General features: G+C 55.7%; 110 protein-coding genes, 1 rRNA gene and 1 other RNA gene. 30 read left to right on the top strand and 82 right to left on the bottom strand.

What is annotated here, in order from left to right:
• Positions 1-86 precede the first annotated feature (86 nt).
• The 5 genes from FWJ25_RS11965 to FWJ25_RS11945 are packed head-to-tail and all read left to right on the top strand — an operon-like array spanning position 87 to position 4,198.
• The gene (locus FWJ25_RS11965; RefSeq protein WP_023011863.1) at positions 87-995 is read left to right on the top strand and encodes a cation diffusion facilitator family transporter; all 909 of its coding nucleotides are present in this window, start codon (positions 87-89) and stop codon (positions 993-995) included.
• A gap of 33 nt (positions 996-1,028) precedes the next feature.
• Positions 1,029-2,030 carry an arsenic resistance protein gene (locus FWJ25_RS11960; protein ID WP_206769037.1) on the top strand — a complete coding sequence of 334 codons (1,002 nt, stop codon included), beginning with the start codon at positions 1,029-1,031 and terminating at the stop codon, positions 2,028-2,030.
• A 44-nt stretch (positions 2,031-2,074) separates the two neighbouring features.
• Positions 2,075-2,713, top strand: coding sequence for a DsbA family protein (locus tag FWJ25_RS11955; protein WP_113880234.1), 639 nt, complete (start codon positions 2,075-2,077; stop codon positions 2,711-2,713).
• A 22-nt stretch (positions 2,714-2,735) separates the two neighbouring features.
• Entirely contained in the window at positions 2,736-3,578 is an 843-nt protein-coding gene (locus tag FWJ25_RS11950) for a cytochrome c oxidase assembly protein (RefSeq protein ID WP_023010648.1), read from the top strand.
• A complete protein-coding gene (locus tag FWJ25_RS11945; RefSeq protein WP_023010649.1) occupies positions 3,575-4,198 on the top strand; it encodes an SCO family protein in 624 nt (207 codons plus the stop codon). The genes FWJ25_RS11950 and FWJ25_RS11945 overlap by 4 nt, the downstream gene beginning before the upstream one ends.
• Positions 4,199-5,521: 1,323 nt before the next feature.
• Here FWJ25_RS11945 and FWJ25_RS11935 read toward each other — a convergent pair.
• From FWJ25_RS11935 to FWJ25_RS11905, 7 genes are all read right to left on the bottom strand, one after another.
• Complete coding sequence (locus tag FWJ25_RS11935) at positions 5,522-6,085, bottom strand: DUF6841 family protein (protein ID WP_149600512.1); 564 nt, start codon at positions 6,083-6,085, stop codon at positions 5,522-5,524.
• 95 nt (positions 6,086-6,180) lie between these two features.
• Positions 6,181-6,681, bottom strand: coding sequence for a pyridoxamine 5'-phosphate oxidase family protein (locus tag FWJ25_RS11930; RefSeq protein WP_149600511.1), 501 nt, complete (start codon positions 6,679-6,681; stop codon positions 6,181-6,183).
• A gap of 81 nt (positions 6,682-6,762) precedes the next feature.
• The gene (locus FWJ25_RS11925; RefSeq protein ID WP_149600510.1) at positions 6,763-7,161 is read right to left on the bottom strand and encodes a GFA family protein; all 399 of its coding nucleotides are present in this window, start codon (positions 7,159-7,161) and stop codon (positions 6,763-6,765) included.
• Between the two features lie 90 nt (positions 7,162-7,251).
• Entirely contained in the window at positions 7,252-7,722 is a 471-nt protein-coding gene (locus FWJ25_RS11920) for a GNAT family N-acetyltransferase (RefSeq protein WP_149600509.1), read from the bottom strand.
• A 332-nt stretch (positions 7,723-8,054) separates the two neighbouring features.
• Positions 8,055-11,177 (bottom strand): efflux RND transporter permease subunit, encoded by a 3,123-nt coding sequence (locus FWJ25_RS11915; protein WP_149600508.1) that lies wholly within the window; start codon positions 11,175-11,177, stop codon positions 8,055-8,057.
• Positions 11,174-12,469 carry an efflux RND transporter periplasmic adaptor subunit gene (locus FWJ25_RS11910; protein ID WP_113880704.1) on the bottom strand — a complete coding sequence of 432 codons (1,296 nt, stop codon included), beginning with the start codon at positions 12,467-12,469 and terminating at the stop codon, positions 11,174-11,176. Before FWJ25_RS11910 ends, FWJ25_RS11915 begins: the two co-directional genes overlap by 4 nt.
• 5 nt (positions 12,470-12,474) lie before the next feature.
• Positions 12,475-13,734, bottom strand: a complete 1,260-nt coding sequence (locus FWJ25_RS11905) for a TolC family protein (protein ID WP_246166793.1) — start codon at positions 13,732-13,734, stop codon at positions 12,475-12,477.
• Between the two features lie 275 nt (positions 13,735-14,009).
• Here FWJ25_RS11905 and FWJ25_RS11900 point away from each other — a divergent pair, with 275 nt between their 5' ends.
• Both FWJ25_RS11900 and FWJ25_RS19615 read left to right on the top strand, forming a co-directional pair.
• Positions 14,010-14,294, top strand: coding sequence for a hypothetical protein (locus FWJ25_RS11900; protein ID WP_149600506.1), 285 nt, complete (start codon positions 14,010-14,012; stop codon positions 14,292-14,294).
• A gap of 149 nt (positions 14,295-14,443) precedes the next feature.
• The gene (locus FWJ25_RS19615; protein ID WP_188093618.1) at positions 14,444-14,683 is read left to right on the top strand and encodes a hypothetical protein; all 240 of its coding nucleotides are present in this window, start codon (positions 14,444-14,446) and stop codon (positions 14,681-14,683) included.
• Positions 14,684-15,039: 356 nt separating this feature from the next.
• Here FWJ25_RS19615 and FWJ25_RS11890 read toward each other — a convergent pair whose 3' ends face one another.
• The 4 genes from FWJ25_RS11890 to FWJ25_RS11875 all read right to left on the bottom strand — a co-directional run bounded on the left by FWJ25_RS11890 (position 15,040) and on the right by FWJ25_RS11875 (position 17,477).
• Entirely contained in the window at positions 15,040-15,462 is a 423-nt protein-coding gene (locus FWJ25_RS11890) for a c-type cytochrome (RefSeq protein ID WP_227716185.1), read from the bottom strand.
• A complete protein-coding gene (locus FWJ25_RS11885) occupies positions 15,459-16,124 on the bottom strand; it encodes an isoprenylcysteine carboxylmethyltransferase family protein (RefSeq protein WP_149600504.1) in 666 nt (221 codons plus the stop codon). Before FWJ25_RS11885 ends, FWJ25_RS11890 begins: the two co-directional genes overlap by 4 nt.
• Positions 16,117-16,335 (bottom strand): DUF2933 domain-containing protein, encoded by a 219-nt coding sequence (locus FWJ25_RS11880; RefSeq protein ID WP_246166816.1) that lies wholly within the window; start codon positions 16,333-16,335, stop codon positions 16,117-16,119. Before FWJ25_RS11880 ends, FWJ25_RS11885 begins: the two co-directional genes overlap by 8 nt.
• A 71-nt stretch (positions 16,336-16,406) precedes the next feature.
• Complete coding sequence (locus FWJ25_RS11875; RefSeq protein WP_149600503.1) at positions 16,407-17,477, bottom strand: YncE family protein; 1,071 nt, start codon at positions 17,475-17,477, stop codon at positions 16,407-16,409.
• Positions 17,478-17,665: 188 nt separating this feature from the next.
• On the opposite strand from FWJ25_RS11875, the gene FWJ25_RS11870 reads away from it, so the two are divergent.
• Positions 17,666-18,958 (top strand): ATP-grasp domain-containing protein, encoded by a 1,293-nt coding sequence (locus FWJ25_RS11870; RefSeq protein WP_149600502.1) that lies wholly within the window; start codon positions 17,666-17,668, stop codon positions 18,956-18,958.
• 60 nt (positions 18,959-19,018) lie between these two features.
• On the opposite strand, the gene FWJ25_RS11865 is transcribed toward FWJ25_RS11870, so the two are convergent.
• The 9 genes from FWJ25_RS11865 to FWJ25_RS11825 all read right to left on the bottom strand — a co-directional run bounded on the left by FWJ25_RS11865 (position 19,019) and on the right by FWJ25_RS11825 (position 27,672).
• Complete coding sequence (locus FWJ25_RS11865; protein WP_022990672.1) at positions 19,019-19,477, bottom strand: hypothetical protein; 459 nt, start codon at positions 19,475-19,477, stop codon at positions 19,019-19,021.
• A 176-nt stretch (positions 19,478-19,653) separates the two neighbouring features.
• Entirely contained in the window at positions 19,654-20,040 is a 387-nt protein-coding gene (locus tag FWJ25_RS11860) for a DUF302 domain-containing protein (protein WP_022990673.1), read from the bottom strand.
• A gap of 24 nt (positions 20,041-20,064) precedes the next feature.
• Positions 20,065-22,425, bottom strand: a complete 2,361-nt coding sequence (locus FWJ25_RS11855; RefSeq protein WP_022990674.1) for a heavy metal translocating P-type ATPase — start codon at positions 22,423-22,425, stop codon at positions 20,065-20,067.
• On the bottom strand, positions 22,418-22,645 hold the full coding sequence (locus FWJ25_RS11850; RefSeq protein ID WP_096006448.1) for a DUF805 domain-containing protein: 228 nt from the start codon (positions 22,643-22,645) through the stop codon (positions 22,418-22,420). The genes FWJ25_RS11855 and FWJ25_RS11850 overlap by 8 nt, the downstream gene beginning before the upstream one ends.
• 27 nt (positions 22,646-22,672) lie before the next feature.
• Entirely contained in the window at positions 22,673-24,028 is a 1,356-nt protein-coding gene (locus tag FWJ25_RS11845; RefSeq protein WP_149600501.1) for an APC family permease, read from the bottom strand.
• Positions 24,029-24,039: 11 nt separating this feature from the next.
• Complete coding sequence (locus FWJ25_RS11840) at positions 24,040-24,393, bottom strand: hypothetical protein (RefSeq protein WP_064226808.1); 354 nt, start codon at positions 24,391-24,393, stop codon at positions 24,040-24,042.
• 157 nt (positions 24,394-24,550) lie between these two features.
• Complete coding sequence (locus FWJ25_RS11835) at positions 24,551-25,300, bottom strand: copper resistance protein B (RefSeq protein WP_106761012.1); 750 nt, start codon at positions 25,298-25,300, stop codon at positions 24,551-24,553.
• Entirely contained in the window at positions 25,297-27,054 is a 1,758-nt protein-coding gene (locus FWJ25_RS11830) for a copper resistance system multicopper oxidase (protein ID WP_149600500.1), read from the bottom strand. Before FWJ25_RS11830 ends, FWJ25_RS11835 begins: the two co-directional genes overlap by 4 nt.
• Before the next feature lie 84 nt (positions 27,055-27,138).
• Positions 27,139-27,672, bottom strand: coding sequence for a cupredoxin domain-containing protein (locus tag FWJ25_RS11825; protein WP_091855228.1), 534 nt, complete (start codon positions 27,670-27,672; stop codon positions 27,139-27,141).
• Between the two features lie 199 nt (positions 27,673-27,871).
• Between FWJ25_RS11825 and FWJ25_RS11820 the strand changes: the two genes are divergently transcribed.
• The 3 genes from FWJ25_RS11820 (at position 27,872) to FWJ25_RS11810 (ending at position 30,969) form a co-directional block, all read left to right on the top strand.
• Positions 27,872-28,537, top strand: coding sequence for a response regulator transcription factor (locus FWJ25_RS11820; protein ID WP_022990681.1), 666 nt, complete (start codon positions 27,872-27,874; stop codon positions 28,535-28,537).
• A complete protein-coding gene (locus FWJ25_RS11815) occupies positions 28,524-29,858 on the top strand; it encodes an ATP-binding protein (protein ID WP_149600499.1) in 1,335 nt (444 codons plus the stop codon). The genes FWJ25_RS11820 and FWJ25_RS11815 overlap by 14 nt, the downstream gene beginning before the upstream one ends.
• A gap of 127 nt (positions 29,859-29,985) precedes the next feature.
• Positions 29,986-30,969: a hypothetical protein gene (locus FWJ25_RS11810; protein WP_149600498.1), complete on the top strand. Its 984-nt coding sequence runs from the start codon at positions 29,986-29,988 to the stop codon at positions 30,967-30,969.
• 37 nt (positions 30,970-31,006) lie between these two features.
• On the opposite strand, the gene FWJ25_RS11805 is transcribed toward FWJ25_RS11810, so the two are convergent.
• From FWJ25_RS11805 to mpl, 4 genes are all read right to left on the bottom strand, one after another.
• Entirely contained in the window at positions 31,007-32,911 is a 1,905-nt protein-coding gene (locus FWJ25_RS11805; protein WP_149600497.1) for a hypothetical protein, read from the bottom strand.
• A gap of 161 nt (positions 32,912-33,072) precedes the next feature.
• A complete protein-coding gene (locus FWJ25_RS11800; protein ID WP_149600496.1) occupies positions 33,073-34,212 on the bottom strand; it encodes an acyl-CoA dehydrogenase family protein in 1,140 nt (379 codons plus the stop codon).
• A 116-nt stretch (positions 34,213-34,328) separates the two neighbouring features.
• Positions 34,329-34,976 carry a flavin prenyltransferase UbiX gene (locus tag FWJ25_RS11795; RefSeq protein ID WP_149600495.1) on the bottom strand — a complete coding sequence of 216 codons (648 nt, stop codon included), beginning with the start codon at positions 34,974-34,976 and terminating at the stop codon, positions 34,329-34,331.
• 37 nt (positions 34,977-35,013) lie between these two features.
• Positions 35,014-36,408 carry a UDP-N-acetylmuramate:L-alanyl-gamma-D-glutamyl-meso-diaminopimelate ligase gene (gene mpl / locus FWJ25_RS11790; protein WP_149600494.1) on the bottom strand — a complete coding sequence of 465 codons (1,395 nt, stop codon included), beginning with the start codon at positions 36,406-36,408 and terminating at the stop codon, positions 35,014-35,016.
• Between the two features lie 154 nt (positions 36,409-36,562).
• Between mpl and FWJ25_RS11785 the strand changes: the two genes are divergently transcribed.
• The gene (locus tag FWJ25_RS11785; RefSeq protein WP_149600493.1) at positions 36,563-37,825 is read left to right on the top strand and encodes a 6-phosphofructokinase; all 1,263 of its coding nucleotides are present in this window, start codon (positions 36,563-36,565) and stop codon (positions 37,823-37,825) included.
• A gap of 80 nt (positions 37,826-37,905) precedes the next feature.
• On the opposite strand, the gene FWJ25_RS11780 is transcribed toward FWJ25_RS11785, so the two are convergent.
• Positions 37,906-38,160: a GrxA family glutaredoxin gene (locus FWJ25_RS11780; protein WP_149600492.1), complete on the bottom strand. Its 255-nt coding sequence runs from the start codon at positions 38,158-38,160 to the stop codon at positions 37,906-37,908.
• Positions 38,161-38,291: 131 nt separating this feature from the next.
• On the bottom strand, positions 38,292-40,409 hold the full coding sequence (locus FWJ25_RS11775; protein ID WP_246166792.1) for a methyl-accepting chemotaxis protein: 2,118 nt from the start codon (positions 40,407-40,409) through the stop codon (positions 38,292-38,294).
• Between the two features lie 67 nt (positions 40,410-40,476).
• Between FWJ25_RS11775 and FWJ25_RS11770 the strand changes: the two genes are divergently transcribed.
• Positions 40,477-40,914 carry a YqaA family protein gene (locus FWJ25_RS11770; RefSeq protein ID WP_149600490.1) on the top strand — a complete coding sequence of 146 codons (438 nt, stop codon included), beginning with the start codon at positions 40,477-40,479 and terminating at the stop codon, positions 40,912-40,914.
• Here the strand turns inward: FWJ25_RS11770 and FWJ25_RS11765 are convergent.
• Entirely contained in the window at positions 40,860-42,299 is a 1,440-nt protein-coding gene (locus FWJ25_RS11765; protein WP_149600489.1) for an ABC1 kinase family protein, read from the bottom strand. The genes FWJ25_RS11770 and FWJ25_RS11765 overlap by 55 nt on opposite strands.
• 249 nt (positions 42,300-42,548) lie before the next feature.
• Between FWJ25_RS11765 and FWJ25_RS11760 the strand changes: the two genes are divergently transcribed.
• A complete protein-coding gene (locus FWJ25_RS11760; protein WP_149600488.1) occupies positions 42,549-43,646 on the top strand; it encodes a GGDEF domain-containing protein in 1,098 nt (365 codons plus the stop codon).
• A 3-nt stretch (positions 43,647-43,649) separates the two neighbouring features.
• Here the strand turns inward: FWJ25_RS11760 and lipB are convergent, their stop codons facing one another.
• The 10 genes from lipB to FWJ25_RS11710 form a co-directional block, all read right to left on the bottom strand.
• Positions 43,650-44,294, bottom strand: coding sequence for a lipoyl(octanoyl) transferase LipB (lipB, locus tag FWJ25_RS11755; RefSeq protein ID WP_149600487.1), 645 nt, complete (start codon positions 44,292-44,294; stop codon positions 43,650-43,652).
• 5 nt (positions 44,295-44,299) lie between these two features.
• A complete protein-coding gene (locus FWJ25_RS11750) occupies positions 44,300-44,569 on the bottom strand; it encodes an HP0495 family protein (RefSeq protein ID WP_149600486.1) in 270 nt (89 codons plus the stop codon).
• A gap of 31 nt (positions 44,570-44,600) precedes the next feature.
• A complete protein-coding gene (locus FWJ25_RS11745; RefSeq protein WP_149600485.1) occupies positions 44,601-45,767 on the bottom strand; it encodes a D-alanyl-D-alanine carboxypeptidase family protein in 1,167 nt (388 codons plus the stop codon).
• Between the two features lie 50 nt (positions 45,768-45,817).
• Entirely contained in the window at positions 45,818-46,699 is an 882-nt protein-coding gene (locus FWJ25_RS11740; protein WP_149600651.1) for a septal ring lytic transglycosylase RlpA family protein, read from the bottom strand.
• A 140-nt stretch (positions 46,700-46,839) separates the two neighbouring features.
• Positions 46,840-47,982: a rod shape-determining protein RodA gene (gene rodA / locus FWJ25_RS11735; protein WP_149600484.1), complete on the bottom strand. Its 1,143-nt coding sequence runs from the start codon at positions 47,980-47,982 to the stop codon at positions 46,840-46,842.
• Positions 47,982-49,880: a penicillin-binding protein 2 gene (gene mrdA, locus FWJ25_RS11730; RefSeq protein ID WP_149600483.1), complete on the bottom strand. Its 1,899-nt coding sequence runs from the start codon at positions 49,878-49,880 to the stop codon at positions 47,982-47,984. Before mrdA ends, rodA begins: the two co-directional genes overlap by 1 nt.
• A gap of 9 nt (positions 49,881-49,889) precedes the next feature.
• Complete coding sequence (rlmH, locus tag FWJ25_RS11725) at positions 49,890-50,360, bottom strand: 23S rRNA (pseudouridine(1915)-N(3))-methyltransferase RlmH (protein ID WP_149600482.1); 471 nt, start codon at positions 50,358-50,360, stop codon at positions 49,890-49,892.
• Between the two features lie 2 nt (positions 50,361-50,362).
• On the bottom strand, positions 50,363-50,713 hold the full coding sequence (gene rsfS / locus FWJ25_RS11720) for a ribosome silencing factor (protein ID WP_149600481.1): 351 nt from the start codon (positions 50,711-50,713) through the stop codon (positions 50,363-50,365).
• Positions 50,714-50,783: 70 nt separating this feature from the next.
• Entirely contained in the window at positions 50,784-51,434 is a 651-nt protein-coding gene (gene nadD / locus FWJ25_RS11715) for a nicotinate-nucleotide adenylyltransferase (protein WP_149600480.1), read from the bottom strand.
• A gap of 7 nt (positions 51,435-51,441) precedes the next feature.
• Complete coding sequence (locus tag FWJ25_RS11710; RefSeq protein ID WP_149600479.1) at positions 51,442-52,695, bottom strand: glutamate-5-semialdehyde dehydrogenase; 1,254 nt, start codon at positions 52,693-52,695, stop codon at positions 51,442-51,444.
• A 138-nt stretch (positions 52,696-52,833) separates the two neighbouring features.
• On the opposite strand from FWJ25_RS11710, the gene FWJ25_RS11705 reads away from it, so the two are divergent.
• The 3 genes from FWJ25_RS11705 to FWJ25_RS11695 are packed head-to-tail and all read left to right on the top strand — an operon-like array spanning position 52,834 to position 56,290.
• The gene (locus FWJ25_RS11705; protein ID WP_149600478.1) at positions 52,834-53,850 is read left to right on the top strand and encodes a GGDEF domain-containing protein; all 1,017 of its coding nucleotides are present in this window, start codon (positions 52,834-52,836) and stop codon (positions 53,848-53,850) included.
• The gene (locus FWJ25_RS11700; protein WP_149600477.1) at positions 53,847-54,845 is read left to right on the top strand and encodes a GGDEF domain-containing protein; all 999 of its coding nucleotides are present in this window, start codon (positions 53,847-53,849) and stop codon (positions 54,843-54,845) included. Before FWJ25_RS11705 ends, FWJ25_RS11700 begins: the two co-directional genes overlap by 4 nt.
• Positions 54,842-56,290, top strand: a complete 1,449-nt coding sequence (locus tag FWJ25_RS11695; RefSeq protein WP_149600476.1) for a bifunctional DedA family/phosphatase PAP2 family protein — start codon at positions 54,842-54,844, stop codon at positions 56,288-56,290. The genes FWJ25_RS11700 and FWJ25_RS11695 overlap by 4 nt, the downstream gene beginning before the upstream one ends.
• Positions 56,291-56,303: 13 nt before the next feature.
• Here the strand turns inward: FWJ25_RS11695 and FWJ25_RS11690 are convergent, their stop codons facing one another.
• Positions 56,304-56,885, bottom strand: a complete 582-nt coding sequence (locus tag FWJ25_RS11690) for an LON peptidase substrate-binding domain-containing protein (RefSeq protein WP_149600475.1) — start codon at positions 56,883-56,885, stop codon at positions 56,304-56,306.
• A gap of 52 nt (positions 56,886-56,937) precedes the next feature.
• Positions 56,938-58,194, bottom strand: a complete 1,257-nt coding sequence (locus FWJ25_RS11685) for an HDOD domain-containing protein (protein ID WP_149600474.1) — start codon at positions 58,192-58,194, stop codon at positions 56,938-56,940.
• Between the two features lie 169 nt (positions 58,195-58,363).
• Here FWJ25_RS11685 and ilvD point away from each other — a divergent pair, with 169 nt between their 5' ends.
• Entirely contained in the window at positions 58,364-60,199 is a 1,836-nt protein-coding gene (gene ilvD / locus FWJ25_RS11680) for a dihydroxy-acid dehydratase (RefSeq protein ID WP_149600473.1), read from the top strand.
• 124 nt (positions 60,200-60,323) lie between these two features.
• On the opposite strand, the gene FWJ25_RS11675 is transcribed toward ilvD, so the two are convergent.
• Together FWJ25_RS11675 and FWJ25_RS11670 are read right to left on the bottom strand one after the other, a co-directional pair.
• Entirely contained in the window at positions 60,324-60,731 is a 408-nt protein-coding gene (locus tag FWJ25_RS11675; protein ID WP_149600650.1) for a peptidoglycan-binding domain-containing protein, read from the bottom strand.
• Positions 60,732-60,857: 126 nt separating this feature from the next.
• Positions 60,858-61,958: an AI-2E family transporter gene (locus FWJ25_RS11670; protein ID WP_149600472.1), complete on the bottom strand. Its 1,101-nt coding sequence runs from the start codon at positions 61,956-61,958 to the stop codon at positions 60,858-60,860.
• 161 nt (positions 61,959-62,119) lie between these two features.
• Between FWJ25_RS11670 and FWJ25_RS11665 the strand changes: the two genes are divergently transcribed.
• The 4 genes from FWJ25_RS11665 (at position 62,120) to FWJ25_RS11650 (ending at position 65,464) form a co-directional block, all read left to right on the top strand.
• Positions 62,120-62,458: a hypothetical protein gene (locus tag FWJ25_RS11665; protein WP_149600471.1), complete on the top strand. Its 339-nt coding sequence runs from the start codon at positions 62,120-62,122 to the stop codon at positions 62,456-62,458.
• A gap of 63 nt (positions 62,459-62,521) precedes the next feature.
• Entirely contained in the window at positions 62,522-62,770 is a 249-nt protein-coding gene (locus FWJ25_RS11660) for a hypothetical protein (RefSeq protein WP_149600470.1), read from the top strand.
• 137 nt (positions 62,771-62,907) lie between these two features.
• Positions 62,908-63,807, top strand: a complete 900-nt coding sequence (locus FWJ25_RS11655; RefSeq protein ID WP_149600469.1) for a haloalkane dehalogenase — start codon at positions 62,908-62,910, stop codon at positions 63,805-63,807.
• A gap of 142 nt (positions 63,808-63,949) precedes the next feature.
• On the top strand, positions 63,950-65,464 hold the full coding sequence (locus FWJ25_RS11650; RefSeq protein WP_149600468.1) for a DEAD/DEAH box helicase: 1,515 nt from the start codon (positions 63,950-63,952) through the stop codon (positions 65,462-65,464).
• Here FWJ25_RS11650 and folA read toward each other — a convergent pair.
• From folA to FWJ25_RS11630, 4 genes are all read right to left on the bottom strand, one after another.
• On the bottom strand, positions 65,461-65,976 hold the full coding sequence (gene folA / locus FWJ25_RS11645; RefSeq protein ID WP_149600467.1) for a type 3 dihydrofolate reductase: 516 nt from the start codon (positions 65,974-65,976) through the stop codon (positions 65,461-65,463). The genes FWJ25_RS11650 and folA overlap by 4 nt on opposite strands.
• Positions 65,977-66,324: 348 nt before the next feature.
• On the bottom strand, positions 66,325-67,164 hold the full coding sequence (locus tag FWJ25_RS11640) for a thymidylate synthase (RefSeq protein WP_149600466.1): 840 nt from the start codon (positions 67,162-67,164) through the stop codon (positions 66,325-66,327).
• Positions 67,161-67,949, bottom strand: a complete 789-nt coding sequence (gene lgt, locus FWJ25_RS11635) for a prolipoprotein diacylglyceryl transferase (RefSeq protein WP_149600465.1) — start codon at positions 67,947-67,949, stop codon at positions 67,161-67,163. The genes FWJ25_RS11640 and lgt overlap by 4 nt, the downstream gene beginning before the upstream one ends.
• Positions 67,950-67,959: 10 nt before the next feature.
• Positions 67,960-68,757, bottom strand: a complete 798-nt coding sequence (locus FWJ25_RS11630) for a sulfite exporter TauE/SafE family protein (protein ID WP_149600464.1) — start codon at positions 68,755-68,757, stop codon at positions 67,960-67,962.
• 86 nt (positions 68,758-68,843) lie between these two features.
• On the opposite strand from FWJ25_RS11630, the gene FWJ25_RS11625 reads away from it, so the two are divergent.
• The 4 genes from FWJ25_RS11625 (at position 68,844) to dxs (ending at position 72,887) form a co-directional block, all read left to right on the top strand.
• Positions 68,844-69,617, top strand: a complete 774-nt coding sequence (locus FWJ25_RS11625) for an NRDE family protein (protein ID WP_149600463.1) — start codon at positions 68,844-68,846, stop codon at positions 69,615-69,617.
• Positions 69,618-69,672: 55 nt separating this feature from the next.
• Positions 69,673-69,927: an exodeoxyribonuclease VII small subunit gene (locus FWJ25_RS11620; RefSeq protein WP_149600462.1), complete on the top strand. Its 255-nt coding sequence runs from the start codon at positions 69,673-69,675 to the stop codon at positions 69,925-69,927.
• On the top strand, positions 69,927-70,823 hold the full coding sequence (locus FWJ25_RS11615; protein ID WP_149600461.1) for a polyprenyl synthetase family protein: 897 nt from the start codon (positions 69,927-69,929) through the stop codon (positions 70,821-70,823). The genes FWJ25_RS11620 and FWJ25_RS11615 overlap by 1 nt, the downstream gene beginning before the upstream one ends.
• 132 nt (positions 70,824-70,955) lie before the next feature.
• Positions 70,956-72,887: a 1-deoxy-D-xylulose-5-phosphate synthase gene (gene dxs, locus FWJ25_RS11610; protein ID WP_149600460.1), complete on the top strand. Its 1,932-nt coding sequence runs from the start codon at positions 70,956-70,958 to the stop codon at positions 72,885-72,887.
• A gap of 75 nt (positions 72,888-72,962) precedes the next feature.
• On the opposite strand, the gene ribA is transcribed toward dxs, so the two are convergent.
• From ribA to FWJ25_RS11580, 6 genes are all read right to left on the bottom strand, one after another.
• Positions 72,963-73,577, bottom strand: a complete 615-nt coding sequence (gene ribA / locus FWJ25_RS11605; RefSeq protein WP_149600459.1) for a GTP cyclohydrolase II — start codon at positions 73,575-73,577, stop codon at positions 72,963-72,965.
• 51 nt (positions 73,578-73,628) lie between these two features.
• The gene (gene moaC / locus FWJ25_RS11600) at positions 73,629-74,117 is read right to left on the bottom strand and encodes a cyclic pyranopterin monophosphate synthase MoaC (RefSeq protein ID WP_149600458.1); all 489 of its coding nucleotides are present in this window, start codon (positions 74,115-74,117) and stop codon (positions 73,629-73,631) included.
• An 87-nt stretch (positions 74,118-74,204) separates the two neighbouring features.
• Positions 74,205-75,173, bottom strand: coding sequence for a Nudix family hydrolase (locus FWJ25_RS11595; RefSeq protein ID WP_246166787.1), 969 nt, complete (start codon positions 75,171-75,173; stop codon positions 74,205-74,207).
• 1 nt (position 75,174) lies between these two features.
• Complete coding sequence (gene argJ, locus FWJ25_RS11590) at positions 75,175-76,392, bottom strand: bifunctional glutamate N-acetyltransferase/amino-acid acetyltransferase ArgJ (RefSeq protein ID WP_149600456.1); 1,218 nt, start codon at positions 76,390-76,392, stop codon at positions 75,175-75,177.
• 110 nt (positions 76,393-76,502) lie between these two features.
• On the bottom strand, positions 76,503-79,241 hold the full coding sequence (secA, locus tag FWJ25_RS11585) for a preprotein translocase subunit SecA (RefSeq protein ID WP_149600455.1): 2,739 nt from the start codon (positions 79,239-79,241) through the stop codon (positions 76,503-76,505).
• 179 nt (positions 79,242-79,420) lie between these two features.
• Positions 79,421-80,374 (bottom strand): M23 family metallopeptidase, encoded by a 954-nt coding sequence (locus FWJ25_RS11580; protein WP_149600454.1) that lies wholly within the window; start codon positions 80,372-80,374, stop codon positions 79,421-79,423.
• A gap of 218 nt (positions 80,375-80,592) precedes the next feature.
• Between FWJ25_RS11580 and FWJ25_RS11575 the strand changes: the two genes are divergently transcribed.
• Positions 80,593-81,039: a DciA family protein gene (locus tag FWJ25_RS11575; RefSeq protein ID WP_149600649.1), complete on the top strand. Its 447-nt coding sequence runs from the start codon at positions 80,593-80,595 to the stop codon at positions 81,037-81,039.
• 11 nt (positions 81,040-81,050) lie between these two features.
• Here the strand turns inward: FWJ25_RS11575 and lpxC are convergent, their stop codons facing one another.
• From lpxC to rsmI, 18 genes are all read right to left on the bottom strand, one after another.
• Positions 81,051-81,968, bottom strand: a complete 918-nt coding sequence (lpxC, locus tag FWJ25_RS11570; RefSeq protein ID WP_149600453.1) for a UDP-3-O-acyl-N-acetylglucosamine deacetylase — start codon at positions 81,966-81,968, stop codon at positions 81,051-81,053.
• Positions 81,969-82,184: 216 nt separating this feature from the next.
• On the bottom strand, positions 82,185-83,342 hold the full coding sequence (ftsZ, locus tag FWJ25_RS11565) for a cell division protein FtsZ (protein WP_149600452.1): 1,158 nt from the start codon (positions 83,340-83,342) through the stop codon (positions 82,185-82,187).
• 98 nt (positions 83,343-83,440) lie between these two features.
• A complete protein-coding gene (gene ftsA, locus FWJ25_RS11560) occupies positions 83,441-84,676 on the bottom strand; it encodes a cell division protein FtsA (RefSeq protein WP_149600451.1) in 1,236 nt (411 codons plus the stop codon).
• Positions 84,677-84,712: 36 nt separating this feature from the next.
• Positions 84,713-85,552, bottom strand: coding sequence for a cell division protein FtsQ/DivIB (locus tag FWJ25_RS11555; protein WP_149600450.1), 840 nt, complete (start codon positions 85,550-85,552; stop codon positions 84,713-84,715).
• Complete coding sequence (locus tag FWJ25_RS11550) at positions 85,545-86,525, bottom strand: D-alanine--D-alanine ligase (protein WP_149600449.1); 981 nt, start codon at positions 86,523-86,525, stop codon at positions 85,545-85,547. Before FWJ25_RS11550 ends, FWJ25_RS11555 begins: the two co-directional genes overlap by 8 nt.
• Positions 86,518-87,963 (bottom strand): UDP-N-acetylmuramate--L-alanine ligase, encoded by a 1,446-nt coding sequence (murC, locus tag FWJ25_RS11545; RefSeq protein ID WP_149600448.1) that lies wholly within the window; start codon positions 87,961-87,963, stop codon positions 86,518-86,520. The genes FWJ25_RS11550 and murC overlap by 8 nt, the downstream gene beginning before the upstream one ends.
• Positions 87,956-89,041 (bottom strand): undecaprenyldiphospho-muramoylpentapeptide beta-N-acetylglucosaminyltransferase, encoded by a 1,086-nt coding sequence (murG, locus tag FWJ25_RS11540; protein ID WP_149600447.1) that lies wholly within the window; start codon positions 89,039-89,041, stop codon positions 87,956-87,958. The genes murC and murG overlap by 8 nt, the downstream gene beginning before the upstream one ends.
• Positions 89,034-90,236 (bottom strand): putative lipid II flippase FtsW, encoded by a 1,203-nt coding sequence (ftsW, locus tag FWJ25_RS11535; RefSeq protein ID WP_149600446.1) that lies wholly within the window; start codon positions 90,234-90,236, stop codon positions 89,034-89,036. The genes murG and ftsW overlap by 8 nt, the downstream gene beginning before the upstream one ends.
• Entirely contained in the window at positions 90,233-91,576 is a 1,344-nt protein-coding gene (murD, locus tag FWJ25_RS11530) for a UDP-N-acetylmuramoyl-L-alanine--D-glutamate ligase (RefSeq protein ID WP_149600445.1), read from the bottom strand. Before murD ends, ftsW begins: the two co-directional genes overlap by 4 nt.
• A gap of 15 nt (positions 91,577-91,591) precedes the next feature.
• Positions 91,592-92,677, bottom strand: a complete 1,086-nt coding sequence (gene mraY, locus FWJ25_RS11525) for a phospho-N-acetylmuramoyl-pentapeptide-transferase (protein WP_149600444.1) — start codon at positions 92,675-92,677, stop codon at positions 91,592-91,594.
• A complete protein-coding gene (locus FWJ25_RS11520) occupies positions 92,662-94,053 on the bottom strand; it encodes a UDP-N-acetylmuramoyl-tripeptide--D-alanyl-D-alanine ligase (protein ID WP_149600443.1) in 1,392 nt (463 codons plus the stop codon). The genes mraY and FWJ25_RS11520 overlap by 16 nt, the downstream gene beginning before the upstream one ends.
• Positions 94,050-95,534, bottom strand: a complete 1,485-nt coding sequence (locus FWJ25_RS11515; protein WP_149600442.1) for a UDP-N-acetylmuramoyl-L-alanyl-D-glutamate--2,6-diaminopimelate ligase — start codon at positions 95,532-95,534, stop codon at positions 94,050-94,052. Before FWJ25_RS11515 ends, FWJ25_RS11520 begins: the two co-directional genes overlap by 4 nt.
• Positions 95,535-95,539: 5 nt before the next feature.
• Positions 95,540-97,243 (bottom strand): peptidoglycan D,D-transpeptidase FtsI family protein, encoded by a 1,704-nt coding sequence (locus FWJ25_RS11510; RefSeq protein ID WP_149600441.1) that lies wholly within the window; start codon positions 97,241-97,243, stop codon positions 95,540-95,542.
• Positions 97,244-97,325: 82 nt separating this feature from the next.
• Positions 97,326-97,727, bottom strand: coding sequence for a cell division protein FtsL (gene ftsL, locus FWJ25_RS11505; protein ID WP_149600440.1), 402 nt, complete (start codon positions 97,725-97,727; stop codon positions 97,326-97,328).
• A 2-nt stretch (positions 97,728-97,729) separates the two neighbouring features.
• The gene (rsmH, locus tag FWJ25_RS11500) at positions 97,730-98,713 is read right to left on the bottom strand and encodes a 16S rRNA (cytosine(1402)-N(4))-methyltransferase RsmH (RefSeq protein ID WP_149600439.1); all 984 of its coding nucleotides are present in this window, start codon (positions 98,711-98,713) and stop codon (positions 97,730-97,732) included.
• Positions 98,710-99,162, bottom strand: a complete 453-nt coding sequence (gene mraZ / locus FWJ25_RS11495) for a division/cell wall cluster transcriptional repressor MraZ (RefSeq protein WP_149600438.1) — start codon at positions 99,160-99,162, stop codon at positions 98,710-98,712. Before mraZ ends, rsmH begins: the two co-directional genes overlap by 4 nt.
• A 298-nt stretch (positions 99,163-99,460) precedes the next feature.
• An RNA gene (gene rnpB / locus FWJ25_RS11490) (RNase P RNA component class A) lies at positions 99,461-99,810 on the bottom strand.
• 57 nt (positions 99,811-99,867) lie between these two features.
• Positions 99,868-100,734, bottom strand: a complete 867-nt coding sequence (gene rsmI, locus FWJ25_RS11485; protein WP_149600648.1) for a 16S rRNA (cytidine(1402)-2'-O)-methyltransferase — start codon at positions 100,732-100,734, stop codon at positions 99,868-99,870.
• 164 nt (positions 100,735-100,898) lie between these two features.
• Between rsmI and FWJ25_RS11480 the strand changes: the two genes are divergently transcribed.
• From FWJ25_RS11480 to FWJ25_RS11470, 3 genes are read left to right on the top strand one after another with little or no spacing between them, the layout of a single operon-like run.
• Positions 100,899-102,752 (top strand): penicillin-binding protein activator, encoded by a 1,854-nt coding sequence (locus tag FWJ25_RS11480; protein WP_149600437.1) that lies wholly within the window; start codon positions 100,899-100,901, stop codon positions 102,750-102,752.
• A 28-nt stretch (positions 102,753-102,780) separates the two neighbouring features.
• The gene (locus FWJ25_RS11475) at positions 102,781-103,146 is read left to right on the top strand and encodes a YraN family protein (protein WP_149600436.1); all 366 of its coding nucleotides are present in this window, start codon (positions 102,781-102,783) and stop codon (positions 103,144-103,146) included.
• A gap of 9 nt (positions 103,147-103,155) precedes the next feature.
• A complete protein-coding gene (locus FWJ25_RS11470; protein ID WP_149600435.1) occupies positions 103,156-103,746 on the top strand; it encodes a D-sedoheptulose-7-phosphate isomerase in 591 nt (196 codons plus the stop codon).
• Positions 103,747-103,793: 47 nt separating this feature from the next.
• Here the strand turns inward: FWJ25_RS11470 and FWJ25_RS11465 are convergent, their stop codons facing one another.
• The 13 genes from FWJ25_RS11465 to rrf form a co-directional block, all read right to left on the bottom strand.
• A complete protein-coding gene (locus FWJ25_RS11465; RefSeq protein WP_149600434.1) occupies positions 103,794-104,222 on the bottom strand; it encodes a ClpXP protease specificity-enhancing factor in 429 nt (142 codons plus the stop codon).
• Positions 104,223-104,260: 38 nt separating this feature from the next.
• Positions 104,261-104,893: a glutathione S-transferase N-terminal domain-containing protein gene (locus FWJ25_RS11460; protein ID WP_149600433.1), complete on the bottom strand. Its 633-nt coding sequence runs from the start codon at positions 104,891-104,893 to the stop codon at positions 104,261-104,263.
• Positions 104,894-105,001: 108 nt separating this feature from the next.
• Positions 105,002-105,760: a cytochrome c1 gene (locus FWJ25_RS11455; protein WP_149600432.1), complete on the bottom strand. Its 759-nt coding sequence runs from the start codon at positions 105,758-105,760 to the stop codon at positions 105,002-105,004.
• Positions 105,760-106,992, bottom strand: a complete 1,233-nt coding sequence (locus tag FWJ25_RS11450) for a cytochrome b (RefSeq protein WP_149600431.1) — start codon at positions 106,990-106,992, stop codon at positions 105,760-105,762. Before FWJ25_RS11450 ends, FWJ25_RS11455 begins: the two co-directional genes overlap by 1 nt.
• Positions 106,992-107,585, bottom strand: a complete 594-nt coding sequence (gene petA, locus FWJ25_RS11445; protein ID WP_149600430.1) for a ubiquinol-cytochrome c reductase iron-sulfur subunit — start codon at positions 107,583-107,585, stop codon at positions 106,992-106,994. Before petA ends, FWJ25_RS11450 begins: the two co-directional genes overlap by 1 nt.
• Positions 107,586-107,830: 245 nt before the next feature.
• Positions 107,831-108,223 (bottom strand): 30S ribosomal protein S9, encoded by a 393-nt coding sequence (rpsI, locus tag FWJ25_RS11440; protein WP_149600429.1) that lies wholly within the window; start codon positions 108,221-108,223, stop codon positions 107,831-107,833.
• A gap of 12 nt (positions 108,224-108,235) precedes the next feature.
• The gene (rplM, locus tag FWJ25_RS11435; protein ID WP_149600428.1) at positions 108,236-108,664 is read right to left on the bottom strand and encodes a 50S ribosomal protein L13; all 429 of its coding nucleotides are present in this window, start codon (positions 108,662-108,664) and stop codon (positions 108,236-108,238) included.
• Between the two features lie 198 nt (positions 108,665-108,862).
• On the bottom strand, positions 108,863-109,660 hold the full coding sequence (locus FWJ25_RS11430) for a TatD family hydrolase (RefSeq protein WP_149600427.1): 798 nt from the start codon (positions 109,658-109,660) through the stop codon (positions 108,863-108,865).
• 58 nt (positions 109,661-109,718) lie between these two features.
• Positions 109,719-111,299 (bottom strand): peptide chain release factor 3, encoded by a 1,581-nt coding sequence (gene prfC, locus FWJ25_RS11425; protein WP_149600426.1) that lies wholly within the window; start codon positions 111,297-111,299, stop codon positions 109,719-109,721.
• Positions 111,300-111,392: 93 nt separating this feature from the next.
• Positions 111,393-111,878 (bottom strand): ribosomal protein S18-alanine N-acetyltransferase, encoded by a 486-nt coding sequence (rimI, locus tag FWJ25_RS11420; RefSeq protein WP_149600425.1) that lies wholly within the window; start codon positions 111,876-111,878, stop codon positions 111,393-111,395.
• A complete protein-coding gene (locus FWJ25_RS11415; RefSeq protein ID WP_149600424.1) occupies positions 111,878-112,666 on the bottom strand; it encodes a 2-isopropylmalate synthase in 789 nt (262 codons plus the stop codon). The genes rimI and FWJ25_RS11415 overlap by 1 nt, the downstream gene beginning before the upstream one ends.
• A 31-nt stretch (positions 112,667-112,697) precedes the next feature.
• Entirely contained in the window at positions 112,698-114,248 is a 1,551-nt protein-coding gene (locus tag FWJ25_RS11410; RefSeq protein WP_149600423.1) for a 2-isopropylmalate synthase, read from the bottom strand.
• A 146-nt stretch (positions 114,249-114,394) separates the two neighbouring features.
• Positions 114,395-114,492, bottom strand: a 5S ribosomal RNA gene (gene rrf, locus FWJ25_RS11405); the annotation flags it as partial.

The following is a 114,492-nucleotide window of genomic DNA, read 5'->3' as shown; positions in this document are numbered from 1 at the left end:
TCGCAACACTCGCTAAGCCCTCTGAGCCAGGCTTAGCGAGTGTTGCGACTACGTTTAATTGAACAGCAACGACCAAGGAGAAAACAATGGGCCACGAGCATGCTCACATGTCACCGGATACTAAGGATAAGAGAGTTGCAGTAGCTATCTGGGCGAACGGTATCCTAACCTTGGCTCAGATCGCTGGAGGGATCTTCGCTGGCAGCTTGGCGCTGATAGCCGACGCTATACACAACTTTTCGGATATGGCGTCACTATTTATCGCATTTGCGGCGCGGAAGATTGCACGCCGCCCGGCCGACTCGAAGATGACCTTTGGCTACGGGAGAATTGAGGTTGTTGCGGCACTCATAAATTACACCACTTTGATAATGATCGGGGCATATTTGATCTACGAAGGTGGCATGCGATTCATAGATCCCCCGGAAATCAAGGGGTGGTGGGTAGTTTGGCTTGGCATTATCGCATTGGTAGTGGATGGTTTGACCGCGCTGCTTACTTACTCCATGCAAAAGGACAGCGTCAACATCCGTGCGCTGTTTCTACACAACTTGTCTGATGCGTTTGCGTCAATTGCAGTCGTTGTAGGCGGCGCCCTGATTCTCCTGTACGACATGCGTTGGGTTGATCCCGCGATCACAATTGGTATCGCAAGCTATATTCTCTACCTGGGTCTAACGGAAATCGGCGGAACCATCCGGACACTCATGCTGGGTAGTCCATTGGATATCGACACAGATTCTGTCATCGAGGCTTTATCAAACGTAGAAGGCGTTTTAGACCTTCACCACGTACATTTCTGGCAGATGGGTGAGCATGATGCCTCCCTCGACGCCCATGTGGTGGTCGAAATAAGTGCCTGGAATGAACTTGAAAAAGTCAAGGGTGGGATAAAACGAGCTTTGGAAAACGAGTTCGGCATCACTCATTCAACATTGGAGTTTGAACATCCTGATCACAGTCACAAAGATGCCCATACTTATGGCCATGGCTAGCAGGGCTGCTGAAAAGGGTACCGTGTGGCAGATATGCTGCGAATGGCCGACATTCCACTCGGTTACGAGCACGCCATGCGAGACGTAATTGAACGCCACCAGGTCTGGGCCTACCTCATCGCTGTTGTTTTCGGACTGTCTGTGGATTGGACATCGTCCCTCGGTGACAGTGTGCCGGATTACTTAATCTGGGGGTTGCTCGGAGTTCTGCTCTACGCCACATTTACTCAAACACCGTTGACCCACCTGTCTGATATGTTCCGGGACCGTCGGTTCATGGGTGCCTTGCTCACCGGAAATTTTCTGGTCATGCCGGCGATCACTGCCTTGCTGATATTGGCGCTGCCGGACAATGACGCGCTGAAGTTGGGAGTGCTTCTGGTATTGCTGATGCCCTGTACCGACTGGTTTGTCACCTTCACTCACCTAGGCAAGGGGGACAGCACCCGAGCCATTGCGGCAACACCGGTTCTGCTGATTGCTCAACTGGGTCTTCTTCCACTTTACCTCTGGCTTTTCATGGGTAATCAGTTCGACGTGAATCTTGAGCTTGGGCGGCACCTCCTGCCGGCCTTTGGCGGGCTGATTATTGTCCCGCTTATCCTGGCATTTCTGACTGAAAAATGGGCCGAAAACTCCAGAAAAGCCATCGGGTTCATTCGCTTCATGGGTCTGATGCCGGTCCCTCTGCTGACAGTCGTACTGTTCATCATCTCAATGACACAGGTCAGCCAGATCGACAGTACCGGCTCACTTATCTGGCCCTTGATGATTCTGTTTCCGGCCTATCTTCTAGCTGCGGCTCTGGTTGGAAAGGCTCTGCGCCGGGTCTTTCGATTACCGGTAGAAACCGGTCGCACCGTCATCTTCAGCCTAGGAACACGCAACTCCTTCGTGGTTTTACCTTTGGCACTGTCAATGCCAGAGGCCTGGGCTGTGGCCGTCGTGGTGATTGTCGTCCAGTCTTTGTTGGAACTGTTTGGAATGATGCTTTATCTGCGGTGGGTGCCTAGTCGGCTGCTACCGGACACCTGAATAATCTGAAACCCGTAAACTCATTTAAAATAGGAAGATCTCCCGTGCAAACCCGAACCCTGGTCATCAGTCTCCTTCTTTTTTGTCTGGTTGTCTTTGCTGGTGCTTTTGTTATTTACGATCGCTCCCAGGGCACTAATGAACCCGCCGTTGTTGAAAAAACGCCACTGGTGAGGGATTACTCTCCCGTTATTGGCCCTGAGGACGCGCCGGTAACCATTGTCGAGTTCTTCGACCCATCCTGCGAAGGTTGTCGCGCCATGCATCCCTATGTGAAACAGATTCAGGCTGCCTACCCGGACAACGTGCGTCTGGTACTGCGCTACGTATTGTTTCACAAAGGCTCGGAAGAGGCCGTCAGAATCCTGGAAACCGCCCGTGAACAGGGGGTCTATGAGCCGGTACTGGACGCTGTTATGGAAGCACAACCGAAATGGCACGATGATCCAAAGGTCGCCGCAGCATGGGATGCGGCGGCGTCAGCCGGACTTGATGTCGAAGCCGCTCGGGCCGGTATGAACTCACCCGAGATTGACGGCATTATTCAACAGGATGCTGCGGACGTTAAGGCGGTTGGAATTTCCGGAACCCCAACATTCTACGTTAACGGAGACACCTTGAGCCGCCTGGGGCCTCAGGAACTGTACGACCTGGTGACATCCAAGGTAGGGTCACTGAAATAACAACAAAACAACCGGCAACGCTATGTCACTGCTTGACTACCTTTTACCCTACGATTTCTCGCCGCTGACCATACTCAGCTACATGCTCGTGATGGGATTCTATGGCGTCGGGCTAATTCGGATGCCGGAACAGGACCGGCCAGGCTCACTGCGGATCTTTGCGTTCACCCTGGGGGTACTGATCTGTTATGCGGTGATGCAGACCCGCTTCGATTACTACGCACAATACATGTTCTTCGTCCATCGGGGTCAGCACCTGATTCTTCATCATATCGGTCCGATCCTGATCGCCCTGTCCAACCCTTTACCGGTCATGCGGTTCTGGTTCGCAAAAATCAGCCCGGGCTGGAGGCATACATTGAGGCCTCTGGGCTGGGTCTATAACGTTCTGCAACAGCCTTTTATCGCCCTTTTCCTGTTTGTCGGGCTTATCTATTTCTGGCTGTGGCCATCAATCCATTTTGACGCCATGCTCAGCCGGGATCTGTATTGGGTCATGAACTGGAGCATGTTGCTGGATGGCCTGCTGTTCTGGTGGTTGATCTTTGATCCAAGACCGCCGGCGATCACCTCATCGCTGGGGTATGGCAGACGCATGTTGGTTCTGGCCGCCGCAGGTGTGCTTCAGATGTTTCTTGGGGCGTGGATCGTGTTTTCACGTGACATGGTCTATGACGTTTACGAAGTCTGTGGCAGGGCCTGGCCGCTGGATCCAGAAGTCGACCAGCTTCTGGGCGGCATGCTGACCTATATTCCTCCGGCCATGATGAGCATTCTTGGCATTCTTCTGATGCTCCGGCGAGCCATGCATCAGGACGGAAAATATACCAACCAATCCAAACAACTTGAGGAAACAGCGTCATGAGAACTCGCTTCTGGCGACAGCGCACCAACATCATATCGGCGACCTTAACGCTGATAGCATCCCTATTGCTGACTGGTTGCTTTGGCAATGACGAGGAAGACTGGAACGGTAAAAACATCAGTGGCTTGATGCCTGAGCTGGAATTCGACCTGATCAATAGCCAGGGCAAGTCTGTATCTGGCGATGATTACAGTGGCCGCGTGAGAATGCTGTTTTTCGGGTTCACCTCGTGCCCCGATGTTTGCCCGACCGCCCTGCAAAAACTCAATCAGGTAACCAGTGGCCTGGACCCCGAGCTTCAGGATGAAGTACTCACTTTGTTCGTGAGTGTCGATCCGAAACGTGACACGCCCGAGCGCCTCGCAAAATACGTGGATTTCTTCGGTGACAATATTGTAGGGCTCACTGGAAAAGAACCCCAGCTTCGTGAACTGGCAAAACGATATAGGACAACCTTCGGTTATGACGAACCTGACGCTGATGGAAATTATGCGGTGTCACACAGCAGCGCGATTTATGTATTTGATCGCGAAGGTAACCCTCGCCTTTTAATGCGGCCCGATTTGAGCGGGGAAGAAATTCGGCATGACCTCGCTGCTCTTATTCAGGAGGATGCCTGAGTTAACGAAGCTTGCCATTGGAAAGTAATGCTTAGCTGCTGCGGAATACGGCAGCAGCCCGTGACTCAAGATTTGATTGTCGGATGCTTATGTTCATCTTTTGCCGGGCTTCACATATCCAGTTTTTTTGGCCTTTGGAAAGCTGGGGGCAGGTCAATCGGGGTAAACATCGGCTTAGCCCATTATCGCTAACTCTATACCGGAATTAGTTGGCACCTGAAAGTTGCTCCATCAACCATGATGAATCAAAGGCCAATGACGAGCTTGGAACCTTCGGGGGGGGGAGAAGGAAGGCCTGACTCGAATGTTCGCTTTTGTTTAAGCTCGGCGCGGTCGCAAAGCGGGCATTCGGATCTTAGAACCACGCCCAAGCGGGCCTGCCCCAGAACCAGTAAAAACGGAGGTATATGACTCTTTTAAGGTGTCCGTTAGAAACATAATCGGGATTCACCGAGCTATAAGCCACTAGCGCTTGCCGGACCACTGACCGTCCACGTTAATAATCCTGCACGGGTGATCCGCTTCATGCCTCCCATTATTCTTCCGACAATCGATCAAGGCATTTTGTATGGCGTGCGTTGCTGACGTGCGGTTTGATTTCCAGGACCAGGCACCAACAGCAGACTGGGCAAACGCCTTGTGCCTGGTGGCACTTACGTAGCCCTCCCGGTACGACTTTAGGGCTTGATTAGTCATGATCCAGTCCTCACCGACGGCAGCCTGTTCAAAAACAGGCTCTACGGCGCTCAGTTCGCTGGATGAAGTAGCTGCAGGCATTTGATAGGAAGCGCAGCCGGCCAGTAAGGCGACAGACAAGACTAGAATTCCCTGTTTCACATTTGGCTCCTTGATTGAAGATTATCTCACTCTTCCTTAAGCATCGTTTCAAAGTCCTGATCGTTTTTCGGTTTGCATTCCGCCTGATCAGCTTCGATTTTGCTCTTTTTACCTCCACGTCCGCCAGGTAGGCGTCATCAACCCTGATTTCCGGTAACCGCAGCGAATCAGCGATGCAACTGAAGCAGCGATGTTTACACATTGGTTAGAACCGCTGAGTTCATACGACATTGCGCCCAAGCCCCCACCGCCTGAAAACCTGTAACGCAGCAAATGCAACGCCCCAAACCAACACAATATTCAAAGATAGTTTGGCAAATGATACCCACGTCGGATATTCCTGGGGAAGCATGACAGCATAGGAGCGCGGAAACGAAGGTGGGTCTAGTTTTTCTAAGCTCTGCCATACAAACGGAAAGGGGAGGCCGTGAGGAACGTTACCCATTTCAGATCTACCATCAACCCTTGCCGGCACAAGCAAAGAAGCTATGACGAGGACAACCGCCAAACACACGCATCTGATAATCTGCTTTGCCATGCCACTACCTCCCTGTAGGCCCTACCCCCCAGCCAGCGTGAGCGGCTTTGAAGTGGGGTCAAAAGCCCCGTAAGAGAGCCCCTATATGTTTTTGCTGTGAGCGCCTGACTTCCAGGCAGAGCAGAATGTGCCCTTAGGCGCACCAATGAAAAGGCACGCCCGTTTACAAAGGTCAGCATGTACGACTCTGACCATGAGATGACTGTTGCGCCAGAGGTATCCGCCAGATACCAGGTTACAGAGGCAACCACGGATTCAGAACCAAGCCAACTTAAAGAAAGGTTCGAGTAGCGACATTCACGGCACCCTTGTGAGTAGTACTCATCCAGGTGTGACTGAAAATACTCTGCCAGCTGGATCCGTGAATCAAAAACATGGCAAACATCGCCTGGCCCTTTAGCCATATAAGGAAAGCTGAACTTGGTGGCCACGCGGTCGCCGTCAAAGCTCGAAAACACCGCGACAAAATCTTGAAAAAACTCCTTTACGGCGGGTTCCTGTCTTTCACCCATGTAGACCTATCTCCTTGGTGTGCCGGGAATTCGCCACATAACGCAGAGCGCACCGGTCGCCTTGACGCAGCGTAGTTGGCGTCTCGCTGACCACTTTATGCATGCTCCGGCCACATTCCATCCATCATCACTGGGTAGGTGATCGGCTTGTAATGGGTAAATTCAATGTCTCGAACATGGGTAAAATCACTCCAGAGCAACCTCGCCCCCTTCATCCACTGAGATGGCTTAACCCGTTTTTCTATCCTCTCGATTTCTTCGGGAGTGGCTTCGCGTATTGGTCCGACCTTGCCGTAAAGCCTCACGCCCGGTGGAGCAACGAAACGGCCTTTTAGAAGAGACCTTAGCCAAAAGAATCGACCGGCGTTGACTGCCATAATGCAAACATTCGGGTTCTGATCGATGTTATTACCCAAAGCCTCGGCGTAATGATCAAAAAAGTATCCGCTCTGATCAGCCCGAAGGAAAACAGTACCAACTGGCGTGATGTGGGGTGTACCGTCAGGATTAACCGTTGCAATTGAGCAGTAAACCGTAGAAGCCTGGCCCTGCTCTAGAACTGACTTCACCTTCTTCCAATCATCCTTGAGATTCATAAAGTCTCCATTTGTGCATAACGCGAAGCGAAGCCGCGGCTCGTCAGGGACGTCCGCCTTACGCGGCTTTTTATCGCTGCCTCACTCATACTCTGCATGCTGAGGCAAACCATCCGTAATCTCGAACCAAGGGGCCTTGCTGCCGACGAATACATGGCGCCCTGCTTTTACCTCCGGGTCGGTATCAAGTGTTCCGAGTGGGAAACCATAAATCTCGGGTGCTGCATCGAACCTGGTATAGAGGCTGGAGCCACAGTTTGAGCAGAAGCCTTTGTGCTCACCCGAAGAAGATTCGTAAAACTTCAGCAGCTCCTGACCTTTGACGGTGTGCCAATCAGAAGACCGCACTTTAGCGCGAGTTCTGAAGGCCGTGGCATGAAGCTTTCGGCACATTGAACAGTGACAGTTCAAAACATCGGTAAGCGGACCGTTAATTTCGTATTGAATGCCCCCGCAGAGACAACTACCTCTTTGCTTCATTGAAGCACCTCCTTGTGTGATAACGCCCGGGTTTGCACGCCGGTTTGGAGCCGAAAAGTGGCGTAAAATCAGTCGCCGTGCAGCCGATTGTCAGGGGATTTTATACTCCATGAACACGGCTTCCGGGTGTGGATTGAATCGGTAAGGCTCAATTTCCTTAAAGCCGTAATCGCTGTAAAGTCGCAATGCCTTATCAAGCTCACGAATAGTGTCTAGCCGCACCGAGCCATAACCCATTTCCTTTGCTCGACCAAAGAACGCTTCGGTCAGCGCCTTGCCCACCCCCATGCCATGGTAATCCGGAATGACATACATTCGCTTCATTTCAGCAATGCCGGACTCAAACTCTCTAAGACCGACAGCACCAACATGAATATCCTTCAGTTTGGCCAGCAGTAGCGCTCCTTTAGGTGGGCCGTACATCGTTGGCAGCGAAGCCAACTCGCTGGAAAAACCCTGGAACTCTAAATCCAGCCCGAGAAACTCAGCATACTCACGAATCAACCGGCCACCTGCATCAAACTGGTCAGTGGTCTCGGCCACCTCAATGCTTACAGACATCCCTATCTCCTCACAGCCTATTAGTTGGCATTCTTATTAAATTCCAACGCTGCCTCCCCGTCCAAACCTGATTCACATCCTCAATAACAACGACTCTTCAAAGCGTTATCTTTGGGTCGGCGGCCTTCATAGCGCTGCTCGCGCTTTGAAAAATTTGCATTCGGGCGAATGTCCGCTTTTGTTTAGCTGCTACGGTCGCAAAGCGAACGTTCAGGCAAATAGATTTTGGAATATGCGCAGTAGACGGGTAGGCACTCTGCGAATGATCGTGATAACCGGTAAAGACGTGATAGCAAGGTGCCAGGCCGAATCTTGGCACCTTGCTATCGGCGTTACTCACCAAGAGTTCGCTGTTTCCAGAGATAAAAGAGCACAGGAATCACCAGCAGCGCCAGAATGACAGCGGAAATCATACCGCCCACCATAGGTGCCGCAATCCGGCCCATCACCTCCGACCCTGTACCGGTGCCAATCATAATGGGCACAAGCCCCCCGATAATGGCGGCCGCCGTCATCATGATTGGCCGAACCCGCATACCGGCACCGTGTAGTACGGCATGGCGGAGGGTTTCTCGCCTTGGCGTCAGCCCTTTGTCATCACACGTTTCCAGCATTGCGTTATAAGCCTGATTCAAATACACCAGCATGATCACCCCAATCTCTACCGCAACGCCGGCCAGCGCAATGAAACCGACACCGACGGCTACCGAAAAATTATAACCAAGCAGATACATCAGCCAGATAGCACCGATCATCGCAAACGGTAGCGTGCCCATAATAATCCCCACTTCGGCAAAACGGCGGAAGTTAAGAAACAGCAGGATGACGATGATGGCCAGCGTTAACGGCACCACATAGGTCAGTTTTTCCTTCGCACGGAGCATGTACTCATACTGACCAGACCAGTTGATTGAATAACCGGGAGGTAGATCCAGCTCTTCACTCACGGTAACCATGGCCTGTTCAACATAGGTGCCTACGTCGACACCCTCAATATCCACAAAGGTCCAGCCGTTCGGGCGGGCATTCTCACTCTTAATGGCCGGCGGGCCATCCTCCACGCCGATCTCCGCCACATCTGCCAGGGCAATGCGCTGGCCGGATGCGGTCACGATGGGCAGTTGCTCCAGCTTCTCGGGCGAATCCCGGTAGTCTTCCGGATAACGAAGATTAATGGGATACCGCTCAAGTCCCTCGATGGTTCTGGAAACGTTGATTCCACCAATAGCGGAGGCCACTACCTGCTGAACATCAGCGATATTCAGCCCATAACGAGCGGCACGCTCACGATCAATATCCACCTTGATGTAGCGGCCCCCAGCGACTCGCTCAGAGTAAACGGAGGCTGTACCGGGGATGTCGACCATGACTTCCTCAAGGCGTTTACCGATGTTCTGGATGACGGTAAGGTCCGGACCGGCAATCTTGATGCCCACCGGCGTTTTAATACCCGTTGCCAGCATATCGATGCGCGTGATGATCGGCATAACCCAGGCATTGGTTACCCCCGGGAACCGAATCAGAGTATTGAGCTCCTGCTTCAGCTTTTCGGTGGTCATGCCTTCCCGCCATTGATCCCTCGGCTTGAGCTGGATGAAGGTCTCGATCATCGTCAATGGAGCCGGATCGGTAGCGGTATCCGCCCGCCCCACTTTGCCGAACACGGTTTCGACTTCGGGTACGGTGGCAATCAGCTTGTCCGTTTGCTGCAACAGTTCCCGAGCCTTACCAATGGAGATGCCCGGGTAGGTGGTGGGCATGTACATCAGGTCGCCTTCATCCAGTGGCGGGATGAATTCACTGCCGATTTTGGTGGCTGGCCAAAGGCCCACAGCCAATGCCAGCAACGCAACAATAACCGTCGTTTTCGGGAAGCGTAACACCAGCTTCAGCACCGGCATATAAACGCCAACCAGCAGGCGGTTCACGGGGTTCTTGTGCTCCGGCAGCACCTTGCCGCGAATGAAATAGCCCATCAGCACCGGCACCAGCGTCACCGCCAGGGCCGCACTCGCCGCCATGGCGTAGGTTTTGGTGAACGCCAGGGGAGAAAACATCCGCCCTTCCTGCGCCTCCAGGGCAAACACCGGCACAAAACTGACGGTAATGATCAGGAGCGAGAAAAACAGCGCGGGCCCGACCTCAGAGGCTGACCGTGCAACGACTTCCCATCGGTTCTCAGACGTTAACGGGGTTCGCTCCATGTGTTTGTGCATGTTCTCGATCATTACAATAGCACCATCAATCATGGCGCCGATAGCGATGGCAATCCCCCCGAGTGACATGATGTTGGCATTGATGCCTTGCCAGTGCATGACGATAAAGGCCGCCAGAATACCCACGGGAAGGCTGAGAATCGCCACCAGCGACGAGCGCACGTGGAACAGGAAGACGATGCACACCAGGCCCACCACCAGAAACTCTTCAAGCAGCTTGAAGCCGAGATTATTGACCGCCCGCTCAATCAGACCAGAGCGATCGTAAACCGTCACCACCTCGACGCCTTCAGGCAAACTGGATTTCAGGTCTTCCAGTTTCGCCTTCACGCCATTAATGGTTGCCTGAGCGTTCTCACCAAAGCGCATCACCACAACACCGCCGACGGTTTCACCTTCCCCATTCAGTTCGGCAACCCCACGCCGCATCTGCGGGCCAACTTCAACGGTGGCCACATCTTTCAGCAATATGGGGGTACCGTTGTCATCGAGTCCTAATGGAATCGACAGAAGATCCTCACGGGACTTTATATAGCCAGACGTGCGCACCATGTATTCCGCCTCGGCCATCTCGATGACGGAGGCGCCCACTTCCTGGTTGCCTCTCTTAATGGCGTTCTGGATGTGAGCCAGAGGAATTCCCAGCGCCCTGAGTTTTTCCGGGCTGACCTTGACCTGGTACTGCTTCACCATACCGCCTAGCGCAGCCACCTCAGAGACACCCGGCACCGTTTGCAGTTCGTACTTCAGGAACCAGTCCTGCAGGCTGCGCAACTGGCTTAGGTCCTGGTTCCCAGTGCGGTCTACCAGCGCATACAGGTAAACCCAGCCAACTCCGGTAGCGTCTGGCCCGAGCTGAGGCCTTGCAGAGTCTGGAAGGCTGGGCGCAACCTGGGACAGGTATTCCAGTACCCGGGAGCGGGCCCAGTACATGTCGGTGTCTTCATCGAAGATCACGTAAACATAGGAGTCACCGAAGAACGAGTATCCCCTGACCGTTTTCGCGCCCGGTACCGAGAGCATGGCTGTCGTCATCGGGTAGGTGACTTGGTCTTCCACCACCTGCGGCGCCTGGCCCGGGAAACTGGTTTTGATAATGACCTGCACATCGGACAGATCCGGCAGAGCATCCACCGGCGTTTGTTTCAGCGAATAAAGGCCGAGCCCTGTGATAAGCAACGTCGCCAGCAACACCAGGAAGCGGTTACGAATAGACCAGTGAATAATAGCGGCAATCATGACTCGCCCCCGCCATGGCTCATGGTGCTGTGATCCATGCCTTCATGATCCATCCCCTGCTCATCCATATCCTGAGGCGATGACATCCGTTGGAAGTCCGAGGTTTTGCTGGATTCCGAATCGATCAGGAACTGGGCGGATGTGACCACTGTGTCGCCCGGCGTGAGGCCATCGAGTATTTCCGCATGCTTTTCCCCCACGCGCCCAACGCTGACGTTTATCGACTTGAAAGCTCCCTCCTCCAGGGCCAGAACGAGGCGATCACTCTGGCCAGTGCGGATAACCGACTCCCGGGGCACCAGAAACTGCCGTTTTCCCCGCTCACCCTGAACCTCCAGCCGGGCAAACATGCCCGGCATCAGGGCACCATCCTCGTTATCAAACCGCATCCGGACCCGGGCTGTCCGGGTTTTGGGGTTTACTTCCGGATAGACATAATCCACTCGGCCACGCCACTCACGACCGGGCATGTAATCCAGGGTCAACTGCACCCGGTTGCCTGCCTCTACAGCCGAAAGCTGGCTTTCAAACACTTCACCGATCACCCAGACTTCATCGAGCGCAGCGATCGACAGAACCCTGTCTCCCGGTTTGATGAACATACCCTCGCGCACATTCAGGTTCTCAATCACACCCGAGCGGGGCGCGTAAACGGTCATCGTCCTCTGAATGTCCCGGCTCTGGCGTAACCGGCTGATCAGACTGGCCGGCACATTCAGCGCCGCCAGCCGCTCTGTGGCAGCCTCCACCAATTTCTGGTTGCCACGGTTCATCGCCAACAGCAGCTCTTCCTGAGCATTTACCAGGGTCGGGGAATACAAGGTGTACAGGGGCTTTCCCTGTTCGACAGGCTCGCCTTCGGCTTTGACAAACAGCGTTTCAATCCAGCCTTCAACCCGGGGATGGACGTGAACCATCTGGTCTTCGTCGTAGGCCACATAGCCCACGGTGGTGATGTTGTTGGGCAGCCGCCCCTGAATCACCGGCTCCGTGCGAACCCCCAGATTATTGACAACCGTCGGTGAGATACGGACTGTGCCCGCCGTATCGTCTGCCTGTCCTCCGCCCTCATACACCGGAATCAGATCCATACCCATGGGTGATTTTCCCGGTTTGTCACTTTTGAAATTGGGGTCCATGGGAGCGACCCAGTACAGCGGCTCTTTTGAATCGGAGCTGGCCTGTTCTGCAGAAGAAAGCGCGTGGGTGTCCGATGCAAACCAATAGGTGGCTACCGCACCGGCGAGACCGCCGAGCAACACAAAGCCCAGAGGGCGAACAAAGTTAGCCATAGTGATCAGTCCTGATAACGGGTCATTGAAAAGGTAGGGATCTCGGAAGTGTCAGCCGTCAGGTAGCGGAAGTTCGCCATATTCCCGGCCCGTTCGGCTTTCATCTGAATCAGTTCCACCTGGGCATTAAGCTCGGCAATTCGCGCTCTCACTGCCTCGGCAAAGTCGCCGTCATCGTTGTTGTAGGCGGTCAGTGCCGCACTCGCCTGCGCTTCCATCTGTGGCAGCAAGGTCTGCTCATAGAGCGCTATGCGCTCATCCAGGCGTTGAAGTCTGGCAACCGCAGCCCGAGCTTTGGCGCGAAACCCGCGGAGCTGCAGAATGCGCTCGGTTTTCGCCGCCTCCAGTCTAGCCGCAGACGCGTTGAGCTTCCGGTCCTGCCGATTGCCGGTGAAAAGAGGCAGATCAAAGCCAATCCCCACGGAAAACAGATCGGCCCGGTCCTCGCCGTTCGGAGCCCGGTCCCGATATCCGTATTGGGCCGATATCGACCATTCCGGTTTGTAGGACTGGCGGGCCAGATCAACGTCAACACTCTGGGCTTCAATCAACTGATCGGTGGCGCGCACGGCAGGATGTCGGGGCAGTGAATCAGTAGCGGTTTCAGCCCAGGCAGAAGGGAGTTCTGCCAGCAGTTCGCGGGGGACATGGTCGGTGACGGCCAGCTGTGCCTGATTCAGGCCAATCCACTCGGCCAACGCTTCCCGATTCGATGCCTGTTGCACATGCAGTGCTGTTAGCCGGTCCTCAAGCCTGGTCAGCTCCAGCGAAGCCCGGATAACATCCTGCTGCCTGGCCCCCATGGAGGCAGAGGTGTAGCCCGCCGCAGCAACATCTTCCAATTGCTCAAACAAGCCTCTGTTGCTTTCAATCAATCGGATACTCTGCTCGGAGCGCCAGACCCCCAGCCAGAGTTGCGTGACGGTTTCCGCCACCTGTGCCCGACGATTCTCGCGCATGAACGGGTGAACCCCGGCCATCTCCTCTTTTCTGGCACTTGCCAGCTGACGGCTGTTGCCACGTGGAATTCGCTGGGTAAGACCGACGGTAGCCTGAGTCATGGCCTCCTGGCCCATATCAAAAGTATCTGTGGGCAGATTCGCGGCACCGATGGTCATTCTCGGATCCGGCAGGGCGCCATCGGCAATCGATTCTTCCAGAAGCGCATCCTGAATCTGGACACTCTGGCGAAGCCAGGGATCGTTCTCGATGGCCGCATCAATCGCGCCGGTTAACTCAAGTCTGGGTGCCGTCCAAGCGGGCAAACTGGGCAAAACCAAAGCACAGAGAAAGGCCGGCTTTATAAGGTGAGGAAGAATGGACAATGTTATATCTCCATTGAAATGTTTCTGAATCGCAATCTTATAGCGCTTATCTGAAACCAAACTGAATTTAATGACTAAATAGTTTAATTTGATTTATGTCAAGACGCTGTTATTCCTGAATAAAATTTCTTTTTTTGAATTTTTTATTTTAATTTCAGGATCAATTCAGAAACTGGTGCTTTAATAAAATCACCAACCAATCAGGAGGTGTAAACATGAAAACATTAATTAAATTTGCAGCAGCATTTACTCTTTCAACATCCGTGCTTGCTGGCAACATGTCAGACAATAAGGACATGAAGGAAATGCACAACCAAATGATGGACAAATTATCTGTTGAAGAAATACTTCAGAACGAAGATATGCAGCGTCTACACAGAGAAATGACACGTAATGCGATGTCCGAAGGGGGCTTTGAGGCTCGCGTGCAAATGATGACGGAAGAAGGCCGGGCTTATCACAAAGCTCTGAAACAAAGGCAAAAAAATACCGCAGGGTAATTCCTGCGGTAAAGTCAACTCGTGGAGACACAAGCGTCGGCTGGCTCGGGCTTCAAGCAGCCGACACCCTGATCAAGCTCAAGTAAACCACAGAAACCTGAAACTGAACTGAATTTCTTGAACGGTTTAAGGTAATTAAGGAGAGCATCATGAAAAAAATCATTATCGCTGCCGCAGCTGCCACTTTATTTTCTACCATGGCCACCGCCAATTCAGGATTGGCCGATCGGATCAATGAAGCGCGCACTTACCCAAATAAAACAGTCGAAACGAAAACCGAAATGATGACCTGCATGAAAGACATGCAAGCTCACAAAGATTTTAGCGGGCCCAATGTTAATCGCCAGGAAAGAAAATCAGAAAGTAATACGCATCACAATCATAGTTAAATAAATACAGAACGTCAGAGCAAAACCCGTAGTCGACTGTCTCTTTGAAAGACAGTCGACTACTTATTATATTGATCATCGGAATATAATTTACCTCAATTCCACGATGCCTCTTCGTTTGGCTCTCAGAGTAAACCATACAAGAAACATCCATTTTACAACCAGCACCGTTATCTGTGGCATGAAAACCCATTGGACAAGAGGTAAACCGACAGGAAACGGGCTGGCCTTGACCAGATCGTCGTTGCTGAAGTTCCACCTCATCCTGGGTTGCCGGTCCAGTTCCCGGGTCCAGCATTCGGTTTTGATACGCATAATGAAACGGCCATGACTGCTGTCTACCGGCACAGCACCAATCAGAGCCCACTCCTTTTAGACCATGCCTCATAGATCCGCTTGTCCCATTTACTCTGAAAATAGGCAATAGCGGCTTTTTGATCGTCCTTTGAGAGCTTGCCATCAAAGGCTGGCATTTTTCCGCCCAGGGGAGCTCCTCCTTGCTTGATTGTAGCCATGAGCGTGTCGAATGAGTGGTGCCGCCAGGCATGGCCCGTTCCGTTGAGCGGTGGCGGCGGGTAAGAGCCATCCTTTAGGGTCTTTTTCCAATTGAAAGCGCCTTGGGCATTGCCGCCATGGCAGCTTGCGCAGTTGTCGTCGAACACCACTGCGCCGCGCTCGACCTGGGCCTGTGTGTACCAGCGGTCATCCACCGTCTTACCGCAGCCGCTGATTAGTGCGACCGCAAGAACGCCTATTGAGATAGTTGCCCCATGCATCATTCTTGTTCCTCGATTTCCTTGCGCCTCAAATTCCTCAATTGAGGAATAAAACGGGGAGTTCTGGCTGCATAGGCCCGCCAATCGGAGCCGAACGTTTTTTCTGTTTCACGCTCCTCATACAAAGACAGGCGCGAGTACATCCACACCAGCACCGGGAACATGGCCAGCGTCAGCAGCGTGGGCCATTGCAACAGAAAACCGAACATGATGAGCACAAAGCCGGAATATTGGGGGTGGCGAACGTGGGCATACAGGCCGGTTGTGGCCAACTGCCCTGCCTTTTGCGCGGCATACAGGGTACGCCAGCCAGCCGCAATCAGATAAAACCCGAGGCCAATAAACACTGTGCTCAAGAGATGAAACGGCCCAAAGTGTGGGGAACCCTTCCAACCAAACAGCATTTCCAGCAAGTGGCCACTGTCGTGAGCCAACCAGTTCACGTCGGGATACTGGCTCTGCAGCCAGCCGGAGAGGAAGTAGAGCGTCAGCGGGAACCCGTACATCTCGGTGAACAGTGCCACCAGAAACGCGCTGAAGGCACCAAACGAACGCCAGTCCCGGCGGGTCTGCGGTTTGAAAAAACTGAAGGCGAAGAATATGAAAATCGCCGAATTCAGCACCACTAGGCTCCAAAGGCCATAATCCGATGCACCATCAGTCATCACGCTGCTCTCCACTCTTTCCCGGTTGCTCTGCCTGGTGGTTATGTCCTCCATGCCCTCCATGCCCTCCATGCCCTCCATGCCCTCCATGCCCTCCGTGCATAAAAATATGGATCAGCGGACAAGCAAGCAGTATCAGCCAGGGCAAGGCGCCAAGCAGATGAACCTTGTGTTCTCCCCAGAGTAAAACCAGTGCGATAACGGCAAACATTGCCAAAGTAATTTTAAAGCGTCGATCCATGAGCGGTTCCTTTGCGAAAAAGCCAGTGTCAGAACAGAGTACTAATCGGCCTCAAGGGATATCTGATGGCCTATGCCGCTCAGCGCGATCTCATCAACCACATCGAGGGATTCCGGGTCGAGCACCCAAAGCTTGTTCTCTGCCCGACTGGTCACCAGTAGCTGGCCATCGTAGGGAGAGACCGCAAGATGATAGGGCGCTGGAGCCATCGGCCTGGTGTGGCGGGCGCCGCTGGCTAGCTCAATCCGGACCACCTGGTTGCCGCCCTGGCTGGTGGCATAGAGGGTCTGGCCATCTGCGCTCAAGCCAACGCCATGGGGCGCCTCCCCAACCTCGTACCGGTTCGCCACCGCGCCTTTGGCAAGCTCAAGGACAAGAACCTGGCCGGATGCAGCATCATTCACGTAGAGCCGCTGGTTGCCGGGGGCAAGCACCATATGCTCTGGGTTGCCGCCAACTCGCAAATTGCGCTCGACGAACCAGTGCTCGGTATCCACTTCGCTGACCGTGCCATTACCGGTATTGCTGACCAGAAGGGATTGGCCGTCGTCGGTTTGCACCAGATAGTTGGGGGCCGGCCCCGTCGCCACAGTTTTGACCAACTGACCGGAATCCAGATCCACAACGCTGATACTGCCACGGGCAGGATGCGTGGAAACGGCATAGCGACCGTTGGAAGTCACCAGCACATGGTGCACAGGCCCCGGCACTTCCAGTTTGCGGTCAATCGTCTTTGTGGCCGTGTTCACCAAATAGAGCAGCCCCGTACTCCCTGCTTCCAATTCAGTAGACTTCCCGCCCCCATGATGAGCGGCGTGTTCATCTTCTGAAATGCCTTCGGGGCGACTAACCGGCTTCTGACGATCATGCGCCGACAAACTACCCACCACCAGATACCGGCCATCCGGGGTCAGTGCCGAACCGTGGGTATTCAGGGTGCCGCCAATGGACGACGTCACCTTGCGGTTTTCCAGATCAATAACGCCGACGGCATCCGCTGTGCCCATGGGAACAAATGCCCGGTTCGTGTCTGCGGCCACCATCAGCGAAAAACTCATAGCGACACTGGCCGTAATACCAGCAATACACTGCTTGCGCAACGAATGGTTCATAGCGTGCCCTTTTTGGTCAGAGGGTTTCAGTAAGATCTCCTCGCCCGGTAAGCAAGATCCCGAACAGGCATGGTCATTACTTGGCAGTCCATCACACCAAGCTGAAACAGGCCTGAAAACAGTTGCGAAACATGCATTCGTTTGACCAGAATCATGGTGGAACGATTCACAATGACCATGGACGACCAATGCAAGACGTGCCCCAGGAAAACCAGCGAACAACCAAAACCCACGCCGACCAGCTCAACCGGCAGTGTTACTGCATCACCCTTGACCGAAAAGCGCTCACTGACAGCCTCCAGAAGCAGTTTTCAGAAACTGGGAACGAGGCACCGGCCACTCCCGAGATCCATCATCTCTTTTCAAACACGCCGGTTTTTGTTCCCCAGGCTGACATCGCGACGATGGAGCGGATTGTTCAGGCGATCGAATCCGCAGCCGAGCTTCCGCCCTATAAGGAAAGAGCTCTGTCCTGGGCGCCGGACATCGCCAGTTTTGATCCAGGCCCCATCGGGGCCTTCATGGGCTATGACTTTCACCTGGGCGAGAACGGGCCTCAGCTGATCGAAATCAACACCAACGCCGGCGGCGCATTTCTGAACACGGTATTGGCCCGGGCTCAACACCGATGCTGTGACCCGTCCCAGCTGACTGCTGGCACCAACCGTGCACTGGATGGGTTCGAGGACGCGGTGTTTGCCATGTTCCAGCAGGAGTGGCAACGGCAAGGTGGCGACTCGACACCCGGTTGCCTGGCCATTGTGGACGATGCCCCAGAATCCCAGTTTATGTTCCCGGAATTCCAACTGGCCCAGCAGTTATTCCAGGCCAGAGGCATAGAGACCTTGATCCTCGACCCATCGGAGCTTGAGTATGTTGATGGTGCCCTGAGCGCCCACGGCAAGCCTATTGACATGGTGTACAACCGCCTGGTGGATTTTGCCTTGGAGGCCCCGGCTCTTGGGGCGCTGAGGCGCGCCTACCTCGACGGCGCGGCGGTCGTCACGCCCAATCCACGCGCCCATGCGCTGATGGCCGACAAACGGAACCTGATCCTGCTATCTGATGCCCAAACCCTGCGCGACTGGGGCCTGAGTGAAACCGAGGCAGGATTTCTGGATAGAGCTGTACCGAAGACCCGGCTGGTTTCAGCAAGTGATGAGGCGGAGTTGTGGAGCAACCGGCGTAAACTGTTTTTCAAACCGGTAGCGGGCCATGGCAGCAAGGGCGTCTATCGGGGCGAAAAACTAACCCGCCGCGTTTTCGAAGAGATCCTGAAGGGTGATTACATCGCGCAGAACTTCGTTCCCGCCGGAGAACGCACCCTGAGAGTGGATGGCACGGTCACCACCAGAAAGGTCGATATCCGTTTGTACACCTATGCCGGGCAACATCTGCTTGCCGCTGCCCGTGTGTACCAGGGCCAGGCCACCAACTTTCGAACGCCGGGAGGTGGCTTTGCGCCCGTCTTTGAGGTGTGAAGGTGAGCCTCAATTGGAAACATTCAAAGGGATTAAGCCGTCAGCAAAAGTGCTCGGATCTCATAGATCCTGCATTCGGCCAACCTGACGAGCCAGTCTCATCGACTCATTTTCCTCCATCGCCAAAAGAGATTCGAACAGCTCTTTTGCTTCTGGAATTTCGGCTTTTCCAATCAGCGTTTTGTAGAGATCAATAATCTGATCATGAAAGTCGAACACTTCCCGGCAGATACCATCAAAATCAAGCTTCGCGTAAGGCTCGTCGCAGGTTCGATGAGTTTTGATCGGATTATGGGACAGGTAGTCGTACACCCGAGTTTCCAGTGCCTTCTTATCCCCTTGGTGCTCAAACTCGTTCACGATCCGCTCTATTTCCGATTCATGAGCTGCCAGATAATCCAAAAGCGCACGGGCCCGTTCTTCCTCGTGCTTTGTTGCGCAATGGGACAGACAGCTCGCCAGATGTGAGTGCAGATCGCGCGTCCAGTCGATCAGTTGTCCAAAAGTCTTTATATCCATATCTTTTTTCCTTTTTTCTTCTCCATAATATGACTGACATCAAATAGGTATCCCGTCGTCAAATGAGGAGTCCTATTTGCATTTCCAGTGTTCAGTTGGGCTATGCGCTCGCCTGGCTAATTCGCTAATCCATTGCAAACCGCAGGCACTGCAGCAAATCGACGCCTCTACCGGCTTCAGATCGATTCCACAACCTCAGAGAGCATATCCCTGACCTTCCCGGCAACCTGCTTGAGCTCGTCATTATCGATGGCGCTCATGGAAGCCAATGGATCCACTGCACTTACCTCAATGCCCTCCGAAACCTCACGAAGAATAACGTTGCAAGGCAGCATGGCACCCACGCGAGGCTCCACACCGATGGCTTCCCAGGCCATGCCAGGATTGCAGGCCCCGAGAATCCGATAGGCCAACATATCCTTGTCCAGCTTTTTCTTCATGGTGGCTTTGACATCAATTTCTGTCAGCACACCGAACCCATGATCAGTGAGGGCCTGACGCGCTCTTCTGTCCACGTCCTCGAAATCGACATCTTTGATAACTCGATCGATCGTGTATGACATAGCTACCTCCAATGATTCAGAAGTTCATTGCTTTGACCCGAGTTTCACCACCCTCAAACGCAGCGCATTCACGATCACGCTGACCGAGGACAGCGACATGGCGGCCGCTGCAAAAATGGGCGACAGCAGTATCCCGAAAAACGGGTACAAAACCCCTGCCGCTATCGGAACACCGGCGGAGTTGTAAACGAAGGCGAAAAACAGGTTCTGACGGATATTGCGCATGGTCGCCAGAGACAAACGGCGCGCCTCGACAATGCCCATCAGGTCGCCGCGTAGCAGCGTAATGCCGGCGCTTTCGATGGCGACATCGGTCCCGGTGCCCATGGCCACACCGACATCCGCCGTTGCCAGTGCAGGCGCATCGTTTACGCCGTCACCCGCCATCACGACAACACGGCCTTCGTCTTTCAGGCGCTGGACGATCTTGCCCTTATCTTCCGGCAGGACTTCCGCTTCCACTTCGTCGATATGCAGTTTTCGGGCAACTGCTTCAGCTGAAGTGCGGTTATCGCCGGTCAGCATGACCACCCGGATGCCGTCTTTTTGCAGCGCGGAAATAGCGGCTTCGGTGGTTTCCTTGACCGGATCGGCAATCGCCAGCAACCCTGCGACGTTTCCGTCGACAGCAGCAAAAATCACGGTAGCACCATCTTTTCGGAGCTGGTCGGCGTCGCCGTCAAATCGCGTGGTGTCGACATTTTCCGACTCCATGAGAAGGCGGTTACCAAGTAGCACCCGCTTGCCGTCTATTCGACCGGTAACCCCTTTACCATTCGGAGAGTCAAAGTCTTCCGCATCCGGAAGCTTCAGGTCCATGCCCTTGGCTTTATCGAGTATGGCGTGAGCCAGTGGGTGCTCACTGCCTTTCTCCAGGCCGCCTGCATAACGCATGAGACTACTGTCATCGAACCCGTTGGCCGCGACAAGCCGGGTGACTTGCGGCTTGCCCTCTGTCAGCGTGCCGGTTTTATCCACCACCACGGTGTCCACCTTCTCCATACGCTCCAAGGCTTCCGCATCGCGAATCAGAACGCCACTTTGAGCACCGCGTCCGACACCCACCATGATGGACATGGGCGTCGCCAAGCCAAGTGCGCAAGGGCAGGCAATGATCAGAACACTGACCGCTGCAATCAGCCCGAACGCCATAGGCGGCGTGGGCCCGAAGAATGACCAGGCTATAAAGGCGATAATGGCGATCACGATCACCGCAGGCACAAAATAACCCGCCACCTTGTCGGCCAGGCCCTGAATGGGCGCGCGGCTGCGCTGGGCGCTCGCCACCATCTGCACAATCTGGGACAGCATGGTGTCACGGCCAACCTTGTCGGCCCGCATGATAAAGCTGCCCTGCTGGTTGATACTGCCGCCGATCACCTGGTCGCCGGATTTTTTGCTGACTGCCAAAGGCTCACCGGTCACCATGGATTCATCCACGTTGGAGCTGCCTTCAAGCACCTCGCCGTCCAACGGCACCTTGTCTCCCGGACGTACCCGCAAGCGGTCACCGACCTTGACCTGATCAAGCGACACATCGGATTCGCTGCCATCGTCGTCCAGTTTTCTGGCCGTCGCCGGTGCCAGATCCAGCAGGGCCTTGATGGCACCAGAGGTTTTCTCTCTGGCGCGCAATTCCAGCACCTGCCCCAGCAGCACCAGCACCACGATGACAGCAGCCGCCTCGAAGTAGACGGCGACCGACCCGTCTTCCTGCCGGAAGGCACCTGGGAAGATCTGCGGCGCCAGGGTCGCCACCAGGCTGTAGATCAGCGCGACGCCGGTACCAATGGCAATGAGCGTAAACATGTTCAAGTTACGGCTAACCACGGATTTCCAACCCCGGACGAAGAAGGGCCAACCGCACCAGAGCACCACAGGCGTTGCCAGCACCAGTTGAATCCAGTTGGACATCTGCGGGGCTATAATGTGATCGAGTCCGGTGAGGTGCCCACCCATCTCCAGCACCAGTACAGGCAGGGCCAGCACCAGGCCGATCCAGAATCGGCGGGTCATGTCTTTGAGTTCTTCCGAAGGCCCGTCGTCCAGGCTTACCTGCTCGGGCTCCAGGGCCATGCCGCAGATTGGGCAGTCCCCTGGCCCTTGCTGCCGAATCTCGGGGTGCATGGGACAGGTATACATAGTGCCCGGCGCTACCGGCTCTTGCTGTTTCTTTTCCCAATCGAGGTACTGCTCAGGGTCCTCGTCGAATTTGGACTGGCAACGCGACGAGCAGAAGTACCAGGTTTTACCGCCATGCTGGCTGCGGTGTTCCGCGGTATGCGGATCGACTGCCATGCCGCAAACCGGATCCTTGGCGGTGTGCCCGCCAGGTTCTTTATCGGCGTGGTGATCGTGGTCATGGGCGTGATGGTGCTCAGCCATTCTGTTCTCCTGTTTTATCGGCGGGCCAGTCTGCAAATGCAATGAAATACAGCAGAACCAGATTGACGATAGGGATCAGTATCAGTACACCCATCCACCCCGGATACCCCGTGCGCTGGCAAATACGCCAGGCCGGAATGACGACCACAATGGCAATCACCAGCATCCACAGCCAGTGGCCTGCCCACATGGTGTTCCCGAACATGTTATCTCCCATCATGGCAATAGCCTCTCTTCCTGATTCTGGTTAATGGTGACGATGCGCGTGACTCTCTTCCTGTTTCGCTTGCGCGGATTCCGGCGATCTTTTCAGGAAAATCTGCTCGGAGACTGCAAGCACAATCATGGTGACCACTGCCACGCCGATGACGAACGGGTCCGTATTCAGTTTTACCCAGACAAAGCCGCCCAGAGCCAAAAGATCCAACAAGATGGCTGTAGTTGGCACCCAGGTGTTGGCCTTAATGTCTTTGCGAAGATAGCGCAGTACACCCCAGTGAATGGCAATGTCCATAATCAGGTAAAACACGATACCCAGCGCGGCAATTCGTGACAGATCAAAGAAGGCGGTGAGGATCAGCCCCAGGACAACGGTATACACCAGTGTGTGTTTCTGGATGCTGCCGGGCATGCCAAAATGCCGATGTGGTACGAGCTTCATCTCCGTCAGCATCGCCAGCATGCGGGATACCGCGAAGACGCTGGCGAGAATACCGCCCGCCGTGGCCATCATGGCAATAGCGACAGTAAACCAGACACCGTAATCGCCGAGAGCGGGACGCGCAGCAGCAGCGAGGGAGTAATCCTGCGTTTCGATAATTTCAGCCAGTGACAGGTTGCTGGCGACCGCGAAGCCCACCAGCGTGTAGATCACCACGCAGGCGGCAATGGAAATCACGATGGCGCGCCCGACGTTTCGCTTTGGGTCTATTACTTCCGAACCACTGTTGGTGATGGTCGTAAAGCCTTTGAACGCCAGAATCCCCAGTGCGGTTGCGCCCAGGAAGTTGCCCAGCGCTCCGGCTTCACCGGGCTCCGAAAAATCAACCGCGACTGAGTCGGCAATCCAGATCCCGACCAGACCGAAAATCAGTATGCCGCCGATTTTCAGGATCCCGATAAAGGAAGCCACCCCTTGAATCATCCGATTGCCCAGCAGGTTGATCAGAAAGGCCGCAAGAATGAGCGCCACGCCGAGAATGGGCACCATGCGGCCACTGTCATCCCCGCCGAAAAGTTGCATGGTGTAAGAGCCAAAGGTCCGGGCCAGGAAGCTCTGAGCGATGACCATGGAAAAATACATCAACAGGGCGTTGAAAGCCGTTGGCAGCCGGTTTCCGTAGGCTTTATGCAAGTACATGCCAATGCCCCCGGCCGACGGGTAGGCGTTGGAAATCTTGATATAGGAATACGCGCTGAAGCCAACAATCAAGGCCGCCGCGAGAAAGGCCAGCGGGAAAAGGACACCGGTCATCTGGGCCATCTGCCCGGTAAGTGCAAAAATACCGGCGCCAATCATGACGCCGGTACCCAGCATCACCGTCCCTGACAGAGTGAGACTACCTTCCTGGTAGCGAGTGCTTCGATCTTCCTCCCTGTTCATTCAACCTCCTGTTATTTTTTCATGGGTGGAATCTTGGAACAGCAGAACGGCTCATGCTTGGCATTTGCCCGGACGTTGTCGTCGGTAAACCGGTACCAAGCCAATTTGCGCCGGGTCCACCATCCGGTTTTCAATTGGCCACCGTAAGCCTTGATCAGTTCCAGTAATTCATCGACGGACCAGTGGGTTCCGTCGTACGTCACCTGCAATGTGCCATTTGGCTTACGCTCGGCGAAATCAACGCAGGGGTGGCGATTAAGATCGTGGATGAGCCCATCCCACTGATCCTCTCCAAGCCCCTCGACGGCCATTTTTCGGCGCAACAAAAACTGCTCCTGATTGGTTGCTTTGTGTGCTTTGGTCATGGGGTGACACCTCTCTTCCTGATGACTTCTCCCTGTATCAAAACACTTCAACCTGAACTGCGACTGAAAATGGACACATGCTTTCGGTGGATTTGAGTTACATCAAATCATAGACGAAAAAGGCCATCAGTTTCCCAATGGCCCTTCAACATCAACGTCAGAATGCAATTCGAGCGCCGATCACGGCAAACCAGTCTTCTGTGCTTCCGCCGCCGGTTTCAGCGAAATCCGCGGTATCACCGTATTTTTGTTCATGCACCACACCGACATAGGGCGAAAAGGCGCGATCAACCAAGTCATAACGCAGACGCAGCCCTGCTTCGGTGGACACCAGACCTTTGCCAACACCAATTTCACGATCCTCACTGAAGGCCACCGTTGCGTCCAGTGTCGCCGCGAGGATCCAATAATTGGTGAGCAATAATTCATACTCTGCGTCCAGCTCAGCGGACGTCTCACCTTCATCGCTCACATACAGGTTGGCATCAACCTCAAACCATTGGGGTGCAAGCCCAGCGACACCCAGTACGGCGTAAGTTCGATCCGGTCCTTCAGGGGTGTCAAAGCGAACACCCGCTTTGGCATCGAAGAATTTAGAGATGGGGATCTGGCCGACCAACTGATTTTCCAGTGTTTCGTAGGCCTGTTCTTCTATCTCGTATTCACCGGTTGTGAGCAGCCGGACTTTAAAATCGTCGGTGCCATAAAAGGCATCCGCATTCCAGACGCCCAGTTCCTCATCATCGTCGCTGTAGCGGTATTCAAACTCCTCGAACTGAACCCCCCAGGTTGTGAGCGGCTGTTTACGAGCGGTAGTGTCAGAAATCATTTCCTGAGCTGTCACCGCCGTTGAGAAGCCAACAGAGGCAATAAGACTGACTGCGACAAGTGATCGAATACAGCTCATACCTCACCTCCATCTTCAGCAATCGCGTCTGTTTTCGCCTGGGTTGAATCCGGGCCACCTTCGACAATCACCTTACGGAACATACCAGCGGCCGCGTGATAGGACAGATGGCAGTGGAATGCCCACTGGCCCGGTTCATCGACCTCCGTTTCCATGTACACCGTGGTACCCGGGTTCACGTTGATTGTATGTTTGATCGGGTTCCACTGGCCGGCGCCAACGTCCAGAATCGACCACATGCCGTGCAGGTGCATGGGGTGTGTCATCATGGTTTCATTCACAAACTTGAAGCGGACCCGCTCACCGTATTTCAGACGAATCGGATCGGCGTCTTCATACTTGACGCCATTAATGCTCCAGGTGTAACGCTCCATATTGCCGGTCAGGCGAAGCTCGATTTCCCGGGTCGGTTCGCGGTCTTCATACAACGGATCCTGAGCCTTCAGGTCGGCGTAAGACAGAAATTTACCGCCATTAGCAGCTTTGGGCATGAGGCCACTGCCCTTGGCATAGAAAGGATCGCTTTTATCTTCTTTTCCCATCGTCATGGAACCATGGTCCATACCTTCCATATTGGAATGATCCATGCTGTCCATGTTGGAGTGGTCCATTCCCTCCATTGAGGAGTGATCCATCCCGGACATATCTTCTGAGCTGCCCATATCCATGCCTCCATGATCCATCCCCGCCATGCTGCCATGGTCCATACCGGGCATGCCGCCCATATCAGCCATTGTCAGGCGGGCAGGTTCACGCAGTTGCGGCACGGCCGCTTCCATACCCTTTTCAGGGGCCAGTGTTGCCCTGGCGTATCCGGAACGTCCCATGGATTCGGCGAAGATGGTGTACGCCTGCTCATCCTTCGGACGTACGATCACGTCGTAGGTTTCCGCTACACCAATCCGGAATTCATCGACACTAACGGGCTGAACGTTGTTGCCATCGGCCTGAACGACGGTCATATCCAGACCAGGAATCCGGATATCAAAGTAGGTCATGGCCGAAGAGTTGATGAATCGCAGCCGGATGCGTTCGCCCGGCTCAAAAAGCCCAGTCCAGTTCTGGTCCGGCCCCTTACCGTTGATCAGGCCCGTAAAGCCGTGCACATCCTCAACGTCCGCTTTCATCATGCGCATATCGCCCCAGGCCATGCGGTCTCGGACGGTGTTCATCAGGCCATTTTCGGACACGTCCGAGAAGAACTCGCCCACGGTCTGTTGCTCGCGGTTGTAATAGTCCGGCATCATCTTCAGGTTCCGCATGATGCGGTCGCCGGAGTGCGGGTGTTTGTCGGTCAGCTGAACCACGTATTCGCGATCGTACCGGAACGGCTCACGCCCCTCGGGTTCGATAACGATGGCTCCGTAAGCGCCGTCCGGCTCCTGGAAACCAGAGTGGCTGTGAAACCAATAAGTGCCCGCCTGCTGGATAGGGAATTCATAGGTGAACGTTTCACCCGGCTTGATGCCAGGGAAACTGATACCTGGCACACCGTCCTGATTGAAAGGCAGGATCAGACCGTGCCAGTGAATGGACGTCATCTCATCCAGGTTGTTAGTGACATTGATCCGAACCGTTTCGCCTTCCTTGAAGCGCATCACGGGTCCGGGGGATGCCCCGTTGTAACCAATGCCCTCCTTGACGAAATCACCGGTATCAATTTTTACCCGGTCGACCGTAAGGTCGTACTCACCGGCCAGAACCATGGCTGGCATCAGCAGGCTCAAAAGCCCTGTCAAAAAGCGTGGTTTCATCTGTGTTGCTCCGAACTACACGTCATTGAAGCCGGGCCGAGAAACGTGTCTCAGCCCCGCGCTCGCGGACCTCAGTTAAGCGAGTTACTCGAAATTGACCTCACCGTACATCCCGGCCTGATAGTGGCCCGGCACGTTGCAGGCAAATTCGATATTGCCTTTATCAGAGAACTTCCATACCACTTCTTTACTTTGGCCCGGTTCCAGCAACACGCTGTTCGGGTCGTCATGCTTCATGGAATGGCCATTCCCCATATCCATATTCATCATGTCGTGGTTCAGCTTGCCGCCCTGGATGACGCCATGCTCAACCATCATCATCATTTCCTCTTGATGAGCTTCGTGCATGTCGGGAGTGCCAACACTGAACTCATGGACGAGGTTTCCCTTGTTCTCCACCACGAAGCGAACGGTTTCACCCGGCTTTACACTGATTTCTTCGGGTTCGTAGTAGTTGTCGTACATCTCGACAGTTATGGTTCGGCTGGCCTCCGACGCTTTGCCAGGTTCACCGCTTGTAGCGCCGTGCCCGTGGCCACCATCATGGGCGCCAGCCGCAAACGCTGTTGCCGACATTGAAAGCGCCATACCCGCTACGAATAGTTTTGATGCATTCATCTTTTTATCCTCTGTAAAATATTGCTCGAAAAACACTGCCGGATTGAGCCCCAATCTTGAGCAATGTCCAGAATCGGTTGTTACCTTCTCTCACTAACCTGAATTCTTTCTGAAAAACTCGAACTATTTTCCGTTCAGGCTGAATTCAGGTTAATCAGTCACACTTTCGACCGCGGACCATACATAGAAGGAAAAACTCATGCGTTTACTGCTCGTCGAAGATGACCGCTTGCTTGCTGAGGGTCTGGTCAGGCAGTTGGGAAAAGCAGGTTTCAGCGTTGATACAACTCCCAGTGCCCGAGAAGCCGTCGTTCTGGGTGAGCAAGAGGATTACCGTGCTGTTGTTCTGGACCTGGGTCTACCTGATGGCAACGGGCTGGACGTATTGAGAAAGTGGCGAACGAATCACGTCAGCTGTCCGGTCTTGATTCTGACCGCGAGAGGCGATTGGCAGGATAAGGTTAACGGCTTAAAAGCCGGGGCAGACGATTACCTGGCAAAACCTTTTCAGACAGAAGAGCTAATCGCACGCCTCAACGCACTCGTGCGTCGAAGTGAAGGAAGGGTCCATGCTCAGGTTAAAGCCGGCCGCTTTGAACTGGACGAAAACCGCCAGAGTCTCAAGATGGACGACGGCGTGGAACATACACTTACCGGCACCGAATTCCGGCTGCTACGTTGTTTGATGAGCCGCCCTGGCCACGTCTTTTCCAAAGAACAACTAATGGAACAGCTTTACAACTTGAATGATAGCCCGAGCGAAAACGTCATTGAGGCGTATATTCGGAGGTTAAGGAAGCTAGTGGGCAGCGAAACCATCTCAACACGACGCGGCCAGGGGTACATTTTTAATGCGATTCCTTAAAAAGCCTGCGTCCGTAAAAGGAACCTTGCTTGCGCTGTTACTGCCCGCCGGAATTGGTCTAATGGGGATAGCGTGGTTGGTCCATGGTTTGCTACTCGACCGAATGTCCCGGGAGTTCGTTGAAAGCCGACTGAAAGATGAAGTCGCTTTCCTCGAACACCAGGTTCGCGAGGCGAATGGTCAAGTGGACACTCTCCAGACGGGCGATTATTTCCAGGATGTTTTCCATCATGCCTTCGCCATACATACACCCGAACAGACCATCATTTCACCCGATGCTTGGGCGCCCTTGTTGACGCCTCTGATTGAGAACGAAGGTGACGGAACCGTTCGCGTAGAAGATGCCGAGAGCACTGATACTCCCTCAAACATCCTCGCCTACCGAAAGTCTTTTCAGGTCGGCGAAACACCCATCGTCGTAATCGTTTCTGAAGATCTGGGTGCGCTGAAACGCAGCCAAGCTGCACTTCATGCCTGGACCGCCGTAGTATCAGTTCTGTTGATTATGCTCTTGGTCGCCGTGCTCTGGTTCGGTATCACGATGTCCATGCGACCGGTTGTCACACTCAAAGCCGCATTAAAAAGACTCCAGGACGGAGAGATCTCCCGAATCAACGTTCAGTCGCCAGAGGAGTTCCACCCGCTGGTTCTTCAACTAAATCAGTTGCTGGACTCCTTAGATCAGCGACTGGAGCGCTCCAGGGACGCTCTCGCAAACCTGTCTCATAGCGTCAAAACCCCCATCGCAGCCGTCCGGCAGATACTGGAAGACGACACACGTCCTCTCGACACCAATCTAAGGCGCCAGATGGTGGAGCGACTAAGCGATATCGACAGGCAATTAGAAGCTGAAATGCGTCGAAGCCGTTTTGCAGGGCCCCAGATTGGAAAAAGCGCCTACCCCATAAAACAGGCACGGGATCTTTTGTGGATGCTCGGTCGTTTATATCCGGAAAAGTCGTTTGAACTATCGAGTTCTCTACCTGAAGACACCCGATGGCCGATAGAAGAACATGATCTAAATGAAGTATTGGGCAACTTACTCGACAATGCTGGCAAATGGTCTTCGAGATGCGTAGAGCTCTCTGTGGAACAAGGCAGCGGCTTCAAGCGAATAGTTGTTGCTGATGATGGCCCAGGGGTTAATCACAAGGATTTAGCCAGTTTGGGCCAAAGGGGTCTGCGGCTAGATGAGCAAACACCTGGGCACGGTCTCGGCCTTGCTATCGTTCGAGATATAGTGACTCGCTATGAAGGTAAAATCAGCTTTTCGACTAAGTCCTGTAGCGGTTTACGCGTTTCTATCGAATTATTAAGATAAAATCGAATGTTCGCTTTTGTTTAAGTGCAGCGGTTTTGCGGGGGCAACTACACCGGGCTTCAGCCTATACTTTCCGTCAGGCCAATTTTCGAAGGCAGGCAACATAAGAAGAAATCAGGAGGCAGAGGTGACGATAAAAGGCGGGTTAGTATGGCTGTGTCTTCTGGTACTACCCGCCATGCCAGTGCATGGCGACACACTGGAAATACTCAATCCAGAACAACAGGCGCTGTATGACCAAGCAGTCCGCCAAAACTCAATCGATTTTCTGATTAAGGCAGAGACGAAAAATTCCCTGATAGTGCTGGCTGTCATCTATTCCGGTGACCACATCAAGGGCCTGCGTCGGGATTACACTAAATCCGCCTTTTACTCCCACCTGGCTGCGAAGCGCGGCGCTGAATTTGCCCCAATGCTTCACTGGTCAGCCTGTGGCTCACTCAATGCACAAAAGAGCAAAGAGCGCTCAACGCTGTATCCGGATTATTGTGAAGAAGCGATATCGTTTGACACCCTGGGCAAGCTCCTCGAGCGCGCACAAAAGGCCGCGAACGAGCGTGAATTGGCCGCGGCCAAAGCCCGGATACGGGAGAGGGAAAGACGGACAACACCAGCCAGGATTACCTCACCCGACGGACTATATCTGGTATCCGGTAATGGCGTGTCAAAAATGTCCGTCATTTTGCAGGCCAATCAATCCGACCGGTATGAGTTTAGAGCATTTGTCGTGGAGACCGCCTACCCCGAGTATTTTAAGACCGGGTATGACTATGAGAGAGGCTGGTGGTACCCGTCGACGCAGCAGATTTACAGCCACCACTACAATGTCAAAGTGGGAAACGAACATTGCAATGGCTGGAGTGATTTCAATTGGGGGTTCCAGTTCAACCAGGAAAAAATCTGGCTGGGTGGGGAACTAATGCCTGCCTATAAAGCTTCCTGGGACTACCCCCGCAACCGCGCCCCAAAAAGGGAGTGTGTCAATGAAACTCTGGACAGAAGCAGTTGCCAGGTGGTGAGTTGCGCAGAATGGAAAGACCCGGAACCCGGCAGATACATTGTGCGCTCAAAAGAAGATGCGATTGAACTGTACCACTTGATTTCCCGCTAGGGTCTGTATTTGGCTTGGTGGACCTTCGAGTTCCCCCTCACTCCAGCAACCCGACCAGATAATCCGACAACGCCTTGTACTCATACACCACACGGGCAAAAGCAGCCGAAGGCACATCTTCAAACTCCCTGCCACAGATTCGCACCCCGGAATACTTTTTCAGATAGGCTTCACGGATCAACGAAGGATTGTCCGGCATAAATCCAGCATCCCCCACTGCCGGGTAGTACAGCGCCCACTCAAACCCGAGATCTGTATCAACGTTCGCAAGTCCTGACATCGCCGGGTCCAGGAAGCCGTATCGCAATATCCGGCTGACCTCCAAAGCATCGCCCTCATTGGGATAAGCAAATGTGCGCTGGTCCATTTCAAGAGCCAGCCCCTGGAACGTCAACGGCTGAGGGTCATACCCGGAAAACTGGTAAGCCTGACGGGCACTGACGACAAGGTCCATGCCTACAGCCTCGGGTTCCAAGGTGCAAGCTGCCGCCTCATCAGAAAATATCAGGGACGCCTGTTCGGCCCCTGTTTCCCAAAGCCGGTATCCGGGAAAGGCGTTACTGGTGTGGGCAAAGTCAGGTATCAGGGAACGCTGCAAAACAGAGTCATCAGGCTGTGGAATGTCAGCCACCAGTTCCGCAAGCATCCCATCCTGCCTCTGCCAGCTGTACGTCACTTCGGGGTTTCCGCCCAACTCTGTGGAGCCTGCATAAATGCTTTCGTGTTCATGGCAGGTGGTGGCGGTTTCAAAATAGATTCGCTGGTTATCCCAGTCGAAAATGAGACGCTCATCGATGCCCGCCTGCTCATAATTGATACGGCTCTGAACCGAGAGCGCAGCGGAGGGCAACCACTGAGTATCCAGCTTTGCCATATAACCGCCAACGCCAATCAGTCTCGCCAGCTCCGGCATTGAGGGCGAGAGACAACCGTCGGCAGACACTGACATCAGGCGGCCATCTTCACGATAATCGAGCGTCAAACGGGCAGAGATCGCCAGGTCGGAACGGTTGGCCGGTAAAGTACCGGTGCGTTCGGATTCGGCGTAGACATCCACGGTCGTCAACAGGAGCGGGTCGGTCAGTTCCAGCGACACCTGAGGAAGCTCCAGAGTGTCGACCTCCAACTGGCCGTAATCACCGGCATAGACGCCACTGACCGTATCGTCGACCAGCGCAAAAATGTCATCGGCATGCTGAACCACTGATATTCCTAGGAGAAAGGCTGCCTCCCGGCTCAGGTATCGCTCTGTACCGTCCGCCCCGGGCATCGTCAGCAGGTTACGATAGGCTTCGGGAATCTGGCTCGCCATAAAACGCGCCAGCGCACGGGCGTAGGCATGGGTTCGATCTTCACGGGCAAGAATATAGTCCCGAAGCAGGTTCAGCCCTTCCCCCTCGTTTGCATCTTGCACAAACAGTCCAGCCAGGGCCCGGTACCTCGCCAGGGTGGTCAGCGGAGTAATGTTACGCACGCCCGGAGAGGCGGACATCAGAAACGCATCGCTCACCAGCTGTTCGCCGTCGACCGTTTCTTCCTGAGTCAGCCCCGGGATGGCCAGTGCGTACAGCGGGTAATCCCGTGGGTCCAGATCAGGACCCACGGTCGGATCCACCGTCATCCCGGAAACATCCAGAGAAAAGACACCGCCGGCGCCACTCATGGTAGTGGGCTCCCCCGCTTCGAGGATAACCTGGTTGCCATTTGCCAGCTCAACGGAGAGGGGCCCGGGCGTGTACTGGCTGTCGCCGTCCAGATCCAGCCAAACCCGGGCATCACGAAGGTAACCATCAATCACTTTGCCGGTGTACGGCGCGGACTGGCTGTAATCAACACCATCAAAATCCCGGCCATCGACCGGCAGCACATCGGATTCTTCCCCACATCCCACAAGTGTGAGCATCAGGGCAGTAACGGAGAGAGAGCAAGAGAGGCGATTCATCGCGGCAACCAGTTATCCTTGTTAGAGGTTGTGCCGCTACTTTAGGAGATGTGATCGCCAGAGACCTTGATAGGTTTGGCAATTTGTAAAGTTTGGTAACCGGGCTATCAGGCATTGGCCCCGCCAGCGATCACCCGGCGGGGCCTTGCACGTCACCGCTGTCAGAAGGAGCGGGCGACAATTTCCTTCATGATTTCGTTGGTGCCCGCATAAATACGCTGTACCCGGGAGTCTGCCCAGGCACGGGCAATCGGGTATTCCCACATATAACCGTATCCGCCATGCAGTTGAACGCATTCGTCCATCACTTTGCACTGCAGGTCTGTGGTGTGCTGCTTCAGCATGGCAGCGGTCGGGATATCCAGCTTGCGTTCCAGGTGCAACTCCAGGCAGCGGTCGGTGAATACCCTTGCAGCGGTGATTTCCGCTTTCAGCTCTGCCAGCTTGAAGCGGGTGTTCTGGAAGGAGATGACGGGTTTACCGAAGGCTTTTCGCTCTTTGACGTAATCCAGAGTCCATTGCCAGGCCGCTTCCGCCGCAGCCACGGCAGTCAGAGCTACCTGAAGGCGCTCGGCCGGCAGTTCCTGCATCAACTGGAAGAACCCCTGCCCTTCGAGAGAACCCAGCAGGTTTTCCGCCGGAACCTTCACGTCCTGGAAAAACAGCTCGGAGGTGTCCTGGGCTTTCATACCCACTTTGTTCAGGTTCTGGCCTTTCTCGAAGCCTTCCGATTCAGACTCCACAATCAGCAGACTGGTCCCTTTAGCACCTTCTTTGGGGTCAGTCTTGGCAACCACGATCACCAGATCCGCCAACTGGCCATTGGTAATAAAGGTCTTTGAGCCGTTCAGGAGATAGTGATCACCCTGTTTGACAGCCGTGGTCTTAACGCCCTGAAGATCCGAGCCTGCACCGGGCTCGGTCATTGCGATGGCACCCACCATTTCTCCGGAAGCCAGCTTGGGCAGATACTTCTGTTTCTGCTCCTCAGAGCCGTAGTTCAGTATGTACGGAGCGACGATGTCGGAGTGCAGGCCCCAGCCGATGCCCGATAACCCGGCCCTGGAGATTTCTTCCATGATGACCGCGCTATAGCGGAAATCGGCGCCGACGCCACCGTATTCTTCCGGCAGGGTCGGGCACAGGAAGCCCAGTTCACCGGCCTTGCGCCATAGTTCCCGGCTTACCTGACCGTCCTTTTCCCATTGCTCGTGGTAAGGAGCGGCCTCCTGCTCAAGGAATTTGCGAACAGAATCGCGGAAGCCTTCGAGATCGGCATCAAAGAGTGTGCGTGGAATCATGGGAACCTCGGTGAATGAACTGTGTTGTGATTGTCGTTCACCAAGTCTCGGCTGGTATGGGCTTGTGCTCAATGATGAAAACCATCAATCGGGCTGACCAAAACGCCCGATATCAGTCAGTTGCCACTGCGCCTGTCAGCACGCTCCTGCCCCCAGCGGGGCATGAGGTCCTGCGGGATATCCAGATGGTCCAGGAGGCGGGCAACCACAAAGTCCACAAGATCCTCTATGGACCCCGGGCTGTGATAGAAGCCTGGGCTGGCCGGCATGATGACCGCCCCCATTCGGGTCAGCTTCAGCATATTTTCCAGATGCACTTCCGAGTACGGCGCCTCCCGAGGCACCAGAATCAGCGGACGGCGTTCTTTCAAAGCAACATCACCGGCCCGTTCAATCAGGTTATTGCTGGCTCCTGTGGCCAGCGCAGACAGAGTGCCGGTACTACACGGGCAGATCACAAGCGGCGCTTTTTCTCCCGACCCGGAAGCCGGCGGTGCGAACCAGTCTTCCCGGCCAAACACGATGACCTGGCCCTGTTCTGCTCCACTCCACTCGCTCAGGGCTTCCTGCATGGCCGGAGGCGTACCGGGCAATTTGAGATCCGTTTCGGTGGCAATCACAACCTGTGCTGCCCGGCTGATCATCACATGGACCCGGCAGCCGGCAGCCACCAGGCACTGAAGAAGCCGCAGTCCGTACTGGGCGCCAGAGGCCCCGGTGAAGGCAAGATTGATGGTTCTGGCCTGGGCCTTTGCTGTGGTCATAGAGTCAGTATTCCTGAATCGATTGGCGTCATGCACATTACGAGTGAATACGCTCTATTTCAGACACCAGTTTGCCGTGAATACCGCCAAATCCGCCATTACTCATAATGACAATGTGGCAGGGCGTTGGCAGATCTTCCAGTACCCGGGCGATCAGGCTATCAACCGACGCCTCAACACGGTGACGATCATCATCCGGTTCACTTTCCTGCCACTGCCCCACCAGAGCAGACAGCCAATCCATATCGTTCAGATTAGCCCAGAGAACATGGTCTGCAGCATCGGCACTCGCGAGGAGCGTTTGCTGGTGAACACCCTGCTTCATGGTATTCGAGCGGGGTTCTATCAAGGCCAGAATGGGCTCATCGCCAACCCGTGCACGCAAGCCTTCCAGCGTTGTCTGGATCGCAGTCGGATGGTGAGCGAAGTCATCATAGACTTTGATGCCGCCCACATCAGCGAGCAACTCCATCCGGCGTTTAACCCCGGAAAAACGACAGAGCGCAGCCACGGCATGATCCGGTGTAACCCCGACATGTCGAGCAGCGGCAATGGCCGCCAGCGCGTTGTGAACATTATGGAGTCCCGTCTGTTCCCACTTGAGTACAGCCACGGGCTGTTCATGGTGGATGACCATGAACCGACTACCATCTTCCGACAGCAACTCCGCCCGCCAGTCCGTTGTTCGTGGAGATTCGCTTCCTACGGCCGTGTCCTGAACAGGACTCCAACAGCCCAGAGCCAGCGCATTGTCGAGATGCGAATCCACCGCCGGCCGGACAATCAACCCTTTAGAGGGTACGGTTCGCACCAGGTGATGGAACTGACGCTCAATCGCTTCGACATTCTCAAAGATGTCGGCATGATCAAACTCAAGGTTATTCAGGATCAGCGTGTGCGGACGGTAATGAACGAACTTCGAACGCTTGTCGAAGAAGGCGCTGTCGTACTCGTCAGCTTCAATCACAAAGAAATCACTCTTGCCCAGCCGTGCTGACACCGGGAAGTCTTTGGGGACACCGCCAACCAGATAACCTGCGTCAAAGCCCGCCTGCTCAAGAATCCACAGCAGCATGGATGTAGTGGTGGTTTTGCCATGGGTGCCAGCCACCGCCAGCACCCAGCGATGGCGGAGCACTTCCCGGGCCAGCCATTCCGGGCCGGACATATAGTCAATATTGCGGTTCAGCACCGCTTCCACTTCCGGGTTGCCCCGAGACATCGCATTACCGATCAGCACCAGATCCGGGGCCGGTTCCAGGTGATCGGCACTGTAGCCTTCCATCAGGCTGATGCCCTGGGACTCCAGTTGAGTGCTCATCGGTGGGTAAACGCCCTGATCCGAGCCGGTCACTGCATGACCCAACTCCCGGGCAAGAACCGCCAGACTACCCATGAACGTGCCACAGATTCCCAGAATATGAATGTGCATTCGGCAACAACCTCTGATTTGAAACCTGCCAAGACTCCCTTATCCCCCTCAGGTCGTCAAGGGTGCTGGCATCCGCAATCCTGCTCATGAAAATCTGGCCAGTTTGGCGTATCATCAGCGCCAACGTCGAACCAGCAGGAGGCTCGTGCCTGAAATGGCCATCAAGAACGCATTTTACGCCCAATCCGGTGGTGTTACCGCCGTCATCAACGCCAGTGCCTGTGGTGTCATTGAGACCGCACGCAAACATCCGGACCGTATCGGAAAAGTCTATGCCGGCCACAACGGCATTATCGGTGCTCTGAAGGAAGAACTGATTGATACCAGCCTGGAAAGTGATGACGATATCCGGGCACTGCTGCACACGCCGGGCGGCGCATTCGGCTCCTGCCGTCACAAGCTCAAGAACATTTCCGAAAATCGCCGGGAATATGAGCGCCTGATCGAGGTGTTCCAGGCCCACGACATCGGCTACTTCTTTTATAACGGCGGCGGCGACTCCCAGGATACGGCGTACAAGGTTTCCCAGATCGCTGACAAAATGGGCTACCCGATTACCTGTATCGGCGTACCCAAGACCGTAGACAACGACCTGCCGTTCACCGACTGCTGTCCGGGCTTTGGTTCCGTTGCCAAGTACATTGCCACTTCCACCCTGGAAGCCAGCCTGGACATCAAGTCCATGTGCGACACTTCCACCAAGGTGTTCATTCTGGAAGTCATGGGGCGTCATGCTGGCTGGATTGCGGCATCTGGCGGACTCGCCGGCGAAACCGAAGGCGAGCCACCGCACATTATCCTGTTCCCGGAAATTCCGTTCGATCGTGAAGCCTTCCTTGCCCGCGTGGACTTCTGCGTGAAGGAATACGGATACTGCGTCGTCGTAGCATCCGAGGGTGCTCAGTACGAGGACGGTCGCTTCCTGGCGGACGCTGGCGCTAAAGATGCGTTCGGTCATACCCAGCTGGGTGGCGTCGCCCCGGCACTGGCCAATATGGTCAAACAAGCTCTTGGCCACAAGTACCACTGGGCCGTTGCTGACTACCTGCAGCGCAGTGCCCGCCACATTGCGTCCGCGACGGATGTTGAGCAAGCTTATGCTGTCGGCAAAGCCGCCGTTGAGATGGCCCTTGAAGGCAAGCAGGCGCTGATGCCGACCATCGTTCGCGAACAGGCCAGCCCCTACCAGTGGAAAATTGGTGAGGCACCGCTGAGCGAAGTGGCTAACCAGGAGAAGAAGATGCCGATCCACTACATCACGGATGACGGCTTCGGAATCACTCAGGATTGCCGCACTTACCTGGCACCGCTGATTTCAGGCGAAAGTTTCCCTCCGTTTGAAAACGGCCTGCCGAAAGTGGCCAAGCTGAAGAACGAACTGGTCGAGAAGAAGCTGAGAACACCGTTCGAGCTCTGATTCCCGCGCCAACAAAAAACGCCCGGAGGCTATCCCCCCGGGCGTTTTTTTATGCCTGAAACCTGATGTGGTGCAACGGATCAGCGCGCAGCTTCCGCCTCGTGATCACGCACCCAACGCATAAACTCGTCACAGCCACCAACGTACTCACTGCCCACAAGAATCTGGGGCACGGTGTAAACCGGTCGTCCAATTCTGGCTGCGATGTCTTCCTTGGTCAGGTTCTCAGCGATCATATCCACCCACTGATAGGGCATGCCTTTTACTTCACACAGCTGCTTTGCGCGAACGCAGAACCCGCAACTTGACCGGCCGTAGATCGTGACCTGCTCCATAAACTCCTCCCGCACAATGGCGTACTAAATCACAGTGGCGTACTGAACATATCGTTCTTGATAAAAACTGGCGACCATCATCGCACGCCACGCGCGGATTGAAAATTGAAGGTTCCGATGACCTCAATAGATCAGGTTTTCAGGCGCCCCAGCTCCCGGTCCAGAACCTGTACCTGGCCGTCCAGGGATTCACCGCTCTGGCGAACCCGCTGCGCCAGCTCCCGCAGATCATTGGCCACATCGCCAATCTGGGTCAGATTGCGGTTAATTTCCTCACTGACCGAGCTCTGTTCCTCGGCGGCAGTGGCAACCTGGGTCACGTGCTCAACGATGGTGGCAATACGCTCCACCACTGTTGCCAGGGAATGATCAGCCTCCCGGGTGCCTTCCACCGCGGTCGTCGCCCGACCCACACCACTTTCAATGACATCCACGGCAACACCAACATCCCCCTTGAGACGTTCGATCATTTCGCTGATTTCATCGGTGGATTCACGGGTCTTGGAGGCCAGTGTGCGCACTTCATCCGCCACTACCGCAAACCCACGCCCCTGCTCACCGGCCCGGGCCGCCTCAATCGCGGCGTTCAACGCCAACAGATTGGTCTGCTCAGCAATACCCCGGATGACTTCCAGAATACGATTAATCTCTTCACTTCGCTGTTCGACTTCACTGATCGCGGAGCTTGCCTGCCCCATATCGCCAGCCAGAGCATCCACACCTTTGAGAGCAACGCCAAGGGTCTCCTGGGTAAAGCGAATACCATCGCTGGCCGCCCGGGCATTTTCTGCGGCTTCACCAGCGAAACCGGCTACCTCTCCGGCAGCGGCAGACATTTCGTTCATCGCGGTGACCACGCTGTCGATATCCTGGTGCTGGCGTGCGGTCTGATCATCTGTCTCCCGCGCGATCACGCCCACGTCACCCGCCTGAGCCCGAACCTGACTGTTAACGTTCTTCAGGTCATTAACCATTTCCCTCAGGCGGGCAAGGAATGCATTGAAACCTCCGGCAAGATCAATCAGTTCAGCGTGGGTATCAATTGCCAGTTCCCGGGTCAGGTCACCCTCGGCACTGGCCAGATTTCTCATCCGGTTCCGGATTTCATCCAGAGGACGGGTGACCGATCCCACCAGCAGGATCAGCAGTCCGATTGCGACAATAACAACGACTGCACCTACAAGGGTTTGTCGGGTTGCCGTCGCAGACACTTCGTCTGACAGCAGGGTTGTCATATCATTCACACTTGCAAGAGCCGCCGCCCGGGGCAATTCAATCAACAATGACCACTGGGTGCCCGGCAAGCTGACATTCACCGGATAGGACACAGCCAGGGTCTCACCGTCATCGTAACTTCCTCCCTGCTGATGCAGTTTCTGAAGCTCATCTGCGAGGTCCGGTTTGGCCTCTGCGAGCGGCCGGCCCAGCTTTTCCTGGTAATGACTGGACGCTGCAATCAGGCCTTTTTCGCTCAACAGGGTTACCCGGGACTGGCCGCTAAACAGTGCCTGACTCACCTCAGAGATCGTTGTCTGCAGGGTGGTCAGGTTGATATCGACCCCAACAACTCCGGCAAATTCACCATTGTTCACGATCGGAACCACAAGGCTGGTCATCAGCTCGGAATACCCTTCCTCAATTTCATAGTCATAGGGTTCCATCAGACAAGGCTTCAGGGTGTCCCGGGAACAGAGATACCACTCCGCTTCACGGATACCGAACTCGTTGCGCTCATCCAGATACTTGGTGGCGGGGTCATCGGTTCGGCTGAAGATCACCTTGCCCTCAGGGTCACGGTAGAAATAAATTTCCAGCGTGCCCTCATCGCTACTATGTTCTTCCACCCCGCCGGTAAAATAGCGATCCTGGCCGTCATAGGCGTCAGGTTCAAACTGGGCGTAAATCGAGCTCAGGTGAGGATGTTCCTCGAGTATATTGCCAACGGTTTCCTGCAGATCCCTCCGGCTGATGCGCCCGGAACTGCCGGCATCAATGTTACGGCTGACAATGCTGCGCACCAGCTCCGGTGTCTGGTAGGCTTTCTCAAGGAGGCCAGCGACCAGTTCGCCGTATTTGCCGGCAGTCGCACTGAGCTGTTCCATAACGATGCCCTGCACCGTTCCCCGTGCCTGGGTGGACAGCCTCTCTTCCATGGCGCTCAACGACAGCTGGGCGGTAATAACCACACTGACACCCAGAAGCAACAACAGGGAAATAACCAGAGCGTAAAGTTTGAAACGTAACGACATGCCTTTCATGGACAACCCGACCTTTTCTGAACTTCGGTTCCTAACATACTAGAGTACGGAGCGGATTTTGGCCTATCTGACGCTGTTTGCAACAGCCTTTGCCGCCGCAACCCTGTTACCGGCCTATTCGGAAATACTGCTGGGTACGCTGGCCACCCAGGGTCTTAGCCTGTTCTGGCTCTGGTTCTGGGCAACGCTGGGGAATACACTGGGATCGGTGGTGAATGGCATCATTGGCCGGCAGGTGGACAGGTTCAAGCACAAGCGCTGGTTCCCGATCAGTGAACTGCAACTGCACCGGGCTCGCAACCGGTTCAACCGATATGGTCAGTGGTCGCTGCTTCTGGGCTGGCTGCCACTGGGCGGTGACGCGCTGACACTGGTTGGTGGCATCATGCGCGTACCCTGGCTCAACTTTGTGATTCTAGTGGCGATCGGCAAAGGCCTCCGTTACGCCTTTGTGCTCTGGGTAGTGGTCGAAGCATCGGCTGCGGTCGCATCATAGAGATAACGCTTCAACAGCGGCTCGCCATTAAACTCTGAATGCAGAACCGCAATGAAGGTATAGACGCCGATCAGCTTCCGGTTCAGGAAAACAAATTCCTTGGGTGGTACCCGGAAATAGCGACTGATAGCTGACTTTGCCGCATGTCTTGCCACCCGGGAAGGCAAGTCACTCTGTTTCCAGCGATACTGACCCTCACCATTGACCGCGTAGTCCGGCCATTGCCCCTGATCCTTCGCCAACGGCTCCAGCACCGACATGCAAACACTGCCAAATTTCTCCAGTACTTCCTTCGGCCAATCGAGATTCATGAACTTCAGTTTCACACCGCCATCGATCACCCCATCCAGATCCTTTTCGTAGCTGGCCCGGATCATTTGTCTGACCGGTGTAAGAAACTCGTCGGCATAGGCCTGAACAGCACCAAAATCCAGCAGTACAATGCGGTCATAGCCGGGGTCTTCTCCGGCCTCGCCAGCAATACGAATCCGGTAGTTACCGAAGTTCGGGTCGGTCTGAATTTCTCCCCAGACGAACAGCTCCCTGAAAAACAGCTCCAGAGCCGCTTCACCCAAGGCACTGCGGCGCTGCAATGGCAGATCATGGACAACCGGGGCGCCAACAGAGTGCCCATGTTCGTAGGTCGAGGCGATCACGTGAGCGGTTGAGTATTCAGGAAGTACCCGGGGCACAATAAACCGGGGATCATCCGCCAGCATGCTACGGAATTTTTCAGTCGTTCGGGCTTCCAGACGATAATCCACCTCGCGATGCATCATCTCTCGAACTTCTTCCAACCAGTCATTGAATTCGGGCCCGAAATTGACGAGCCGGGCAACCTTGAGCAACTGGGCGACGGCGTTCAGATCACTGTCGACTGCATCTGCCACGCCGGGATACTGAACCTTTAACACAAGCTCCAGCCCATCACTGTGCCGCACGGCACGATGCACCTGCCCCAGAGACGCGGCCCCCAGAGGTTCAGGGTCTACCTCCAGTTCCCGCAAACGGGCATCGCCCAACTCAGCTTTCAGCACCCGCTCGATCGCCGCCCATTCCAGTGACGTAGTCTGGTCTTCGAGAGTATGCAAAGCCTCGGTTACTTCATCGGGCAGGAAATGTTCGCCATAAAGCGCCATCACCTGGCCAATCTTGACGACGCTTCCCTTGAGTTTCCCGAGTTCATCCACCAGGAAACGGGCCTGGTTGGACAACATCGCTCGATGTCGCTGCTCCCGTTTCTCCTTGCTTGAGAACCAATTCGTAGCCATATGAGAAGCCATACGGCCGCCGGCAAAAAGGCCTGCACGAGTCAGGCTTAGCCGTCGTTCGAAACTGCCAGTCTTGATGCGGGAAACGGTATTACCGGATCGTCTGGAAGACATGAAAGACCTGTCGAATGCAAAAGAATTTAGCGCCAGCGGCTGCCACAACTATTATACGGATACTCTAACGGCCTAACCTCACCGTTTCGACCCGCATTTTCCGGCCTCGGGGCCAATGCGCCATCCGTCAGGACGAGTTAAACGTTACAACGCTCCCGGTGACACTTGAAGACAGTGTATGACCAAAAGCACAATTTAGAATTGACCACCAACAAAAACAAATACATACAGAACTCTCAAGACGACATCATGCGCAATAGCATTGAGAAAACGCCGGACACTCAACTCTCTCAGTTCAGGGTCAGAGGCGAGATTCCGGTTCCCGTCCTGATCAACTGGTTAACGATCTTTGCCGTTCCGTTGCTGGTCTTCTTCGCCTGGCGCTCAGACTCCCATAGTCATGACCCGAACACGCCAGCATTTTTGCTCGTCTTTGCGGTGTTACTGGGTACTAACGGCCTGATCTACCGAATCGGCGGCAGCAAGACTCTGCAGAGGCGGGGATTTATCACTGTCATCACCCTGCTGTTTACCTATCTCGCCACGCACGCGGTCGAAGACGGCTCTGCCATTCTCTGGCTCTTTGCCTACCCACCTATCGTGTTTTACATCAGCCAATCCAGGGTTGGCGTTACCGCCTGCGCAGGCGGGCTGACTGGTGTGATCGTTTTGTTTAGCCCTTTGGGCGATCTGATCTTTGAGACACCCTACACAACCAGTTTCCGGCTATCTATGATCATCGCCCTGGCCTTCGAGATGATGACCTGCTACATCCTCGATCAAAGCAGAAGGCGCAGTAAACTGGGATTACTGAGGCTGGCTGCGGACTTCGAACACGCAGCCAAACATGATGCGCTGACCGGGCTGGCCAACCGGCGGGAAGGGCTGGAGCAACTGGAAGGTGAGCAGGAACGGTACAGCCGGAACAAACGGCCTTTCTCGGTGCTGCTGATGGACATTGATTTGTTCAAACAGGTCAACGATACCTACGGGCACCACGTAGGTGACAAACTGATTATTCTCGTGGCACGCATTCTGCGGGAACAATGCCGCAAGGTCGACACCATTGCCCGTTGGGGCGGAGAGGAGTATCTCGTATTACTACCAGAGACCGGTGAGCAGGCGGCCACCCGGATTGCCAACCGTGTTCGCCTGGCCATCGCCGCATCAGCCATCACTCAGGAGGAAACCAGAATCCAGGCCACGATCAGTGTCGGGGTGGCGACCATCCATGGCGGTGAATCCATCGACCGGCTACTTCAACGCGCCGACGAAGCCCTGTATGCCGCAAAGAAGCAGGGCCGCAACCGAGTATGTTCCTACAATAAAACGGAATGTGTTGCCTGAGGGCTACCAGCCCTGCCGGTACTCGACACTGCCCTCGTTGCAACCCAGCTTTTCGACCAACTGGCCAACCAGGCGCCGCTCAATATCTTCCAGGGCTGCGCCAGGCACAAAATCTGTCACCTGGCTCATGGGCATCCCGGCGTAGCCGCAGGGATTGATCCGACGGAACGGTTCCATGTCCATATCGACATTCAGCGCCAGACCATGGAATGAACAACCGCGCCTGACCCGAAGCCCGAGGGAGGCGATCTTGCTCTCACCGACATAGACTCCTGGCGCATCCGGGCGGGGCGCGGCCTCGACACCCAGCTCTGCAAGGGTACCCACGATGGCCTTCTCGATCACATCCACCAGAGCCCGGATACCCAGTTTCCGACGGCTGAGATCGATCATCAGGTAAATCACGAGCTGTCCCGGACCGTGATAAGTGACCTGCCCTCCACGATCCACCTGGATGACTGGAATATCCCCCGGCGCCAGGATGTGCTCGGCCTTGCCCGCTTGCCCCTGGGTATAAACGCGGGGATGTTCCAGACACCAGAGTTCATCGCAAACGGATTCATCCCGTTCAGCGGTGAAAGATTTCATCGCTTCCCAGGTTTCCTCATAGGGCTGCTCACCCAGAGAACGAACGACCAGATCAGTCATCAGCGTTACAGCACCATGTGGACCCGGCCACTGGCTTTCAGGTCTTCAAACAGCGCTTTCAACTGTGCCTCTCCAGTTGCAACGATCTTGAGTTGTACTGATGAGAAGCGTCCTTTGGAGCTGTCAGTCACCGAGATATCCGCCTCGCAGATTCCTGGCGCGTGCTGCTCAACCACTTCCACAACGAACTCGGTGAAATCAGGGGCCGCATTACCGATGACTTTGATAATGTAGTCACAGGGAAATTCAATTTTTGGTGCTTTCGGCTCACTCATACCGTCTTACTCCCGGCGACCACCGTCACCCTTACTGAAATAGCTGGACAAAAAAGAGCTTGATAGCATCCCAGATACGTTTGAATAGCCCACCTTCAGGAATGTCTGTGAGGGCCAGTACCGGCTGATCCACAAGAACTTCACCCTTCAGGGACACTTTTACACGGCCAAGCTCATCCCCCACCTTGATGGGTGCTTTAATCACAGAATCAAGGTCCACGCTTGATTCCAGATCATTTCGGGAGCCTCTCGGGATGGTCACATACACGTCTTCGGACAGGCCTACAGACAAGTCATCAGACTGCCCGCCCCAGACACGCGCCTTGATCAACTCCTGGCCAGACCGGAACAGGCGTTCGCTCTCGTAGTAGCGAAAGCCGTAGTTCAGCATTTTCTGGACTTCCTGCGCCCGGGATTCAGAACTGCTGGTACCCATTACAACGCCGATAAAGCGGGTATCGTTGCGTTTGGCAGAAGCCACCAGGCAATATCCCGCTTCTTCGGTATGGCCAGTCTTCAGACCGTCAACACTGTCATCCCTCCACAACAGGCTGTTGCGGTTGGGCTGCCGGATATTGTTATAGGTAAAATGCTTCTCCGCGTAGATCGCATAGTTTTCCGGATAATCATTAATAATGGCCCGGGCGAGCAGGGCCAGGTCGTGGGCGGTAGAGAAGTGGTCAGGTTTGGGAAGGCCAGTGGCATTTTCGAAGTGCGTGCCCGTCATACCGAGAATCTTTGCCTGCTGGTTCATGATATCCACAAACGCACCTTCACTACCGGCGATAAACTCCGCCAGAGCCACGGACGCATCGTTTCCGGACTGGATAATCACACCTTTGAGCAAGGTTTCCACCGGGACCGAGGTACCCTCCCGGACGAATGTTCTGGAACCTTCGGTTTTCCATGCTTTGACACTGATCGGCACCATGTCAGTGAGGGAAATCCGCCCCTCATCAAGCTCACGCTCAACGATATAGGCCGTCATCATTTTAGTCAGGCTGGCCGGCGGTAAACGCTCATGGCTGTTCTCCTCCATGATCACCCGCCCGCTTTTGGGATCCATCAGCACGTAGGAGCTGCCGGCGATCTGGGGCGGAGAGGGTATCAGCACAGACTGAGCCATCGCTTTGCTGGCCAGCAGGAAAACCAGCGTGAAGATTACAGAGAGTGAGCGAAACAGGGATTTAGAGGCCATGGGTCCAATCATTCGTCGTAAGGTGTGTGACTTTCTTTATAAACAGGTTGTCAGTGTGTGTCTGTCAGCAGGATCGATTGCGAAAATCCCCGTGCCTCCAACAGACTTTGAGTACGTCTGGCACTATCTTCGTCTTCAAAAGGGCCAACCTGAACCCTGTGAAAACGGCCGGATGCAGTATCAATTGATCGCACCCGCATCGGGTTTTCCAGCACCGCCCGGGCCTCAGTCAGCAGACGCTCGGCCGGGTCCCGGCTGGAAAAGGAACCAAGCTGCACGTAAAGCGCCTGGCTGGCTCCGGTTATATCGCCACTGGCTGCCACGTCTGTATCGCTATAGGTCACGGGCTGCCCTGGCTGGAAAGGCTGACCGGCCAGTGTCATCGACCCATCCGGGCGAACGGTAATGGCAGCCACTTCCACTCTTGCCGTGCCCCGGGCCTGATAACCGAGTTTTTTGGCAGCAGCATAGGACAGATCAATCACCCGGTCACTATGGAACGGACCACGATCATTGACCCGGACAATGACCGAACGGCCGTTGTCCAGATTGGTCACCCGGGCATACCCCGGAATCCGCAGCGATTTGTGTGCAGCACTCATGGCATACATGTCGAACACTTCGCCATTGGAGGTTTTGTGGCCGTGAAATTTTTCTCCGTACCAACTCGCAGTACCACGAGCGACATAGCCATCATTACTGGGGAGAACATGATAGCTTTTGCCCCAGACCGTGTAGGGCGATTTGTTACCTGCGTTTCTCGGCGCTTCGTACACAGGGCGGGCGTCAGACAGCCCGGAAGCGTCAAAGTTTCCCTCCGGCGCACGATCCTGACTGATGGTATACCGGGAAGAATGATCAACTTCCGGTGAAGAGGCACAGCCGCCGAGCACCAGAAACGATGCCAGCAGCCAACTTGTCAGATATTTCATGTTCACTGAACGGAACACCTCTCCCTCTCTACAAAACCGGCTTGCGGATACACCACCGGAGACGTTACTCAGACCTCATGGAACCATTGTAACGGGTTCTATCCGCCAATCACCATTACCGGCAGGCCACGATTGCCTGATCAGGCACCAATCATCCGCCGGTGGGTATGAATAGACATCAATACTCCGAATGCAGCCATCAGGGTAACACTCGAGGTGCCACCATAACTGATCAGGGGAAGTGGAACTCCCACCACCGGCAACACCCCGCTAACCATGCCTACGTTCACCACAATATAGATAAAGAAGGTCATTGTCAGCGCACCCGCCAGCAGTCGGCTGAACGAGTCCTGAGCGGTTGCAGCGATGTAGAGACAACGCAGGATAATCAGGAAATACACAGTCAGCAGGATGAGCATGCCAACGAAGCCAAACTCTTCAGCCAGTACCGCCACAATGAAATCGGTATGGCTTTCCGGCAAAAATTCCAGATGCGATTGAGTGCCAAGCAGCCACCCCTTGCCATCAAAGCCCCCGGAGCCTATGGCCGTCTTACTCTGGATAATATTCCAACCGGCGCCTAATGGGTCACTCTGGGGGTCGAGCATCGTCAGTACCCGCTGCTTCTGGTAATCCCGCATAACGAAGAACCACATCATCGGCGCAGACACGGACACCATCACAGCAAACGCACTGATCAGCTTCCAGCTGATCCCGGCAAAAAAGACGACAAACAACCCGGCCAGTCCGACCAGCAATGAGGTTCCCAAATCAGGTTGTTTGATAATCATCACCATCGGCAACAACACAATCGCCAGGCCAACTGCGACATGTCGAAATCGGGGCGGCAGGTAATGTCGCGAGAGATACCAGGCGGCCATCATGGGGACAACCAGCTTCATCAGCTCGGAAGGCTGGAAACGAGGGAGCCCGGGAAGCGCCAGCCAGCGTTGAGCCCCCTTTGCTCCAACGCCGACAAGCAACACGGCCAGCAGAGCAACCAAACCAACGGAATACAGCCAGGGAGCCCAACGCCGGAACACCCCCGGGTCGAACTGTGCAAAAACAAACATCACAATAAAGGCAACGCCCAGCCTGATGCCCTGGGCCTTGACGACTTCAATATTACGATCAGCACCACTGTAAAGGACAAAAAGGCCACCGGAGACAAGAGCCAGCAGTAGAAACAGCAGGATCGGATCGAGATGAAGTGTCGCCCAGATACCTTTCTGACGCCCCAATGGGTGCCCTGCAGACGAGCCCAGGATTTCTCCTAACGCCATCAGTTCTGCCCCCCGTCACCATCAACCTGCCCTACCACTTTACCCTGGTCCTCTTTGGGAAATTCCAGAAGCCAGGCGTCAAACAGAGCCCGCGCTACCGGTGCCGCGGTACTGCTTCCACCGCCGCCGTTTTCAACGATGACAGCAACGGCGATCTGAGGTTTATCCACTGGCGCAAATCCGACAAACAACGCATGATCGCGCAAGCGTTCTCTGACCTCTTCAGCGTCATACTCTTCGTCTTCCGCCAGGCTGAACACCTGCGCAGTGCCAGTTTTCCCGGCCATCCGGTAGGGCGCATCGGCGCCAGCCCGGCGTGCGGTGCCGTGGCGCCCGTGCATAACCTCGGCCATGGTATCGACAACGAATTCCCAATCACTCGGGTCTTTCAGCTTCAAAGGCTCGTGACTCTCGCCAGGTAAGTACTCTTTTACCGGAGTATCGCCATCAATATCCTTCAACAGACGGGGCTCAACCCATGTTCCGCGGTTGGCAATGAGCGATGTAGCCGTCGCCAGCTGTAAAGGTGTTGCCAGCATAAATCCCTGGCCGATCCCCAGATTGACAGAGTCACCGGGATACCAGGGTTCGTTGCGCATAGCCTGTTTCCAGTCTCTCGATGGGAGCAGGCCGTCAAGCGCACCGGACACGTCCAGAGCCGCGTCCTCACCGAAGCCGAAGCGAGACAGGTAGTCGTACATGGTGTCGACCCCCATTTTCACCGCAGCCTCGTAGAAATACACGTCGCAGGACTGTGCCATCGCACTTTTCAGATCAACCCAGCCATGACCACCCCGCTTCCAGTCACGGTAGCGCCGCCCCGCATCGTTAAGCTGGAAATATCCCGGATCCCAGACTGTGTGATCCCTGGTCGTTGCCCCACTATCCAGAGCGGCTATGGCAAGCATCGGTTTCAGGGTTGACCCGGGCGGGTACTGTCCCCGCAACGCCCTGTTGAACAACGGCTTATCCCGGCTCTCACTGAGTTCCCGATAGTCTTTTACACTGATGCCGGTAACAAACTTGTTGCTATCGAACCCGGGGACGCTGGCCAGAGCAAGAATACCGCCGGTGGATGGCTCAATGGCCACAATGGCCCCCCGGCGTCCATCAAGGAGCTCATAGGCCCGTTGCTGCAGGCGGAGGTCCAGATGCAGCTGCAGATCCTCACCTGGCACGGGATTTTCACGCTCCAGAACCCGCAAGGTTCTGCCCCGGGCATTGGTTTCCACGTGCTGGTAACCTACTTTCCCGTGCAGTACATCTTCGTAGAAACGCTCGATTCCGGACTTGCCAATGTAGTTGGTGCCGGCATAGTTCACCGGATCAATCCTCTGCAGCTCATCACGGTTGATTCGCCCGACAAATCCGAGGGCATGGGCTGTGAGGTCACTGTGGGGATAATATCGAACCAGTTCAGCCTTCACTTCCACGCCCGGTAGCTCATGGCGATGCACGGCAAGCCGGGCAATTTCTTCTTCATTCAGATCGTAACGAAGCGGGATTTCCTGGTAGGGCCTCCGGGGTTCCCGTAAACGCCTCTGAAAACGGTCCAGGTCTTCCTCAGAAACATCAAGAATCCCCCCCAGGGCATCCAGGGTCTGCTCCATTCCTTCAACCCGTTCCGGGACGAGCGTTACGCTGAATACAGGCCTGTTTTCAGCAAGCAGCAAATGATTTCGATCGTAGACCAGGCCACGGGGCGGAGGAACGGACTGAACCTGAACCCGGTTTTTATCTGACAGCGTGGTGTAGATTTCGTGTTCGACGATCTGCAGCTGATACATCCGGGCAATCAGACCGCCCAGGAGCAGCATGACGAAGGCCAGCATAACCGAGGCCCGGCGCTGGAACAGCCGTCGCTCAGCTGCGGTGTTTTTGAATTCACCCCACGGCATATTCGCTTCCTATGCCCGGTGGTACGGGTGATTGCGGGTAATAGACCACGCCCGATAGAGCTGCTCGGCGAGAAGGATGCGCACCAGGGGATGCGGCAGGGTCAACGGTGAGAGCGACCATTGCTGGTCGGCCCTCTGACGACAGGCATCCGCGAGTCCATCCGGCCCACCCACCAGAAAGCAGACATCACGACCATCGAGCTGCCAGTTCTCCAGTTGGCCGGCCAGTTTTTCCGTCGACCAGGGGCGACCGCCCACTTCCAGAGCGACCACACGGTCTTTCGGACCGGTCGCCGCAAGGATGGCATCGCTTTCACGCTGCATCAGTCTGGGAATGTCCGGGTTCTTGCCCCGGTGTGCCATGGGAATTTCCACCAGCTCCACAGGCAGCTCTGGCGGCATACGACGAGCGTACTCGTTATACCCGGCACTGACCCAGTCGGGCATTTTCTGCCCCACGCAGATCAGACGAAGCCGCATGATTATTCGCTGCCTGCGGCACCAAGATCCGGTGCATCGCGCCAAAAGCGCTCCAGATCGTAGAACTCCCGTGTAGCGGGCATCATGACATGGACAACCACATCACCGAGATCCACCAGTATCCAGTCGCTGGCAGCACCGCCTTCGACATTACTCGCACGAACGCCCTGCTCCTTGGCATCGGTTACCACGGAATCCGCAAGGGACTTGACGTGACGATTGGACGTTCCAGATGCGAGAACCATGAAGTCGGTCACACTGGTGCGGTCGCGAACATCAATGACGCTGATATCCTGTGCTTTGACGTCTTCGAGTGCGTTGACGACCAGTTCTTTCAGTTGCTCTGCCTGCATAATCACCCTGTTAGACGGGCATCGGCCTGGGTGGCCGCCCGAAAAGTCATATTCGGGGGCAATTGTATCATTAAAAGTTGTCGTCAGGGCAGGCACCGTAGAGTCCCATTCTACGAATCTCGTCCCAGACCGGGTCCGGAATCAGATATCGGGGCGACCGGCCCTCTCCGATACGTTCACGAATGCCCGTGGCAGATATGTCCAGAAGCGGAGGATCCAGCTCCAGGATCAGACCACCGGGTTTCCCATACAACGCCGAAACATCTTCCGCAGCCCGCTCCGCAAGCAGCCTGGCTGGTTTGCCCGAAGGGTCCAGCGGCGGCCCGGGGCGACGCACCACTACAATATGGGCTAACCCGGGAATCTGTTGCCAGTCCCGCCAGCGATCAAAGCCTGCGAATGCATCCGTTCCCACGACCATGACCAAAGGTTCATCTTCACCGACTTCGCGACGCAACTGACGCAAGGTATCCGCCGTATAAGACGCACCTGCACGATCCAGCTCCCGGCTATCGATGGCCAGCTGCGACTCACCTGCAATTGCCAGTTCCAGCAACCGGAGCCGCTGGGCCGAACTTGCGCCCGTTTCACCCCGGTGTGGCGGTATATGACAGGGCACCAGATGAATGCGCGGCACCCCGAGCCGGTCACTCAGCTCCAACGCCAGCCTCAAATGGCCATGATGTATCGGATCAAAGGTACCGCCATAAATAACATGCATCGTCAGGTCAGGCCCGGATATGGCCGTCGCCGAACACCACATACTTCTGGGATGTCAGTCCTTCCAGGCCGACCGGCCCCCGGGCGTGGATCTTATCGGTGGAAATGCCGATTTCGGCGCCCAATCCATATTCGAAGCCATCCGCAAAGCGTGTTGACGCATTGATCATCACGGAGCTGGAGTCCACTTCAGTCAGGAAACGGCGGGCACGGGTGTAATTCTCAGTGATGATGCTGTCCGTGTGCTGCGAGCTGTAGCGATTGATATGCTCTATAGCGCCATCAAGACCATCCACAACCCGCACGGCAAGAATCGGCGCAAGGTATTCCGCTTCCCAATCCAGTTCCGTCGCTTCTCTGGCATCGATGATCGCCCGGGTGAGCTCACACCCGCGCAGCTCAACACCCTTCTCCGCAAAGGCCGATGCCATCAGCGGCAGGATATCCTCCGCGATTTCCCGGTCGACCAGCAACGTCTCCATGGTGTTACAGGTTCCGTACCGATGGGTCTTGGCGTTGACGGCTACTCTCAGAGCCTTTTCAGGATCGGCATGGCTGTCGACATACACGTGACACACACCGTCGAGGTGCTTGATAACCGGAACCCGGGCATCGTTGCTGATGCGCTCAATCAACCCCTTGCCTCCGCGGGGGACAATGACATCCACATACTTCGGCATGGTTATCAGCTCACCCACGGCTGCTCTGTCAATAGTTTTGACCACCTGCACAGCTGTCTCCGGCAAACCGGCTTCCGCAAGACCCCAAGCGATACAGCGGGCAATCGCCTGATTGGAATGAATGGATTCAGAGCCACCACGCAGGATGGTCGCATTGCCAGACTTCAGACACAGGCTGGCAGCTTCCACGGTCACATTCGGACGGGACTCGTAGATAATGCCGATAACGCCGAGCGGAACCCTCATCTTGCCGACCTGGATACCGGACGGCCTATAGGTCATATCGGTGATTTCACCAATCGGATCCGGCAGCGAAGCCACCTGGCGCAAACCCTCGATCATGGTATCGATGCGCTGCGAGGTCAGTCCCAGGCGATCCAGCATGGCTGCATCCAGACCATTTTCACGCCCCTGGTCCAGGTCCTTGCGATTTGCTTCAGCAAGTTCATCCCGAGCCTTGTCCAATGCCTCTGCCGTTGCCAGCAGCGCTTTGTTACGGACCGCGGTGGTAGAGCGTGCCACCAGTGTTGCCGCTGCCCGCGCCTGCTGCCCGACCTCGGACATATAAGCTGCAATATCCATCCAGTTACCTTCGTGTCTTCGAATAGAATTCGTAAATAAGGGGCTAACTTTACCTTTCCCGTTTCAAGTACGCATCCCAAACGGATATTATACCGCTGCGATGTGCCATAGTTAGGGAAAGAAAAAAGGACGGACACCATGGCCCGACTGGCCGATAAATTCCTGTTAAGCCGATTGTCTCGCTCCGGTTTCGTCGTGCTTATTGCCGTCGCAACCTTAAACGCACTGCTGGGCGAGCCCCTGGCCGCAGCCATCGCTGCCGCGGCGGCCGGCATTGTCGTATCCGGCCGGACCTTCCACGCAAACCGTGAAAAGAATCCGTGGCCACGGATACAGCAACTGTTTTTTCTGGCGCTGCTCCTGCTTCTGTTAACCAGTTTCTGGACCGGCCCATGGGCGCTTACCCATTGGCTCTACGTCATCCCGTTAGTCGCCTTTGCTCTCGTGCCTCGCGCCATCGCCACCACAATCACCGTTGTGATGGTGGTACTGGCGACCATCGCGGTCCAGTGGGCCACCGGCCTGGCAGACCGACACCAGATGCTCAGCGCCTTGCTGTTAACGGTTCTGCTGTCGGTCGTTCTGATTTTTCTGAGAGAGTACAAATCCCGACAACTCGCACCTTTACGGCGAACCGATGAACTGACCCAGGCCGCCAGCCGGGAATACCTGTCTGCCGACCTGCACAAGGAAATCCAGCGCAGTGAACGAGAAGGTACGGACATGTCGATCATTATGATCGGGCTCGACACACACTTGAGCGACAACGACCCGGACGCCGATATCCGTTCCATATTGCCCCGCATCGGACGTTATCTGCACTCCCAGATACGTGACTTCGACACCTACTACCGGGTAGCTGATCTGCAGTTTCTCGTTATCCTTCCCGGCATCACAACCAGTGACGCGGTGAACCGCGCCGAAATCATTCGCAAAGGCCTTGGCACATTGATGGATTCCCACGGCATGGCCCTGACGGTCAGCACCGGTATCGCCGGGCTGAATATCGGGGACGATGCACACAGCCTTCAGCAAAGTGCTGCCAACGCTCTCCGGCGAGCCCAACAACAGGGCGGGAACCGCAGCCAGGCCTACAGCGCCTGGAATCAGGCAGCCTCCAACCATCAAACCCCGGCTGAAGGGCCTGCATCATGACTGAAACCCGGCTCCGAACCTGGACTCATAGTGCGGCCTACGGCCTCGCCACGCTGTTCATTGCCGCATTAGCCCTGCAAAACCTCCGCTATGGTTTCTACCAACTGTTTTACCTGGCATCCGGAATGGCGGCGCTGACCTTTGCGGGCAATATCTATACGTTTATCTGTCGCAGGCACCAACTATCCGCCCCCGGCCACCTGATCATCCTGACGGGCCTGAACAGTGGCCTGATCGCGGCGATGTTTACACTGGACAGCCCTGGCATCACGCACTGGATCATGCCATTGCTGGTCCTCAACCTGCTTATCCTGCCGCTCCGACAGGGGGTCGCTCTGTCATTGCTACTGCTCTTGCCCGCATCAGCACTGATCATCAGCGAACAACCGTACGCACATGCCACAATCATTATTCCCGGATTGCTGCTGTTACTGGCAGCAGCCTCTCTCTATGCCTGGCACTATGACAATATGGCCCAGTCAGCCGAGGACCTCGCCATTACGGACCCTGTGACGGGTGCGCACAATGCGCGGTTTCTCGATGAAACCCTGCAAAAAGAAATCAGCCGGGCAATCGCCACCGGCCACCCTCTGGCGGTCATCAATATCGGTATTGACTACGCCGACCAGGCTATCGACCTGCACGGCAAAGCGGGCTTGCAAACCCTCTTCCGCTCAATCACGGAGCACCTGTTCGGCGTTATACGGGCCGGCGACACCTTGTATACCATCAACGACTCTGAATTTTTCCTGATCCTCCCGTTCACCCCGGAAGAAGGTGTCCGGGTCATTGCCGAACGTATACGCCGCACCATTTCGGAACAGAACTGGCCAGTTACCGGAAAAACAACCGTCAGCCTGGGATGCACCAGCAGAGGCTCCGGCGATACCCGCACAGACAACCTCAGGAAGAGAGCCCACAAAGCACTCGAAGATGCTCAGCGCAAAGGAGCTGATTCTGTCTGGTTCAGCCCGGGAGAATCCATCTCAGCATGAGCGCGGGCTGGCTGACGGATCTTTCCATCTGGCTGAGCGCACACCCGGGATGGCTGGCACTGGCCCTGTTTGCAACCGCCTTTACCGAGTCACTGGCCATTGCCGGTGTTATCGTCCCCGGCGTTGCTATCCTGTTTGCGGTTGCCGCGCTGGCCGGCCAGATTGGTATGCCCCTGTTCGAAGCATTGCTCTGGACCGGCCTGGGCGCCATCGCGGGGGACGGACTCAGCTTCGCCCTTGGGCGGAAATTGCAGGGACGCCTGAACAGCGTCTGGCCATTAAGCCGCTATCCCGCACTGCTCGACAAGGGCGAAGCATTCTTCCAGAAACATGGGGGAAAAAGCGTCGTTCTGGGGCGATTTATCGGCCCCATCCGCCCTGTCATTCCATTGGTTGCCGGCGCCCTTTTGATGCCATGGCGGCGTTTCCTGACATTCAATATCCTGTCCGCTGTCGGCTGGGCGCCAACGTATATCCTGCCGGGTTTCTTCGTCGGCAGTGCCCTGGCAGCGGATATTCACCCGCCAGCTCATTTTTATCCGGTCATTGCTATCAGCCTGCTGGTGCTCCTCGCGGTCTACCTGCTCCTGTTCCGGATTCAGCTGGGCCTGGGCGAAGGTGGCCGAACTTACACCTGGGTAAAAAAACGCATGGCGAAATACGACGCTACCCACCGTTTCTGGAGAATCTACAGCAACAGCCGTCCCGCCCGGGACGGCGAATTCCCACTCGCGTCGTTCATGCTGGCACTGGGCTCAATCGGTCTGTTTCTTATCTGGGGGCAGCTGGCGAATTTCACCAATCTGCTGGAGCCCTTCAACGAACTGAGCCTGACCTGGTTTGCACAGTTACGACAACCCCTGCTTGACGGCCCCGCCCTGCTTTTCACATTGCTGGGAGACCCTCCGGTATTGTTAGCAGCCGCCGGGCTTGCGGCACTGGCACTGGGGTTCAGAGGCTATTACGCAGCTTCAGCCCACATACTGGCAGCATCCATCCTGACTATGGGGCTTGTCTGGTTACTGAAAATGGGACTGAGCGTGCCTCGACCGGATGAAGTCATAAAACCGCCGTCATCAGGGGCATTCCCTAGCGGCCATACCGCAGGCATAACGGTACTGGTGACACTACTCGCCAGCTTTGTGGCCGGGGAGACCCACAACAGGAAGCGCTGGCAGGCCTATGTTCTGTTTTCACTACCGCTGCTACCCGTTGCCATCAGCCGGCTGTATCTCGGGGTACACTGGTTTACGGATGTTGTTGGCGGGGTATTGCTGGGACTGGCTGTCACTGGTGCAATCCGGGCCAGCTACAGCCGTTTTGATCGGGTTCCCATGGTCGTGGATGCGAGCACAATTGGTGCCGGCCTGCTCTGGCTGCTATTTACCGTGGGCTATGTGTACACGCGCTGGCCGACAGCCATCGCCAGCTATCAGGTTGCATGAGTTGCCGAAAAGGTCAGCCTCCCTCCTCTAACACCTCAAGAAGATCCTGCAATCGACTCAGCCGCTCCAAGGGGTCCTGAAGCTCCACCAGTCGCTGCTTCTCCTCTTTCTCCAACGGCAACAGCTCGGTCAGGCGCCAGCCAACTTCCCGGGCGTCCTCATAATCCACATCCATATCCAGATCCTGAATAACCGGATGCTTGAACAATGCACGCAAAACCGACGGCAACTCACCAAAACGCTCCGGGACATCGATTTCCGCTTCATCCACCAGAAGTTCGACATCACCGACATTCAGGCCATCTTCCTGCTGCCAGCTACGGATCACCGATACCTTCGCCGAACCTTCGACGGTAATCCCCAGCAAACCATTCTCCAACTGCTGAAAATCGATGATCCGAACGTAAGTGCCGATATCGTAGAATTCTGCGACCCGTCCCGTTTCAGCCCCGTCGCGGAGCAATACGATAACGAAACCACGGTCTTCCTTCATGCACCTCGTCAGCATATCAATGTAACGGGGCTCGAAAAGCTGAAGAGGAATCCTCCCCCTCGGAAGGACGATTGAATTCAGGGGGAAGAGAGGTACATTCATATCAGGGACAATCACCGCTAAGCAGACTCCAAATAGTCGCTGGCCATGCCAGTTACCGGATCGAAAGTAGCTGCTGAACCTCATCGACCCGTGCCCGAGCTTCTGACAGGACCTCAAGACTACGGGAAGCATTCAGTTCCAGTTCGCCCAGCCGGCGGTATGCCGGTACCTCATCAAAAGACGGAAGCTGACCATTTTGACTGGAACCGATCATTGAATGCAATTGGGCGACAATCACCACGTCCACCAGTTGAGGGTCCGCCTCACGACATTCATAACCCCAGTCCTCTGCATGACGGACTGCTTCAACAAAGGTTCCAGGGAAAGCCCAGTTTTCCAGCACTGCGGTGCCCACATCCGCCCGTAATTCATGGATGGCATGCTGGAGATTGGCATCATCAGCAAAAAGGTTCACGTGATGTTCCGCCTGTACCAGCACCGGAACCACACCAATATCGTGCAACAAACCCGCCAGCAGCGCTTCTTCAGGGTTCAAGCGGGTGGCATGATCCGCCAGCACCCAGCACAGGGCCGCCATTTCCCTGGAATGATTCCACAGTTTCTCCATTTCCCTCTGCAACGAAGCCTGCTTGGTTTTGAACACTTCCCGCATGGAGAAAACAGTCACCAACTGACGGGTGGTTCTCATCCCCAGACGAACCACGGCCTCACGCACATTGCGAACATCACTGAAACCCCGGTACAAAGGACTGTTGCAGGCCCTTACCAGCTTGACCGCCATGGCTGGGTCAGCAGAGATTGCACTGGCAACCTGGTCTGCCGTGGAATCGTCCCGATCAACCGCCCGCCGCACTTTCCAGGCAACGTCCGGAACACTCGGCAGTTTCACCTGATTGGAACGAAGCTCCGCGTAGAATTCCATCAGCAGGTGATGCTCTTCCGTTTCCTCAGACCCGAAAGCTTCGCCCGAATCCATTTCCACCTGGCTGACCGGCGCAGCCCGAAGCATCTGATTGAGTACATCCTGTTCGACGACCAGAAACTCACTGGGTCGGACAGCAATAACGTCGTACATGCGCGGCTGCAATCGCGCCAGAGGGTGCAGCGCTTTATCGGTTTCAGCCTGAACGACGGACTTCCGGCCATCAATGGCTTCCAGCTCCACCTCACCACTGATCAGGAAAAACTCCAACCCGTCGCGCACCCCGCGTTCGATCACACGCTGGCCGGGACCATGGGTTCTCCGCTCAGCCCTACTGGACAGCAGAACCAGTTGATCCTCGGTCAGCTTGTTAAGTGGCTGAAATTCTTTTAAACGGTTGATGGGCAGGCTGTCCTCGCCGGCCATAGGCATCTCCTTGTCTTGCATAAATCCGGGAATAATTCAGAGACTCTGTTAAACATTGTAAACACCGACTGGCAAAACAACCATGCGTCAGGAGTCGAATCTGGTATCCTTGATCCTTACTAACCACACGTGACATTCACTTTCAGGTAACAAGAGAGACCAGAACACCATGCCTCAGTATCGTTCTCGGACTTCCACCGCAGGCCGCAATATGGCTGGCGCCCGTGCCCTCTGGCGGGCTACCGGCATGAAGAATGACGATTTTGGCAAGCCTATTATTGCTGTTGCCAACTCCTTCACCCAGTTCGTTCCCGGGCACGTCCATCTAAAGGACCTGGGACAACTGGTCTGCCGTGAGATTGAGGAAGCGGGCGGTGTCGCCAAAGAATTCAACACCATCGCCGTGGATGACGGCATCGCAATGGGCCATGATGGCATGCTCTACTCCCTGCCTTCCCGGGAGATCATTGCCGATTCCGTCGAGTACATGGTGAACGCCCACTGCGCCGACGCTCTGGTCTGCATTTCCAACTGCGACAAAATCACTCCGGGTATGCTGATGGCTGCCATGCGCCTGAATATCCCGACCATTTTTGTATCCGGCGGCCCAATGGAAGCCGGTAAAACCAAGCTTTCCGAACACAAGCTGGATCTGGTGGATGCCATGGTGATTGCCGCGGATCCTAATGCCAGCGATGAGCAGGTGGAAGAATACGAGCGCAGCGCCTGCCCGACCTGTGGCTCGTGCTCAGGTATGTTTACCGCCAACTCCATGAACTGCCTGACCGAAGCCATCGGCCTGTCCCTTCCTGGCAACGGTTCGCTGCTGGCAACCCACGCTGACCGCGAGCAACTGTTCCTGAAAGCCGGACGCCAGATCGTGGAAAATGCCCGTCGTTACTACGAAGGTGAAGACGACAGTGTTCTGCCTCGCAGCATCGCATCCATGGCCGCCTTCGAGAATGCCATGACGATGGACATCGCCATGGGCGGTTCCACCAACACCATTCTGCACCTGCTCGCCGCAGCTCAGGAAGGTGGCGTCGATTTCGGCATGGAAGATATCGACAAGCTTTCAAGGCACGTACCACAACTCTGCAAGGTCGCACCCAACTCCCCGAAATACCATATGGAAGATGTGCACCGGGCCGGTGGCATCATGGGTATTCTGGGTGAACTCGAACGGGGCGGCCTGATTAATGCTGATCTGCCGACCGTGCACAGCAAAACCATGAAAGAGGCTCTGGAAACCTGGGACATCATGCGCTCCCCGACCCCGGAAGTTGTAGAATTCTACAAAGCCGGGCCTGCCGGAATTCCGACCCAGACCGCATTCAGTCAGAGCACCCGTTGGCCCAGTCTGGATGGCGATCGGGACAATGGCTGCATTCGCACCGTTGCCAGTGCCTATTCCTCTGAGGGCGGTCTGGCCGTACTTTACGGCAATATCGCCCTGGACGGCTGTGTCGTGAAAACCGCTGGCGTTGATGAAAGCATCTATGTCTTCGAAGGTAAGGCCAAAGTCTTCGAGAGTCAGGATGCCGCTGTAGCCGGCATTCTGGGCGACGAAGTCAAATCCGGCGACGTCGTCATTATTCGCTATGAAGGCCCTCGCGGCGGGCCGGGCATGCAGGAAATGCTCTACCCCACCAGCTACCTGAAATCCAAAGGGCTGGGCAAGGAATGTGCTCTGCTGACCGATGGCCGATTCTCCGGGGGCACTTCCGGGCTGTCTATCGGACACGCTTCCCCGGAAGCCGCTGCCGGTGGCGCGATTGGCCTGATCGAAGACGGTGACACCATCCTGATCGACATTCCGAACCGGTCCATCAATGTTCAGCTGGATCAGGCTGAGCTGGACCAGCGCCGTGCAGCCCGGGATGCGAAAGGTTGGAAACCGGACCAGGTCAGAGAGCGCAAGGTCTCAGCCGCTCTTAAAGCCTATGCCTTGTTGGCCACCAGCGCTGATAAAGGCGCGGTAAGGGATCTCAGCAAACTGGACTGAACCCGCCGTTAACAAAAAGCCCGCCGGAAATTCCCGGCGGGCTTTTTGTATGAGACTGCCCCATCCTGAAATACGTTGTCATTCTATAACCAGGTAGGGGGCAACAGGGCGATAGGGCAACTCGTTACCACAGCTTCCAGCCGCCGTCCTTGTCTTCTTCACTCGCACCATCTTTGTTAGCTGCAGCGGCCTGCTTCTGTTCAGGTGCAGCCGTTAACTCGGCCGCCTTTTCACCGCTTGTTGAGGTCGCGGCGGCAACTACCTGAACCGAAATCATCCCCAGGGCTTTCTTGGCTTCTTCATCCAGAATACCGGTAGCCTGCAGCCCGTGATCCTTCTGAAACTGCGTCAGCTGTGCCCTCGTCGCATCATCCATCTGAGGACTGACATTTGTGATGTGATACCCGGCTCCGTAAAGAGCGTTTTTGAGCGCAACGGTTTCATTGGCGTAAGCCGCGGGCGCAAGCCCAAGCATTACTGTGGTACCGGCCGCAATGACAAGCCTGCCGAGGTGTCTGGTCGCTTTTCTCATGGTAGTCACGTGCATAACTCCTGATATCACGGGGATATCTTTTCTCTTCTTTTTATTTTGTGGTGCCTATCTCCACCGTCGAGGGCAAACAATGAAAAGCGTATCATACTTTGGGAAGCGCATACCTCAGGGGGACTCGGGACCGGAGTCATCAATTTCCGATTCTGTGAACTGGGCCCGGTGATCTTCATGACCGAATTCGCGGATAAATATGCCCCAGAATGCCATGAACAATGCTGCCACCAGCGGCCCCATCACGAACCCATTGATCCCGAACATGACAATCCCACCGAGCGTAGACAGCAGCACAATATAATCCGGAAGTTTAGTATCCCGGCCCACAAAGATCGGACGCAGAATATTGTCGGCCAGACCAATCACCACCACTCCGAAGGCCGTCAGAATGACTGCCTCAAGCACATCGCCAACCGCCGCCAGATAGATCGCTGCGGGAACCCAGACAATCGCCGCACCAACCGCCGGCAACAGCGACACGATCGCCATGACCACGCCCCAGAGCAAAGCGCCACCAATCCCCAGCATCCAGAAAATCAGGCCACCCAGTGCGCCCTGGATGATGGCAATCAGCAGATTTCCCTTCACTGTGGCACGGGTAACTTCGGCAAATTTCGCAAACAACAGGCGTTCCCGCTCATCCCCGAGCGGCAGGGCCTTGATCAGCAGTTCAATCAGCTTGCTACCATCCCGGAGCAGAAAAAACGCGAGATACACCATTAAAGCCAGCCCGAGGAAGAACTGGAAGGTGTTCTGGCCAACCCCGATGGCCTGTTTAGCAAGAAACTGACTGCCACCCACGAAGAAGCTCACAGCCCGGTCTCTTAGTTCCGAAAAGTTGATATCGAACTGAGCAAGAAACGATTGAATGGCCGGAAAAGACTGGTTCACCCGGTCAATGTATTCTCCTGGCCGAATGTCCCCGTCCTGGATCTGTTGGTAAATCCCGACGCCTTCGGCGATCAGAGAAGTCACCAGTACCAGAACAGGAATGACCACAATCACCATGCAGATGAACAACGTGATCAGCGCATTGGTGTTCGGCCTGTCACCGAACTTCCGAACCAACAGTTGCTGAACAGGATGGAAGATCAGCGCAATGGCAACGGCCCAGAAAATCGGGCCAAAAAAAGGCTTCATCAGCAGCACAAAGGCCAGGGAAACCCCGACCAGCATCGCAAGAAAAGTCCGTGTTTCCAGTTTTGCGTACATAAGATCCCGTGAGTTCCAGACAGACAGGTTATGGCCAGGGGCCGTTGACGAGAATCGCCTCCAGAGCCGCTAGCCTACCACGACGACATGGCCTCTGTAGTCTTGTTCGGGTTATAGTGGACGGTTATTGATCAGCGATAAACCAGGTCCCGCTTACGCCCGTGGAAACGTTTACCGAAGACACTGCTCTCGACGCAGCGATTGAATTGCAGAAGGTTCTGGCCGCCCGTACCCATCGGCGCAAGGTCATGGGGCAGGACGTACTCGTCCCGGGCCAGCTTGGCGAAGCACTGCAACTGCCTCGAATCATCAACAGATTGCGCAGCAAACAGCAACGAATTCGAGACCTTGGCGTAGACGACTTCCAGGAACTCTGGCCGACTCTCTCGCCGCGAACCCGGGAAAAGGTTCTCAACGCCATTGGCTGGTATGACCCCAAAGAACTCGACTGGGACGACAAACGCTCCAACCGCCGTCCAGTTATCGATCCCGATCAATAGGAACTCTCCAGACTTTGAATTGTCACAGTCCGTCCTTATGTTGGGATTATGAGGAGGATATTTATGACCAAACAAAAACATTACGTCGCACTGCTGGCCGAAGGCAGCGCCGTTCCCACACTGCTGTGTGGCCACTGCCAATCCATTCTTTCACGCTCCCGACTGTTCCGTAATACCGGCGACAGACACCAGGACATCGAGTGCCAGACCATTGCCCTTTGCTCCGCGGATGACTGCGGTGCGGTCAACTGCTGCGATAGCGCCATGGCCCGAATTGACAACCCGGAACGCCTGTTTGAAATAGCGTCCTGATTCAAAGCGACAACGCTCTGTTACGCAACTCAAACACACCAGAATTCCATCTGATTTATCCTGATATGCGACGATTGTATTAGAGGGATCACGATCCCTCACAATCACGCAACCACTCAGTCAGGACAGTCGATGGCATGCGTATTCTGAGAACCGATGAAGCCCGCTTTACCGGTCTACCGGATTACCCCTTTGCGCCCAATTTTCTGGACGTAGCACCCAATCTGCGAATGCATTACGTGGATGAGGGCCCTTCCCGGGGCACTCCGGTGCTCATGCTCCACGGCGAGCCGTCCTGGTCTTATCTCTACCGCCACATGATCCCGCTGGTCAGTCAGGCAGGTTACCGGGTGTTAGCTCCAGACCTTGTGGGTTTCGGAAAATCCGACAAACCGGCATCAGTGGAGGATTACAGTTACGACCAGCACATGGCCTGGCTTACCACCTGGATTGAGAAACTGGACCTCAGGAACGTCACCCTGGTTTGCCAGAACTGGGGATCCCTGTTGGGTCTGCGTCTTGCAGCCGAACACCCCCAACGCTTTAGTAGGATCATCGTCGGCAACGGCATGCTGCCGACCGGCGAAACCCGCGTGCCGCCCGTGTTTTCCATCTGGAAGGCATTTGCCTCCCATAGCCCATGGTTTCCCATCGGCAGAATTGTGCAACTGGGCACCGAACGTACCCTGTCAAAAGCAGAACTCGCCGCCTACGAAGCTCCCTTCCCGTCTGCGGAATACAAGGCTGGAGCCAGGGCATTTCCCAAACTTGTGCCGGTGTCTTCGGATGATCCCGCCAGCGATGCCAACAAAGCCACATGGCGAGTTCTGGAGAAATGGAAGAAACCGTTTATTACCTGCTTCAGCACCGGAGACCCCATTACCAGGGGCGGTGACCGCTACATGCAGCGCAGAATTCCCGGCGCTCACGGCCAGCCCCACATCACCTTACGAGGCGGCCATTTCCTTCAGGAAGACTCTCCTGAGGCCTTTGCCCGCACCATCATAGATGCACTGAAAACAGAAATGGCGGCCTGAGGCACAGCGCAATAGCCCTTCACCGGCAACTACCTACAGGGCAATCCGGATTTTGCATACTAAACCATCAATAAAGCGGCTATAATGACAACTATCACGCATTGCTTGGCAATGCATTACCCTCCGAATTCCGAGTGAATCAATGTCAGAACTTTCCTTTGCTGAGCTGGGGCTGGATCCATCCGTCCTGGAAGCCGTTACCGCGATTGGTTACGAAAAACCGTCTCCTATCCAGGCGAAATCCATCCCTGCCCTGCTGGCTGGTAACCACCTTCTGGGCGTAGCCCAAACGGGTACCGGCAAAACCGCCGCCTTCGCCCTCCCTCTGTTGAGCCGTATTGACGCCTCTGCCAGTGAGCCCCAAATCCTGGTGCTGGCACCCACACGGGAGCTGGCCATTCAGGTGGCCGAAGCATTTACCAGCTATGCAGCAAAGTTCCAGCAATTCCACGTTCTGCCTATCTATGGCGGACAGGACTTCGGTCCGCAAATTCGTGGCCTGAAGCGTGGTGCACAGGTCATTGTCGGCACACCGGGGCGTATGCTCGACCACCTGCGCAAGGGCACGCTGAAACTGCACAACCTCAAGGCGCTGGTTCTTGACGAAGCCGACGAAATGCTGCGCATGGGCTTCATTGATGATGTTGAAGCCATCCTGGCGAAAACGCCAGAGAACTGTCAGCGCGCACTGTTCTCCGCCACCATGCCGCCCCAGATCAAGAAGGTTGCCCAAACCTATCTGAAGGACGCCACGGAAGTAAAAATCGAGAGCGAGACCCGTACCGTCGAGCGCATCGCTCAGTTTGTGCTGCCGGTCTATGCCGAGCGCAAACTGGACGCTCTGACACGGATCCTGGAAGTTGAACCTTTCGACGCGTCCATCATCTTTGTGCGCACCAAGGCAGAAACGACCCTGTTGGCAGAAAAGCTGTCCGCCCGTGGTCATGCCGTCGCACCGCTGAATGGCGATCTTAACCAGCGCCAGAGGGAGCAGACTGTTGAGGACCTGAAACGGGGCAAAAAAGACATCGTCATTGCTACCGACGTTGCCGCCCGAGGTCTGGACGTACCCCGCATCACGCACGTAATCAACTACGACGTGCCTTACGACACTGAGGCTTACATTCACCGTGTTGGCCGCACAGGTCGCGCCGGACGCACAGGTAAGGCCATCCTGCTGGTAACCCCTCGTGAGCGCAGCTGGCTGCGCACTCTCGAGCGGGCCACTAACTCTCCCATGGAGGCGTACCAACTGCCCTCACCGGCTGACCTCCAGAAGCTTCGGGTTGAGCAGTTTGAAACCCAGCTGATGAGCTTTGCAGAAGACGGTAAGCTAGCAAAAGCCATGTCCCTGCTGGACGAAGTCGCCGAGCGTAATGACATGGATATGGCGATGATCGCTGGCGCCCTGGCCTGCTGGATGGAAATGGCACAACCGGGCTCCCTGCCACTGGAAACACCGGAAGCACTGCCGGAAATTTCCACCAAGCCGCGAGATCGCCGTGGTCCGCCTCCAGGCAAGAAGAGTTTCCGCAAAGGCCCTGGCAAAGGTGGTTTCCGGAAAGATGGAAAACCTGGCGGCCCCCGCAAGGGACCGAAAGGAGGCCGCCCGGCCAACAAGAGCGGCAAGCCTGCGGGTAAGCGCCCGGCCCGCTAAGCGGAGCCGACGCGCTGATAGACTACGAAGCTGTAGTCGTACGGATTGTTATCGGACGCGGAGAAATCCTCCCGTCCGATTTCTTCCCAGTCATCCCAGTTCACTTCGGGAAAATAGGCATCCCCTTCCACTTCCGCATGAACCTGGGTGATGTACATGCGATCCACAATCGGTAACACCTCGGCATAAATCTGCCCTCCACCGATCACCATTACTTCATCCCCGCCTTCCAGTTCAGCCTGGGCTCCCGCTTTCAGCAGGGCTTCATCCAGTGATCTTGCAGCGACCGTACCGGTCGGCGCGTCCCATTCCGGGCTTCGGGAAATCACCACGTTCATACGACCCGGCAGCGGCCGTCCAATGGAATCCCACGTCTTTCTGCCCATGATGATAGGCTTGCCCATGGTGGCCTGTTTGAAATACCTGAGATCACCCGGGAGGTACCACGGGAGCTTGTTGTTTCGGCCTATCACCCGATTTCGGGCCATGGCTACTATGAGGGCCTTTCTCATCTGTTGTCCTCTGCTTCTGGAGTTAGCGAGAGTCGGCCAGGTCGCTCAAAACCCGCTCCTTCGGCACGTCCATGTGACGCTTGAGCTTCGCCATCCATGGCTTCGCACAGTTTTGAGCGACCTGGCCGACTCTCGCAAATACGTTTGGCGTTGGCCTTCCATTAATCCATGCACCCACCCGGGAAAAAGCAACACCGGCAAGCAAGCACCCGAGGCTGACGCAAGTGGGTGGGGACGAATTCCCGAAAATGTGCGGAGCCATGGATGGCGGAGCCCAAGCCGCACAGGATGTCTTGAGGCGGTTTTCGGGAATTCGTCCCCACCCACTTGCCCGCACCAAAGGCTGGGTTAAATAGCGATAGGCGCCTTTATCACGGGGCAAGGCTCGTACCCTTCGAATTCGAAATCCTCTAGCTCGTACTCGAATATCGATGCCGGCTTGCGCTTGATCACCAGTTTCGGCAACGCCCTCGGTGCGCGCTTGAGCTGCTCGAACACAATGTCATCGGTGAGGTGGTTCTGGTAGAGATGGCAATCGCCGAACGTGTGCACAAACTCACCCACATCAAGATCGCATTGCTGCGCAATCATGTGAGTCAGCAAGGCATAGGAAGCAATATTGAACGGCACGCCCAGGAACAGGTCGGCGCTGCGTTGATAGAGCTGGCAGGAGAGTTTGCCGTCTGCAACGTAGAACTGAAACAGGCAGTGGCAGGGTGCAAGGGCCATCCTGCCCTCGCGAACATTGTCCTGAGGCCCGATGGATTCGTCCGGCAATTCCGCCGGGTTCCAGGCCGAGACGATCAGACGCCGAGAGTTTGGCTTGTTACGGATCTGATCAATCACTTCACTGATCTGATCCACTACACGACCATCGGCACACTGCCAACTGCGCCACTGTTTGCCGTAGATAGGCCCGAGGTCACCGTTGTCCAGCGCCCATTCGTTCCAGATGGAGACTTTGCGCTCAGTCAACCAGTTGTTATCGGTGGAACCACGAAGGAACCACAGCAGTTCGTAGATGATGCTGCACAAGTGTACTTTCTTGGTTGTTACCAGCGGAAAACCGTCCTGCAGATTGAAGCGCATCTGGCGACCAAAAACAGAGCGGGTTCCAACTCCGGTCCGGTCACCTTTGTCGAACCCGTTGTCGACAACATCCTGCATCAGGTCAAGGTAGGCTTTCATGCCGCATTTCTCCGGTAAGCAATAAACATCAGGAACATGCCGGCCAGAATCATCGGAGTAGACAGTACCTGCCCCATGGTTAGCCAGTCGAACGCGAGATAGCCGAGCTGCGCATCTGGTTGACGCACGAACTCAACCAGGAAGCGGAAGACCCCGTAGGCAATCAGAAACAAGCCAGACACTGCCATGCGGGGCCGAGGCTTGGCCGAGAACCACCAGAGGATCACGAACAACGCCACGCCCTCCAGCGCGAACTGGTATAACTGGGACGGATGACGGGCCAGTGCGTCCGGCGCCTGGGGAAACACCATACCCCAGGGTACGTCCGTAGGTTTCCCCCAAAGCTCGCCGTTAATAAAATTACCAATCCGTCCGGCACCCAGGCCGACCGGTACCAGCGGGGCAACAAAATCCGCAATCCGCCAGAATCCGACGCTCAGTTTGCGGCCATACCACCACATCGCAAACATGACACCGAGCAGGCCGCCATGGAAGGACATTCCACCTTCCCACACCCGGAACAGCCAGAGCGGATCGGCCAGAAACGTGTCGAAGTTATAAAAGATCACATAACCAAAGCGACCACCCAAAATCACGCCAAGGGCCATGTAGAAAAGTAAGTCACCCATCTGCTCCTCGTTCACCGGGGAACCGGGTTTGCGGCTGCGGATCCGACCAAGCCACCAGCCTGCAACAAAGCCAACAAGGTAGGTAAGCCCGTACCAGTGAATCTTCAGGGGACCGATAGCAATCGCCACCGGGTCAATCTGGGGGTGCTGTAGCATTAAAAACCTCTCAGCTCAGAAGAAAACGGAGTCCTACGATAATCAGGATGATCGCGAAAGTTCGTTTCAGCACAATGGCGTCCAGGCGATGGGCCAGGGCGGCACCGACTTTTGCAAACGGGACACTGGTCAGGATGATCCCCAGCAGTGCCGGCAAGTAAATAAACCCGAGGCTGTACTCCGGAAGATCTGCATGCCCCCAACCGGTCCAGATATTGCCCAGCGCGCCAGCAATGGCAATGGGCAGGCCGCAGGCCGCCGAGGTGGCCACAGCCTCCTGCATGCGGACATTGCACCAATTGAGATAGGGCACGGTAATTGTGCCGCCGCCGATGCCAAATATCGCAGAAGCCCAGCCAACAAGCCCACCAGCGCCCGTGAGGCCGACTGATCCGGGCACATTACGTCCGGGTTTCGGGTTTGCGCCGGTGATCATTTTAACCGCCACCAGGATCGCGAAAACACCGATCACCAGTTTCAGGGTCTGGCCATTCATCAGCGAGGCCGTCCACGCTCCCAGGACAGCGCCAACGACAATGCCAAAGGTCATCGGCCGGAACACCTCCCAGCGCACAGCGCCTCGGGCATTGTGAGAACGGATTGAGCTGATAGAGGTAAACACAATGGTTGCCAGAGACGTACCCACCGCCACATGCGCGGCTATTTCCGGGCTAACGCCCTGAAGGCCAAAACTGAAGATCAGTACGGGGACAATGATCAGACCACCACCGATCCCGAACAGACCGGCAACCGTGCCGGCCAAAGCCCCCAACGCAAGATAGGACGCGAATACGTAAACCAGTGCCATAGCCGAGCCACACCCGAGGAAAACAAGGCTGGTATGATACACACGCAGATCGCCAACTTCATTAACTGCGGAGCCTCCCGACCACCATGTGCCTGATCGCCTTCACCCTGGGACAAAATCCACTCTTCCCTCTGGTCGTCGCGGCCAACCGGGACGAGTTTTTCCGGCGTCCCACGGCATCCATGGACTGGTGGACAACCGATCAGGGCCAGGCGGTGCTATCCGGGCGGGATCTCCAATCTGGCGGTACCTGGCTGGCCATTTCCCGGGAAGGTATTGTCAGCGCTGTCACCAATGTCAGAGAAGGCACCCCGGAAGCAGGTGCACGGAGCCGTGGCGAACTGCCACTCAGCGCCCTTTACCAAAGCACCGACCATCTGAAGGCTGCACTGGCATCCAGTTCAGGCCATTATTCCGGTTTTAACCTGGTAAGGCTCACCCCGGCCGAAGGCTGGTATTACAGCAACCGGGATGCCCATCCGGGCAGGCAAGTCCATCGTGGGCTCTATGGCCTCAGCAATCACTTGCTGCAAACACCCTGGCCCAAGCTTCTGCGCCTGAGACAGAATGTTGGCCTGGCTGTCCGGGATGCCAGCGAAGACGTATCCGAATTGCACGATAAACTGATCCGCCTGCTGCAGGACACCACCACAGCGCCGGACCATATGCTGCCAGATACCGGCATTAGTCTGGACACCGAGCGCTTTCTTTCCTCGCCGTTTATTGCGGGAGACCACTACGGTACCCGGGCAACAACCGTCGTCACGGTTTCCCGGGACGGGCAGATTGACGTTACCGAACAAAGCTGGGGACCAAATGCAGAAAAGGGCGACTACCGCCACTTTGATTGGCAGCGATAGTACCGAAGCTCTGATATAATCCGCGAAATTCTGTTACCCGATCGGAGGAAGCCTGATGGCCGGTGAACAAGGCACAACATCCATCGCCGATTTTGAGAAATCCCTCGACGAACTGGAAAAGCTGGTCCGGGATCTGGAACAAGGTGAACTTTCGCTTGAGCAGTCACTGTCTGCCTTCGAACGGGGCGTTAAACTGACCCGAGAATGCCAACAGGCCCTCAAGAACGCAGAGCAACGCGTCGAGGAACTGGTGAAATCCAGTGATGGTTCCCTTGAAACCCGATCGTTTTCTCCGGATGACGCCGACTGATGACTGACCAGCATAAAAAGGCACTGGATTTCCTGGAAAGCTGCAGAGTGCGGGTCGACGCGGAACTTGACCGCTGTATTGAGCAGAACTCGGCATCGGAGCGATTGCAGTCCGCCATGCGCTACAGCGTACTTGGCGGCGGGAAGCGTATTCGTCCGGCACTGTGCCTGGCAGCTGCGAACGCCGTTGGCAGTCAAGGCGACGCAGCCCTTGCATCAGCCTGTGCCGTGGAACTCATCCATGCGTATTCACTGATCCACGATGATCTGCCTGCCATGGATGACGATGAACTGCGTCGGGGCCGACCTACCGCGCACATTGCCTTTGATGAGGCGACCGCGATTCTTGCCGGGGATGCCTTGCAGGCATTGGCCTTCCACTGCCTGACAGACAATCAGTCCGTGTCCGAAAGCGCCCGACTCGCCATGGTTCGGGAACTGGCTGATGCCAGCGGTCATGGTGGCATGGTAGGTGGACAGGCCATCGATCTTGAAGCTGTCGGCAAAACCCTGAGCCTGTCAGAGCTGGAAACCATGCATCGGCACAAAACAGGCGCACTGATCGAAGCATCGGTCCGCATGGGCGCACTGACCTCACCGTCAATCAGTGATGACACACTGAACTCACTCGCTGAATATGCCAGAGCCCTGGGGCTGGCTTTCCAGGTTCAGGATGACCTTCTGGACATTGAGGGTGACACCGAAGTCATCGGAAAGCCCCAGGGATCAGATGCCGCCCGGGCAAAACCCACCTACCCCGCCCTGCTGGGCATTGAGGGTGCACGAAAGCATTTGTCGGCCCTTCTGGCCAAAGCACAGGACAGCCTCGCCGGTTTTGGCCCCGAAGCAGACCCCCTGCGCGCCATGGCAGATTACGTAGTGGCACGAACCCATTGAATCCCGGCGCCCCGAGAGCGCACACTGGGCTTTACAATCTTGCAACATCTGGCCCTTTAGGTGTGAAACAGCGCGCCCTGTTCCCGTATAATGCCAGCTGGTTGCCGAACATTCCGGAAAAGACCCGAGTAGATGCAGGACACTTATATTTTCAAGGAAATCCCGTCACAGCGGCCCAATACACCGCTTCTGGACAGGATTGACGCCCCAGCCCAACTGCGCGAGCTCCCGGCCGAGCAGCTTTCTCAGCTGGCCAGGGAGCTCCGTTCATTTTTGCTGTGGTCTGTAGGCCAGACCGGCGGGCACTTCGGTGCCGGGCTGGGCGTACTGGAACTGACCATCGCTCTGCATTACGTCTTCAATACCCCGGACGACCGGCTGATCTGGGACGTGGGTCATCAGGCCTATCCCCACAAGATCCTGACCGGACGTCGCGAGCAAATGGGCTCCATACGTCGCAAGGGCGGCCTTGCCGGCTTCCCCAAACGTGCAGAAAGTGAATACGACACGTTTGGTGTTGGCCATTCCAGCACGTCGATCAGTGCCGCCCTCGGCATGGCCATTGCAGCCCGGCTTCAGCACTCTCAGCGCAGAAGCATTGCCGTGATCGGCGACGGTGCCATGACTGCCGGCATGGCGTTTGAAGCCCTGAACCATGCTGGACACCTGCATTCGAACATGCTCGTGGTTCTGAATGACAATGACATGTCGATCTCGCGCAACGTCGGTGGTCTGTCCAACTACTTTGCAAAACTGCTGTCCAGCCGCACCTACAACCAGGTACGCAACAACAGTAAAAAAGTCCTTCAGGACAAGCCTCATCTAAGGGCATTGGTCAAGAGGACTGAAGAACACGTCAAGGGCATGATTGCTCCGGGCACGCTGTTTGAAGAGCTCGGTTTCAACTATATCGGCCCCATCGACGGGCATGACCTGCCTCTACTGGTGGAAACCCTGGAAAACATCCGGCAGCTGGAAGGCCCCCAGTTCCTGCACGTGGTGACCACCAAAGGCAAAGGGTTTGCGCCGGCCGAGGCCGACCCCATTGGCTACCACGCCATCAACAAGATTGAGCCAGTTCCGCCCACAAAGCCGGAACCGGTATCACCGAGACCGGCCAGGCCCAAGTACGCCAACGTCTTCGGTCAGTGGCTGTGCGACGCGGCTGAACAGGATGAGCGGGTGGTTGGCATTACTCCGGCAATGTGCGAAGGCTCTGATCTGCTGGCCTTCTCCGAACGCTTCCCGGATCGCTACTTCGATGTCGCCATCGCTGAACAGCACGCAGTCACCCTCGCAGCAGGCCTGGCTTGCGACGGAGCCAAACCGGTGGTGGCAATCTATTCCACATTCCTTCAGCGCGGTTACGATCAGCTTATTCATGACGTAGCGATACAGAATCTGGATGTGGTGTTTGCTATTGACCGTGCCGGACTGGTTGGTGAAGACGGCCCGACTCACGCGGGGGCTTTTGACATCAGCTATCTGCGCTGTGTTCCCAACATGGTGATCATGACACCTTCGGATGAAAACGAAACCAGGCAACTACTGCACACCGGCCTGATGTTCGACGGCCCTGCCGCCGTTCGTTATCCGCGAGGTACAGGCCCTGGCTCCGAGATCCTTGATGAGCTTACGGTTCAGCCGCTCGGCAAAGGACGCATCATTAAAGAAGGTAGTGAAATTGCCATCCTGAACTTTGGCACCTTATTGACCTCCGCACTTGAAGCCGCAAAAGCGCTAGGGGCAACCGTAGTGGATATGCGGTTTGTTAAGCCCCTCGACGAACAACTCGTCCTGGCTATGGCTGAAAGCCACGACCTGCTGGTTACTCTGGAAGAAAACACCATTGCAGGCGGTGCTGGCAGCGCGGTAACCGAATTCCTCAACAGCCGAGAAGTTACAATGCCGGTCCTTCAACTGGGACTCCCGGACACGTTTGTCGACCATGGCAAACATGAAGAGCTGCTGGCGGACTGCGGCCTGGATTCTGCCGGCATACAGAAAACGATCGAAGATCGGCTGGAACGTTTACGGCGCCAGACTCTTAAAGCGGTCAAATAGACCCCGAGCAGCTCATGTAAGGTACAAAAAAGCCCGCGTTAAAACGCGGGCTTTAAGCATCCGGACACATCAACATCACTCGGCGGGATCATCATCCTGATGGGTTTCCAGCCAGTGGCCAAGCTTACTCTGCTTGGTATTCAGGTAATGCTCATTGTGGGGATTACGGCCAACATGCAAGGGCACCCGCTCTGCGATGTCGATGCCGTAGGAAGACAGTGCGTTCACCTTGCGCGGGTTGTTGGTCATCAGGCGCAGGCTCTTGATGCCAAGGTGCTCGAGCATATCCTTGCACATGCTGTAATCGCGGAGGTCAGCGGCAAAACCGAGACGCTCGTTCGCCTCAACGGTATCCGCACCCTGATCCTGCAGGTTATAGGCCCGGATCTTGTTCAGTAGCCCGATCCCACGACCTTCCTGGCGCAGGTACATCAGAATTCCACGGCCTTCCCGGGCGATACTTCGTAGCGCCTCTTCCAGTTGGTATCCGCAGTCACAACGCATGCTGTAGAGTGCGTCACCCGTCAGGCACTCCGAATGGGTGCGCGCCAGTACGGGCTCGTCGCTGTCCAGATTACCCAGAGTAAGGGCGACATGCTCCTTGCCGGTATCCGGCTCTTCAAAGCCATGCATATCAAAAACCCCGAACGGGGTCGGCAACCGGCAGGTCTGGATGTAACGAACAGCCACAGTCTTTCCTCGAGATTCAATCTATCGGGCGCGCATTCTATCACGAGGGCGTCATTCAGGCGTAGTCCCGGCGACCCAATGACCACTACGGCCACCCTTCTTCTCGAGCAGACGAACACTTCCGATTTCCATGCCCCGGTCAACCGCTTTGCACATATCGTACAGGGTAAGCGCTGCAACGCTGGCCGCTGTCAGGGCTTCCATTTCCACCCCGGTCTGACCCGACAGTTTGCATCGTGTCAGGATATGTACTGAGGCGCCGTCTTCACCCGGTGAAAGCTCGACTTTCACCGACGTCAGATTCAGGGCATGACAAAGGGGAATCAGGTCATGGGTTTTCTTAGCAGCCATAATCCCGGCAATGCGAGCGACTGCAAGCACATCACCTTTTGGGTGCTCGCCGTCAATGATCATTTTCAGAGTTGCCGGCGCCATACGAATCGTCGCTTCGGCGCGGGCTTCCCGCTCAGTGACGGCTTTATCCGTCACGTCCACCATACGGGCCTCGCCCTTGTCATCCAGGTGAGTCAGTTTGCTCACGGCTTCCCCCGATTTATCGAAGTTCCAGACAGCAATTCAAGAGTCCGCCAGCCTAACAGACGGGATTCAGAGAACTGCTGACAATTATCAGTTTGATGGCCACCAGAAGCGAATTCCGGCAACTCCCTGAGCACCGGCAACTTTCGCTTCAGCGACCTGATCCCGTCCAAGGCCGCCAAGCCCGTAGACCGGCACCGGAGCCGAATCCACGATATCCTGGAAAGCTGACCACCCTATTCCCGGTTCCCCGGGATGAGTCGCAGTCTCCGCCACCGGCCCCAATGTCACATAATCAGCTCCGAGCCGCACTGCATGGGCTATCTCGTCAGCATTGTGACAGGACACCCCAAGCCAGACGCCGCCAGGCACCGGGCGAGCCATCAGCTTCTCCGCCTCCCGCCAGGGCAGATGCAGACCGGAGGCGCCGGCCACCGATTCAAAGATGCCCGGCGCTCCGTGAACGATAACCCCACAATGATCACCGGTCAGAGCAACAGCCTCCTCGGCCAGCCGACAGTAGGCGTCAGAATCCAGCGCGGGCGAGCGTAATACAAGCAGAGGGCTCATCACGTTCTCCAGAGAACGGGACAACTTTTCCAACCCTTCGGCAATGTCTGCAATCTCGCCAGTAATTGGCAACGTCGAGGGTAACCTCAGGGCTCGTATAATCGGCCGGTTTGCCGCCGGGAAAGCGTCGTCGGCGAGTGCCTCCGGCAACAGCCAGTCGACCGGCTGCCCTTCGCATCCACGCGCCTGCCCTTGCGCCTCTGTCGTGCTCCAGACATCGAGAAACACACGTTTGTCGCCATAGTCATGGCGAATGCCAATTACCGGCTCCAGAGAGCCCTCAGGCACCGTCAAACCAGTTTCCTCACCAATCTCCCTGACCAGGGCCTGCTGGACTGTCTCGCCGGGCTCCACCTTGCCGCCGGGAAATTCCAACAGCCCCCCCTGGTGCACATGATCAGGCCGACGGGCGATCAGAACACGGCCATCACGTATCACCACAGCGACAGCAACATGCACCTCCTTCACGACAACTGCTTCCGCCGTCATATCAGGTCCGGTACTCGGCATTGATGGTGACGTAATCATGGGAGAAATCGCAGGTCCAGACTGTCTCCGAAACGTCTCCTCTCTTGAGATCAATTGAGATAGTGATCTCTTCCTGATCCATCACAGACTGCCCCCGCTCTTCGGAGTAGTCCTCAGCCCTTCCACCATTGCGAACCAGGCAGACGTCGCCAAGGAAGATTTCCAGCGCATTCAGATCCAGGCCCTGTACCCCTGCACGCCCCACAGCCGCCAGAATCCTTCCCCAGTTCGGATCTGAGGCAAAAAGGGCGGTCTTGACCAAAGGCGAGTGTGCAACGGTATAAGCAACATCCAGAGCCTCCTGCTGGGCTCGGGCACCGGTCACAGCAATGGTCACAAACTTGGTGGCGCCTTCACCATCTCGCACGATGGCATGAGCCAGCTCAAGGTAAATCTTCTGCAACGCGTCCCTCAGCTTCGGCAGGGCCGGACTGTCAGCGTTAATCTCCGGGCCATCGTACTGGCCGCTGGCGATCAGCATGCAGGCATCATTGGTTGAGGTATCACCATCGATAGTAATCCGGTTGAAGGACTTCTCGCCCAGTTCCGAAGCAAGGTCTTGCAGCACCGAAGGCTCGATACGTGCGTCGGTGGCAATGAACCCAAGCATGGTCGCCATATTGGGGCGAATCATTCCGGCCCCCTTACTGATGCCGGAAATAGTGACAGTATGTCCATCGAGCTCAAACTGGCAGGACGCCCCTTTCGGACGCGTATCCGTGGTCATAATGCCGCTGGCAGCTTCTGTCCAGCGATCCTCAGAAGTGTTGGCCAGCGCCTCAGGCAGCGCAGCAACAATTTTGGCAACCGGCAGCGGCTCCCCAATGACGCCGGTTGAATACGGCAGCACGGCCTCAACGTCTACACCGGCGTTCGTCGCCAATGCCTGACAGCAAGCCAGCGCGTCTGCCATACCCTGATCACCGGTGCCGGCATTGGCATTGCCCGTATTGATCAGCAAATAGCGAGGCGACGCACTCGCGAGGTGCTTACGACTCAATGTCACGGGCGCAGCACAGAACTGGTTACGGGTAAAAATGCCGGCCACACGGCTCTCTGGAGCCAACTCAAACACCACAACGTCCTTTCGACCAGGTTTCTTGATACCTGCACTGGCAATACCCAGCCGGACACCGGCAACCGGGAAAAAGTCGGGTAAGGTTCCAGGACCTACGGCCATGCTGCAACTCCTCAATAACAATGCCGATATTCGGCGAATCTATAACGGAAAAACCCGCAGCCCGATCAGGTCGGGTTGCGGGTCTTGAGTATCAATCCAGTGTCAGACGTTCAGGCAATCTTGCCGTGACACTGCTTGTATTTCTTACCGGACCCGCAAGGACACGGCTCGTTTCGCCCGACCTTTCGCTCCTGTCGGACGAAGGTTTCAGGAGTCGTCTGTTGCTGGCCCTGGTTGTCCTCCTCAGCACCGCTCTCTGCAGTAGCACTGGTTTCATCGTGACGCATACGGGCCCGCGCCAGCTCCTGTTCCAGTTCCTGCTTGCGGCGGCGCTCGACCTCTTCCATTTCTTCCTGGCTCTGCACACGCACGTGGCACAGAATACGCGTCACGTCCCGCTTCATTGCATCAAGCATGTCTTCGAACAGGTTAAAGGCCTCACGCTTGTATTCCTGCTTCGGATTTTTCTGGGCATAGCCACGCAGGTGAATACCACGACGCAGGTGGTCCATATTGGAAAGGTGCTCTTTCCAGAGCGTATCCAGAACCTGCAGGAACACCTGCTTTTCAAACTTGCGCATCGGCTCTGCCCCAGCAATTTCTTCCTTGCTGCGGTATGTCGTGACGATAGCTTCCAGCACCTTCTCGCGCAGATTTTCCTCATAAAGATTCTTGTCCTCATCCAGCCACTGCTGAATGGGAAGCTCGATCGCCATTTCGGACTGCAACTGCGATTCCAGGCCGTTAACGTCCCACTGCTCAGGCATACTCTGGGGCGGAATATGTTCACTAATGAGCGTTTCCACAACATCCGCACGGATGGTGTCGATCATCTCGGACACATCATCAGAAGCCATCACTTCGTTACGCTGATCGTAGATCACCGTACGCTGGTCATTGGCAACGTCATCATATTCCAGCAGCGTCTTACGCATGTCGAAGTTGCGACCTTCCACCTTGCGCTGAGACTTCTCAATGGCATTGGTGACCATTCGATGCTCGATGGCCTCGCCTTTCTTCATGCCCATAGCCTGCATCAGGTTCTTAACCCGTTCAGGGGCAAAGATGCGCATCAGGTTGTCTTCCAGAGACAGGAAGAAACGGGAAGAGCCCGGATCACCCTGACGACCCGCACGACCTCGCAGCTGGTTATCAATCCTCCGGGATTCATGGCGCTCGGTACCGATGATGTGCAAGCCACCATTTTCCAGTACCTGATTGTGGCGCTCTGTCCATTCCGCCTTGATACGGGCCACTTCTTCCTCTGACGGATTCTCCATTGCGGCAACTTCATATTCCCAGTTACCACCTAACACGATGTCAGTACCGCGACCGGCCATGTTAGTTGCAATGGTCACTGCCCCCGGACGACCCGCTTGAGCAATGATCAGAGCCTCGGATTCGTGCTGTTTGGCGTTGAGGATCTTGTGGTCGATGCGCGCCTTCTTGAGCAGCATGGACAGCAGCTCCGACGCTTCAATAGAGGCAGTACCCACCAGAATCGGACGCCCCTCGGTGGTTACGTCCTTGATTTCGTCGATGATGGCGTGGAATTTCTCTTCCTGGCTCAGATACACCAGGTCGTTATAGTCGATACGCTGAATCGGCTTGTTCGGAGGAATGACCACCACATCCAGCGCGTAGATCTGACGGAATTCGAAAGCTTCGGTATCGGCGGTACCGGTCATACCAGCCAGCTTCTCGTACAAACGGAAGTAGTTCTGGAACGTTGTGGACGCTAGGGTCTGGCTTTCAGCCTGAATTTTAACCCCTTCCTTCGCTTCCACAGCCTGGTGCAGACCTTCGCTCCAGCGACGTCCCGGCATGGTACGGCCAGTGTGTTCATCGACGATGACCACCTGTCCACCCTGAACAATGTAGTCCACGTCTTTCTGGAACAGGTGGTGGGCACGCAGGGCAGAATGCACATGATGCAGAAGGCTCAGGTTTGCAGCGGAGTAGAGGCTTTCCCCTTCCCCCAACAACTCCTGGCCTAGCAGCAGTTCTTCCACTTTTTCATGACCGGCTTCGGTCAGCTCAACCTGGCGGGACTTCTCGTCGATGGTGAAATCGCCCGTAGGCTCGCCGTCCTCAACCACCTCGCCCTTCTCAAGCTTGGGAATCAAGGCATTAACGGCCTGGTAAAGCCTCGAGCTGTCTTCAGCCGCACCGGAGATGATCAGAGGTGTACGGGCTTCATCGATCAGGATGGAGTCAACTTCATCGACAATGGCGTAGTTCAGACCGCGCTGCACCTTGTCCTCAGTGCTGAACGCCATATTGTCCCGGAGGTAATCGAATCCGAATTCGTTATTGGTTCCGTAGGTGATGTCTGCCTGATAGGCCGCCCGCTTTTCTTCCGGCGGTTGACCGGAAGCAACCACTCCGACCTGCAGGCCAAGGAAACGGTACAGTTTGCCCATCCAGTCCGCGTCCCGGCGTGCCAGGTAGTCGTTGACGGTCACCACGTGGACGCCCTTGCCCGGAAGCGCATTCAGGTAGACCGCTGCCGTCGCGACAAGGGTTTTACCCTCACCGGTTTTCATCTCGGCAATCCGGCCTTCATGAAGGGTGATACCGCCGATCAGCTGGACATCATAGTGACGCATGCCCATGACCCGCCGGCCAGCTTCGCGAACAGTGGCAAAGGCTTCAGGGAGGATTGCATCCAGCGATTCGCCTTCGTCGAGGCGGCGACGGAATTCAGCGGTCTTGCCTTGCAACTCGGTGTCAGAAAGATTCCCAAATTGTTCTTCGAGCTCATTAACGCGCGAGACTACCTTGCGCATTCGCTTGATTTCTCTGGCGTTCTTACTGCCGAACATCTTGGTTGCAAGCTTTGTGAACATAGACCACTGCTTCTTTGATTAAAAGGAGGAAGCCGGCATTCTAACCTTATTTAGCGACAGGACAAAAGGCAGGGCTCACAGCTACCGATTTTGTATAACACACTGATATGGCAATCCGCCGCCGGAAAGCGGTGGCAGATTGCAGGATGCAGAATAAATGAGAGGTATGACAAAGGGGTTTAACGATTCGCCCGTGCGATGTACTTTACCGGATCCTTGGCCTTGCCATTCTGCAGCACTTCAAAGTGGACGTGAGGCCCTGTTGACCGGCCAGTACTCCCCATCAGGGCAACGACCTCACCCTTCTGTACAACATCACCCACTTTCACCTTCACGGTTTTGCAGTGGCCGTAACGAGTGACCAGGCCATCTCCGTGGTCGATTTCCACAAGATTTCCGTAGCCGTAGCGTTCGCCCGCCCAGGTTACAACACCGCCAGCGACGGAAATAATGTCACTTCCTTCCTTGCCAGCAAGATCCACACCGTTGTGCCACGTACGCTTACCGGTAAACGGGTCTGAACGATAACCGTATTTCGATGACAGCCATCCCCAGGTAATCGGACGGCCTTCAACGTACATTTCATCTTCCAACTTCTGCTGGGAAGCCAATTCATCCAGCAAACGTAACTGCTGCTCCCTGTCAGCCAACTGGGCTTCCATTCGCTCAATCAAGGTAGTTAAAGCCGGAGCGGTGAAGGACTCTTTAGCAGCACTGTCTTCAGGCCCGCCCATCGCCGCTGGCTCTTCAAAATTAAACTCTTCGCTGGCGACAATACCGGATTCGACGAAGCGCTGCCCCAACGCATCCAATCGCAACATTCGCCCCTGGATTTCACCAAGGCGCAACGTCAGCGCATCGATCTGCTGTTGAGCATTCAGCTCCACATCCGCCAGTTCTGCCTTCTGTTCCTCCAAACGGTTTTGCCAATAGGATACCAGTTCAGAGGGGGTCGGTTCTGCGGCCATTGCCTGGTGAACGGCCGCCTGGTATCCGGCCCAACCCGCGGCCGCCAGAGTCGCCAGCACGAGGAATAACAGTGCCGCAGCAACCGGCCAACTCAGGCTCAGAACGCGAGACTTCCCGTGGTGTTTGCCAACGAAGATAATATTCATGTTGTCTTCAGACTTCATCAATGAATCGCAACCCTTGCGTCCTGTAGTGTTGCGCTGCGAGAAAAATATCCGAGCGGGCTTGCCATCCATGACAACAACTACGTACTGAAAAATCGTAGCGCCCGGTAGACACACTCGTTACACACAAGGTAAAACGAATGTAATAAAGGCACTACGCATAAACCGTGCCGAAGTGTAACCAATCGTTAACAGGGCCGTCGAGTAAAAACGCCGTCATCCTCCGGAAAAGTGATCAGAAAATGACCTTCGACAATCTCAAAGGCACACGGGCACTCAACGAACTCGTGGCGAAAGCCGAGCTGCACCGGCGAGCAGAGGACCTGTTGCTAGAGGTAATTCCCGACAATCTCCGGGGCGGAACCCGTTTTGTCAGTTTCAAGGAAGGAGAGCTGGTATTGTCGGCAGAAAATGCCGGCAAGGCGAGCCAGATCCGCTTTCGCCAACACGAGATTATGCAACGGGTACGGGAAATCGAAGCGTTCCAGTATGTCTGGAAACTGCGCGTAAAAGTTGCACCACCGCGATACCGGGAAAAAACTCCAGTGCGGCGCGAACCTCTCAGCAAAGAAAATGCCCGACTCCTCAAAGAGGAAGCCGGGCACACGAAGGATGCAAAACTACGCGAGGTTCTCGAAAAACTCGCAAGCCACGTCCGGGATTAAAGCGTCCTGCTTTAAGCCTGGGCCGCAAGCACCGGCTTCATATAGGAAATCGGGGCAGTGGCCTCATCATCAAAGGTAACCACTTCCCACGCATCCTCTTCAGCCTTGAGCTTACGTAGCAGCTTATTATTCAGGTCGTGACCGGATTTCGCACCACGGAACTCACCAATCAGACTGTTGCCCAACAGGTAAAGATCACCGATGGCGTCCAGCACCTTGTGCTTGACGAACTCGTCATCGTAACGAAGACCGTCTTCGTTCAGAATCTTGTAGTCATCAACCACAATCGCGTTGTCGACACTGCCACCCAACGCCAGATTCATCGCACGCAACTTCTCGATATCACGCATGAATCCGAAAGTCCGGGCGCGGCTCACTTCCTTGACAAAAGAAGTGCTGGAGAAGTCGACAGTGGCGGTCTGCGCACGGCCCTTGAAGACCGGGTGGTCAAAGTCGATACCGAAACTGACCTTGAAGCCTTCAAACGGCAGGAAGGTCGCCTTCTTGTCGCCTTCTTCAATGGTCACTTCACGCTTGATGCGGATAAACCGCTTGGCCGCTTCCTGCTCGGCGATACCGGCAGATTGCAGCAGGAACACAAACGGTCCGGCAGAGCCATCCATGATGGGCACTTCCGGTGCGCTAAGTTCCACATAGCAGTTATCGATACCAAGACCAGCCATAGCAGAGAGCAGATGCTCTACTGTCGCCACACGGACACCGTCTTTTACCAGCGTCGTGGACAGCATGGTCTCACCCACATTTTCCGCACATGCACGAATTTCGACCATCGGGTCCAGATCCGTCCGGCGGAAGATGATGCCTGTGTCAACCGGGGCTGGCTTGAGGGTCAGGTAAACCTTCTCCCCCGAATGCAGGCCAACGCCGGTCGCACGGATGGTGTTTTTGAGTGTCCGTTGTCTGATCATCGGTTCATCATTCCGTCACAAATTATCGGTAATCTGAGCAAAAATATGCCCGGAGAATACCAGAATCCAAGACTGAGCACCATTTAACCAGGATGACTTTACTTAAATACAACAATAGTCACCCTTAATGGTTCGCTGCCTCACTTCACGCTCTCGGCTAAAGCTTCGAAGGCCCCCTGAACTGAGGCCTCGCCGGAGCAAACTGAGGACAGGTTATCAGTCAGCCTGACGGCGAAGGAATGCGGGAATATCGAGATAGTCCACGCCTTGCTCTTCGCTTTCTTTGCTCTGATCGATGGCCACATTACCATGGGATACCGCCCGGCGACGCAGCACAGCAGGCCGATCCAACTGGTTATAGTCGGTGGTACCATCCAGGGTACGGGTATTGTCAACGACCTTGGTTGGCTTCTCACGATCACCGCCCAGACCGGTGGCAACAACGGTCACCTTCAGCTCTTCGGTCATTTCCGGATCGATTACGGTACCAACCACAACGGTCGCGGCATCAGACGCAAATTCGCGAACGATATCTCCCACCTCGGAGAATTCGCCCAGGTTCAGGTCCATACCCGCGGTGATGTTGACCAGGATACCCTTCGCGCCCTGCAGGTTGACATCTTCCAGCAGAGGACTGCGGACAGCCGCTTCCGCCGCTTCCCGAGCACGGTTCTCGCCAGTGGCACGGGCGGTACCCATCATCGCCATGCCCATCTCGGACATAACCGTTTTTACGTCAGCAAAGTCGACGTTGATCATACCGTTGCGGGTAATCAGGTCGGCAATACCCTGCACCGCGCCAAGCAGCACGTCATTCGCTGCGGCAAACGCATCCAGCAGGCTGGTTTTCTTACCCATGACCGCCAGCAGTTTTTCATTCGGAATCGTAATCAGAGAGTCTACGGTCTCTTCCAGTTCCTTCAGGCCGGATTCGGCAACGCTCATCCGCTTGCCACCTTCAAACTGGAATGGCTTGGTAACAACCGCTACGGTCAGGATACCCAGTTCCCGGGCCACATCGGCAACAACCGGAGCAGCACCCGTACCCGTGCCACCACCCATACCGGCAGTGATGAAGACCATATCCGCACCCTTGAGGGACTCAGCGATACGATCCCGGTCTTCCAGAGCAGACTGACGTCCTACTTCCGGGTTGGCACCCGCACCCAGTCCCTTGGTGATGTTACCACCCAGCTGGATGATCTGACGGGCGTCCATATCAGTGAGCGCCTGGGCATCAGTATTGGCGCAGATAAATTCCACACCCTCAATATCGCTGTTAAGCATGTGGCGTACGGCGTTGCCACCGCCACCACCGACACCAACGACTTTAATGACAGCGTTTTGCTGGACATTATCGACTAGTTCAAACATTTCCCTACTCCTTCGTGCTGTTTTCCAGCCTTGTACCAGGCTGTTTATTCGAGATTGTGTTTTCGAGATACCTTCGTTTTCTACTTACTGGCCCGCCGTCAGAAGTGACCGGTAAACCAGGCTTTCATGCGCTCTACAAGCGAGGGTGCATCCTCCCCCTTGAGCACCGGCTCCTGCCCCAGATCCATCTGGCGGAAGCCATGGATCAACAATCCGACGCCTGTGGCGTATATCGGGTTGTTGACCACTTCCGTCATGCCGGAGACCGCCTGCGGGCAGGCCAGCCGGACCGGCATATGGAAGATTTCCTCGGCCAGTTCCACCACCCCTTCCATGGTGGAGGAACCGCCTGTAATTACGATGCCCGCCGGAATCAGGTCTTCAAATCCGGAACGGCGTAGCTCGGACTGCACCAGAGTGAAAAGCTCTTCGTAGCGCGGCTCCACAACCTCAGCGAGAGCCTGGCGGGACAGATCCCGCGGCGCACGGTCGCCCACACTGGGTACCTTGATGGTTTCATCAGCACCCGCCAGCTGGGTCAGCGCGCAGGCATACTTGATTTTGATTTCTTCGGCGTTCTGGGTCGGAGTTCTGAGCGCCATGGCGATGTCGTTGGTCACCTGATCACCGGCAATAGGAATCACCGCGGTGTGCCGAATCGCGCCACCGGTAAACACCGCGATATCCGTGGTGCCACCACCGATATCAACCACACAGACACCGAGTTCTTTTTCATCCTCAGTGAGAATCGCGTGACTGGAGGCAAGCTGTTCCAGAATGATGTCGTCCACTTCAAGACCACAGCGCTGGACGCACTTTTCGATATTCTGAGCTGCGTTGACCGCACACGTCACCAGGTGAACCTTGGCCTCCAGACGAACGCCAGACATCCCCATGGGCTCCTTTATGCCCTCCTGGCTATCAATCACAAATTCCTGCGGCAGAATATGCAGAATTTTCTGATCAGCCGGGATGGCCACAGCCTGGGCCGCATCAATCACCCGGTCTATATCGGCCTGAGTCACCTCTCGGTCACGGATAGCTACGATGCCATGGGAGTTGAGGCTCTTGATGTGGCTGCCTGCAATACCGGCATACACCGAGTGAATCCGGCATCCTGCCATCAACTCTGCCTCTTCCACTGCGCGCTGGATCGCCTGCACAGTGGTCTCAATGTTCACCACCACACCGCGCTTCAGCCCCCGGGAGGGATGGGAACCGATACCCACCACTTCGATGGAGCCGTCCATTTTGCGCTTGCCGACAATCGCAACCACCTTCGAGGTTCCGATATCGAGGCCGACTATCATGTTTTCCGTTTCAACCGATGACATGTATTTCACCAAACCGTAGGTCTGAATTAACCGTTTCTATGATTTCGGACCGGAAGCCGACACCTCGGACTTCCACTGCACCGCCACACCATTGGTGTAACGGGCATCGACCCGACTGACTTCATCCGACCGGGACTCCAGTCGGGTCTCGTACACTGCAATAAACCGATCGAAGCGCTGTTCCACCTGATCTCTGCCCAGAACGACCTGAATGCCATTGCCCAGCTCCAGCGTCCACGCACCCCGTTTCTCCAGGGAGAGGCCGGCAAACAGCAAACCGTGGCTAACCAGCTTGTCGTTCATACCCTGCGCCATCCGGATCACATCCCGAACCCGTTCGTCCGGGCCTGCCAAACGCGGCAGGTTGCCCGCTACTTCCGGGTTCCCGGGCGAGAACAACTCTCCAGTGCGACTCACCAGACGACCATCGGTCCAATAGGCCAGCGGCTTCTTCTCGCGGATATTGATCACCAGCCGGCCAGGCCAGACCCTGCGTACGGCTGCAGATTCCACCCAGGGACGCTGTTCCAGACCCGCTTTGATCTCCGAAAGATCGGTCGAGAAGTAGCTCTGGCCGATCCATTGGGACGCTGCCCGCTCGATGTTGCTGCGAGTGTCACCCACAAACTCGCCATTTACGTCGACCGCGACAATCTGCTGATCCATCGCACCCAACACCTTTCCCGTTCCCCAGGGCACCAGGGCCGCCAACATAACAATAAGTGTCCCCAATCCAACCTGCAGCCAGGGCACTGCCGCCAACACAGCCTTGAGCACGCCAAACCGGTCCCGATCGGGTTCGAGGGACGTTGCCCCCCGGCGCCGCGGGGGCTCGGACGGAATCGCCCGGCTCCGGATCAGCAGTGTCTCAAGCATCGGCATCCTCCAGGGTGTCGCGCAAAATACGCACTACCAGCTCTTCAAATCCGATACCCGCTGCACGAGCGGCCATAGGCACGAGGCTATGATCGGTCATGCCCGGCACGGTATTCACTTCGAGCAACCAGAACTGGCCATCCTGATCCTGCATCACATCCACACGCCCCCAGGTGCGACAACCCAGCACCCGGAACGCCTCAAGTGCCAGATGCTGCAAACGAACCTCATCGTCGGGCGCCAAACCGCAGGGAATCCGGTAGTTGGTATCGTCTGCCAGATATTTGGCTTCGTAGTCGTAGAACACATGGTCCGTGCTCGCCCTGAGGCCAATGGCGGGCAGTGCCTGATCCTGCAACAGGCTGACGGTGAACTCAGGCCCCTCGATCCATTCTTCCACCAGAACCTGAGTATCAAGCTGTTCCGCTTCCCGATAAGCTTCGGCAAGTTCAACCGCCGTGTTCACCTTGCGGATACCGATACTTGATCCCTCATGGGCCGGTTTCACACTCAGCGGCGGCTTCAGCTCACTGATGATCTGCTCAGCCTCGCCCTCCCCGGTCATTGTCCGGAAGCGCGGAGTCGGCAATCCAAAGCCTTCAAACACGTACTTGCTGCGCAACTTGTCCATCGCCAGTGCTGACGCTGGCATCTCGCTCCCGGTATAAGGAATACCCGCCTGAGACAGAATGGCCTGCAACGTTCCATCCTCGCCTCCACGCCCGTGAAGTGCTATGAACACACGGTCAAACTCCGGGTTCTCAACTGTTTTCAGAAGGCAGCCCTGCACATCCAGAGGGAAGGCATCGACACCCGCTGACTGTAAAGCTGCCAGTACGGCCTTCCCGCTTTTCAGGGACACGTCCCGCTCGGCCGAGTCTCCCCCCATAAACACAGCCACACGCCCCAGGGCCCGGACGATTTCCGGCGGTGCCTGGTATGAAAGACCTTCGGCGTGATGCAGATCAGTCATTTGCAACCACTCCTGCGGCCGCCAGCCGTGCCGCCACACCACCGATGTCGCCGGCACCCTGGGTAATCAGAAGATCACCGTCCTGCAACACATTCGCCAGCAGGCTTTCGATTTCGTTATTGTCCTCAACAAACACCGGCTCCACCTTGCCCCGTTGCCGAATGCTCCTGCACAGAGCCCGGCCATCGGCACCGGGAATCGCCGGCTCACCCGCAGAATAAACATCCATCAGCAGCAGGCCATCCACCTCGGACAGAACGCGAACGAAGTCCTCATAGAGATCCCTGGTACGGGTATAACGGTGCGGCTGATACAGCATGACCAGTCGGCGACCAGGCCAGGCATCCCGCGCGGCACGAATAACCGCATCCACTTCAGTCGGGTGATGGCCGTAGTCGTCAACCAGGGTGATGTCACCCTTCGGTGTCTGGTAGTCGCCATAAATCTGGAACCGGCGTCCCACACCGGCAAACCCGGCCAGGCCGCTGCAGATGGCTTCATCGGCAACGCCTTCATCGGTCGCCACGGCAATAGCCGCAAGTGCGTTCAATACGTTATGCCGTCCCGGCATTTTCAGCTCCACATCCAGATCACTCCGATCTCCCGGACGCTTCACCACGAACCGGGTTTTAAGACCATCCGATTGAATGTTTTCAGCTCGGTAATCGGCCTCCGGATTATCAATGCCATAAGTAATGATGGCCCGTGAGATCCGGGGGATTATTTCCTGCACGTAGTCGTCATCCACACACATCACGGCAATACCGTAGAACGGCAGGTTGTGCAGGAAGTCCACGAATGTCTGCTTCAGCTTTTCAACATCGCCGCCATAGGTGTCCATATGGTCGGCTTCAATATTGGTCACCACCGAAATAACGGGGGTGAGATGCAGGAATGAAGCATCACTTTCATCAGCCTCGGCAACCAGGTAGCGGGAACCACCAAGCTTTGCGTTGGTGCCTGCACTGTTCAGCTTGCCGCCAATGACGAAGGTTGGATCCAGACCCGCTTCGCCAAGCACGGAGGCAATCAGGCTGGTCGTCGTGGTTTTACCGTGGGTACCAGCCACAGCAATGCCATGGCGATAGCGCATGATTTCCGCCAGCATTTCCGCGCGGGGAACAATAGGTACCCTGCGGTTGCGGGCAGCAGCCACTTCCGGGTTATCCGATGACACTGCGGAAGATACAACCACGACATCAGCGTGCTCGCTGTTTTCTTCCCGATGACCGATCTGAACCTCAACCCCCATGGCTTTCAGGCGGTCCGTAACCACCCCTTCTTTCAGATCAGATCCGGAGACCTCATATCCCTGGTTTTTCAGAACCTCGGCGATACCACTCATGCCGGCACCGCCGATACCCACGAAGTGGATATGACGGATCCGGCGCATCTCCGGCACCTGATAAACCAGAGGCGGGTTGGTTGCATCAGCCATTGGCGGCCTCCAGACAGTAATTCACGACTCTCTCCGTTGCATTCGGGCGGGCCAGCGATCTGGCGGCCTTCGCCATAGTCAATACTCGTGCCCGATCGTTGGACAGATCGGTCAGTGTTTCAGCCAGCCCGGCAGCTGTCAGCCGTGATTGGGGTATCAGAACGGCCGCTCCGGCATCGACCATTTGCTGGCCATTTTTCGTTTGGTGGTCATCAACCGCGTGGGGAAAAGGCACCAGCAAAGCACCGATTCCCGCCACACAAAGTTCCGAAACCGTCAGGGCGCCGGAGCGACACAGGACCAGGTCTGCCCAGCGGTAGGCCTCAGCCATGTCCTTGATGAAAGGCTCCACACTGGCCTCAACGCTGTGCTTCTCGTAGGCTGCTTTCGCTGCATCCAGGTTTTTCTCACCACACTGGTGACGCACCACTGGCCGAATTCCTTCTGGCAACAGAGCCAGAGCTTCCGGCAACTGCTGGTTAAACACCTGAGCACCGAGGCTGCCACCCACAACCAGCAGGCGCAGGGTACCCTCATGTTCTGCCATCCTCTGTTCAGGCTCCGGCAACGCAGCCAGATCCTGACGGACCGGGTTACCCGTGCAGCGAGTAACCACCTTGCTACCGAAGCTTCCGGGAAACGCCTCCAGTACAGTTTCGGCAAACCGGACCAGAATCCGATTAGTCATGCCAGCAATGGCATTCTGCTCATGTATAACCAGAGGAGTGCGGGTCAGCCAGGCAGCAACACCACCTGGACCGGTCACAAAACCACCCATACCAACAACACAGTGGGGTCTGATCTGGAGCATTACCGTAAAGGCTTCTCCAAGGGCCCTCATAAGACGAAAAGGAGCCAGCAACAAAGCCATTTTGCCCTTTCCCCGAAGCCCGGAAATATGGATCAGAGACATCGGAATTCCGGTATCACCGATCAGGCGCTCTTCCATACCACCACGGGCGCCAAGCCAGTAGACTTCATGGCCCTGCGCCTGTAGCGCCCTGGCGGTCGCGAGAGCGGGAAACACATGACCGCCGGTTCCGCCAGCCATCATCAGAAAGCGCCGGGGATCAGTCATAAGACGCACCTCCCCTGAACGACTTGCTCTGAGTCTTTTCCTGTGCCAAACGCTCCCTATCCAGGCGTTCCATCTCCACCCGGGCCAGAATGCCAATGGATGCGCACATGATCATCAGGCTGGAACCACCGTAACTTACCAGCGGCAGCGTCAGACCTTTGGTTGGCAGAAGTCCGGTACTGACGGCAATATTGATGGTGGCCTGCAAACCAATCAGCAGCGATATGCCGTAGGCAAAACAGGCGCCGAACGGCATACCTGATTTTTCAGCACGTCGGGCGATCACAAACCCGCTCACCACCAGCAGCGCAAACAGTGCCAGCACGGTCAGCGATCCCAGCAGACCAAACTCTTCCGCGATGATCGCAAAGATGAAATCGGTGTGGGCCTCGGGCAGGTAGAACAGTTTCTGAATCGAGTTTCCAAGGCCAACCCCGGCCCATTCTCCACGACCAAAGGCAATCAATGACTGGGTCAGTTGGTACCCGCTGTCGAACTGGTCCTTCCAGGGATCCAGATAGCTGACAACGCGCTTCAGGCGATAAGGCTGGGTCACAACCAGCAGGACACCCAGGACAACCAACACTACAATGAGCGGGACGAAACGGGTAAGCCGGACCCCACTCAGGAAAATCATTCCTGCCGAGGCGGTAACCAGTACGACAGTGGCGCCGAAGTCAGGCTGGATAACCAACAGAACCGAGGCGATACCGAGTACCACCAGTGGCTTCAGGAACCCGGGCCAGGTGTTCAGCAACTCATCTCTGCGCCGAACCACGTAGCCGGCGAGATAGGCAATCAAACACAGTTTCGCGACTTCCGATACCTGCACGTTGAACAGTCCGAACGGAATCCAGCGAGTTGAGCCGTTCACCGTCCGCCCCAGTGGGGTAAGAACCAGTACCAGCACCAGCAGGCCAATGCCCAAGAGCAACCAGCCACTGCGTTCCCACCACCCCAGGGGAACGTTGACGGTGATCAATGCAGTCGCACAGCCAAGGGCGGCGAACAACAACTGCCGGACAACGTAGTGATAGCTGTTGCCCAGAGTCTCGGATGCCATATCCATGGACGCCGATGAAATCATGATGATGCCCAGCGTCAGCAGAGCAATAGAGCTGATGATCAGCGTTGGCAGGGGCTGAATTTCGCCAAGCCAACGATGACGAGCGGTCGTTGCGATTCCAGTACTCATCGCAAGGCCTCCACCAACGTGCGGAACTGATCCCCGCGATCGCCATAGTCCCGGAACATGTCGAAACTGGCGCAGGCCGGTGACAGGAGGACCCGATCACCGCCTTGCGCTTCGTCTGTAGCAAAGGAGACAGCCTGGGCCAGTGAGTCTGCAAAGCGCACCGGCACCCCGGTTCCAACCGCTTCCGCGATAGCACGGGCATCGCGCCCCATCACGATCAGTGACCTGCAATGCCTCAGTACGGGGGCCTTAAGCGGCTCAAAATCGGCACCTTTTCCATCCCCACCGGCGATCAGTACGATCTTCCCGTGGTCCGGAGCCAGACTCTCAATGGCAGCGACCGTCGCGCCAACGTTCGTGCCTTTGGAATCGTTAATGTAATCCACGTCATCCACACGGCGAACAAGCTCGCATCGATGCGGCAACCCACGGAACTCACGGGCAACAGCCAGCATCACTGACATCGGAAGCCCAACGGCATACCCCAGACCGAGAGCCGCCATGACGTTGCTGATATTGTGCAGCCCCATCAGTTTCAGCTCACTGGCCGGAAGCAGGTTGTCAAACCCGAAGGTTATCCAGGTGCCCTGTTCATCATCGCGGGTACTGAATGTATCCGGGTTGACGCGATGGAATCCGAAGCAGATGAAACGGAGCGTATCCCGGGCCATGGGAGTACTGAGGGCATCGTCAAGATTGACCACCGCATTGCGACATCCTCTGAAGATTCGCTGTTTGGCCTGGAAGTACGCCATTTTGTCCGGATAACGGTCCATGTGATCATCGCTCACATTAAGAACCGTTGCCGCTTCGGCATTGAGCTCGTCGGTTGTCTCCAGTTGAAAGCTGGAAAGTTCGAGCACATACAAATCCGCGCCCCGACCCAACAGATCCAGGGCCGGTGTACCGATATTTCCACCAACCTCTACCTTGCGCCCAGCTGCCCTGGCCATTTCGCCGACCATCGTGGTGACAGTGGTTTTTCCGTTCGATCCGGTGATCGCAACAATCGGCGCATCCGCCGCTTCTGCAAACAAATCAATATCGCCGCGGATTCTGGCGCCCTTCTGAGAAGCCGCCACGATCGCAGGCTCAGCAACCGCAATTCCCGGGCTGACGACCAGTTCGTTAAACCCGCAGAACAGTTCCGGATCAAATGTCCCCAGATGTACTGGCACGTCTGGCCATTGAGCCCGGAGTTCATCGAGACCCGGAGGCAGTTCCCGGCTGTCGGCAACAGCGATCTCCCGACCTTGTCCGACCAGATAGCGCACGCAGGAGAGCCCGGTTTTACCGAGCCCTACGACCAATGTGCGACGATCTGAAACAATGACACTCATAAGAGACTCTGCAACTTAACGAATCTTCAGACTGGCGAGGCCAATCAGGACCAATACAACAGTAACCACCCAGAAGCGGACAATAACCCGCGGCTCTGGCCAGCCTTTCAATTCAAAATGATGATGCAGCGGTGCCATGCGGAATATCCGGCGACCTGTCAGGCGGAAAGAACCGACCTGAAGAATGACCGAGATGGTTTCCATAACGAACACACCACCCATGATAAAAAGCACGATTTCCTGGCGCACAATGACAGCTACCACGCCGAGAGCCGCCCCCAGAGCCAGAGCTCCGACATCCCCCATGAAGACCTGCGCAGGGTAGGTGTTGAACCAGAGAAACCCGAGACCGGCACCCACAATCGCACCACAAAATACAATCAGTTCGCCGGTTCCCGGCAGGTGGGGAATCAGCAGGTAGTTGGCAAATTGGGCATGCCCGGACACATAAGCAAAGATCGCCAGAGCCCCCGCTACCATGACCGTTGGCATGATCGCCAGGCCATCAAGACCATCCGTCAGGTTCACCGCGTTGCTGCTGCCAACAATGACGAAGTAACTGAGCAGAATAAAAATCACCGGACCCAGGGTCAGAGAAGCCTCTTTTATAAACGGCAGGTACAGCGAAGTTTCCTGTGGCAATGAGGCGCTGAGATACAACGCAATAGCCGCACCGGCACCAATCACCGACTGCCAGAAGTATTTCCAGCGCGCAGGCAACCCCCGTGGATTACGCTCGACAACCTTGCGATAGTCATCGACCCAGCCGATCGCTCCGAACAACATGGTGACCAGCAGGGTGACCCAGACATAACGGTTACTCAGATCAGCCCACAACAGAGTGCTCACACCGATGGCTACGAGAATCAGCGCGCCCCCCATGGTCGGAGTACCCGCCTTGCTCAGGTGAGTCTGAGGACCGTCATCCCGCACAGCCTGGCCAATCTGGTACTGGCTGAGCTTACGGATCATCACAGGTCCGATCAGCAGCGAGATCAGCAGAGCCGTCAGCGTGCCCAGAATGCCCCGCAACGTGAGGTACTGAAACACCGTCAGCGAGGTAAAATATTGAGATAGAGCCTCTGTCAGCCAGAGCAGCATGATTTATTCACCTTTTCCTGAATTCCCTCCACCACAAGCTCCATGGCAGAACTGCGAGAACCTTTTACCAGCACGGTGACTGGCTTCCTGTTTGCGTTGATGACGGCCTTAACAGCCTCATCATGGTGCTGATACGCTTCGGTGCCGTCGCCGAACCCTTCGGCATACCCCTCACAACCCGGCCCTACGGTCATCAGCCTGTCTATTTTCTCATCACGGGCGCACTGCCCGACTTCGCGGTGAAGCTCCCCGGCCTTTTCCCCCAGTTCCGCCATGGCTCCGAAAACCGCAATCCGCTCACCGTTTTTTCTGGCCAACACACGCACCGCAGCCTTCATCGAGACCGGATTTGCGTTATAGCTGTCGTCAATAACCGTCATATCCGGGGAGACCTGCAAGCTTTGCAGGCGCCCCTTGACCGCTTTCACGGAGGCCAGGCCGGAAACAATATGCTCGTTGGTCGCTCCCAAATGACGGGCTGCCGCCAACGCCAGCATGGCATTGACGACGTTATGTTCTCCTTCCAGAGCAAGGGCCACATCGCATGACCAACCCGCAGGGCCAATCACGGTAAATTTCAGGCCTGCCCCCGCAGAACCTTCCATTCTCGCGGTGTAGGTTGCGTCGGTGGCGCCGGTACAACTCACGCTAACCACGGGACGATCAGCTGCACGTTCCAGCCACTGACCAAAAGCCGGATCATCCCGATTAAGGACAACCAGCCCTTCCCGGCTGACGCCCTCAATAATCTCGCCCTTGGCCAGAATGATGTTCTCGTAGCTGCCAAAGCCTTCGAGATGAGCCGAACCCGCATTGGTCAGGATCGCTACTTCCGGACGGGTGATCGCGACTGTGTGAGCAATCTCCCCAAGTCCGCTGGCGCCAAGTTCAATGGCCCCGTATTGATGCTCCGGAGCAAGCCTGAACAGCGTCAGAGGCACACCAATGTGGTTGTTCAGATTGCCGCTGGTTGCCAGGGTCTCACCCATCCGGGTGAGAATCGCTGCAGTCATTTCCCTCACTGTGGTCTTGCCACTACTGCCGGTTACCGCAACCAGCCTTGCGCTACTCTCGTTACGGTTACCTGCCGCCAACTGCGCCAAGGCATCCACGGTATCGTCGACAACAAGCTGAGGAATACCCAGGCCAACTTCTGCACAGTCAACGACGACCGCAACGGCACCACGGTCCCTGGCGACATCCAGGAAACGATGGCCATCAAAGTTATCCCCGCGAAGAGCAACAAAAATCTGTCCTGGCTCAATCGCCCTGGTATCGGTAGAAACGCCGGTGAATACCTGCGACTCCAACCCGGTTGCAGAGCAGGATGCCGACAGCCAGTCTTTCGCTTCCGCCAGCGAAAAGGCGCGCATCATGCCACACCCCCGGTAAGGTTCAAGCCAAGGCGCACCTGTTCGGCATCGCTGAAATGTAGTTTCTGGCCCGCGATTTCCTGATAAGACTCATGGCCCTTGCCCGCGATCAACACGAGATCTTCCGGAGTTGCCATGGCAATCGCACGTCGAATGGCTTCTGCCCGGTCATGGACGAGTGCTACTGAGCTACCGGATGAGAAGCCAGCAAATATATCGGCGGCTATAGCTGCAGGATCCTCACCCCGGGGATTGTCATCGGTGACGATAACCACGTCCGCCAGCATTTCTGCTTCCGCAGCCATTTCCGGGCGTTTTCCACTGTCCCGGTCACCGCCACAGCCAAATACACAGATCAGCTTTCCACTGGTATGCGAGCGCAATGCGGCAAGCGCATTTGCCAGGGCATCCGGTGTATGGGCATAGTCCACCACCACGCGAATGCCTTCAGCGCTGCTGAACCGTTCGAGACGCCCCGGAGGAGGAGCCAGCCGGGTTACCGCTTGCTGAATCCTGTCGACAGGCACACCAAGTGCCAGCACCGTTGCCATGGCAGCCAATACGTTACTGGCGTTAAAGCTGCCCATCAGCGGCACTGCAATATCGAAACCTCCCCACTGACCATCCACCTCGGCCCGGAAGCCCTCATCCGTCGGATTGAAGGACCTCATCCAGAGCTCAGTCTCGCTTTCATGCAAGCTGTAGCGAATGCGGTCGCACTTTCCGTCAAGCTGCCCGAACAACTGGCGCCCGAACGGATCATCAAAATTGATCACGGAGAAATGGAGCCCTTCCCGCTCAAACAACCGGGCTTTGGCTTCGCCGTAGGCTTCCATGGTCCCGTGGTAATCAAGGTGGTCCCGGGTCAGATTGGTAAACACCGCACCTGTCATTTTCAGACCGTCCACCCGCCCCTGATCCAGAGCATGGGAGGACACTTCCATCGCAGCTGCACGACCGCCCTGTTCGAGGATTCGCCAGAGGACACGGTTCACCTGCACCACGTCCGGCGTGGTGTGAGTTGCTTCTTGTAGGGCTCCGGGCATGCCGTACCCTACGGTGCCAAGAATCCCGCAAGGTGTACCCGTTTCCTTCAACAGCTGTGCAATGTACTGCGACACCGAGGTTTTGCCATTCGTACCTGTAACACCAACAAGTCTCAGTCTCTGAGATGGATGTTCAAAAAACCGGTCGGCGATCGTTCCCAGACACCGCTTCAGACCAACCACGGGCACAACCAACGCTCCGTGATATTCATAACACTCGCGTGCATCGGCCGATTCCAACAACACCGCCGACGCGCCTGCCTTGATGGCGCTATCGAGGTAATGATCCGCCGGCGTTTTAGCACCCGAGACAGCAACAAAGGCATCGCCGCTCGTTACATCCCGACTGTCCGTTCGCAAGCCATGGATGGTGAGATCAAATACCGACGGTACTTCAACAATACCGTGCAACAGCGTGCTGAGCGATGTGATGCACATAAGGTTTACCCCCGTGCTCCCGGAGCAGGTTGAGACTTACCCGCCTCACCAACTTCCAGTTCAGGCTTCACATTCAACAACCGAAGAGCGTCACTCATTACCCTGGCGAACACGGGTGCAGCTACCTCGCCTCCGTAATACTCGCCGGACTGCGGCGCATCCACGGCCACAACCGTAACAATTCTTGGATCATCAATCGGTGCCATTCCGGCAAAGATTGCTTTGTATTCGCTGTCTTCGTATCCCTGCTTACCCACCAGGTGGACCGTACCGGTCTTGCCGCCCGCCGAATACAGACCTGTCTTGGCCCGGCCTCCGGTTCCATGCTCAATCACTTCACGCAGCATGTTCCGAACCTCGTAAGTAACCTTCTCGGAGAGCACTCGCTGCCCTTGCGGCTGTTCCTCGAGCTTGAGCAGGCTCAGTGGGTACCGGACGCCACCGTTGGCAATCACCATATAAGCCTGGGCCAACTGCAGCGCAGTAACACTCAGACCATATCCATAAGACAGTGTCGCTTCTTCAACTGGACGCCATTTCGGGGGTGCCGGCAGAACGCCAACGGCTTCGCCCGGGAACCCTATACCTGTCGGCTGCCCGAGCCCTACGCGGCTGTAGAGATCCCGAATGACATCACCACCAATATCGGTTGCGATACGACTCATCCCGACGTTACTGGACTTGGCGATAATTTTGGTCAGATCCATGACGCCATAATTCCGATGGTCGCGAATGGTAAAGCGACCAAAACGCCGGTAACCCGGTGACGTATCAATCGTACTACCCACCACATACTTCCCGGTCTCCAGTGCCGCAGCCATGGTGATCGGTTTCATCGTGGAACCTGGCTCAAACAGGTCTGTGATCGCCTTGTTTCTGAGATTTTCTGCCGTCAGCTGGCTTCGGTCATTCGGGTTATAGGAACCCTGATTGACCATCGCCAATACCTCACCTGTGTCCACATCAAGCATGACCAGCGTGCCACCCCGGGCCTTGTGGGCACTGACTACCGCTTTCAGCTCCCGATAGGCCAGGTACTGCAAGCGTAAATCGATACTGAGATCAAGACTGCGACCTGGCCGGGCATCACGGATCAGGCTCAGGTCCTTGATAACGCGACCCTTGTTATCTTTGAGAACACGCTTACGGCCAGGTTCCCCGGAGAGCCACTGGTTATAGGTAAGCTCCATGCCTTCCTGACCATGCTCATCGATGTTGGTGAAGCCAACGACGTGAGCGGTCACTTCTCCGGCCGGGTAATAACGCCGGTATTCCTGGCGGGCATAAACCCCGTTGATATCAAGCGCCAAAGCCTGCCGGGCAAGGGCAGGCTGAACCTTACGACGCAGATATATGAACTCTCGGCCGGAGTATTTTTTCAACCGTTGCCGCAAATCGGCTTCGCTGATATCCAGCAACCGGGCGAGATTGGTCAGACGAGGCTCATCGGCATCCATTTCCGAGGGGTTGGCCCAGATTGTCTGCACAGGGGTACTCACCGCCAGAGGTTCTCCGTGACGGTCTGAAATCACCCCACGGTGAGCATCGATACTCTCTACGCGAATGGTACGAACATCACCTTGCTTGCGCAGAAAGTCATTATCGACAACCTGTAGATCGATCAGGCGCCAGCTGAGAAGCCCGACCACCAGCAGAAAAACACCCAGCACGGAGCCAAAGCGCCAGGCCTTCGCACCCTGCACCAGCATTTGTCTCCACGTTGTCTGCTTTCCCTGACCGGACAATGCATTCACCCTGACGATAATTTTTCTTTAGAATCGTTATTGGATATCAATTAACTGCAGGTGACATCAGCGGCACAAGGACAATGTCCTGACGCCCGGGCACCACCATGTCAAAACGCTCGGCGGCGAGCTTTTCCACTCGCCCATGGGCACTCAACGCACTCTGCTCCAGCAAAAGCTGACTCCATTCACGCTGGTAACCGTCCCTTTCGCTTTGCAGATGAGAAAGAGTGTTGAACAAGCTCCGGTTCTCATAAGCTCCGGCTACGACACCTATGGCCGACACCAGCAGCAACGACGCCAGCACAAGCGAAACCAGCACATTCCTCTGCTTGGTCGCATCAAATACCTGGCGTGAAATTCTGACAGCGGTTACAACGCCATCACGCATTGTCTGCTTGCTGATTTTTGCCGAACGCGTCGGCTGTTCAATGGCTACCGCACCCATAATTACGCACTCCCCTGCGTACTGTTGTTCGTTCCGGTGCGCTCAAGCACTCTCATGACTGCACTACGGGCTCTCACGTTGTCACCGATTTCTTCTGCATTGGCCTTGGCGGCCTTGCCCACCAGACGAAATGCCGACGTTTCCTGGTCGGCGGTAACGGGTATCCCCCTTGGCAGCTTCGGCCCCCGGGCAAGATCCCGCATAAAGCGCTTAACCAGCCTGTCTTCAAGCGAGTGAAAACTGATCACTACCAGGCGACCACCAGGTTTGAGGCGATCAGCCGCCGCCTGAAGGCCTAACTCCAGATCCTCAAGCTCCCGATTGATAAAAATCCGGATGGCCTGGAAAGCGCGAGTGGCTGGATGCTTATGCTTTTCCTTTTTGGGAACCGCTTCGCTGATCAGTCCCGCCAGTTGCCGAGTTGTTTCAATCGCCTCTTCCTGGCGACGCTCCACGATCAAACGAGCGATACGGCGGGAGAACCTCTCTTCGCCGTATCGCCAAATCACATCAGCAATTTCTTTTTCGTCAGCATCTGCCAGCCATTCCGCGGCACTGGGCGATTGCTGAGGGTTCATCCTCATATCCAGCGGTCCATCCCGCATGAAACTGAATCCTCTGGCCGGGTCGTCAAGCTGGGGCGAGGAAACCCCCAGATCCATCAGCACGCCATTAACTTCGCCCCACTCCCGCCGATCCAAGGCAAGGCCGAGCTCCGCGAATGAGCCGTGAAACCAGGAAAATCTCGTATCTTCGACAGCCAGTTCTTCAGCAACAGCAATCGCCTCTGGATCTTTATCGATCCCCAGCAAATGCCCCTGATCACCCAATCGATCAAGAACCAGACGCGAGTGACCACCACGCCCGAAGGTGCAATCGACATACTGTCCAGCAGGATCGTTAACCAGATAATCGACCGCCGAATCCAAAAGAACCGAGCGGTGAGAAAACTCAATACCGCCCTTCTTCCCGTGATCGGAGGTCATAGAGAAAGAGCCTCCATCTCTGGCGGCATATCATCATCGTCGGAAGACTCATCAAGCCAGGCGAACCAACGCTCCTCACTCCAGAGTTCCAGTTTTTTACCCTGACCGATCAACATCAGCTTTTTCTCAAAATGGGCATAGCTACGCAGCGTTGGCGGGATAAGGATACGCCCTGCCGAGTCCAGTTCCATTGGCGCTGCATTACCAAGGAGTAATCGCTGCAGCCGCCGTGCCGCTTTATTCATGTTCGGGAGTGCTTCGATCTTGGGACGCAACTCTTCCCACTCGGGCTCTGGATAGACCAGCAGACAACGTTCTTCATCAGCATTGGCAGTCAATACAATGCGGCCACCACAAGACTGCACGAGCTCTTCGCGCACCTTGGCGGGGATCGCCAGGCGACCCTTTGCATCCATATTGATGGCATGACTGCCGAGAAAATTGCTCATTTACGCTGTCTCTGGGGTCCAGAATCCACAAAAAACCACTTCAAACCACTTTTTCCCACTTCTGCACACTATAGAAACACGCAAAACACAATGCAAGCGCCATCAATAGCGCCACACTGACAAAACTTCCTTTTATGACAAGAGGTTACGAGCGACCAATAAGAAAACCGCGGAGATTACGGAAAAGAAAAGAAGGAAAATCAACTACCTGCAAAAAGTTCTGAAGACAACAAGTGAGGTTTAAGATTATTTGGCTATAACAACGGAGACGTGAGAACGGCAGGAATCACAAAAGAAGAAGGCGAGCTCGCCGATAAGCCGGGTTCTGTCTTGGACAGTCATTCATCTAGGGTCTGCGTCACCACAGACCTCAAGCAACCTACCCGAATCCAGCGCGGGCCACGCCATTGGATTCCTATTTGGTCTTGCTCCAGGTGGGGTTTACCATCGCCGTGGACTGTTGCCAGCCACGCGGTGCGCTCTTACCGCACCATTTCACCCTTACCGTTGCCCGAAGGCACTTAGGCGGTTTACTTTCTGTTGCACTTTCCGTCGGCTCACGCCGCCCAGGCGTTACCTGGCACCTTGCCCTGCGGAGCCCGGACTTTCCTCCCCCGGAAAACCGGCGGCGACTGTCTGGCGAGCTCGGGCGAGACAATACTCCTGCCCCTTCGTGCTTGCAAGAAAAAACCGTCGCCAAACCGCTCAGTCGGGCTTTAGCTCCAAAGCACGCTGATAAAGCTCGTTCTTGGGCTTACCAGTTAACCCCGCAACTATTTTAGCCACCTTTTTTACAGGCAGCTCTTCAATCAGAGCCGAGATCAGACGATCAACTTCGATCAAGCCGTCCTCCGATTCGTCGTCCTCGGGGGCAGCTCCATGGACCATCACCACGAACTCCCCTCGACTACCGTTCGGATCAGACACAAGAGTTTCCAACACCTCCTGAGCCGTTCCGGAGTAAAAGGTTTCAAAGGTCTTGGTGAGCTCCCGCCCGAGAACAAGCTCCCGACGGTCTCCGAACACCTCAACCAGGTCCTCGATTGTGTCGACGATTCGATGAGGCGATTCATAGAAGACCAGAGTTGCGGTTTCAGCACACAAAGCCTCCAGCGCAGAGCGACGCCCACTCCGTTTGGCCGGCAGAAATCCAACAAACAGCAGACGATCCGTTGGCAAGCCCGCAGCGCTCAGAGCGGACACAAAAGCACATGCTCCCGGAATGGGCGAAACGGTCAGCCCACGACGACGGGCCTCTCGAACCAGAACATACCCCGGGTCAGATATGAGGGGCGTTCCCGCATCAGAAATCAGGGCAACATTCCTGCCGGCATCAAGCTCATCAAGAACACTACCCGCCCGGGCACGCTCATTATGATCGTGAAGCGCTATCATTTTTTTCTGGATGCCTAAATGCTGCAGCAACCGCCCGCTGTGCCGGGTGTCCTCGGCGGCGATTACGTCTGCCCGGGCAAGTACCCGTGAGGCTCTGAGGGAAAGATCATCAAGATTTCCTATCGGCGTTGCGACGATATACAGCGTTCCCCGCGCCCGCCCGCCAGCACCGACCATATCCGCCTCGTCAGAATCCACGATCCCCACTCCTTTACGTTAAATGCCTGAAACACCGACAACGCATGACACTAACGTCATGTGAATTACCCCTGGAACTGGTAAACTTGCCACCTTATTTATCGGCGCCCCGAACCCACTCACCCGGAGTAGTGTTGCCAGCCATGATCATGAACCGACTCAACCAACGAGCCTTCGCCACGCTATTCACTGTGGCCCTGCTTTCCACCGGTTGCGCCAGCGTGGATTTGCAATCACACGTTGCAGCAACACCCGAGCAAGCCCTGGACATGGCCGGCCAGGAAGACAACCGGGAAACAGCACAACGGTATTTGCTTCGAGTCGCAGGCCAGTTCCAGGACCGGGGCGATCATGCTGCTGCCCGCAAGTTACTCCAAAGCGAGATGCTGGCGCAACTTAGTCCCGCCCTCGAGGAACAACGCCGACTCATGGCCATGGCCAGCATCGATGCCCTGCAGGACAGCTCCTGGGCCAAAACGTTAGCCGGCACACTGTCGCCCGACAGCTTCATCAGTTACCCGCCGGAATTGATGGCCAGAGCCGCGACGCTCCAGGCAGACACCTTCAGCCTGGCCGATGACCGCCCCCGAGCGGCAATGACACTGATCCTGCTGGCGCAAACGGATAGCTCGGCAAACCCACAAGCACTGCACGACCAGATATGGCAACTGCTCAAATCCACCTCCGAGAAGGAGCTCTCCGATGCCAGCACCGTGGCTATCGGCTTCGAAACCCAGGGCTGGCTCGAACTGGCTTCAACCATACGGCGTCCGGGCACAGGGCTCGACGAACAGGGGCGTATCATTCGCCAGTGGCAAAATAACTGGCCCGGCCATCCAGCTGCTCAGGTACTCCCTTCGGAACTTCAGCTCATCGCATCTCTTGCTGAGAGCCGACCGGAAAAAATTGCTTTGGCACTGCCACTTGATGGCGCCCTGGCATCCGCTGGAAAGGCAATTCGGGATGGTTTTATTGCTGCCTATTATCTCGACCAGTCTGCGGATCGTGAAGTAACCGACATCCGGATTGTGAACAGCTCAGGCAGGCCGTTCACTGAGATTTACCAGGAGCTTTCCGCACAGGGCGTCGACCTTATCGTCGGCCCTCTGGAGAAGGATGCACTTGCCAGCCTTTCCTCCATGAATACGCTGCCCACTCCGACGCTGGGACTTAATTACCTGCCGGAGGATAGCAAAGTGCCAAACGGGCTGTATCAGTTTGGCTTATCGGCCGAAGACGAAGCCCGCCAGATCGCAGAACAACTGTCCAATGACGATATTCGGGACGTACTGGCACTCATACCTCAAGGGGAATGGGGTGATCGGGTAGAAGCTGCACTCCTGCAAAAGATGGAGGAAACCGGTGGAACCGCGCTCGATATCGAACGTTTCTTCGCTGAAGACAACCTCCGCGCGGTAACCGCAGACCTTCTCGGCATTACGGTCTCCCGTGACCGCGCCATCCAGGTTGAGCGCACCATTGGCCTGGACGTCGAGTTTGAGCCGCGACTCCGGCAGGATGCCGAAGCCATCGTTATGGTTGCAAACCCGACCATTGCGCGGCAATTCAAGCCTCTGTTCGCTTTCTATTTCGGGGGAGAACTTCCCGTATACTCACCCTCCATGGTGTATGAAGGAACGCCGGATGCTTCCCGTGACCGGGACCTGGAGAATGTTATTTTCACAGACACCCCCTGGACTCTCAGCCCGTCTGACGAACTTAAAACTCAGGCGGACAAACACCTTTCCGGCACCCGGGGCCAGCTTGGCCGACTATTCGCCATGGGAGCAGACGCATGGCAACTGAGTAAACGTCTGCCTTTGTTGAAGCAGGTAGAGTCAGCTTCGCTACAGGGGTACACCGGCGAATTGACTATGACGAGCGCAGGAAGTGTTCACCGAAAACAGTTGTGGGCCCAATTCAGCAACGGCACTCCCGCCTTGATTGAGACTCCCACCGATAAGCCTGAAGACAGCAGCGAGACCACCTCTCCCTGATGACAGGAAAGGAAGAACACCGTTTGCCATGGAAGGCGCAAAAGAACGCGGAAATCACTATGAAGGCGTGGCCGCCCGCTACCTCGGTAGCCGCGGCGTTCAGATCGTAGAGCGGAATGTTTATAACCGCGGAGGCGAACTGGACCTTATCGGCTATGACGGGAACACTCTCGTGTTTTTTGAAGTTCGCTTCCGGGGCCCTGGCAGCCTTACAGATCCAGCCGGCTCCATCAACTACACAAAGCAGAAACGCCTGCTTAAAGCCGCATCATTCTATCTTCACAGACACGGACTCTGGAATGCCAACAGCCGTATTGATGTTATCGCCATTTCGCCGGGAACCGTCAAAAAATACCGGGTACAATGGATCAAAAATGCAATCCAGGCAGGGTAAGTAAGGGTAATGATCGAAACCGAGCAGCAGATAAACCAATGGTTTGCCAGCCACATGGAACAAACCGCCCAAGCCGCAAGCACTGTTGGGCCGGCCATCGAAGCGGTCGCTGACGCCTTTGTGGCCACCCTGCTTCAGGATGGCAAAATCGTTACCTGCGCCAATGGCAGCGCCAACATCCTCGCCCAGTATTTCTGCACCGCGCTTTTGAACCGATTCGACCAGGACCGCCCAGCGCTCCCGGCCATAAATCTCGGGGCCGATGCCACAACCTATTCAGCCATTTGCAGGGACAATCGGTTTAATGACACGTTTTCCCGCCAGGTCCGCGCCATTGGCAAGCCGGGAGATCTACTGTTTGTCATCGTCGACGATGGTCACAAAGCTAACCTGATCCAGGCTATCCAAGCTGCACACGACCGGGAAATGAGCGTTATGGTACTGAGCGCCAGGGAGAAATCAGATATCACATCGCTGATGCACGCTGAAGACCACGAAATTGCACTAAGCGACCTCCCTCCGACCGAAGCAACCCCCTTGCTATTGGTTATCATCAATGCCCTTTGCGGGCTGGTCGACAGCAAACTGTTCGGCGGATAAAAAAAAGCCAGCAGATGCTGGCTTTTTCTTTAGTATTGACCGGAAACTCACTTCACCACTTTCAACGTGGGACGCCCCGAGGGACGTTCGTCGGCACTCTGTGACGCAGGCGCCTTATCCCCGGAACCGTCCGGGTCGGGAGAACCGGGTTCACTACCGAACACCATGCCCTCGCCATTTTCCTTGGCATAGATAGCCATGACAGCCTGTAAAGGAATAAACACCTGCATAGGCACACCGCCGAAACGGGCACTGAATTCAATCGCACCATTTCCAATCACCAGCCCACGCACTGCACCAGGACTGATATTCAGCACAATCTGGCCGTTAGCGACATGCTCCGTAGGCACCTGAACGCCCTGAATGCCCGCATCAACGACGATATACGGCGTGCAATCGTTGTCCAGAACCCACTCATTGAACGCCCGAACCAGGTACGGGCGACTGGATGTCATGGTGATCTTGCTTTCCGACATTACGACTCTCCTGCCAGAACTTCAGAGCTCCCGCTCAATCAGCTGCGAATGTCTTCTTCCAGATCAGACAGGCTTGCCCTGAAGCCTTCACGGCTGAAAATGTTTTCCATGTACTTCAGCAACGGCTTGACTTGCTTATCATCGCCCAGATCAATACCCAGAGCCGGCAGACGCCAGAGGATAGGCGCGATGCAGCAGTCAACAATCGTGAACTCTTCAGACAGGAAGAACGGCATCTCACCAAACAGCGGAGCGGTCGCCATCAGGCTCTCGCGCAACTCCTTACGAGCAGCATCGGCAGCCTTGCCAGTCGGCTGAGCAAGAATCTGGTCAACCAGGCCACACCAGTCTTTCTGAATCCGGTGAATCATCAGACGGCTATTGGCACGAGCAACCGGGTATACCGGCAGCAGAGGAGGATGCGGGAAACGCTCATCCAGGTATTCCATCATGATATTGGGCTCGTAGAGCACCAGATCACGATCGACCAGGGTAGGCAGGGCGTTATACGGGTTCAGATCAGCCAGTTCTGCCGGCGGGTTATCCGGATCCACATCAACGATATCAACAGTTACACCCTTCTCTGCCAATACGATACGAACACGATGGCTGTATTGGCTGGCCGGATCCGAAAAAAACGTCATTGATGACCGCTTGGTCACAACGCCCATAGAACTACCTCACGAGTAAACAAAACCGAAATGGTCCTGAGAAAATGCAAAATTCCAGCGGGCCAAACGACCCACTGGAACTCAGGAGACGGGATTATACCCTATTTCTCAGTGTACGTCCTTCCAGTACTCACGATTGAGCAGGTAAGCAAAGACGAAGAAGATCGCAACAAAAATCAGCACGAAAATCCCCAGGCGCTCACGCTCGATCTTCACCGGATCTGCCATGTATGACAGGAAGTTGGTCAGGTCATACATGGCCTGATCAAACTCAGCTGCCGACATGCTGCCTTCCAGTGCGTACTCGGGACACGCGTCCGCATTATTAACATTGCCGCTCAGCGGCTCCACAGAGGGAGCAACACCAATGTGAGGTTCAACTGCACACAGTCCCTGCAGGCCAACCAAAACATGAGGCATACCTACGTTCGGGAAGACAACGTTGTTGACACCTAACGGGCGGCTTTCATCCTTGTAGAATCCACGGAGGTAAGAATAAACCCAGGACTCACCACGCAGACGGGCTTCCAGAGTCAGATCCGGTGGCGGAGCACCGAACCAGCCTGCAGCCATGTCCTTGTTCATGGAGTTCTTCATCAGCTCACCGATTTTGGCGCCAGTGAAGATCAGGTTATCCGTGTAAAGATCCAGAGGAATCTCAAGATCCTCAGCCACACGCTTGTAACGGGCGTACTCGGTGGAGTGGCAGCCCTGACAGTAGTTGGTGAACAGAGCAACACCACGCTGCAGGGATTCTTTATTGGTATGATCGGTTTTGATGTGGTCCATCGGGACCCCCTCGCCACCCGCTGCCAGCGCAAAAGCTGGCAGGATTGCGATGAAAAGACCAAAAATCAGCTTTCTCATTATCCTGTCACCCTCTCTGGCACTGGCTTGGTTTTCTCCATACGCGTATAGAACGGCATGAGAATGAAGTAGAGGAAGTACAGCACGGTCAGGACCTGCGCCAGAGCTGTACGACCCGCCGTCGCAGGCACCAGGCCGAGATAGCCGAGGATCACGAAGCTGATCGCAAAGATGATCAGTGCAATACGGCTCAACCAGCCTTTGTATCGAATGGAACGAACCGGGCTACGATCAAGCCAGGGCAGCACGAACAGGATAGCGATAGCACCACCCATCACAACGACACCCCAGAACTTCGCAGGCAGACCGAACAGATCAACCGTTACCGCACGCAACATGGCGTAGAACGGCGTGAAGTACCATACCGGAGCAATGTGAGCCGGGGTCTTCAGAGCATTCGCAGGCTCGAAGTTCGGCTTCTCCAGGAACAGCCCGCCCATTTCAGGGAAGAAGAACACCACAACGAAGAAGATGAAGAAGAAGACCGCAACACCGACCAGGTCGTGAACGGAATAGTACGGATGGAACGGGATGCCGTCTTTCGGAACACCGTTTTCGTCTTTGTTCTTCTTGATGTCGATACCGTCAGGGTTATTCGAACCCACTTCGTGCAGCGCCAGGATGTGCAGAACAACAAGGCCCAACAGAACGATCGGCAGCGCAACAACATGAAGTGCGAAGAAGCGGTTCAGGGTAATGCCGGAGATCAGGTAATCACCACGAATCCACAGAGACAGGTCATCACCGATTACCGGAATAGCACCGAACAGATTAACGATTACCTGGGCACCCCAGTATGACATCTGACCCCATGGCAGCAGGTAGCCCATAAAGGCTTCAGCCATCAGCACCAGGTAGATCAGCATACCGAAAATCCAGATCAGTTCGCGGGGCTTCTGATAGGAACCGTACATCAGGCCGCGGAACATGTGGAGATAGACCACGATAAAGAATGCCGAAGCACCGGTGGAGTGCAGATAACGGAGCAACCAGCCCCACTCGACATCACGCATGATGTATTCAACAGAAGAGAATGCACCTTCCGCTGACGGGTTGTAGCTCATGGTCAGCCAGATACCGGTTACCAACTGGTTAACCAGAACCAACATCGCCAGGGAGCCAAAGAAGTACCACACGTTGAAGTTCTTCGGCGCGTAATACTTGGCCAGGTGATTATTCCAGGCATCAACGATTGGCAGACGCTCGTCTACCCACTGAATTATCTTTTGCATTACGCCGCCTCCGGATCAAGACCAATCGTGAGGGTCGCATCGTCGTCATAGCGATAAGGCGGAACCTCAAGGTTCAGGGGAGCAGGCTGCGCCTGGTATACCCGACCGGACAGGTCATAGTGGGAACCGTGGCATGGGCAGAAGAAGCCACCCAGCCAGTCTTCACCCAGATCAGCGGGAGCGACTTCCGGACGGTAAGAGGGCACACAGCCAAGGTGAGTACACAAACCTACCAGTACAGCAAATTCAGGCTTGATCGCCCGATAAACGCCTTCGATGTACTGTGGTTGTTGCGGCTCTTCGGACTGAGGGTCTTTTACCGCGTCGTTCAACTTCTCGATGTTTTTCAACATCTCCTCGGTACGGCGGATAATCCAGACAGGCTTACCGCGCCATTCAACGGTAATTTGCTGGCCTGGCTCGACCTTGCTGACATTGACGGTTACCGGCGCACCTGCTGCTTCCGCTTTGGCACTGGGATTCCAGGATGCCACGAAAGGAACTGCTGCACCGACGACGCCGACTCCACCTACCACGGACGTAGCACCGATCAGAAACCGGCGCCGGCCTTGGCTCACGTCGCCATTACTCATTATGGTTTTCTCCCATCAGGCGATGTCACAGCCCGCACCGAAGCAGGCAACGTGCATCTTATAAGGACTTCACAACCCAAAAATATAAGCGCCCAAATGGTAATGAAATTACCAGGGCCTTACAAGTCGGAAAGCCGCCCGCGGCGGCCCTTCCCTGCTCTAGGTCAATTTGCTGACAATTCGCAAAACCATAAAAAAACCCGACCATGACTGGCCGGGTTTCTTCGGATCCTGCTCCAGCGAGATTAACGCTTGGAGAACTGAGGACGCTTACGCGCCTTGCGCAGACCCACTTTCTTACGCTCAACTTCACGAGCATCACGGGTAACATAACCCGCTTTGCGCAGAGCCGGACGCAGAGTTTCATCGTAATCCATCAGCGCACGGGTAAGGCCGTGACGAATCGCGCCAGCCTGACCACTTGTACCACCACCCTTAACAGTGATGTTGATATCAAAACGATCAACAGACTCGGCAACCACCAGCGGCTGACGAACGATCATGCGCAGAGTCTCACGACCGAAAAACTGCTCGATAGTGCGACCGTTGATAGTGATGTTACCGCTACCCGGCTTGATAAAGACGCGAGCCGTGGAGTTTTTGCGGCGACCAGTACCGTAATTTTGTGCTACAGACATATCCGCCTTCCGTTAGATGTCGAGTTCTTTGGGCTGCTGGGCAGCATGAGGATGCTCAGCGCCGGCGTAGACTTTCAGCTTACTGAACATGGCGCGGCCGAGCGGGCCCTTCGGAAGCATGCCTTTAACAGACTTCTGAATAATTTGCTCGGGAGCCTTGTCTACCAGCTTCTCGAAATTGATGGACTTGATTCCACCCGGAAAGCCGGTGTGGCTATAGTACATCTTTGCAGATGCCTTTTTGCCGGTAACCTGCACCTGGCTGGCATTAATAACTACGATGTAATCGCCAGTGTCCACGTGAGGGGTATACTCAGCTTTATGCTTGCCCCGCAGACGACGGGCGATTTCGGTTGACAGACGACCCAGCGTCTTGCCGGCTGCGTCTACAACGTACCAGTCACGTTTTACTGTTTCTGGTTTCGCACTCAGAGTCTTCATTGATTCCGCCTTGAACGCTATATAAGAAACGTTAACAACCGCCGCCGAACCACAATGTACTCGGCAGAGGTATATTCACCTGTATTAAGTCGGCAGTGACACCATTCGGGGCTGAGATAGTGACATCGCCTTGAAAAGCCAGGGCGCGAAGTATACTCGAACCACCAAAGAATGCCAACCCTCGACAACGGCGTTTCGTTATTCCCTTATGCGGGGACAGCCTGTGTCGTTTACCCAGCCATACATTCTTCGCACATTCTTCAATAAAGCAAATGCGATCTCTTCCAGCTCCATACCCCGCAACTCTGCCAGAACACGCATGATCCGGGGCAATTGGGCGGGAGAGTTCTGGCCTTTATCAACACCTGCCGGCGCCATGTCCGGCGCATCCGTCTCCAGCACCAGGGAATCCAGGGGCAGCTGACGAATCGCTTCCCGGGTCTTTGCGGCGCGAGAATAGGTAATCACACCTCCAACACCGATAAAACACCCTCGATCCACCAGATTCTTAGCTTGCTGATAGGATCCGGAAAATCCATGGACAAGCGCCCTGCCACTCCAGCCAAGCCGCTTCAGCTCAGACCGCACTTCATCATGGGTTTTAACGGAATGGATGATCAATGGATAATCATACCTGGCCGCCAGTGCCACCTGAGCCTCAAACCAGGGCATTTGCTCACGAAGCTCGCCCCGCATTCGATCGAGACCACACTCTCCAACTCCGACACACCCGCCGGGGCGCAGCTCCAGCAAACCGGACAGCGCCTTCAGATCAACCTCATCATGTTCGGAGACATACCAGGGGTGAATACCAAGGCAATAAGATACCCCCGGAAACTGCCTGGAAACGTCGCGGATTCTCTCCCAGTGCTTTCGACGCACACCGGGAACCACCAGTTGCGTCAGGCCCATGGAGCGGGCCAGCGCCCACTCCTCTTCCCGACAGCCATCAAAACGGGGAAAGTCGAAATGACAGTGAGCATCAACAAATTCCATTGCTCCTCCGCTTTCGCCCCCCCCCCGAAACGACCACCTCATAGCTGATCCGCAGCCGTCAATGCTCCCGGGTTTTATGGAACTGAATGTCAGGAAAACGCTCCTGGGCCAGATTCAGATTTACCATGGTCGGGGCAATGTACGCCAGACGATCGCTTCCATCGAGCGCGAGGTTATCGTTGCTCTTGCGCTTGAACTCATCCAGCTTCTTCTCATCGGAGCACGTAACCCAGCGAGCGGTAGCGACATTAATGGGTTCATAAATGGCTTCAACCTTGTACTCACTCTTTAACCGACTCACAACGACGTCGAACTGGAGCACACCAACCGCACCGACGATCAGGTCATTGTTACGGGTAGGCCGGAAGACCTGAACAGCGCCCTCCTCCGACAGCTGAATCAGCCCCTTCTGCAGTTGCTTCGCCTTCAGGGGATCTTTCAGACGAATACGACGAAACAGTTCCGGCGCGAAGTTGGGGATACCGGTAAACTTCATATCCTCGCCGGAGGTAAACGTATCCCCGAGCTGGATGGTCCCATGGTTATGCAAGCCGATAATGTCACCAGCATAGGCTTCTTCGGCATGCTCGCGATCACCAGCCATGAAGGTCAGGGCATCCGAGAAACGAACGTCCTTACCAATCCTCACATGGCGCGCTTTCATTCCCTGAGAATACTTGCCAGACACAATCCGGAGAAATGCCACCCGGTCCCGATGCTGCGGGTCCATATTCGCCTGAATCTTGAAAACGAAGCCGGAAAAACCATCTTCTGCCGGCTCAACCACCCGCTGGTCAGTTTCCCGGGGCTGCGGCTCAGGAGCCCACTCGACCAAACCATCCAGCATGTGATCAACACCAAAGTTGCCGAGAGCGGTACCAAAGAAGACCGGTGTCAGCTCGCCAGCGAGAAAGAGCTCCTGATCAAACTCGTGGGATGCCCCTTTCACCAGTTCGATTTCGTCTCGAAGGTCCGATGCGTAGCTGCCGATTACCTCATCAAGTTCCGGGTTGTCCAGACCACTGACAATACGTTTCTCCTGAATCGTATGCCCCTGTCCCGTCTGATAGAGAATCACCTCATCCCGCAGAAGGTGATAAACACCTTTGAATCCTTTACCCATTCCAATTGGCCAGGTGATGGGCGCACAGGCTATTTTCAGGACATCCTCAACCTCATCCATCAACTCAATTGGGTCACGGGTATCCCGATCCAGTTTGTTCATGAATGTCAGAATGGGCGTATCCCGTAGACGGGTTACTTCCATCAACTTGATCGTCCGTTCCTCAACACCCTTTGCGCTGTCGATTACCATCAGACAGGAATCCACGGCCGTCAGAGTCCGGTAGGTATCTTCAGAGAAATCTTCGTGGCCCGGGGTGTCCAGAAGGTTGACCAGCTTTCCACCGTAAGGGAACTGCATGACCGATGTGGTCACCGATATGCCCCGCTCTTTTTCCATTTCCATCCAGTCGGACTTTGCGTGCTGACCGGACTTTTTGCCTTTCACGGTGCCGGCCTTCTGAAGCGCCTGACCGAACAGCAGCACCTTTTCAGTAATGGTGGTCTTACCGGCATCCGGGTGGGAAATAATGGCGAAGGTGCGGCGCAGGGCCACTTCCTGGGAAAGGCTGGACATAGTGTGCAAATAACCTGATTAGGATGTTCTGGAAAGCCCGCTATTATAGGGGTTAACTAATCGATACGCGAACAGCACGCGGAGCCTTGTGTACTAGCACCCGAGGCCGAGAGTCATAACCAGCGCAGCTTCGCGCCCCCGTGCGGAAGGGTAGTAATCAGTCCGCTGTCCAACCTGAGAGAAACCTTCGCTGAGATAGAGGCGAGCTGCGGCATCATTGCTGGCCCGGACCTCAAGAACGACCTGTATCATTCCGTCCCGCGCCGCTTCCGCCAGTAGGTAGCGCAACAGAAAGCGGCCCGCTCCCTGCCTGCGTACTGATGGGTCTACGCAAATATTGAGGAGATGCGCCTCGTCAAACATGTAAGCCACAATCGCGTAACCGACCAGACGACGTCCATCGTCGAGAGCCCAAAGGCGATAGTTATCTCTGAAGCAATCTTTGAAGACCCCCTCGGACCAGGGAAACGAATAGCCCTGATGCTCAATGTCGAGCACCTGAGAAAGATCACCCGGAGTCAACGCCCGGATTTGCAAATCAGCAGCCCGGACATCAACGAAGTCATTGCAGGCAGGCATCAACCCAGCTCCAGGGATCGAAGCTGCTGCCATAACTGGCGTTTGAGGTCGGGGTTAGCTGCCAGCTCAGCCAGCGAATGTCCAAAGGCAAGATCAGCCCTCACCCCTGACTCCTTCAGTACATCCAATAGACGCACGGAATCTCCGTCTGGATCGGCCGCCAGGAGCGAAATAACCGTCCGCCCTGCATATCGAGACAAAACACTGGATAGCACCCGCCTGAGATCACCAGAGGAATTACCAGCAACCTTGAGGTTATTGAAGAGGGGCCAACGGATCGGGCCCACCGATTCCGGGCTCGCCTGATCAATGCTCTTGAGAATGTTCAGCGCCAGAGTTTCCTGCAACCGAGCGCTCGAATCCTCTGTCAGCCCACAGAGCAGACACACCCCATCACTCGCCCATAGTTTCAGATTCAGCCGGATCGGGGACTCTGCTGGCGCCGCCTTTTCCTCGACCGGATCAGTCTCGACTGCCTGGACGACACTAGGGGTTTCGGGCTCTGTCGAGACAGCCCTGGACCGATCAGGGGCAGGTTTTTCACTTGCCTTACCCATAAGAGCCTGCAGGTCCGGAATGCGACCTGCGCCCTGAACACCAGCCTGTGCTGCAGGCCCCTCTCGGGGGGCACGAGCAGAGGAGATAACCTCCTGTGGCTGAGCCTCCCCTTCCTCGGGAAATACAAACTCCGGACTGGGTGCTGCTCCTGGCAATGCATCCCTGGCATACCAAAGATGCACGCCCGCCATACCAAGATAAAACTGCCGCTCAGCTTCAGTCTGAATCATTCTTCTTTCCGGCATAAATGTCGAAATATTCTCAAACGTCAGCGACCTGCGGGTGACGACGCAAACTGGAGCAATTTATCAGGTTCAGCGCCTCCACATAGGCCTTTGCGGAGGCGATAATGACATCCGTATCTGAGCCCACACCGTTAACAATGCGGCCGCCGCGCTCCAGGCGTACGGTGACCTCGCCCTGGGCATCCGTTCCACTGGTTATAGCATTGACAGAGTACAGCTGCAGGTTACACCCCGAATCAACAAGGGATTCGATGGCTTTGAACGTCGCATCTACCGGGCCGCTACCTTCAGCTTCTACCGTATGCTCCTTACCATCGATCATGAGGGTAATCCTGGCGTTCGGCATAACGCCGGTTTCCGAGTTTACCCGCATGCAGACCAGACCATATCGACCCGGTTCCTCATCGTGAAGCGTGTCGCTGGCAATTGCCTGGAGGTCTTCATCGAAGATTTCGTGCTTAAGGTCAGCCAGCGCCTTGAACCGGGTAAACGCTTCATTCAACTCGGTCTCGGTGTCAAACTGGATACCCAGCTCCAGCAAACGGGTCCGGAATGCATTGCGCCCCGAATGCTTTCCAAGAACCAGACTGTTGGTATGCCAGCCTACGTCCTGGGCACGCATGATTTCATAGGTTTCCCGATGTTTCAGCACACCATCCTGATGAATCCCGGACTCGTGGGCAAAGGCATTAGCGCCAACGATTGCCTTGTTTGGTTGAACCGGGAACCCAGTGATCGTCGACACCAGTCGTGAGGCAGGAACGATATGCTGGGTATCGATTCGGGTATCTACATTAAAGAGATCCTGTCGGGTGCGCACAGCCATCACTATCTCTTCCAGAGAGGCGTTACCGGCCCGCTCACCGAGACCGTTAATGGTGCATTCAACCTGACGAGCGCCATTGGTGACGGCCGCGAGAGAGTTAGCAACAGCCAGCCCCAGATCGTTGTGGCAGTGGACTGAGAAAATCGCTTTATCAGCGTTCGGAATACGGTTCAGCAGCTGAGCGATTGTATCCCCGAACTGTTCGGGGATCGCATAGCCCACGGTGTCGGGAATGTTGATCGTCCGGGCACCGGCATCAATTGCCGCCTCGATAATACGGCAGAGAAAATCCAGCTCGGAACGACCGGCGTCTTCGCAGGAGAATTCCACGTCGTCGACATGACTCCTGGCACGCTTTACCGCCCTGACCGCCTGCTCGATCACTTCATCGGGTGCCATTTGAAGCTTGTGCTTCATATGGATAGGGGAAGTTGCAATGAAGGTATGGATACGACCACGCTCTGCCGGACGAATTGCCTCTGCAGCCCGATCAACATCCGCATCCAGCACTCTTGCCAGACTACAAACCGTGGAATCTTTGATGTTCTCTGCAATGGACTTCACGGCCTCGAAATCGCCCTGACTGGCGATGGCGAATCCAGCCTCAATCACATCTACCTTAAGTTTTTCGAGTGCTTTCGCAATACGAAGCTTCTCAGCCTTGTTCATGGTAGCGCCGGGGCTTTGCTCGCCGTCCCGGAGGGTCGTATCGAAAATGACCAAGTGATCAGTAGCGGCCATTGGAGGGCTCCCGTGTGAAGAAACGTTGGATTGCTTGTAGTAGGCAGTATATCACTTCTTGGTTTGCCCAGAATCGAGCCAGGAACGAGTTTTTTAGGGCAATAAAAAACCCCAGCATCAAGGATGCTGGGGTTTAGGTATTAAGCGCCTGACGATGACCTACTCTCACATGGGCAACGCCACACTACCATCGGCGCAGGACTGTTTCACTTCTGAGTTCGGGATGGGATCAGGTGGTTCCAGA

The sequence above is a fragment of the Marinobacter salinexigens genome, from assembly GCF_008370345.1.
GTDB lineage: Bacteria > Pseudomonadota > Gammaproteobacteria > Pseudomonadales > Oleiphilaceae > Marinobacter > Marinobacter salinexigens.
Note: the sequence above shows the minus strand (reverse complement) of the source record. Positions and strands in the feature narration are given on the sequence as shown.

Excerpts from the sequence above, each read along its gene's own strand:
- FWJ25_RS11965 (WP_023011863.1), top strand. The coding sequence starts at position 87 with ATGGGCCACGAGCATGCTCACATGTCACCGGATACTAAGGATAAGAGA.
- FWJ25_RS11960 (WP_206769037.1), top strand. The coding sequence starts at position 1,029 with ATGCTGCGAATGGCCGACATTCCACTCGGTTACGAGCACGCCATGCGA.
- FWJ25_RS11950 (WP_023010648.1), top strand. The coding sequence starts at position 2,736 with ATGTCACTGCTTGACTACCTTTTACCCTACGATTTCTCGCCGCTGACC.
- FWJ25_RS11945 (WP_023010649.1), top strand. The coding sequence starts at position 3,575 with ATGAGAACTCGCTTCTGGCGACAGCGCACCAACATCATATCGGCGACC.
- FWJ25_RS11935 (WP_149600512.1), bottom strand. The coding sequence starts at position 6,085 with ATGGGTGAAAGACAGGAACCCGCCGTAAAGGAGTTTTTTCAAGATTTT.
- FWJ25_RS11930 (WP_149600511.1), bottom strand. The coding sequence starts at position 6,681 with ATGAATCTCAAGGATGATTGGAAGAAGGTGAAGTCAGTTCTAGAGCAG.
- FWJ25_RS11925 (WP_149600510.1), bottom strand. The coding sequence starts at position 7,161 with ATGAAGCAAAGAGGTAGTTGTCTCTGCGGGGGCATTCAATACGAAATT.
- FWJ25_RS11920 (WP_149600509.1), bottom strand. The coding sequence starts at position 7,722 with ATGTCTGTAAGCATTGAGGTGGCCGAGACCACTGACCAGTTTGATGCA.
- FWJ25_RS11915 (WP_149600508.1), bottom strand. The coding sequence starts at position 11,177 with ATGATTGCCGCTATTATTCACTGGTCTATTCGTAACCGCTTCCTGGTG.
- FWJ25_RS11910 (WP_113880704.1), bottom strand. The coding sequence starts at position 12,469 with ATGGCTAACTTTGTTCGCCCTCTGGGCTTTGTGTTGCTCGGCGGTCTC.
- FWJ25_RS11900 (WP_149600506.1), top strand. The coding sequence starts at position 14,010 with ATGAAAACATTAATTAAATTTGCAGCAGCATTTACTCTTTCAACATCC.
- FWJ25_RS19615 (WP_188093618.1), top strand. The coding sequence starts at position 14,444 with ATGAAAAAAATCATTATCGCTGCCGCAGCTGCCACTTTATTTTCTACC.
- FWJ25_RS11890 (WP_227716185.1), bottom strand. The coding sequence starts at position 15,462 with ATGATGCATGGGGCAACTATCTCAATAGGCGTTCTTGCGGTCGCACTA.
- FWJ25_RS11885 (WP_149600504.1), bottom strand. The coding sequence starts at position 16,124 with ATGACTGATGGTGCATCGGATTATGGCCTTTGGAGCCTAGTGGTGCTG.
- FWJ25_RS11880 (WP_246166816.1), bottom strand. The coding sequence starts at position 16,335 with ATGTTTGCCGTTATCGCACTGGTTTTACTCTGGGGAGAACACAAGGTT.
- FWJ25_RS11875 (WP_149600503.1), bottom strand. The coding sequence starts at position 17,477 with ATGAACCATTCGTTGCGCAAGCAGTGTATTGCTGGTATTACGGCCAGT.
- FWJ25_RS11870 (WP_149600502.1), top strand. The coding sequence starts at position 17,666 with ATGCAAGACGTGCCCCAGGAAAACCAGCGAACAACCAAAACCCACGCC.
- FWJ25_RS11865 (WP_022990672.1), bottom strand. The coding sequence starts at position 19,477 with ATGGATATAAAGACTTTTGGACAACTGATCGACTGGACGCGCGATCTG.
- FWJ25_RS11860 (WP_022990673.1), bottom strand. The coding sequence starts at position 20,040 with ATGTCATACACGATCGATCGAGTTATCAAAGATGTCGATTTCGAGGAC.
- FWJ25_RS11855 (WP_022990674.1), bottom strand. The coding sequence starts at position 22,425 with ATGGCTGAGCACCATCACGCCCATGACCACGATCACCACGCCGATAAA.
- FWJ25_RS11850 (WP_096006448.1), bottom strand. The coding sequence starts at position 22,645 with ATGATGGGAGATAACATGTTCGGGAACACCATGTGGGCAGGCCACTGG.
- FWJ25_RS11845 (WP_149600501.1), bottom strand. The coding sequence starts at position 24,028 with ATGAACAGGGAGGAAGATCGAAGCACTCGCTACCAGGAAGGTAGTCTC.
- FWJ25_RS11840 (WP_064226808.1), bottom strand. The coding sequence starts at position 24,393 with ATGACCAAAGCACACAAAGCAACCAATCAGGAGCAGTTTTTGTTGCGC.
- FWJ25_RS11835 (WP_106761012.1), bottom strand. The coding sequence starts at position 25,300 with ATGAGCTGTATTCGATCACTTGTCGCAGTCAGTCTTATTGCCTCTGTT.
- FWJ25_RS11830 (WP_149600500.1), bottom strand. The coding sequence starts at position 27,054 with ATGAAACCACGCTTTTTGACAGGGCTTTTGAGCCTGCTGATGCCAGCC.
- FWJ25_RS11825 (WP_091855228.1), bottom strand. The coding sequence starts at position 27,672 with ATGAATGCATCAAAACTATTCGTAGCGGGTATGGCGCTTTCAATGTCG.
- FWJ25_RS11820 (WP_022990681.1), top strand. The coding sequence starts at position 27,872 with ATGCGTTTACTGCTCGTCGAAGATGACCGCTTGCTTGCTGAGGGTCTG.
- FWJ25_RS11815 (WP_149600499.1), top strand. The coding sequence starts at position 28,524 with ATGCGATTCCTTAAAAAGCCTGCGTCCGTAAAAGGAACCTTGCTTGCG.
- FWJ25_RS11805 (WP_149600497.1), bottom strand. The coding sequence starts at position 32,911 with ATGAATCGCCTCTCTTGCTCTCTCTCCGTTACTGCCCTGATGCTCACA.
- FWJ25_RS11800 (WP_149600496.1), bottom strand. The coding sequence starts at position 34,212 with ATGATTCCACGCACACTCTTTGATGCCGATCTCGAAGGCTTCCGCGAT.
- FWJ25_RS11795 (WP_149600495.1), bottom strand. The coding sequence starts at position 34,976 with ATGACCACAGCAAAGGCCCAGGCCAGAACCATCAATCTTGCCTTCACC.
- mpl (WP_149600494.1), bottom strand. The coding sequence starts at position 36,408 with ATGCACATTCATATTCTGGGAATCTGTGGCACGTTCATGGGTAGTCTG.
- FWJ25_RS11785 (WP_149600493.1), top strand. The coding sequence starts at position 36,563 with ATGGCCATCAAGAACGCATTTTACGCCCAATCCGGTGGTGTTACCGCC.
- FWJ25_RS11780 (WP_149600492.1), bottom strand. The coding sequence starts at position 38,160 with ATGGAGCAGGTCACGATCTACGGCCGGTCAAGTTGCGGGTTCTGCGTT.
- FWJ25_RS11775 (WP_246166792.1), bottom strand. The coding sequence starts at position 40,409 with ATGTCGTTACGTTTCAAACTTTACGCTCTGGTTATTTCCCTGTTGTTG.
- FWJ25_RS11765 (WP_149600489.1), bottom strand. The coding sequence starts at position 42,299 with ATGTCTTCCAGACGATCCGGTAATACCGTTTCCCGCATCAAGACTGGC.
- FWJ25_RS11760 (WP_149600488.1), top strand. The coding sequence starts at position 42,549 with ATGCGCAATAGCATTGAGAAAACGCCGGACACTCAACTCTCTCAGTTC.
- lipB (WP_149600487.1), bottom strand. The coding sequence starts at position 44,294 with ATGACTGATCTGGTCGTTCGTTCTCTGGGTGAGCAGCCCTATGAGGAA.
- FWJ25_RS11750 (WP_149600486.1), bottom strand. The coding sequence starts at position 44,569 with ATGAGTGAGCCGAAAGCACCAAAAATTGAATTTCCCTGTGACTACATT.
- FWJ25_RS11745 (WP_149600485.1), bottom strand. The coding sequence starts at position 45,767 with ATGGCCTCTAAATCCCTGTTTCGCTCACTCTCTGTAATCTTCACGCTG.
- FWJ25_RS11740 (WP_149600651.1), bottom strand. The coding sequence starts at position 46,699 with ATGAAATATCTGACAAGTTGGCTGCTGGCATCGTTTCTGGTGCTCGGC.
- rodA (WP_149600484.1), bottom strand. The coding sequence starts at position 47,982 with ATGGCGTTAGGAGAAATCCTGGGCTCGTCTGCAGGGCACCCATTGGGG.
- mrdA (WP_149600483.1), bottom strand. The coding sequence starts at position 49,880 with ATGCCGTGGGGTGAATTCAAAAACACCGCAGCTGAGCGACGGCTGTTC.
- rlmH (WP_149600482.1), bottom strand. The coding sequence starts at position 50,360 with ATGCGGCTTCGTCTGATCTGCGTGGGGCAGAAAATGCCCGACTGGGTC.
- rsfS (WP_149600481.1), bottom strand. The coding sequence starts at position 50,713 with ATGCAGGCAGAGCAACTGAAAGAACTGGTCGTCAACGCACTCGAAGAC.
- nadD (WP_149600480.1), bottom strand. The coding sequence starts at position 51,434 with ATGCATGTTATTTATGGCGGTACCTTTGATCCGATACATCATGGCCAT.
- FWJ25_RS11710 (WP_149600479.1), bottom strand. The coding sequence starts at position 52,695 with ATGGATATTGCAGCTTATATGTCCGAGGTCGGGCAGCAGGCGCGGGCA.
- FWJ25_RS11705 (WP_149600478.1), top strand. The coding sequence starts at position 52,834 with ATGGCCCGACTGGCCGATAAATTCCTGTTAAGCCGATTGTCTCGCTCC.
- FWJ25_RS11700 (WP_149600477.1), top strand. The coding sequence starts at position 53,847 with ATGACTGAAACCCGGCTCCGAACCTGGACTCATAGTGCGGCCTACGGC.
- FWJ25_RS11695 (WP_149600476.1), top strand. The coding sequence starts at position 54,842 with ATGAGCGCGGGCTGGCTGACGGATCTTTCCATCTGGCTGAGCGCACAC.
- FWJ25_RS11690 (WP_149600475.1), bottom strand. The coding sequence starts at position 56,885 with ATGAATGTACCTCTCTTCCCCCTGAATTCAATCGTCCTTCCGAGGGGG.
- FWJ25_RS11685 (WP_149600474.1), bottom strand. The coding sequence starts at position 58,194 with ATGGCCGGCGAGGACAGCCTGCCCATCAACCGTTTAAAAGAATTTCAG.
- ilvD (WP_149600473.1), top strand. The coding sequence starts at position 58,364 with ATGCCTCAGTATCGTTCTCGGACTTCCACCGCAGGCCGCAATATGGCT.
- FWJ25_RS11675 (WP_149600650.1), bottom strand. The coding sequence starts at position 60,731 with ATGAGAAAAGCGACCAGACACCTCGGCAGGCTTGTCATTGCGGCCGGT.
- FWJ25_RS11670 (WP_149600472.1), bottom strand. The coding sequence starts at position 61,958 with ATGTACGCAAAACTGGAAACACGGACTTTTCTTGCGATGCTGGTCGGG.
- FWJ25_RS11660 (WP_149600470.1), top strand. The coding sequence starts at position 62,522 with ATGACCAAACAAAAACATTACGTCGCACTGCTGGCCGAAGGCAGCGCC.
- FWJ25_RS11655 (WP_149600469.1), top strand. The coding sequence starts at position 62,908 with ATGCGTATTCTGAGAACCGATGAAGCCCGCTTTACCGGTCTACCGGAT.
- FWJ25_RS11650 (WP_149600468.1), top strand. The coding sequence starts at position 63,950 with ATGTCAGAACTTTCCTTTGCTGAGCTGGGGCTGGATCCATCCGTCCTG.
- folA (WP_149600467.1), bottom strand. The coding sequence starts at position 65,976 with ATGAGAAAGGCCCTCATAGTAGCCATGGCCCGAAATCGGGTGATAGGC.
- FWJ25_RS11640 (WP_149600466.1), bottom strand. The coding sequence starts at position 67,164 with ATGAAAGCCTACCTTGACCTGATGCAGGATGTTGTCGACAACGGGTTC.
- lgt (WP_149600465.1), bottom strand. The coding sequence starts at position 67,949 with ATGCTACAGCACCCCCAGATTGACCCGGTGGCGATTGCTATCGGTCCC.
- FWJ25_RS11630 (WP_149600464.1), bottom strand. The coding sequence starts at position 68,757 with ATGGCACTGGTTTACGTATTCGCGTCCTATCTTGCGTTGGGGGCTTTG.
- FWJ25_RS11625 (WP_149600463.1), top strand. The coding sequence starts at position 68,844 with ATGTGCCTGATCGCCTTCACCCTGGGACAAAATCCACTCTTCCCTCTG.
- FWJ25_RS11620 (WP_149600462.1), top strand. The coding sequence starts at position 69,673 with ATGGCCGGTGAACAAGGCACAACATCCATCGCCGATTTTGAGAAATCC.
- FWJ25_RS11615 (WP_149600461.1), top strand. The coding sequence starts at position 69,927 with ATGACTGACCAGCATAAAAAGGCACTGGATTTCCTGGAAAGCTGCAGA.
- dxs (WP_149600460.1), top strand. The coding sequence starts at position 70,956 with ATGCAGGACACTTATATTTTCAAGGAAATCCCGTCACAGCGGCCCAAT.
- FWJ25_RS11595 (WP_246166787.1), bottom strand. The coding sequence starts at position 75,173 with ATGACGGCGGAAGCAGTTGTCGTGAAGGAGGTGCATGTTGCTGTCGCT.
- argJ (WP_149600456.1), bottom strand. The coding sequence starts at position 76,392 with ATGGCCGTAGGTCCTGGAACCTTACCCGACTTTTTCCCGGTTGCCGGT.
- secA (WP_149600455.1), bottom strand. The coding sequence starts at position 79,241 with ATGTTCACAAAGCTTGCAACCAAGATGTTCGGCAGTAAGAACGCCAGA.
- FWJ25_RS11580 (WP_149600454.1), bottom strand. The coding sequence starts at position 80,374 with ATGAAGTCTGAAGACAACATGAATATTATCTTCGTTGGCAAACACCAC.
- lpxC (WP_149600453.1), bottom strand. The coding sequence starts at position 81,968 with ATGATCAGACAACGGACACTCAAAAACACCATCCGTGCGACCGGCGTT.
- ftsZ (WP_149600452.1), bottom strand. The coding sequence starts at position 83,342 with ATGTTTGAACTAGTCGATAATGTCCAGCAAAACGCTGTCATTAAAGTC.
- ftsA (WP_149600451.1), bottom strand. The coding sequence starts at position 84,676 with ATGTCATCGGTTGAAACGGAAAACATGATAGTCGGCCTCGATATCGGA.
- FWJ25_RS11555 (WP_149600450.1), bottom strand. The coding sequence starts at position 85,552 with ATGCTTGAGACACTGCTGATCCGGAGCCGGGCGATTCCGTCCGAGCCC.
- FWJ25_RS11550 (WP_149600449.1), bottom strand. The coding sequence starts at position 86,525 with ATGACTGATCTGCATCACGCCGAAGGTCTTTCATACCAGGCACCGCCG.
- murC (WP_149600448.1), bottom strand. The coding sequence starts at position 87,963 with ATGGCTGATGCAACCAACCCGCCTCTGGTTTATCAGGTGCCGGAGATG.
- murG (WP_149600447.1), bottom strand. The coding sequence starts at position 89,041 with ATGACTGATCCCCGGCGCTTTCTGATGATGGCTGGCGGAACCGGCGGT.
- ftsW (WP_149600446.1), bottom strand. The coding sequence starts at position 90,236 with ATGAGTACTGGAATCGCAACGACCGCTCGTCATCGTTGGCTTGGCGAA.
- murD (WP_149600445.1), bottom strand. The coding sequence starts at position 91,576 with ATGAGTGTCATTGTTTCAGATCGTCGCACATTGGTCGTAGGGCTCGGT.
- mraY (WP_149600444.1), bottom strand. The coding sequence starts at position 92,677 with ATGCTGCTCTGGCTGACAGAGGCTCTATCTCAATATTTTACCTCGCTG.
- FWJ25_RS11520 (WP_149600443.1), bottom strand. The coding sequence starts at position 94,053 with ATGATGCGCGCCTTTTCGCTGGCGGAAGCGAAAGACTGGCTGTCGGCA.
- FWJ25_RS11515 (WP_149600442.1), bottom strand. The coding sequence starts at position 95,534 with ATGTGCATCACATCGCTCAGCACGCTGTTGCACGGTATTGTTGAAGTA.
- FWJ25_RS11510 (WP_149600441.1), bottom strand. The coding sequence starts at position 97,243 with ATGCTGGTGCAGGGTGCGAAGGCCTGGCGCTTTGGCTCCGTGCTGGGT.
- ftsL (WP_149600440.1), bottom strand. The coding sequence starts at position 97,727 with ATGGGTGCGGTAGCCATTGAACAGCCGACGCGTTCGGCAAAAATCAGC.
- rsmH (WP_149600439.1), bottom strand. The coding sequence starts at position 98,713 with ATGACCTCCGATCACGGGAAGAAGGGCGGTATTGAGTTTTCTCACCGC.
- mraZ (WP_149600438.1), bottom strand. The coding sequence starts at position 99,162 with ATGAGCAATTTTCTCGGCAGTCATGCCATCAATATGGATGCAAAGGGT.
- rsmI (WP_149600648.1), bottom strand. The coding sequence starts at position 100,734 with ATGGTCGGTGCTGGCGGGCGGGCGCGGGGAACGCTGTATATCGTCGCA.
- FWJ25_RS11480 (WP_149600437.1), top strand. The coding sequence starts at position 100,899 with ATGATCATGAACCGACTCAACCAACGAGCCTTCGCCACGCTATTCACT.
- FWJ25_RS11475 (WP_149600436.1), top strand. The coding sequence starts at position 102,781 with ATGGAAGGCGCAAAAGAACGCGGAAATCACTATGAAGGCGTGGCCGCC.
- FWJ25_RS11470 (WP_149600435.1), top strand. The coding sequence starts at position 103,156 with ATGATCGAAACCGAGCAGCAGATAAACCAATGGTTTGCCAGCCACATG.
- FWJ25_RS11465 (WP_149600434.1), bottom strand. The coding sequence starts at position 104,222 with ATGTCGGAAAGCAAGATCACCATGACATCCAGTCGCCCGTACCTGGTT.
- FWJ25_RS11460 (WP_149600433.1), bottom strand. The coding sequence starts at position 104,893 with ATGGGCGTTGTGACCAAGCGGTCATCAATGACGTTTTTTTCGGATCCG.
- FWJ25_RS11455 (WP_149600432.1), bottom strand. The coding sequence starts at position 105,760 with ATGAGAAAGCTGATTTTTGGTCTTTTCATCGCAATCCTGCCAGCTTTT.
- FWJ25_RS11450 (WP_149600431.1), bottom strand. The coding sequence starts at position 106,992 with ATGCAAAAGATAATTCAGTGGGTAGACGAGCGTCTGCCAATCGTTGAT.
- petA (WP_149600430.1), bottom strand. The coding sequence starts at position 107,585 with ATGAGTAATGGCGACGTGAGCCAAGGCCGGCGCCGGTTTCTGATCGGT.
- rpsI (WP_149600429.1), bottom strand. The coding sequence starts at position 108,223 with ATGTCTGTAGCACAAAATTACGGTACTGGTCGCCGCAAAAACTCCACG.
- rplM (WP_149600428.1), bottom strand. The coding sequence starts at position 108,664 with ATGAAGACTCTGAGTGCGAAACCAGAAACAGTAAAACGTGACTGGTAC.
- FWJ25_RS11430 (WP_149600427.1), bottom strand. The coding sequence starts at position 109,660 with ATGGAATTTGTTGATGCTCACTGTCATTTCGACTTTCCCCGTTTTGAT.
- prfC (WP_149600426.1), bottom strand. The coding sequence starts at position 111,299 with ATGTCCAGCCTTTCCCAGGAAGTGGCCCTGCGCCGCACCTTCGCCATT.
- rimI (WP_149600425.1), bottom strand. The coding sequence starts at position 111,878 with ATGCCTGCCTGCAATGACTTCGTTGATGTCCGGGCTGCTGATTTGCAA.
- FWJ25_RS11415 (WP_149600424.1), bottom strand. The coding sequence starts at position 112,666 with ATGATTCAGACTGAAGCTGAGCGGCAGTTTTATCTTGGTATGGCGGGC.
- FWJ25_RS11410 (WP_149600423.1), bottom strand. The coding sequence starts at position 114,248 with ATGGCCGCTACTGATCACTTGGTCATTTTCGATACGACCCTCCGGGAC.